Below are 115,343 nucleotides of genomic sequence, written 5' to 3' on the forward strand. Positions count from 1 at the left end.
CATCCGTTGTAGGAACTCTAAAAGCCATGCCTGTTAACTTACCATTTAATTCTGGAATCACTTTACCAACTGCTTTTGCGGCTCCAGTAGAAGATGGAATTATGTTACAAGAAGCAGCGCGACCCCCTCTCCAATCTTTTTTTGAAGGTCCGTCTGTTGTCATTTGAGTCGAAGTAGTTGCATGAACTGTTGTCATCAAAGCCTCTACTATACCAAAATTATCATTAATAACTTTTGCCAAAGGTGCTAAACAGTTTGTCGTACAAGAAGCATTAGAAACAATAGCATCTGTTGCAAGCGCTTTTTCGTGGTTTACTCCCATAACGAACATCGGAGCATCTGAAGATGGTGCAGAAATAACAACTTTTTTTGCTCCACCAACAATATGTGTATTAGCGGTTTCTAATGTGGTAAAAAAACCGGTACATTCAGCAACAACATCAACAGCCACTTCATCCCATTTTAAGTCAGCAGGATTCTTCTCTGCAGTCACACGAATGTGTTTATCATTGACAAATAATTTACCTTCTTTTACTTCTACTTTTCCTGCAAAACGACCGTGAACGGAATCATATTTTAATAAGTATGCTAAATGATCTACATCTAATAAGTCATTGATAGCTACTACTTCTACATTATCTCTATTATAAGTTTCTCTAAAAACAATTCTTCCAATTCTTCCAAACCCGTTTATTCCTAATTTTACTTTTGACATTTTACTTTAATTTTTAGTTTATTTATTAACCCAACATAAAGTCTAATTTCCTCACAATAAACTTTAACAAATCTGGTAGACATAGTGTCTAAAATTTTATGAATTCTCCTTATTCTATTGCACTTAATTTTAAAATCTAATTTCTCACTATAGATTTTAAAAACACTAGGTAGACATGATATCTGAAACCCTCAATAATTCTCTATCTATTTCTGTTTTCCCTTTAATTGCTTGATCTAAAGGAGTAAGTGAAATTTTATCACATTGCAAACCAACCATATAACTTTCTTTCCCTTCTATTAAGGATTCTACTGCTTTTACGCCTAATCTACTGGCTAAAACTCTATCAAAACATGATGGTGAACCACCGCGTTGCATGTGTCCTAAAACAGAAACTCTTACATCATATTCGGGTAAATTGGCTTCAACATAATCTTTTAGTTCGAATACGTTTTTTCCTATTTTATCTCCTTCTGCAATCACTACTATACTTGATGATTTGCCAGATGCTTTACTTTTTTGTAGCGATTCTAACAGACGTTCCAATCCTAAATCTTCTTCAGGAATAAGAATTTCTTCAGCTCCTGCTCCTATTCCTGCATTTAGGGCCAAATGTCCTGCATCTCTACCCATTACTTCGACGAAAAACAAACGATTGTGCGAACTTGCTGTATCTCTTATTTTATCAATAACTTCTATCACTGTATTCAGTGCAGTATCATATCCAAGGGTGTGGCTAGTGCCAAAAATATCATTGTCAATAGTACCAGGAATCCCCATTATTGGAAAATTAAATTCAGTACTAAATAATAATCCTCCAGTAAATGTTCCATCACCACCAATTACCACTAAGGCATCTATTCCTGCTTTTACAAGGTTTTCATGTGCTTTTTTTCTTCCTTCGGGAGTTTTAAATTCGTTTGAACGAGCTGATTTTAATATAGTCCCCCCTTTATTGACAATGTTATTTACACTTCTAGGTCCCATATCTTTAAAATCACCTTCGATCATTCCTTGATATCCTCTATAAATTCCTATACATTCTATGTTGTGATAGGCACATGTTCGAACAACGGAACGAATCGCAGCATTCATCCCTGGTGCGTCACCTCCTGAGGTTAGAACACCAATTTTTTTTATTGTTTTTGGCATTATTTAATGTATTAAAATGTAAAATTAGCAAACATAAATTACTTTCAAGGCTTATGATTTTAATAAAACGAGTCAGTGATTTTAATTCAAACGTTTTCGTTGATAAGTTTTCACAAATCAAAAAAAAATTGAAGATAATGGAACGTTTTAAAAAAAAATTAACTTTTATGTACCATTTTTTAAGTAGCACGTTATATTTTATAAAAAAACAAATTACAACATTAGTTTATGAATACATGTAATCAGTAAAGTTTTATTTTAATAAAAAGTAAGGTTCGCTCCCTTTTATTTCATAACACCATTCTCAATAAACAGTGTCAATTTATAAAGGAGCGAAGCAAATAAAAATATAAAATTGGTGCTTTATTAATTTTCTTCTGGGAGTAGTCCCTCGTGGTTCTTTTTAATCTTTTCTGTATTTGTTTTCTTAGATCCTTGAAAATTGATGTAATCTGGAGACAAATTAGAATCTTGATCTTCGGATACAGGACTTGATATTTTTTCAAATTTTAGGTTTTTAAAAATTTGATTCACAAACTCCTTAAAAGTATCAAAATCTACTTCATAAGAAACCCCTAACCCTTGTGTATAACCAATTCCTTGTCCTACGTAATTAATATCGTTTTCTTTGTTAAAGAGTCTTAAGTTTAGTGTTCCATCTTCGTTAACTCGGAAAAGAACTTCTACATCTCCAATTATCGCAGATTCATTAATACCGCCAAAAGGAACTCCTAATTTTCCGTTGATGGTAACTCGATCATTAATCTTTGAAGAAATAGTAGCCACAAATCTTCCATCTGTTTCTCGACCTATTCTTCGGTCTGCACCAATAAAATTAAGTCCAACTTTGAACTTATCGTCATCCGACTGAATAATCCCTCCTAAAATACTAGAAGCAGTCTCAAATAAACTTCCTGAAAAGTCGGACTGACTTACTCCTTCTGGACTTAAAAAACCACCAGAAGACAATAAATACAAGGCTTGAGTTTGTCTAACATCCTTGTCATTCAGTTTATATTGTATTTCCGATTTCAATACGTTACTTACTGTTGGAAATTCGATGTTAAAATCAGGCTCTGGACTGGTTAAATCGCCACGAACACCAATTACTACTTCAACTGGAACTTTTGTATTAAAAGAGGAATTATCCAATAAAACTGCTGGATTAGCAGTCGTTTTATATACTGCCTCAAGATTCAGCTGGGCTTTCATCGGGTTTCCTTCCCAAGTAATAGATCCTCCTTTTTTAACCTCAAATTTCTTATCTATTAGTCCACCATATTTAAAATTATAAGTTCCTTCATACGCCTGGAAATCTCCCCACATATTAAATTTACCTAAAGTATTAATCTTAAACAACAAAGATCCAAATCCTTTTCCTTTCATACCATGACCTGTATTTCGATCTAGGATTACTTCTACTTCTGCATCTGGTGTGATATCAAAATCAAACTCTAATTCTAATCCGTTATAATTTCTAGAATTATCAACAATACCATTTTTCAAGTTGTATTTCTCTTTTTCCGTGACAAAATGAATAAAAATATTATCACTTACACTTTCGGCATTATTAATAGGAATTTTGAACGCGGTCCCTTTTTCAGACTTTGCATCTACTTTTATAAATAATGAATTTGTAGGACCCTTGATTGTGGCAGAACCATCAATAAATGCGGTACCATAATAGGCAGCATCTTCACTATCCTTTGTATCTAACGCCAAAAGTCGTTTGGAACTAATAGCTAAATCTAATTTCCAATCGCCAAAGTTTTTATGTTCAATATTTCCGTTCAAACTCCCTTTGGTACCGTATTTCGTATCAGTAAGTGTATTGTTTCTAAATAAGAAACGCTCATCCGTTAAATCTATAATCGTATTATCACTCAAAGCATAATCAACGTTGAGATACGGGATTGTTAATCCTGCTTTATCTAGAAAAAGGCGACCATTGATGTTTGGTTTCTTTAAATTACCTTCGATAGTAGCATTACCAGAAATCAAACCTCTTACATTAGACAAAACATCTCCTCCCAATTTATTTAATGTACCTATATTAAATTTATCAAATTTAAGTTTTAAATCTAAAATGGTCTGTTTGTCAATGATTTCAAAACTTCCGTCGGCATTAAATGATTCTAAATCTTTATTTTCTAAGTTTGAATTTATTGTAAATTTCTTAAGGCTTTCATCGCCTTGAATATCAAAGTTAAGCACTCCGAGATCTATTTTATTTACATTTAAATTATCAATAACAATTGAGGCAGTAGGCTGATAAACATTCTTGTTTTGCTTAAAACTTATATCTCCATTTATATTTCCTTCGAGGAAAAACTTATCATTCGTCGGCGTAATTTGATTTAAATCAACATCTTTAAATTTTAAATTTAAATCTTTTACCGTGGGCCCTTTAAATATTCCTCCTAATGTGATCGATTGATTTTCATGTGACAATATGATATTATCAATATTGAAATTTTCAAATGTTTTATCAAAAACAATTTGATTATCCGTTGTTTCATTCTCATTCAAAAACCACAAATAATCTTTAAATTTAACCTCAGATTTGCTAATTCCTACAACATTATTATTGTCTTTATTAATTGTGTGATATAAGTTGAGATTGTAATAATCCTCTGCATTATTACCTCCTTTAAATTCCGAACGAAAGAATAAGGTATCTTTCATGGTCACATTTATCAAACTAAAATCACGTATTTTGTAATATTTAGTTTTAATACTATCCAACTCTATATAAGCATTATACAATGGGTTTTTATTATCTACAGCAATATTAATATTATCAAATGTATTGTCTGAAGCTACGATTTGCGGTGAATTAAAATTGAATTTAAACTCTTGATTATCCGAATTAATATTCCCTTTAACAACCGTATTAGCACCGATAGCTATTTCTGGAAAAAATATTTCTATGATTTTATTATAGATTGAAAAATTAAATTTAAGAAACTGTCCCTTTTTTACTTTGTGAGGTTTAAAGTTAGTGTACAAACTTCCCAAAGAATTTTTAACCAAGTTTTTTAACTGACTAAATTCATAACGACCTATTATTTCTCCTTGTACAATATCAGGAGAATTAACAGTAATAGTTCTTATCCTACTTTTATCGAAAACAGAATTTATGGTAAAATCATCAAAATTATAGGTGTCTTTTGCATTTTTATAGGAAGTCTTGTTGATGTAAACATTTCCTTGAAAATTCTCGATATTATTACCCGAAGCCTGTACCACAACATCTCCTTTAAAAACAGAGATTGAATCTTTTACTAATTTTAATTTATTTAAATCAGCATTCTCAACATTTACATGAAAATCATAGCGACTGTCTTTTTTGCTAATATCCAATAAACCATCAAATGTCATAGTTAGATTAGGATCACTAATCGAAATAAGACCTTTGTATTTGGGACTTTTCAGCGTTCCGTCAACTACTACATTTGTATAACTGTAGTTTCTAAAATCTACTTTACTAATATCACCTTTAATGGCTGTATCCAAATATTTTTGTTTAAAACCTTTTCCATCAACATCAATATTAAGGCTAACTCTTCCTAAATCTTTTTGTTCCAACAAGGTACCAATGTCAAAATTATCCATAATCACATTTCCAACATACGATGCTTTGTCTATATTATCAATATTTTGAATCGCCAAATTTGATGTTACGTTTCCTAGTTGAGTTACCATTGAAAAATCGGCTTCAACTGCAGTTGTAGAAACACTAGAAGTTCCAGAGGCAGTAAATCTTCCTAATTTCTTTAAAGAAGTTGGCAATTTGTTACCTAAAATATTAGGCAAAATCACTACTAAATCATCATAAGTTGAAGTTAACTTATCAAATTGAGCATACATCGAAAATTGCTGTCCTTTTTTAGCAAATAAATTTTTAAAATTAATATTCCCATTTATCGCCGTCATGCGATCATCTACTAATTTTAAATTAGTAAGACTAAGATTATTTAACGTCCCAGTGATCTTGGTTTTTACATAAAAATGCTGATTTTTTCCTATTTCTTTATAAAAATGGCGAATATCATTTGAGGCAATTGAAGCTGATTTTAGTTTAATATCAAATAAAACTTTATCATTAAAATCACTAAAGTCTTCAATTTTATATTTTAGCAAAACAGTACCTACTAGTGTAGATTCCTTTGTTAATAAATCAAGATCTTCTAGTTTTATATTTTTCTTTGAATAAGAGAATTTTGATTTTAAATTTTTAACATACAGACCTCTAAAATCTAAAAATGACATCTTATTTATGGTTGTAGTGACCTCTGGACCAAAAATCATAAAATTAGTTACGGAAGCATTTAACTTTGTAAAATCTACATCTTTTGGATTTTCTCGATTCTCATCTGTTAAAATAAAATGCCCATTTTGTATTTGTAATTTATTGGCTTTGAGCAAAAATTTTCTTGTAGAGGGTTTTCCAGTTTCAAAAGCAGCAACAAATTTATCAAGATTAGAGTCTTTTTCGTTTTTATAAGTTTTTAGGTTAAACAACAAACCTTTTAACTCCAAACCATCAAAAATCAAATCACCATCTAATAATTTTTTCCCTTCTAAAATAGTGGTTGCAATTCTTTGAGAATAAATTAAAGTATCATTATGATGGTCGCGTATAAGAACCTCTTTGAACTTTATTCCTCCAAAAACAGATATTGAAACTCCTTCGATGGCGATATTTGTTCCAAAATCTTTATTAATCGTATTTGTAAAATAATGAGCAATTTTAGTTTGCACAACTGGCAAAGTTAGTGCAATGGCAAGAATCAATAAAAGGAGAATTAATCCAATGAGGGAACGAAATGCTATTTTTACAATTTTTTTGATACCTTTTTATTATTTAAATTTTCTAATATTTCATTTTGCCACGAGAAACGGGATGTCTTTGACAAAAATTCTCTAATTTTGGACTTTGACAAATTAATACAATTGTATAATCGACTTGTCAAAAGTAATTCAAAATTTGTGCCTTTTTATGCAAAATTCCGAGGTTTTTATTCTGGCTATCGAAAGTTCTTGTGACGATACAGCAGCAGCTGTTTTACACAACGATAAAGTACTATCAAATGTTGTAGCAAATCAGCTAATTCATAACCAATACGGTGGCGTTGTTCCAGAACTAGCTTCCCGTGCACACCAACAAAATATTGTTCCCGTAGTTGATGCCGCACTTCGCAAAGCAAATATACAAAAAGAACAGTTATCTGCAATTGCTTTTACGCAAGGCCCAGGATTAATGGGATCACTTTTGGTAGGCAGTTCTTTTGCAAAATCGATGGCATTGGCATTACAAATTCCTTTGATAGCTGTAAACCACATGCAAGCTCATGTTTTAGCTCATTTTATTGCCGAAGATGGTTTTGAGAAACCCACTTTTCCTTTCTTAGCCTTAACCATCAGTGGTGGTCATACTCAAATTATTAAGGTAGATCACTTTTTTGAAATGACCGTTATCGGCGAAACAACTGATGATGCTGTTGGTGAAGCTTTTGATAAAAGCGCAAAAATATTAGGCCTTCCCTATCCTGGCGGACCGTTAATAGATAAATATGCACAAATAGGAAATCCGAAAGCGTTTGTATTTACAAAACCAAAAGTTCCAGGATTAGACTTTAGCTTCTCTGGATTAAAAACAGCGATATTGTATTTTATTCAGAAGAAAAAATTAGAGAATCCAGCTTTTGTTGACGAAAATCTAAATGATATTTGCGCCTCAATTCAACATACAATTATCGAAATTTTAATGGATAAATTAAAATTGGCAGTAAAGGAAACCGGAATTAAACAAATCGCAATTGGAGGAGGTGTCTCTGCGAATTCAGGTATTAGAAAAACATTAAAGGAAGCCGAAAACAACTATGGTTGGAAAACCTTTATTCCAAAATTTGAATATACAACAGATAATGCAGCAATGATAGGAATTGTTGGATATCAAAAATTTTTAAATCAAACCTTTGAAACAGCTGCGGTTGTTTCTAAAGCAAGAATACAATTATAACTATGCAATTATTTTACAGCCCTACCATAAACGAAACTACAGAAACATTCACTTTTGATAAAGAAGAAAGCAAACACATTATTAAGGTATTGCGAAAAAAAGATACAGATCTATTATATGTAACAAATGGATTAGGTTTTTTGTTTAAGACAGAAATAACTTTAGCTTCAGACAGTAAATGTACCGTTAAAATAATTTCGTTTGAAAAAACACCTCCTTCCAAATTCAGATTGCATCTCGCTGTAGCTCCTACAAAAATGAATGATCGTTACGAATGGTTTTTAGAAAAAGCCACAGAGATCGGAATACATGAAATAACACCGATTATCTGTGATCATTCTGAAAGAAAGGTAATTAATAACGAAAGATTTGATAAAATTTTATTGGCTGCTATGAAGCAATCTAATGAGTTGTATCTACCTAAATTAAATCCAGCCATCACCTTTAAAGAATTTGTAAACAATAGCAATGAAAATGTAAAAATGATCGCACATTGTGAAGATGCTGATAAAAAAACATTTAAATCTGTGTTACAACCCAATCAAAATATTACTCTGTTAATAGGTCCTGAAGGCGATTTTTCAGAAAAAGAAATTGCATTAGCACTCAGCAATGAGTACATCCCTGTGTCATTAGGAAATACTAGATTGAGAACAGAAACTGCAGCTATTGTAGCTTGTCATAGTGTAGTTTTTGTCAACGAAGACTAAACATTTAAAACAATGAAAAAAATATTTTATCTTTTAGTATTGCTTACTTTACCAGCATTTGCGCAAGAAATTGCTTTGGTCAAATATAGCGGTGGTGGTGATTGGTATGCCAATCCTACTTCATTACCAAACTTGATAAAATATTGTAATGCCACCATTAACACACAAATAAAACTTAAACCTGCAGTAGTAGAACCAAGCAGTCCTGACTTATTTTCGTATCCATTTATACATATGACTGGTCATGGGAATGTTGTTTTTAGTGATTCTGATATAGATAACCTTAAAAAATATTTATTAGCGGGTGGCTTTCTTCATATTGATGATAATTATGGTATGGATCAATACATTAGAAAAGAAATAAAAAAAATATTCCCCAATAACCCTCTTACTGAAATTCCAAGTAGTCACTTGATTTTTCAAAAACCTAATTCTTTTCCAAACGGATTACCTAAAATACATGAACATGACGGTAAGCGTCCACAAGCATTTGGAATCTTTGTAGATAGCAAATTAGTTTTGCTTTACACCTACGAATGTGATCTAGGTGATGGATGGGAAGATGCCGAAGTGAATAATGATCCCAAAGAAATTCGCGATAAAGCGCTTAAAATGGGTGCTAATATTATTAGTTATATTTTTAATAACTAATAATAAAGTCAACATTACGTACGCTTTTTTATCCAAAAAAGATAGTACCTGCCAAAGAATCAGAATATTATATAATTTCTTTACTATTTTAAAAAAATTATGTTTTATTCCGTTGCTCTCTTTTGATTTTTCATCCAAAATTTCAACAAAAAACAATCTCAAAAAAATCACAGACAAATATTAAACAGCTGTTTTTTAAACAAAAAAAGTAAGTTTAAACCTACTTATAAATAATCTGTAAACTCAACAAAATATAGAAATTGTCTTTTTATTGTCAAAAAAAAGATATATAAATTTTTTATATTGATAATTTTTTATAAAATTGTTTATTAATTAACCAAAACCAATAATTTTTAACAAACCAAATCATGAAGAAAATTTTTTTATCAGCAGCAGCTTTATTGATGCTTTTTTCTTGTCAAAATGAGACAACAGAAACAACAGTAGATACTACTGCAATTTTACAACGCGGTTGTGCTTCACAAGAAGTACTAGAAGCACAAATGAAAGCTGATCCTACTTTAGCTTTAAGAATGAATAAAATTGAAGACTTTACTCAAAATGCAATGTTGAGTGGTCGATTAGTAAATGGAAAAATTGAAATTCCAGTTGTAGTAAATGTTTTATACAAAACAGCAGCTGAAAACATTTCTACTGCACAAATACAGTCTCAAATAGATGTATTGAACAGAGATTATAATGCTTTAAACAGTGATTTTAACTCTGTACCTGCTTTATTTTCTGGAGTTAAAGCCAATGTAGGTATTACTTTTGTATTACAAAATATTGTAAGAAAAGCTACTACTACAACATCTTGGACAACAAATGATGCCATGAAAAAAGCAGCTACAGGAATTGCTCCTACTACGCCAACAACAGTTTTAAACATGTGGTCATGTAATTTAGGTGGTGGTATTTTAGGGTATGCACAATTTCCTGGAGGAGCATCATCAACGGATGGTGTTGTAATAGATAATAATGCATTTGGAACTACTGGTTCAGTTAGTGCACCTTTTAACTTAGGAAGAACAGCAACTCACGAAGTAGGTCACTGGATGAACTTACGTCATATTTGGGGTGATGCAAATTGCGGAAGTGATTTAGTTTCAGATACACCAACTCATAACGCACCTAATTATGGAGTTCCTGCTTATCCTCATTACAGTACTTGTTCTGGTACACCAGTTGAGATGACAATGAACTACATGGATTATTCTGATGATAGAGGAATGTATATGTTTAGTAATGGACAAAAAAGTAGAATGGCGGCTCTTTTCGTTGCAGGAGGATCTAGAGCTAGTTTTAGATAATAATTTTTTTAGTTTTATTTGAATTTAAAACTCGCTACTTGTTAGCGAGTTTTTTTATATTTACCAATTAAATTAAAGCTATGATATCATCAAAAATTATTTCAAATGGAATACTAAGAGCAGTTTTAACCTTAATTTTTATTGGGTTAGGATTGTTATTCTTTTATAAAATTCAATCTATAATAATATATCTTATTGTTTCTCTTATTCTTACTTTGATAGGAAATCCAATTTTAGATTTTTTTAAAAGAAGATTAAAGTTCAATCACTTATTTGCTACAATAGCCGTTTTATTGATCTTTGTATTAATTATTTTTGGATTCATTATGCTGTTTATTCCATTAATATCATCGCAAGGACAAAATTTATCACTACTAAATACTGGTGAAATTGAAAAAAACATAACACAATTATTAAATCAAATTAGTGCATTTTTAGAAAATCACAAAATTGATTCGGCAGCCGTTTTAAAGGAATCTAATATTACTTCTAAACTAAATTTTAATTTCGTTACCGACTTTCTCAATATGCTTCTGGGAACAATAAGCAGTTTCGGAATGGGTTTAGCTTCTGTATTATTTATTACTTTTTTCTTTTTAAAAGATCGAAAAAATTTTCTAATTGGCGCAAAGAAATTAATACCCAATAGCCACGAAGAGCAAATTCTGAATTCTTTAGAAAAAACAAATCATTTATTATCTCGTTATTTTATTGGCTTGTTGCTTCAATTATTTATTGTCTTTATACTCTACTTAATTGTATTGTTTATTTTTGGACTTCCTAATGCCTTGATAATTGCCTTTTTGTGTGCTGTCTTAAACATCATTCCTTATATTGGTCCACTAATCGCCTCTATTTTAGCAGCCGTATTAACCATGTTAAGCAACTTAGGAACAGACTTTCAAACTGAAATTTTACCCACTACACTGTATGTTTTGATTGGTTTTTGGATTGTACAAATAATTGACAACAACGTTTCACAACCTATTATTTTTTCTAAAAGTGTTAGTTCGCACCCTTTGGAAATTTTCTTAGTTATCCTTACTGCAGGATTTCTTTTTGGTATTCTAGGAATGATCATTGCCGTTCCTTTGTACACCATTATTAAAGTCATCGGCAAAGAGTTTTTTCCGGAAAATAAGGTTATCAAGTTACTAACTAAAGATATTTAATGTTGGATTTATCGATTTTAGACCAAAAAATACAAGCTTTTATTGATGCCAATATCGGAACAAGCATTTCAAAATTAGCGCTGCAAAAAAATCCTTTCCCAGAGATTAATTGGATTAGCATCTTAAATCAAATTGAAGCTAAAACAAAAGCAAAGGATAAATTACCCAATTGGTTTGCTACGACAAACATTATTTATCCAAGCAAAATTTCTGTGGAACAAACCTCTTCAGAAAAAACTGCTTCTTATAAAGCATCGATTGTTTCAGGGGAAAGCTTAATTGATTTGTCTGGAGGATTTGGAGTAGATGATTATTATTTTTCAAAGAAAATAAAAAAGATTGCACATTGTGAAATCAATCCTGAGTTATCTGTTATTGTACAACATAACTTTAAGCAATTGCAGGTTTCAAACTGTACTTGCTACGCAGAAGATAGCTCGGAAACCTTAAAAAAATTAAATAGACATTGGGATTGGATTTACATAGATCCTTCGCGAAGGAATGATGCCAAAGGAAAAGTTTTCTTACTTAAAGACTGCTTACCAAATGTTCCTGAAAATTTGCAATTTTATTTCAAAAACTCAGAATCAATTTTAATTAAAACGGCACCACTTCTTGATATTTCTGCTGGACTATCAGAATTAGAAAATGTTGCTGCAATTCATATTGTTGCCGTAGAGAATGAAGTAAAAGAATTATTGTGGGAATTACATTCTTCCTTTTCAGGAAAGACAAAGATTAAAACTGTTAATCTATTGAAAGATAGTTGTGAAAAATTTGATTTCACATTAAATGAGCCAACTGAATTTTTACCCTTTAGTAATCCAAAAAAATACCTTTACGAACCCAATAGCGCAATAATGAAATCGGGTGGTTTTGAAGAAGTTGGTGCATTTTATAAACTTTATAAACTTCATAAACATTCCCATCTTTATACTTCCGAAGATTTAATTCCGTTTCCTGGAAGAGTATTTAAAATTCAAAACCAAATTACTTATCATAAAACGGAAATGAAATCTTTCTTAGAGAACAAGCAAGCCAATATTACGACACGTAATTTTCCTGAAACTGTAGAAAGCATTCGAAAAAAATGGAAAATAAAAGAGGGAGGTTCTCTGTATTGTTTTTTTACAACGGATATGAATAATGAAAAAATAATTCTAATTTGCAGCAAAATTTAAATAAAATGAAACAAATAATAACGACCGCTATATTTCTTTTCAGCCTGAGTATAACGGCTCAAAAACCATGTGAATATAATGTCAATGTAACTGACTCTATCGGAACTTATAAAGAGACTAAAGAATATATGATTAGTGAAAAAAACTTTGCAGGAAATGCTAGTTATATTTATTATTCTTTAGCCAATACAGACGGAACGCCTTCCTTAAATGTTCAACTCATACAAAAGAGTAAAGGTTTTATAAAAGTGAACTGTTTCGATAAAAATTCTAAACTTTATTTACAATTGAACAATGGAAAAATAGTCACTTTAGTACATATTGATCAAGAAAACTGCGGAACAACTATTCGCGATGCCAAAGGTTTTGATAACAGAGTCAATTCTGGCGTGTTCCTTTTTTTGAAAGATAATTTTGAAGAATTAAAAAAATCTCCAGTATCCCTGATGCGCATTAAATACCTCACTGAAACAGAAGATTATGTAATGAAAAAAGAATTTAAATCGGAACTAAATAATGAAATCTATTATCCTGAAACCTATTTTATAGAAAATTTAAAGTGTGTAGAATAACATTAATCACAATCCCATTTAAAATTTGACACCTTATCATTCAAACCCAATTTTAAATTGTAATGCCACCATTCAGAATCAAATGAATTAAAACCACTTTCGATTAAAATTGTTTTTAATAGTTTTCTATTATTTTTAATTTGTTTTGATACGTTCTTGTAATTATGACTCGCTTCTTTGCCAAAATGATCAAAGGAAGTTCCCATTTCTAATTCTTTTCCTGAACGATCGACTAAAGTTATGTCAACCGCTCCACCTCTATTGTGTATAGAACCTTTAGAGGGATTGGCTACATATATAGGATTTGAAACGATAGACCACATTTTTTTTTGAATATCTAAAGGACGATAGCAATCAAAAATTTTGATTCTATATCCCTTTTCAATGAATTTTTTATTGGCTTCAAGCAAAGACTTCACTGTTTTTAGTCTTAAATAACATTCCGCGCAATCGTACACTTTTGCTTTAAGAAAATTATCGGCAGTTGCGTACTTCATATCGAACACAAAATCCTCACTATAATCCTTTAAATTGACAAAGGTAGTGTCGCTAACAAAATTGCTTTTCTCACGAACACTTTCTGTGATAGTTTGGGATTTACAAGATATTATCCCCAACATAAAACAAAAAACAAATAAAGATGTAGCCGTAGTATTCATGAGGAACTTTTTTTATAAAAATAGAAAAATTTTAACAAAGGAAAGCTATAGTTATAAAATGTTATATAAAAGTAAATTAAAAATGGACTAATCATTTATTAAAATGGGATTGAATATAATTTTAAGATATATGAATCCATTTTTTATCGCTATTCAGTTTAAAAGTTCCTATATGTTCTTTATTCCACTCTTGAGGACCTATTAATGATAGAAAATCAGATCCATCAATACTTTTATATAAATGGTAAATCTCTCCTACCACGGGTTCAAAAGAGAATTTAGAGTTATACACTAATTCGTTCCACTCAAATTCTTGAATTAAACTTTCATACTGAGATTTTAGTTCACTAAACTTAATCTCGAATTCCTTATTTACAGTAGTAATACCTCTACTTTTCCAAGAAACTAAATCATCTACTCTAATCGCGGGAGCACCAACACTTGTTGCGTAGGGCAATAGGTTTGCATTGTATCCTTCGTTTTCTGAATAAACTATATTATCGGGTTTTTTATTTTCCATTGTCTTATTTAATCTATCATATTAAATTTAGTGTTGCTTCTCTAATTAAAAGTGGTTTATAAAATCACTGAACTTTTAAAATAGCATGCAAATATAAAATTTATTATTTTGTTTAACAATAAAAAATTAATGTTAAACAAAAATAAACTCAACAAAGTTAATTTAGCAGTTAAACCTTTTTGTAAAGCAATTAAATACCGTGATAAAAATTAAGCAATATCAAATTATTTGAATTTGAAACAGCAAATAAGAAACATAAAGATAAAATAGCTTTGCCACTAAAGGAAAAATACCCTATTTAAAATTAATTTACTTTGTTGATTATTCCGAAAATAAAAAAAGGTAAATCAGTGTAAATAAAATAGTTGTAATTTATAAATAAGGGCAAGCAACTCCTGAATAGAAGGAATTGTTTGCCATTTATATTTATGATGTAATTGTATTTTTATTCTAACTAAATAGTAACTTTTACCAGATAAGGTATTTGAATTTTGTTGACATCAATTTGTAATGTGCCATAAACTTATTAATCTAACATACATTTTTTTAAATTAATTTCATTAAGCCACCATTCCCCTTTCAAAAACCTCCACGAACTCTTTCATCTTGGCAATAATGCGATCACCAATCACTCTGGCTTGCAAAATGCTTGGTCGGTTATCCAAACACTGAAAAACTTCATCTTTTATGGGTTCTCTACCGCTGTAAATGTAGGCATCAATTAAAGCTTTGAATTGCGCTTTGTCTAAATTTTCGTCTTCGCAGAGTTTTCCTAAGGCTAAGACTTTTTGCTCCTGCCAGAATTTCTCAAATTCCTCTTCAATAGCATCACCGTCTTTAATTTTCGGCATGTTCTCATCAATGAATTTCTGAATCAATTCTCGTTTGCTTCTCAATTTAATGTCTCCGCCTAACAAATCGATAATGGCTTTTCGTTGGGCTTTGGCTTCTGAAGTATTAGCGCCTTTCATCTGTGAAAGTAATTTTAGAATATACGCCACTCCAATTTTATCACGATGAATCAACTCCAATTCAAAATCAATATCATCTAGAATAGACGTTTTATTGACTTTGTTGTCTTGCTTCACTTTTTCGTACAAGCCCAAATATTTGCTTTTGTAATCTTCAAATTCTTGCTCATCAATTGGTAAATCGTCCCAATCAAAATCAGTGTAAGATTGCAAGACATTCATAGTACGCATTAACTTTCGAAACGCTTGTACAAACAATGCCTCGGCTTCTTCGTCTTTTAAATCGTTTACGCTTTCATAAGTGGGCGTAATTTCGCGTAAAGCTTTTAGAGCTTCATCAAATTTTTCGGCAATTTTTTCATAGCCTGGCATCGTCACCACATCTACGGCATCTTTGTTCGAAAACAAAGTAATGGCATCGTCTGTGGCTTTTTTAAGATTTCTAAAAGCTAAAATATTTCCTTGCGACTTCTGTTCGCCTAATATTCTGTTTGTTCTGGAATAGGCTTGAATTAAACCGTGTTGCTTTAGGTTTTTATCTACATACAACGTATTTACTTTTTTAGCATCAAAACCTGTAAGCATCATATTTACAACGATTACAATATCCAAGCGATCTTTCTCGTCGTTAAAGTTTTTTCGCTCCCGATCTTTCAATCGTTTGCTAATATCTTTAAAATACGATTCAAATAACTTAGGATCTTTTGTGGTAAAACTTCCGTTGTACATTTGGTTGTAATGTTCTATATAGGTTTCTAATTTATCTCGGCTGTGATTTGAGTTATAGCTACTTTGCGGTTCTGCAGCGAGGTCATAATCCGATTCTTCTGGAAGGTAATCTTGAGCATCCTTAGAATCTTCGTTGCCACCATACGTAAAAATAGTCGCTATTCGTAAATCATGTGCTCCTGCTTCTTTTTTCTGTTGAAAAAAATCATAATATTTTACGGCATTATCGATACTGCTTACCGTTAATAGTGCCGAATATTGTTTATTGAATGTTTTCTGATCGTGATACGCAATAATATAATCGACAATTTTCTCAATGCGATTGGGAGAATCCATTACTTCTTGTTTGTCAATGTCTTCTACTTCGATATCAATAAAAGTAGAAAGACGATGCATCTTGTCTCTACTTTTGTTTTTGTATTTCCCTATATATTCTATTCCAAAACGCAATACGTTTTGATCGTGAATCGCATCGGTAATTACATATTTATGCAGGCAGTTGCCAAATAAATCTTTGGTGGTGCGTTTTCCTTTTTCGTTTTTTGAAGCGTTTTCGGCAAAAATAGGCGTTCCTGTAAAACCAATCAACTGACTTTTCTCGAAAAACTTGGTAATGCGTTCGTGGGTTTCCCCAAATTGAGAACGGTGGCATTCATCAAAAATGAAAACAATCTTCTTATGTCGTAACGGTTCTATACTATTTTTGAATCGATCAGAAACGGCATTATTTAACTTTTGAATCGTAGTTAAAACCAGTTTCGTATTATCCGTAAGTTGTCGTACTAAGGATTGTGTATTATCGGTTACATCAACACTGTCTTTCTTGAAAGCGTTGAACTCGTTCATGGTTTGATAATCTAAATCTTTTCTGTCTACTACAAAAACTACTTTATGAACGTCGGGCAAATCCATTAAAATTTGACTGGCTTTGAACGAAGTCAAGGTTTTTCCGGAACCTGTGGTGTGCCAAATGTAAGCGTTGTCATCAGAATTATTGACTTGTTTGATAATCGCTTCGGTAGCATAATATTGGTACGGACGCAAAACCATCATTATTTTGTGGGTTTCGTTGATGACGATATAATGCGCCACCATTTTACCTAAATGATTGGGATTTAAGAAAGCGTTTGCAAAAGGAATTAGTTCTCTAATATTTTTATTCGTTTCATCTGCCCAAAAGAAGGTTTGCTTGACCGATTGCAATTCGTTATTGGCCAAATACTTGGTTTCTATACCATTACTAATCACAAAAAGTTGCACGTATTGAAACAAACTATGCGTACTCCAAAACGAATGTTTTTGATACCTATTAATTTGGTTAAAGGCTTCTTTTATTTCGATTCCAGAACGTTTGAGTTCTATTTGTACCAAAGGCAAACCGTTTACTAAAAGCGTCACATCGAAACGGTTTTTGTAACTTCCTTCCAGACTGATTTGGTTGGTGACTTGATACAAATTGGAATTCCAATCTTCGGTATTAAAAAAACGAACATAAAACGAAGTCCCATCTTCTTTAGTCAATTGAAAACGATCGCGCAGCGTTTTGGCTTTTTCAAAAACATTGCCTTTTGCCAGATGATTCAAAACAGCATCAAATTCCTTAGCAGTGAAACTGGTTTTATTAAACAGTTCCAGTTGCTTTTTGAGATTATCAACCAAGGCATCTCCATCTTGAATTTTTACAGCTGCGTAGCCTAAACCAATTAATTGCTGGATTAGGTTGTTTTCTAATTGTGCTTCCGATTGATGTGCCATAATTTTTATTTATAAAATTTGTCTGCTGCCCATTTTGCAGGATTCTGTTCTATATAATTTTGTATTCTTTCAAATTCAAATGAATTTCGAATAATATGATCGTGAAAACGGGGTTGCCAACCAAAATTGGTATTTCCATTTGTTCTACTGTAGGTGGTAACGGCCGATTTGAATCCGCGAATAATGGATGCCAAATTTTTTGATTGTGGTCCAAATTTATTTGTTTTATCGGTAGAGACGCGATGCATCGCGTCTCTACGACGCGATTCAATTCCCGATTCAATTCCCGATTCAATTCGCGATTCAATTCCCGATTCAATTCCAGATGTAATTTCCAGTTCAGAATTAAATTCATTTTTCCCAATAATCAATATTCCGTGAAAATGATTGGGCATTACCACAAAATTGCCTAATTCTAAATTCATATCGGGACGTAATGCAATTGTTTTCAGCCATTCTTGTTCTACCTTTTTTCCAATATCAGTCAATAACATTTCATTTTGTAGAGATGCATTACAATGCGTCTCTACAATGCATTGCGTTTGTACAATTTCGCCAAAAAAATGTTCCCTATTTTGGGTGCAGATGGTTACGAAATAGGCACCCATTGCACCATAATCCCAATTTTGCAATCGGGTGGATGGAATGCGGTATTTGTTTTGGTATTTGTTCATGATATTTTGTTGGTTTTGGTTTTGTTGGGTGCCACCGACACGTATTGTGCGACCAAACGCATTGCATTTTACACAAACAATTGTTGCAACAATCCTTTTTTCCAAACCTGCATTTTTTCTATTTGTCCGTGACAATGATTTATTTTTTCATCGATTGCCGATAAAAAATTGGCGATTTTGGTTTGTTCTAGTAATGAAGGAAATTTGTAGCTCAATTTTTTAATTATTTGAGATGACAAATTACCTTGACCACCTTGCAAATATGTTGAAACAATATTTTCTTTATTTAACAATAGAACATAATATAAATATTGAATACATTCTTTGTTTCTAATACAAAGAATCGCTTGATTGATGGCTCCATTCATTTTCGAATTTGCAACTTCTCCACTATTTGCACCATAAAGTGCATAAAGTAAATCACCTTTTTCAACAATTTTTGCAGAAGAACTTTTCAAAGCTTCTTCTGATATAAAATTGAAAACTTCAGAATCATATATATTTCCTGAACCAATAAACGGAATTATACCGTTGTAAAATTTTTGGTTTGTACTTGTTGGTGTGCCTCCTGAAAAGAATGTACAGAAATCCCCCAACTTTTTCTCTTCCCAATCCGGAAAATCATTACCATTATCATCCTTAAATCGTAGTTGTTGCGAGAAAATTTGTTGCATGACGCCTTTTTTGTATCGCTCTAAAAGGGTTTTCTTTTGTTTTAAGGCAGTTAATTTTTTATCGACTTCGGTTAGGAATGTAGCGATTTTGCTTTGTTCGGGAAGGGATGGGAAATTAATTTCTATTTCCGACAGAGCTGTCGAATTAATTGCAGGATAACTTGTACCAGTACACCTTAGCATTACTTCAGCCACAAACTTTTCAGTATGTAAAAATTGAAATAAAAATTGTCTGTTATTTTGAGTCCTAATTTGTGCATATCCTGTGGATGCAACATAATCACCATCCTCATTAAAAAATAAATTATTTTGCTGATATGGCCTTACCGTTTGGAAAAGAATGTCTTCTTTTGCCAAGATTCTTTGCGCTCTGCTAGGTGAAACATCTTTATTTATAATATTTTCTTTTACTAATAGACCATTTGTTACACTTTCCAAATCTATATAAACAAAAGACTCAGGAAGTGAATCATTCTTTGGATTTATAATAGAAAATTTATTTAACTTCTTCTCTTCCCATTCCCCTTCAAACCCAGGAAAACGCAATTGTGGTAGTAATTTTTCCATAGTTAGCAGGGTTTTGCGTTAAGGATAGCAGTGGAAATCCTTTTTGTGGGACTTTTTCGGCCCACAAAAAGATTGAAACGAATAGCCTGACCCGATAGGGAAACGCCCAAATTGTTATTTTGATTGTTATTCATCCTTAAAATGGGGTTTTGATGTTCAATTCGGCACAAAAAGAGGCTATCGATTGATCGTTTTCTTCAATTTGTAAATTCAGTGCTTTTATTTCATTGGCAATGGCGTTAATATCAATGCTGTCTTCGGCTTCGAAGGTATCTACATAGCGCGGGATGTTTAGGTTGTAATCGTTTTCGGCTATTGAAGAGACGCGATGCGATGTGGAGACGCGATGCATCGCGTCTGTACCCGATTTAATTGGGGTGATTGCCGAATATTTGTCTTCTTCGGTGCGGTTTTTATAGGTATTTATAATTTTGTCAATGTGCTCGTCTAGCAATACATTTTGGGTTTTTACTTTATCAAAATGCTGGCTGGCATCTATAAATAAAACATCATTTGTATGCGTTCTATTTTTCTTGAATACCATGATGCAAGTCGGAATTGAGGTTCCGTAAAAAATATTTGCGGGCAAACCAATTACGGCATCGAGATAATTTTTGTCTTCAATCAAGTATTTCCGAATGTGACCTTCGGCGCCACCGCGAAACAAAACGCCGTGCGGTAGCACAATTGCCATGGTTCCGTTATCATCGAGTTGGTGAATCATGTGTTGTACAAAAGCAAAATCGGCTTTGCTACTGGGCGCCAATTTTCCGAAAGCAGAAAATCGGTCATCGTCATGAACATTGGGTTAGCACTCCAGTTTGCCGAAAAGGGCGGATTGGCCACAATGGCTTCAAAACGCTGGTCGATATGTTGCGGACGCTCTAAAGTATCTTCGTTCTTGATGTCGAAACGTTTGTAATGTACGTCGTGCATAATCATGTTCATCCGACAAAGGTTGTAGGTCGTAGGATTCATTTCTTGTCCGTAAAAAGCGCTTACATCTTTCACTTCTTTGGCCACACGCAATAATAAAGAACCCGAACCGCAAGTAGGATCGTAAACACTTTTTAGTTTGTCTTTTCCCACCGTTACTAATTGTGCGAGAACACTACTGACTTGTTGTGGTGTATAAAATTCTCCTGCTTTTTTTCCGGCGCCACTAGCAAACTGCCCAATAAGATATTCGTAAGCATCGCCGAGGACATCGCTATCTGTATTTTCGAGATCAAAATCAATTTCGTCCAAATGCGTGAGCACTTTTACAATCAATTCGTTTTTATCACTTTCTGATTTCCCGAGTTTGTGAGAGGTTAAATCTAGGTCAGAAAATAAGTTTCCGAAATCTTCCTCGCTTTCTGATCCCATCGTACTTTGCTCGATGTGCGTGAGTACTTTGGCGAGATCACCCAAAATGAAATTATTTTTTCCGCCGGCGTTTCCTCTTTTTGCCAATTCAGAGAATAACTCTGATGGTTCTAAGAAAAAGCCCAGTTTGTCAATGGCCAATTGTTTTACTTCTTGCATCAACAATGCTTCGTCAGCATGCCCGATGATGTCACCAAAAGTCAATCCGTCGGGTTGCAGTATTTGGTTGGCGTACAGGTCCATTTTAGTACTTAAGTACTTGTAGAAAATGAAACCTAATATGTAATCTCTAAAATCGTCTGCATCCATTTTACCACGAAGGGTGTTAGCAATGTTCCAGAGTTGTTGTTCTAATTTTTGTTTTTGTTCGGCTGCCATTTATGGTATTTATTCAGTTTTATTTTAGAGTTCTAAGGTATCGTATTTTGAGTCTCCTTTTAGTCAGTTTATGAAATAAATAATTGTTTCACAATCAAAATAATATTGGAAATTCAATTTGCTAATATATTGAAAAAACAAGGTTAATACTTACGAAAAACCGCAAAGTAGTAACATTTTTAAAAGTTTATGGATCTGGAAGAATAAGTGGTGATCGTTGTTTGTAATTTGAATGGACTTTTGTGCAAAATTTGCATTTTTGATCGTGGTAGGAAATAGAAAAAACAGCAAAAAAAAACCGATACTTATAAAAGTATCGGTTTTTGTGAAGGCAGAAGGATTCGAACCTTCGACCGCCTGCTTAGAAGGCAGGTGCTCTATCCAGCTGAGCTATGCCTCCATTTATCTTTTAAAACTTAAATGGAAAAAGTTTAATTTGTCGGGGTGGCAGGATTCGAACCTGCGGCCTCCTGCTCCCAAAGCAGGCGCGATAACCGAGCTACGCTACACCCCGAAAAAACAAAATCATAACAGCGGAGAGACAGGGACTCGAACCCTGGCACCGATCACTCGATGACAGTTTAGCAAACTGCTCCATTACCACTCTGGCACCTCTCCAAGCTCAAAGAAACGTGTCTTGTTTTGCGGTTGCAAACTTATGACTTCTTTACGTTACTCACAAGTATTTCGAGGCTTTTTTTTAATATTTTTTGACATTTTCACAAAAGCACTTCACAATCAAACATATAGAATAAAAATAATTTTTACAAAATATAATGTGAGCCTCAAAAATATGAAATTGTATAAAAAAGATTAAATTTGCTACATAAACCAACATTATGAAAGTCATGAACAAAAGAGTTGTTATCGTTTCTGCCGTTAGAACACCTATCGGAAGTTTTATGGGGGGATTATCTACAGTTAATGCTCCTAAATTAGGTGCTGCAGCTATAAAAGGCGCATTAGACAAAATCAAACTAGATCCAAATTTAGTTGATGAAGTATTTATGGGTAACGTCGTTCAAGCTGGAACCGGACAGGCTCCCGCTCGTCAAGCCGCTATATATGCAGGATTAAATGAATCTGTGGCCTGCACCACAATAAATAAAGTTTGTGCTTCAGGAATGAAAGCAGTAATGCTAGGCGCTCAAGCCATTCAATGTGGCGATGCAGAAATTGTAGTTGCGGGAGGAATGGAAAACATGAGTTTGATTCCACATTATATGAACTTGCGATCAGGAACAAAGTTTGGTCCTGCAACTATGGTTGACGGAATGCAGAAAGATGGACTAACAGATGCTTACGACAACAGCGCAATGGGAGTTTGTGCTGACTTGTGCGCTACAGAATACAACTTTACCCGTGAAGATCAAGATAACTTCGCAATTCAATCGTATGAGCGTAGTGCAAAAGCTTGGGAAGCTGGAAAATTTGAAAATGAAATTATACCGGTTGCTGTTCCACAAAGAAAAGGAGACCCAATCATGGTTTTTAAAGACGAAGAGTTTACTAATGTAAAATTAGATAAAATCCCTTCTTTAAACCCAGTTTTTACTAAAGATGGTACCGTTACAGCAGCAAATGCATCTACAATAAATGATGGTGCAGCAGCTGTAATCTTAATGAGTGAAGAAAAAGCACTAGCTTTAGGTCTTAAACCATTAGCCTATATCAAAGGATATGCAGACGCAGCACAAGAGCCAAAATGGTTTACCACTAGTCCAGCTAAAGCTTTACCAAAGGCATTAGACAAAGCAGGTATTTCTATAGATGCTGTTGATTATTTTGAGTTTAATGAAGCCTTTGCAGTTGTTGGGTTAGCAAATGCTAAAATTCTAGGTTTATCCAATGACAAAGTAAACGTAAACGGTGGAGCTGTATCTTTAGGTCACCCGCTAGGTTGCTCTGGAGTTCGAATTATCGTTACTTTATTAAATGTTTTAGAACAAAACAATGCCAAAGTTGGTGCTGCAGCCATTTGTAATGGTGGTGGTGGTGCTTCAGCTATTGTAATTGAAAGAATCTAAATAAATATAACTGATGGGTTAGGATACAATTAGTTTCTAACCCATCATATTTAACTCCTAATTAAGCATAAATGTTTGGAATTTGTAATCTAGCAATGATCCCACTTCGGTTAGAACCTAGTGATAGAAGCGAAATTGTCTCTCAAGTTTTATTTGGAGAACATTTTGAAATTGTAGAACAACAGAACCAATGGACTCGTGTTAGACTACAATATGACGCTTACGAAGGCTGGATCGATTTTAAACAAATGCAATTGATTACGGAAGATAGTTATAAAAAACTTTCGGATGAAATAATCATATTGAATGGTGACTTGATCGAATACATCACTACTCCATCCAATTTATTAATTCCAATTCCTTTAGGTTCTTCTTTATCTTTTTTAAATTACGATCAGATTAACACCTCTAATTTTGATTTTGAAGGAGTGCGAACTAGCGGAATAAAAGACAAATCACTTTTAATAGATACTGCTTTTCTGTATTTAAACGCCCCTTATCTTTGGGGAGGAAAAACACCCTTTGGGATAGACTGTTCGGGCTTTACGCAAATGGTTTACAAATTAAATGGTTATAAATTATTGCGTGATGCATCACAACAATCTACACAAGGAGAACCATTAAGTTTTATTGAAGAAAGTGAAGCAGGAGATTTAGCTTTCTTTGATAATGAGGAGGGAAACATTATTCATGTAGGAATCATCATGGAAGACAACTACATCATCCATGCAAGCGGAAAAATCAGAATTGATCGTTTGGATCATTTAGGAATTTTTAATGCAGAGACTAACAAACACACTCACAAATTAAGAGTGATCAAAAAAATTATTTAATATTTAGTAATTAAATATTAAATAAAAAAAAACGGTTTGAAATATTTCAAACCGTTTTTTTTTATAACAATAAATAAAGATTACATTTTAGCTTTTAATGCTTTTGACTCAGCAGTCATTTCTAAAGCACTATACACATTCAATAATGTTTTTGCAACGTCTTTATTAGCTGGATCTAATTCGTATGCTTTTTTAAGAGAAGGAATCACACTTTTAAAAATGTTATCTCTTTTTGTTTTTAACTCATCATAGCGCTTCATATCTTTTGTAGAAGTACCTAACTTGTTCATTTCTTCAATAATAACGCTTTCACCTTCCAGTTTCAAAGCAGCAAGATTGATATAAGCATTGATGTAATCAGGTTTAATTTCGATAGCTTTTAAATAATATTTTTCGGCATCTACTTTATTCCCTGCATTTCCGCTAATAACACCTAAGTTAAATGTTAAATCTGCATCATTAGGATTTTTAGCCAATACCTCACCTATTAATTTTTTGTAAGTTTCAAAATCTTTTGTTTCTAAATACAAATTAGCTTCTGTCAAAACTAATGAAGTATCATCAGGATTGGCAAGTCTTGCTTCAGAAATTGCTTTTTTAGCTTCGGCAGTTTTACCATTTTCAACTAAAATTAAAGCCATGTTTTTATAGATCTCTCCTCTTTTAGAAGCAATAACTTCTGTTCTAGGCTTTTCGTGAGTCCCTAATTTTACCGCTAAATCTCTTTCTTTTTCATTATTAAAAAAATCTTCGGCATTTGTTAATTTGCTTATTGCATAAAAACCTTTTCCTTTACCCGAATAATTTAATTTTTTTAATGTTTGATACAAATCTAATGCCTTATCATATTCTTTTGCATTAACATAAGTAGAAGCAGCATAATATAAATTAATAGTATCTTTTTTGTCTAACAAATAAGCATCATATAATTTCTTTGCGCTTTCTGAATGTTTATCTACTTTAGAATCTGCAATAGCAGCATTAATTAATCTAAACTTAATGTCTGTAATTGAAGATGCTGCTTGAGCAGAAAACTTTGCTTTACCAGATTCATTCTCTACTTCGATTAAATCATTGTATGCAGCAGCTGCAATACTTAAATTTTTATCTGTATCGATTTTTTTATTAGCTAATTCTAAAAAAGTATTCCCTTTTACAAAGAAATATTGTGCTTTTTCAGTATCAACTGCATTGGTGATTAAGTACTCAACATCTTTTAATATGGTAGCAGCTTCTTGAACTTCTCCTTTTTTCAATGCTTTTTCAGCCGCTTTTATTTGATCTTTTTGAGCAAAAGTAGCTACTGATATCAATAACGCTGATGCTAATACTACATATTTACTTTTCATAACATTCTTTTATTTAATAATTATTCTTAATTTAACTATGCTTCATCATCAGAATCCTCTTCTTCAGAATCGTCTTCCAATTCTTCTTCGTTTTCAGAATCATCGTCTTCTTCTTCAGAAACTTCTTCTTCAAGCACTTCCATTACTGGTTTTACTCTTTCGATAGCTTCTGTTTCAATTACATTTCCATCTTCATCAACTACAACTTCAGCCACATCATCTTTCATCACTTTTGTAACTGCCGCGATTGAATCTTTACCTTTCAAGTTAATCAACTTAACACCTTGAGTTGCACGACCCATCACACGTAAATCCTCAATTGCCATTCTAATGGTTAGACCCGATTTATTAATAATCATTAAATCATCAGCATCTATAACCGCATTAATAGAGATCAGCTTACCCGTTTTCTCGGTAATATTTAAGGTTTTAACCCCTTTACCTCCACGGTTTGTAATTCGGTAAACATCTTCTCCATCTTCAACTAATTTAGTACGTTTTCCGTATCCGTTCTCGGTTACCACTAAAATTTGAGAATCATTAATGTTTTCTTTATCTACAGTAACCATACCAATTACTTCATCAGTATCATCTTTTAATGTAATTCCACGAACTCCAGAAGCAGTTCTACCCATTGGGCGCGTTTTAGTTTCTTCAAAACGAACTAATTTACCTGATTTTACAGCTAGTATAATTTGGCTTTCACCATTGGTTAATTTAGCTTCAAGCAACTCATCTCCTTCTTTAATCGTTATAGCTGCAACACCATTAACTCTAGGTTTAGAATATTTCTCTAAAGAAGTTTTCTTAACCTGACCTTTTTTGGTCACCATAATAAGGTTATGACTATTGATATAATCTTTATCTTTTAAATCTTGTGTACAAATAAAAGCTTTTACTTTATCGTCACTTTCTATATTAACCAAGTTTTGAATCGCTCTTCCTTTAGCTGTTTTACTTCCCTCAGGAATTTCATACACACGCATCCAGAAACATTTTCCTTTCTGAGTAAAGAACATCATGTATTGATGATTGGTCGCTACAAACATATGCTCTAAGAAATCTTGATCTCTTGTACCAGCACTTTTTTGTCCTACTCCACCTCTATTTTGAGTTTTATATTCCGTTAGGTTAGTACGTTTGATATACCCTGCGTGAGAAATAGTAATTACTACATTTTCATCGGCAATTAAATCTTCGATACTTACATCTCCACCAGAATACTCAATTTTAGAACGGCGTTCGTCTCCGTATTTTTCACGAATTTCTTCCAACTCTTCTTTAATCAAAGCAGTTCTAAGATTAACATCTTCTAATAAAGCTTTTAAGTGCGCTATTAATTTCATTAACTCTTCATACTCTGCTCTTAACTTGTCTTGTTCCAGACCTGTTAATTGACGCAAACGCATTTCTACAATAGCACGCGCTTGAATATCTGATAATTTAAATCTTTCGATTAATTTTTCACGAGCTTCTTCGGTATTTTTCGAACCTCTGATCAAAGCGATTACTTCATCTATATTATCAGAAGCAATAATTAAACCTTCTAAAATATGCGCTCTTTCTTCGGCTTTACGCAATTCAAAACGCGTTCTTCTTACCACTACATCATGACGGTGTTCTACAAAATAGTGAATCATTTCTTTTAGATTCAACATTTGCGGACGTCCTTTTACCAATGCAATATTATTAACACTAAATGAAGACTGTAGCTGAGTGTATTTATAAAGCGTATTTAAAACTACGTTTGGCGTTGCATCGCGTTTTAAGATGTAAACGATACGCATACCATTTCTATCCGATTCATCACGAATATTGGCAATTCCGTCAATTTTTTTATCATTAACCAAATCAGCAGTACGTTTGATCATGTCTGCTTTATTAACTTGGTAAGGAATCTCGGTAACAATAATACATTCTCTACCATCTACTTCTTCAAAACCAACTTTAGCACGCATTACAACACGTCCTCTACCAGTTTTAAAAGCTTCACGAACACCTTCATAACCGTATATTACTCCTCCTGTAGGAAAATCAGGAGCTTTAATATGGTGCATCAATTCATCGATTTCGATATCATTGTTGTCCATAAATGCCAAAGTACCATTGATCACTTCTGTTAAGTTGTGTGGAGGCATATTGGTGGCCATACCTACAGCAATACCTGTTGCTCCATTAATTAATAACGTAGGGACACGCGTTGGCATTACTTTTGGCTCATATAAAGTATCATCAAAGTTCAATTGAAAGTCAACTGTTTCTTTTTCGATATCAGCCATAATTTCTTCCGAAATTTTACGCATTCTTGCTTCTGTATAACGCATTGCTGCTGGACTATCTCCATCTACAGAACCAAAGTTACCTTGACCATCTACTAATAAATAACGCAAACTCCACTCCTGAGCCATACGAACCATGGCATCATAAACTGAAGTGTCACCGTGTGGGTGATACTTACCTAAAACTTCACCGACAATTCTGGCGGATTTTTTATGGGCTTTATTTGAAAACACTCCTAAATCATACATTCCATAAAGAACTCTTCGATGTACTGGTTTCAAACCATCTCTAACATCTGGAAGTGCTCTTGATACGATTACTGACATCGAGTAATCGATGTAAGCTGATTTCATTTCATCTTCTATGTTAATAGGAATTAACTTTTCTCCTTCAGACATAAGTTGTTATATTAAAAAATTATATTAGTTTCAAAACGTGCCAATATACACCTTTTTGAAATTTTTTAGCTACTTTTAGACTACTTATTTCAATGATTTATTAACAACACCAACAATCATTTTAGTTAATAATTTAAGGGAAATTTAACGTTGAAATTATTATATTTTTTGTCTATTAGCTGACAAGAGCAGTTATGGGAATAGTTTTTGTTTTCCAAACACTAATTCACTAAATTTACGATAGCAAATATATATTATGGATGATAATTTTTCACCAAGAGTAAAAGACGTTATTACCTACAGCAAAGAGGAAGCACTACGATTAGGTCATGACTTTATAGGCACCGAACATTTAATGCTAGGTATTCTAAGAGACGGAAATGGAAAAGCAATTCAAATATTAAACAATCTACATGTTGACTTGGAACACCTGCGCAGAAAAGTAGAAATTCTGAGCCCTGCCAGTTTAACTTTAGAGATTAATATTGAGAAAAAGAACTTGCATCTAACCCGTCAAGCAGAGCGAGCATTAAAAACTACTTTCCTAGAAGCCAAAGTTTTTCAAAGCTCTTCTATTAGTACAGCACATTTATTATTGTGCATTTTAAGAAACGAAAACGATCCAACAACCAAGCTATTGAATAAACTAAAAATTGATTATGATATAGCTAAAGAACAGTATATAAATATGACTCCAAACGAAGAAGATTTTTTAGAAAATTTACCCCGAAACGAATCTTATAATGACGATTCAGGACAAGATGACAGTCTAAAAGAAGGCACTTTTAACAACCCAGCCAATAAATCAAACAAAAAATCCAAAACTCCAGTTTTAGATAATTTTGGGAGAGATTTAACAGAAATGGCTGAGGAAGGAAAGCTAGATCCTGTAGTAGGAAGAGAAAAAGAAATTGAACGTGTTTCTCAAATTTTGAGTCGTCGTAAAAAGAACAACCCGTTACTAATAGGAGAACCAGGAGTTGGAAAATCAGCTATTGCTGAAGGTTTAGCATTAAGGATCATCCAGAAAAAAGTATCTCGTACCTTGTTCAACAAACGCGTCGTTACATTAGATCTTGCTAGTCTTGTTGCCGGAACCAAGTACCGAGGACAGTTTGAAGAACGTATGAAAGCGGTAATGAATGAACTAGAAAAAAATGATGATATTATTCTTTTTATAGATGAAATTCATACGATTGTTGGTGCTGGTGGCGCAACAGGTTCTTTGGACGCCTCCAATATGTTTAAACCTGCATTAGCACGTGGAGAAATTCAGTGTATTGGTGCTACAACATTAGATGAATACCGTCAATATATTGAAAAAGACGGTGCATTAGAAAGACGTTTTCAAAAGATAATTGTAGAACCAACATCAGTTGAAGAAACAATTACAATTTTGAATAACATTAAAAACAAATACGAAGATCATCACAATGTTACTTATACGCAAGAAGCGATTGAGGCTTGTGTAAAATTGACAGATAGATATATGTCAGAGCGCTTCTTGCCAGACAAGGCGATTGATGCTTTGGACGAAGCAGGATCAAGAGTTCACATCACTAATATTGAAGTTCCAAAACAAATTTTAGATTTGGAACGTCAATTAGAAGACGTACGTGAATTGAAAAATGTGGTTGTCAAAAAACAAAAATATGAAGAAGCGGCTAAGCTTCGTGATGATGAAAAACGCATCGAAAAAGATTTAGCCGTTGCTCAGGAACAATGGGAAGAAGACGCTAAAAATAACCGAATTGAAGTAACGGAGGATAATGTTGCCGATGTAGTCTCAATGATGAGTGGTATTCCTGTGAATCGAATTGCACAAACAGAAAGTAATAAACTAGCAAAATTACCAGAACTTATTGAAGGAAAAGTTATTGGTCAAAAAGAAGCAGTAATGAAAATTGCTCGTTCTATTCAGCGTAATCGCGCTGGTTTAAAAGATCCTAACAAACCTATTGGTTCCTTTATTTTCTTGGGACAAACGGGTGTTGGTAAAACACAATTAGCAAAAGTATTAGCTAAAGAATTGTTCGACTCTGAAGATGCCTTGATTCGTATTGACATGAGTGAATACATGGAGAAATTTGCCATCTCTAGATTAGTTGGAGCGCCTCCGGGATATGTAGGTTATGAAGAAGGAGGGCAATTGACAGAGAAAGTTCGTAGAAAACCTTATTGTGTAGTATTATTAGATGAGATCGAAAAAGCACATCCAGATGTTTTTAATATGCTTTTACAAGTATTAGATGATGGTTATTTGACCGACAGTTTAGGTCGCAAAATTGATTTCAAAAACACTATAATTATCATGACTTCAAATGTTGGAGCCAGACAATTAAAAGATTTTGGACAAGGTGTTGGTTTTGGAACTGCTGCTAAAGTGGCTCAGGCTGATGATAATTCGAAAAGCATTATTGAAAATGCATTGAAGAAAACTTTTGCTCCAGAATTCTTAAATAGAATTGATGATGTAATTGTATTTAATGCTTTAGAAAAACATGATATTGATTTGATTATCGAAATCGAATTGAAAAAATTGTATGCTCGTGTGGCTGAATTAGGTTATCAATTGAATTTATCTGATAAAGCAAAAGCTTTTATCGCTGATAAAGGTTTTGATAGACAATTTGGTGCTAGACCGTTAAAAAGAGCGATTCAGAAATACGTTGAAGATGCACTTGCTGAAGAAATAATTACTTCAAAAATTGCCTCTGGAGACGAAATATTTATGGATATTGAAGAAGGAGCTCAAGAACTAACCGTGCAAGTTCACAAAGCAGGCGAAGCAACTAATCTTTAATTTTAGATACTAATAAATACTATAAACCCGTTACGTTTTAATAACCTAACGGGTTTATTCTTTATGTTAAATAGTCTTTATTTTAGAAAACAAATTTTTACATTTGATTTCAATATAACGAGACCTTTAAAAATACTTTATGTCAGATAACAAAGTCATTCTTGGGAGTGAAGAGTGGTGCTCTTTTCCAGAATTAGGAATTCCTACTATAAAAGCGCGAGTAGATTCAGGGGCAAAAACTTCTGCTTTACATGCAATAAACATTGCTCCTTTCATTAAAAACGAAAGCAATTGGGTAAAATTTGATATTAACCCGATTCAAAATAATTTAAAAACAGTTATTCACTGTGAAGCGCCACTTATCGATAAAAGAATAGTAAAAAGTAGTAGTGGTTTTAGAGAGCAGCGTTATGTAATTCAAACCAACCTTCAAATCGGTACTTCGACTTGGCCAATTGAAATGACCTTAACCAACCGAGATTCAATGGGATTTCGAATGCTTTTGGGACGTGAAGCCATGAGTGGTAGAGTATTAGTAGATCCTGAACAAAAGTACCTTTTGGGACAACCCACTTCTGACACTTTAAAAGAACTTTATAAGAATTCTGAAAAAGCAAGTTCTGGATTACGAATTGGTCTTTTGGCTAGTAATCCCGAATTATATAGCAACAAGCGCATTATGGAAGCGGGTGAAATGCGAGGTCACGAAATGCACTTCCTGAACATTAAGGAATGCTATATGAAACTGGATGCAAAAACACCAGAAATTCATTATCGTGGTGGAAAAATACTGAATCAATTTGATGCTATCATCCCTAGAATTCGTCCAAGTATTACCTTTTATGGCTGCGCGTTAACAAGACAATTTGAAGCACTAAAAGTATATTGCTTAAACTCTTCGCATGCGATTACACAATCCCGTGATAAACTCTATTCGTTACAATTATTACTGAATCATGGTGTTGAAATTCCAACTACTGGATTTGCAAATTCACCATTAGATACTGATGATTTAATAAAAATGGTAGGCGGACCGCCGTTAATTGTTAAATTACTTGAAGGAACTCAAGGAAAAGGAGTGGTTTTAGCAGAAACAAAAAAAGCAGCAGAAAGTGTTATCAATGCTTTTAAAAGCTTAAATGCCAATATATTAGTTCAGGAATTTATAAAAGAAGCTAACGGAAAAGATATTCGTTGTTTTGTAATAGATGGTAAAGTTGTTGCAGCAATACAGCGAGAAGCGATGCCAGGCGAATTTAGAGCCAACATCCATTTGGGCGGAACGGCTTCTATTATCAAAGTTACTCCAGAAGAAAAACGCATCGCCATAAAAGCAACAAAAGCAATGGATCTTAAAGTAGCGGGTGTAGATATCATTCGTTCTTCAAAAGGTCCATTATTACTGGAAGTAAATTCTTCGCCAGGTTTAGAAGGAATCGAAGGAGCTACCAATAAAGATATAGCTGGTGAAATGATAAAAGCAATCGAGAAAAATTTCAAAAATCGATAACATCAAATGGAATGAAATACAAAAGTGTATTTATCATTATTGCCATTTCACTTGTTTATGATGCCTTAGGCTTTTTATTTGAATATGCTCATTACGAAATTGGAGTAATTACAGGAAAAGAGCTCTTATTAGTCAGTTTGTCTTTGAAAGTTATAAGTGTTCTAATCTTAATAAAAGTGTATTTTAAATCAAAAAGTAATGAACCAATATCTTGATATAATAATTCGAAGTGCAGCTGTCTATTTCTTTATGGTAATCGCATTGCGTCTTTTTGGAAAGAAAGAATTATCACAATTAAATACTGCAGATGTCATTTTAATATTATTAATCAGCAACTCCGTTCAAAATGCGATGGTAGGCAATAACACCAGCTTATGGGGTGGATTGGCGGCAGCTTCTGTTCTTTTTACCATCAATTACATTTTAAAAAAATTAATGTTTAGGTATAGTAAGTTTAGTGATTTCATGCAGGAAAAACCAGAAATATTGATACATAATGGCAATCTAGATTTCAATATTTTAAGTAAACTCAACATCACTTCTGATGAGTTGAAAGAAGCAATGAGAGAACATGGAATCGAATATTTTAAAGATGTAAAACTAGCTATGCTTGAAATTGATGGTAACATTAGCATTATTTCTGGCACTCAAAACCTAAAACAAACCCATTTCAAGCGAAAACACAATCACAAAAATCTAAGTGGACTAAACTAATTATTAAATTATAGCTAATATTAGTAGAAATTTATTTGTAATCTAAAAAAATATTATGACTAAAATTACAGCACATATTGGTGCAGCAAATTACAGAACAGAAATTAGATCAGCAACAAATACTATTATTTCAGATGAACCAGAAAGTGCCGGAGGAATTGATTTGGGCTTTTCACCTTATGAATTGCTTGCATCTTCTCTAGCAGCTTGCACCTGCATTACATTACGTATGTATGCAAATCGAAAAGGTTGGGAATTAAAGGATGTAAAAGTAGAAGTTTATTTTGAAGAAGAAACACAAGAAAATACAACTAAAATAACACGAACCATTGAATTATTTGGAAATTTAGGTCAGGATCAAAAAGACAGATTGCTAAATATTGCAAACAAATGTCCTATTCACAAAATACTAAGCAATACTATTGAAGTCAAATCAGAACTCAAATAGTAAATTCAATAATCAAATTAAGATAAATAATTATTTTCATAAAAAAAACCATTCATTGTGAATGGTTTTTTTTATGAAAATAAGTTTATACTAGAAAAATATATTTAAAATATAATAGATTACTGCTGCCAAAATTGCTGAAATAGGAATTGTTAATACCCAAGCCCAAATCAAACTTACTGTCATCCCCCATCTTACAGCAGAAACTCTTTTTGTAAGTCCTACTCCAATAATAGATCCAGTAATGGTATGCGTTGTACTCACAGGAACTTTAAAATGCTCTGTAAAATATAAAGTCAATGCACCTGCCGTTTCTGCAGCTACACCTTCAAAAGAAGTTACTTTTGTTATTTTAGAGCCCATTGTTTTAACAATTTTCCAACCTCCGCTCAAAGTTCCTGCTGCAATGGCAGAGTAACAGGCTAGAGGAATCCATTCAGGCATTTTAAAATCGCCATCTGCGTTAGGAAGAACAACATCCAACCAATGCGGAAGACTTTCTTGCGTAATTCCACTAGTGTGAATATAAACAGTAACGGCAGCAGCAATAATTCCCATTACTTTTTGAGAATCATTTCCACCATGACCTAAACTAAAAGCCGCAGAAGATATTAACTGCATCTTTTTTAACCAATAATTCGATTGATGTAGATTTAAACTACTGAATATCATACAAAAACCACTAATAGATAGGACAATAAAGGCTACTAAAAACCATTTAATGTTGTGAGATTCTAAAGCTACACTCCAAAAATGGGAATCGAAGCGTGGTTTTTTAATTTGATCATAATAAACCATTTGACTCTCTACAAACCAAATTGTCAATATCATCAAAAAAGCGGTAAATATTTTAGGATAAATACTCTTTTTAGAAGCGTTAAGAAGCCAAATAGAGATCAAATATGACATCAATGCACCCAAAACAGGAGCCAAAACAATAAAGGCAATAATAATTAAAACTCCCGAAGGAAAACCACCATCTTTTCCGGCTGTGTACCAGTTTACGGTATCATACCAATAAGAGGTATAGCTTTTTGCACCATCTACAATTGTATATTCAAAAAAACCATGAACTGCAATAGCATGTGCAATAGCAGCGCCTGCAAAACCACCGATCAATGTATGAGAAGAACTTGATGGAATTCCTTGCCACCAAGTAAATAAATTCCAAATAATAGCTGCAATAACTCCTGCAAGGATTACAACTAAGTCTATTTCTAAGGTATTGGCAGTTTTCGCAACGGTATCCGCTACACCAAAACCAAAAACCCAATAGGCTAAAAAGTTAAAAAAAGCGGCCCAAACTACCGCCTGGAAAGGAGTTAGTACTTTTGTGGCAACAACAGTAGCAATTGCATTAGCCGCATCATGAAAACCATTGATATAATCAAAGATTAAAGCCAGTACTATGATAACTATAAGTAGAGTAAATTCCATAATTTTAATTTCAGAATAAAACGATTTAAATTAAGAATGTTTTACAGAAATTGATTCTAGGACACTTGCTACGCTTTTGCATTTATCAGCAGCATTTTCTAAAACTGATAATACCTCTTTGTATTTAATAATATTTTTGGCATCTGTCTCATTTTCGAATAAATCAAGAACTGCTTTATCATAAACATTATCTGATTTATTTTCTAGCTTATTGATTCTAACGATAGCATCAGTGATGTTTTTCATTTTTTTCAAATCTCTCAATTCTCTAACAGCAACATCAATGTTCTGACAAGCTTCTAGATTTATTTCTGTTAGTTTCCTGATCGATTTTGTGATTTTGTCTACTTGGTACAAACGCATTCTACTCGCAGCTCCATGTAAATAATCGGCAACATTATCGATTGAAGTGATCAAGGCATGAATATCTTCTCTATCAAATGGGGTAATAAAATTTCTACTTAACTCTAAATTCGTCTGACGTGTTATGTCCTCTCCTTTTTGTTCTAAAGTATCAATTTTCTGAAAAAGAACTTCACGTTCCTTCAATGGAAGATTAACAGCTTCGTGCAAATTTGTAGCAATTTCAATCAAATTACTTGAAGCCTCTTCAAAAAGAGGAAAGAATTTTTTGTCTTTAGGAACCAAAAACTGGAAAAAATTATTTATGTTCATTTACTTTAAATTTAGTGCGACAAAATTACAGCATTCTTGTCTTTTAATGTTAAGCTAATATTAACAAATCGGTTTCTATTTGAAAAGTATTTAAAAAAGCTACCGTGTTTTCTATATCATAGTGTAAAATTCTGTCATCTTTAATTAACGGAACTTCTTGTCGGTAGGCTGTCAAAAACATTTCAATAAAATCACTCGATTGCAAAGGTCTTCTGTACTCAATAGCTTGAGAAGCGTTCATTAGCTCAATGGCTAAAATTCGCTCCAGATTATCCAACACTCGCAATGCTTTTGTAGCTGCATTAGCTCCCATACTTACGTGATCTTCTTGTCCGTTACTTGACACAATACTATCCACACTTGCTGGAGTTGCTAATTGCTTATTTTGACTAGCAATACTCGCTGCTGTATATTGCGGAATCATTAATCCTGAATTTAATCCTGGATTATCTACTAAAAAAGCAGGTAGATTTCTAGTGCCCGATATTAATTGATAGGTTCTACGCTCTGAAATGCTTCCTAATTCAGCCAAAGCAATTGCCATAAAATCTAAAGCTAAAGCCAAAGGTTGTCCGTGGAAATTTCCGCCAGAAATGATTTGGTCACTTTCAATAAAAATATTAGGATTATCCGTCACCGAATTAATTTCTGTTTTAAACACTTTCTTCACATACTCAATCGCATCTTTAGAAGCACCGTGAACTTGCGGCATACATCTAAAAGAATAAGGATCCTGTACGTGTGCTTTAGCTTGCTCGATTATCTCACTTCCTTCTAGAAACCCTTTGATACGGTTTGCCGTTACAATTTGTCCTTTATGAGGTCTAATAAAATGAATTAACTCATGAAAAGGTTCGATTCTTCCGTCGAAACCTTCTAACGAAATGGTTCCTATTAAATCTGCTAAATAAGACAACTTACTTACTTTTATCAAAATATGAGCTCCGTAAGCACTCATAAATTGAGTACCGTTTAATAATGCTAATCCTTCTTTGGACTGCAAAATGATTGGTTCCCAATTAAAAATTTTCATTATTTCACTAGAATGCACTTTTTTCCCTTCATAATACACATCACCTTCACCCAACAATGGTAAAGATAAATGGGCTAAAGGAGCCAAATCTCCCGATGCACCTAGAGAACCTTGAGTATAAATAACGGGTAAAATATCATTGTTATAAAAAGCAATTAACCGTTCTACTGTTTGCAACTGAACTCCGGAGTGACCATAACTCAAAGACTGAATTTTAAGTAACAACATCAATTTTACAATACTACATGGCACTTCTTCCCCTGTTCCACATGCGTGAGATTTTACAAGATTCTCCTGAAGTTTAGAAAGATTTTCGTTTGATATTTTTACATTGCAAAGTGATCCAAAACCTGTATTGATACCGTAAATAGCACCAGACTCTGCGGCCATTTTTTTGTCTAAATAATCTCTACACTTCTGAATATTTATTTTTGCTTCTTCTGATAAAGCTAATGCTTTGTGATGCGTAATAATTTCAGCTAATGATTCAAGGCTAAGTAATTCAGTACTAATGTAGTGCGTATTATCCATTTTGATAGTGTTTAAAAAGTAAAATTGAGTAAATCTTTATTATTACACAACATATATTGATAATAATTTAAAAAGAGTCCTTAAACAAAACCAAAAAATAAATTCTTTACAAAGTCATTACCTAAGTTAGCCCGCTTTGTAAGAATAACTTATACTGGTATTACTATTTGAAAGACAATTCAAGCTATTCATTTTTAACGAAGTAATAATATTAAAATAAAACATTAAAGCGTATTTCTGTATTTTACAATTACCTACTTAAAAAAGAGTGTTTTTATATTGTATAAAAAGTTTATTAGCAAATTTGGAATTTTTGACGGTAAAGAATAATAATGAATTAAGAAATAAAAAACTCGGCAAAATGATTATTAAACAATTTATTCTTCTTACAACTTTAAATTTTGAGCTATTCGCAAAAATGAAACAAAAGTTTTCTAACTCTCTAAAAAAGGTTAGTTTTGTAGTAATAAAATGATAAACAACAGCATAACATATCAATATTCGACGACAACTCCTATTTGGGTTGCAACTGCTGTTACGTTTACTACAACAACTACAATTACCCCTTTGGGGTAAATTTTCTACATATAATCCTATTGTATATTCTCTTTTTTTTTAGAGAAAAAATTTATTGGGCTTATAATAAATAATTCCTTCTCGCATAAACAATGCAAAATCAAGTTGTCACTTTAAAAAAAGGGCAAATCTATTTTATAAAAATAATACAAATACAACTTCGCATGAGAGTTTTAAAATTTGGAGGATCCTCCGTAGCCAATGCAAAAAACATAAAACTTGTTTTAGATATTATCACTAAAAAAGCAGCAACAGAAAAATTAATCGTTGTCGTTTCCGCCTTTAGCAAAATTACAGATTTACTCCTGTTAGCTTCTAAGAAAGCAGCAGCTGGTGACGAGAGTTTTAAAGAAATTCTTGCAGATATAGAGAGACAACATTTGGATGCTTTAAAAGAATTGATTCCGATAAGTGAACAAAGTAGTCTTTTAAGCCATGTCAAAAGAATTATCAACCATTTAGAAACTTTATTAGATGGCTGTTATCTCTTAGGAGAATTATCGTTGCGAACTTCAGATACCATTTTGAGTTTTGGAGAATTACTATCGTCTTATATTATTGCGGAAGCTTTAAAACAAAATCTAAAAAATAGCGGTTATAAAGACAGTCGCGAAATAATAAAAACAAACAATCATTTTGGTAAAGCAATTGTTAATTTTGAAATCACTAATCGATTAATAACTGATTATTTTGCATCTAATGAAAATCAAGTAGTTGTAATGCCTGGGTTTATCGCAGCTTCTTTAGACGGAATCAACACTACTTTGGGTCGTGGCGGATCCGATTATACTGCGGCAATTATTGCTGGCGCATTGAATGCAACTGAACTAGAAATATGGACAGATGTGAATGGGATGTTTACCGCAAATCCGAAAGTAGTAAAACAAGCACAACCCATTGCCTTTATATCGTATCAAGAAGCAATGGAGCTGTCGCATTTTGGTGCCAAAGTTTTATATCCCCCAACAATACAACCTGTTTTAAGAAAGAACATTCCAATTCTAATTAAAAACACTTTCGAACCGCAAGCCGAAGGAACCTACATTTCCAATCAAGAAATGTCACATACCAATCCTGTGAAAGGAATCAGCCATATTGACAATATTACTTTGATCACTCTAGAAGGTTCTGGAATGATTGGCGTAACTGGTTCCTCTAAAAGACTTTTTGAAGTATTATCACATCAAGAAATTAATGTGATTTTTATTACTCAAGCCTCCTCCGAGCACTCTATTTGCATCGGAATTCTAAATTCAGATGCCGATAGTGCAGAAGAATCGATCAATAAAGCTTTTGAAGTTGAAATTTCACAAAATAAAATAGCCCTTTGTATTGTAGAGAAAAATTTATGCATCATTGCCCTAGTAGGTGAGAATATGAAAAATCATCAAGGTTTAAGCGGTAGTATGTTTAGTACTTTGGGGAAAAATAATGTAAATATTCGCGCTATTGCTCAAGGTGCTTCCGAACGAAATATTTCGGCTGTTATTAGCGAAAGAGATGTGAAAAAAGCATTAAATAGTCTTCATGAAACCTTTTTTGAAAAGAACATCAAACAACTGAACTTATTTGTAATGGGAGTTGGAAATGTTGGTGAAAAATTCATCGAACAAATTCACCAGCAAAAGAAATTCTTAAAAGAAAATCTTAAAATTAATGTACGCGTTATAGCATTATCTAACTCTAAAAAAATGTATTTTGATGAAGATGGCATTTCATTGAAAGAATGGCGATTTTTGCTAGAGACAGGAGAAACTGCTGATAAAGAAAAGTTTATTACTACAGTAAAAGAACTCAATTTGCGCAATAGCATTTTTGTTGATATTACTGCAAATGAAAGTATTTCTCAAACATACGAACACTTTTTAAAACGCAACATTGCCGTTGTCACTTGTAATAAAATTGCTTGTGCATCTGAATTTGACAATTACAAAAAATTAAAAAAATTATCTCAAAAATTCAATGCCCCATTTTTGTTTGAAACCAATGTTGGAGCTGGTTTACCTATTATTGATACACTAAAAAATTTGATTGCTTCTGGTGATAAAGTACATAAAATCCAAGCTGTTTTGTCTGGAAGTTTAAACTTTGTTTTTAATAATTTTGATACACAAAATAGTTTTCATGATGTCGTAAAAGAAGCAGGTGTTCAGGGATTTACGGAGCCAGATCCTAAAATCGATTTGAGCGGAATTGATGTCGCGAGAAAAATTTTGATATTAATACGAGAAAGCGGCTATCAAATGGAAATGAATCAGATTACTAATGAATCTTTTATGCCCGCTGAATGTTTAGATACCACTTCAAACGAAACTTTTTTTGAATCATTAAAAAAACACGCCTCCCATTTTGAAGCCATTTATCAAGAAGCTGTAAGCAAAGACTCAAGACTTAAATATGTAGCACAATTTGAAGACGGCAAAGCAAATGTTGGCTTGCGTTTTATTCCTAAAGACCATCCGTTTTATAATTTAGAAGGAAAAGACAACATTGTTTTATTCTTTACAGATCGTTACGTTGAGCAACCCTTATTAATAAAAGGTGCTGGTGCTGGAGCCGCAGTTACCGCATCTGGAATTTTTGCAGATGTGATCAGAATTGGAAATAACTAATTAGTCGAAAGTGAAAAGTCTTTCTGTCGAAAGTGAAAAACTTAATGACAAAAAGGCTACAACTTTAGGCTATAAGACTTTAAAAACTTTATGAATACTATTAAAATATTTTGTCCTGCAACTATTGCGAATTTATCTTGTGGATTTGATGTCCTTGGATTATGCCTAGAAACGGCTGGCGACGAAATGATTATTCGAAAATCTGATGTAAAAGGAGTTCGTATTATCAAAATTGTTGGTGCCGATTTACCATTGGAAACTGAAAAAAATGTGGCAGGTGTAGCGGCTTTAGCAATGCTCGAAAATGTAACAAACGAGTTTGGATTTGAAATTGAAATTTACAAAAACATAAAGGCAGGAAGCGGAATCGGAAGCAGTGCGGCAAGTTCTGCAGGAGCTGTTTTTGGAATTAATGAATTATTGGGTCGTCCATTTACCAGAAAAGAATTGGTTTTATTTGCCATGCAAGGTGAAAAACTTGCTAGCGGAAACGCACATGCTGATAATGTTGCTCCTGCCCTTTTGGGCGGATTTACTTTGGTTCGGAGTTACGATCCATTGGATATTATCAAAATTAAAAGTCCATCAGAATTATACGCGACGATTATTCATCCTCAAATTGAGTTGAAAACTTCGGATGCGCGTTCCGTATTAAAACAAAATGTATCGCTAAAAAGTGCCATTGTACAATGGGGAAACCTTGGCGGATTCATCGCAGGATTATACACTCAGGATTACGATTTAATCGGACGCTCACTTCATGATGAGATTGTAGAACCGTTGCGAAGTGTTTTGATTCCAGGTTTTGATTTAATCAAGCAAACTGCTTTAGAAAACGGTGCTTTAGGTTCTGGGATATCGGGTTCTGGACCTTCTATTTTTGCTTTAAGCAAAGGTGTAGCTACTGCTGAAATAATTGCAAAAGCCATGAGTGAAGTTTATAACAATATGAATTTGCCTTATGAAATTCACATTTCTAGAGTAAATGATGAGGGAATGAAAGTTATTATTTAAGATTTTTGATTAACGATTTTTGATTTCAGATGTAACTGCTTTGCAAAGAATCACAAGTCGTCAATCTCTTTTCTAAAATACATTTTAAGAATAAATAATATAAGAATATTGATTAATAATTTATGATTTCAGATGTAACGACGTCACGAAAAAATCATAAATCAAAAATCATTAATGCGCAATCAAAAATCATAATGAAATACTACAGTTTAAACCATAATGCACCAAATGTTTCTTTTCAAGAAGCCGTAATACAGGGAATAGCACCCGATAAAGGATTGTATTTTCCTGAAACAATAACGCCATTAAATGCTGATTTTTTTGATACTATCGAAAATCTGAGCAATGAAGAAATTGCTTATCAAGCCATTAAACAATTTATAGGCAATGAAATTCCAGAAATTATCTTAAAAGAAATTATCGCAGAAACATTATGTTTTGACTTTCCAGTGATTGAAGTAGAAAAAGATATTTATTCACTGGAATTGTTTCATGGTCCAACTATGGCTTTTAAGGATGTTGGCGCACGATTTATGTCCCGTTGTTTAGGTCATTTTAATAAAGAAAAAAAGAACAGCAAAAACACCGTTCTTGTTGCCACGTCTGGCGATACTGGTGGCGCTGTAGCCAGTGGTTTTCTTGGCGTTAAAGGCGTTGAAGTCATCATTTTATATCCTTCCGGAAAAGTGAGTGATATTCAAGAAAGGCAATTAACCACTTTAGGTCAAAACATCACTGCTCTTGAGGTTGATGGCGTTTTTGATGATTGTCAAGATATGGTTAAAAAGGCTTTTTTAGATATAGATTTAAAAAACAAGAACTTAACCTCGGCAAACTCTATTAATATTGCGCGTTGGCTACCACAAATGTTCTATTTTTTCTTTGCATATAAAGCCTTAAAAAAACAGAATAAACCATTAATTTTCTCCTGTCCGAGTGGCAATTTTGGAAACATTTGTGCTGGTATTATTTCTAAAAAAATGGGATTACCAATCGAACATTTTGTAGCTTCTACGAATGTAAATGATACAGTTCCTAGATTTTTAGAAAATGGAATGTATGATCCAAAACCCTCCAAAGCTACGATCTCGAATGCAATGGATGTTGGAAATCCAAGTAATTTTATCCGAATTCAGGAAATGTATCAAAATGATTTAGCACAATTCAAAAAAGATTTTTCTTCATTTACATTTTCCGATGAAGAAACACTGGAAGCAATGAAAACTATTTATAACACCAACGGTTATATTGCAGAACCTCACGGAGCAGTTGGCTATTTAGGGTTAAAAAAGGAATTGCAAAACCATAAAAATGATATTGGTATTTTTTTAGAAACGGCTCATCCTATTAAATTTTTAGATACTGTAGAACCAGCTTTGAATGTAAAACTACCAATTCCGACACAAATAGAAAGCGTTTTAAATAAAGAAAAAGTAAGTGTAAAAATTAAGACTTATGAAGATTTGAAAACGTTTTTAATTCAATAAATAAAGTCACGCTTTAAAACTTTTTACTTGATTCAAAATTATAATCCTTACCACAAATTTACCGATGCGTAAAAGATGGAGTAAGGATTTTTTTTTGGTATATGTTCAATAATTTATTCTAACATCTTTTTTATTAGCTCTCTTCACTATTCTAGTTAATGAGAAAAAGTAGGTTATTTAGCCTCGATAGTAGCGGTATCCTTTATGCTTGGCGTTCAAGCATAAAGATATAGCGAATAGCGAGAAGAATAGTGTTAATGAAATCTAAATATCTGCTCCTAATTCAAAATGAGAATTTAGAACTTTTAAATGTTTATTTTTACTAAAAACAAAACTGCTAAAACTTTAAAAATTAAAATATTACATCCTAAAAAAGTAAGCTTATTGGTAAAAAAAATATTTTAAAATCACCCATTGATTTACACATAAATTTTAACTACTTTTGCACAATAATAAGTTGTTTGTGTTCCCCTCTTTTAAGAATAGAAAAAACAACTTATATTCACAAAAAAACAAAACGTAAGTAGTACTAATCTTTTGACTTTTATCAAAATTCGAACAGACTTGTAATGCTTCAAAAAACTACCTGATAAAGTAGCTTCCTATATCAACATAATTTATTTAAAAAGAAGGAGAAAAAAGTTTATGACGAATCATAGCATGAATGCTGTTAGTTTTGAAATTGAATTATTGGACAAACATAAAGAGTATATCAATCAGTATAAATCGAATGATTTTTATTGGGGAGTTGGTATCGAAAATGAATGTTATTTAGAGTTTGAAAAACACCGAACGGTGGATAAAGATTTTTTGCTAACCAAGGGTCTGCATGAAAAGTACAGCGTTAATCATTTTAAGAATTACAAAGAAAATGTATTCGAAAATTCTTTGCTAAAAATCTTAACAGAAAAGGAATACCATATTCCTATATTGATGAATTCGCATTCGTTTACAAAAACAGATGTAAACAACGAACACGAAACTTTAGATTTTATAGATAAGGAGCCTAATCCTGAGTATTCTGGAGTAAGTATATTTGATAAATTACAAAAAAACAACAGCTATTTTGTTGATGAACTTCAGAAAAAATTCATTTTTGATGGGGATACAATTGAATTTGTAACGCAAGATTTTTACAAAAAAGATGTTGATAGCGTTATTGCTGAGTTAGCAAATATCAAACAAGAATTTACAACGCACTTGCAAAACGGAATGGAGCAAGAAAATATTTTTTCGGAGTTTGGAAAAATAAAAATTTGCTCTGTCAATCATCCTTTTGCCATATTTGTGTCGAATAATGAGAATTATTCTGTTTTTAATAACATGACGTATCATTTTAATTTAACAATTCCGACAGAATTAAACGTGGAAGGTGAAATTAAAGATAAAATTGATTTCATAAAAAAACACCAGCGTACGATTCGATTGTTTCAGTGGTTGAGCCCTTTGTTTATGATTAAATTTGGATCTTCCGATTATTTATCACATAACGATATTGATGTAAACTTAACAAAGGCTTCGCAACGATGTGCTATGTCAAGATACATTGGCGTGGGAACTTACGATACTGATGTAATGAAAACGGGTAAGATTGTGCAAATGGATTTTACAGCACATCCGATGCATGATAATCCGAAGTGGTGGGTAAATCGCTACTCCGAAATATCAGATTACGAACAAATTGATAAAATAGGATTGGACATCAATTTTCACAAACATAAAAATCACGGTATTGAATTTAGAATGTTTGATTATTTTGAAGAAAAGCACCTAAAAGAAGTATTGCAATTTCTTGTTTTTATCATGGATCATTCTTTATTACACGAAATTGAAAATCCAATATGCAATTTAGAATGGAATAACTTTACTTTTGAATCGATTGTTCATGGAAAAGAAACCGTTGTTCCAGCTGATTATATTGCTATTTTAGAAGAAATGTTAGTAATCAATATTCCATCAACGGACCCAATAGAAATCTACAATCAGATATATGCTAGCTTTCATGCAAAATATTATAAAAATGGTTTTTGCAGTTCGTTACTAATTAAGAAAGACGCTATTTTGTCGTAATATTTAGGTAAGATAATTTCATAAAAAAAGACTTTTTGAAGGTTTAATCCTTTAAAAAGTCTTTTTTTTTATTTTAAATATTTAATTAATCGTGGTAATAAAAAATCGCAGAGGAATAGCCTTTTTCGGGATCTGGATTTGCCCACCAATCTTTTCTCACTTCAGCAAAATAATTATAATTGTCATAACCTGCTTGCGATTGCAAAGGATAAATCACTTTACCATCTACTCTGTACGCTTTCTCGGTTTCAGTTTCGGGAACGACTACTACAATATGACCGGATTTATTTAGGATAAATCGTTTTGCAGAGATAATTCCTACTCCACCATTTTCATTGACTCTTTTTTGAAGTTCATCAACATTGTCGATTTTTTGCCAACCAAAATTATTGGATGCTTCTTCAAACCAATCATAAAGATAATTGGAGTAAAAAGGTCTTACGGTATCATTAAAAATTAAGGGTACTTCGTTTCCTTTTTCTAACTCCTCTATTGCCTTATCAGTCCATCGCAACCTTGGAATGTATACTTTAGTAAAAAAACAATAATCAAAAGTGTACACATTGCAATACGTATCGGCTTCATCCTTCTGGTATCTGAAACTTTTTGAGACGTTTAATTTGTCAATAATTTTTTTTATAGAAGCTTTTTTAGTCTCTACATTTGTTAGGTCTCTAAAAGGAATATCAGTATTGCCTATTGGTTTATAGGTTTCTTCTTTAGAATCTAGACTGGATTTTGAACTTGGTTCAAAATTAGGAATTTCTATATCTGAATTTTTAATAATTGTTTCATCAATAAGTTCTAAATCTTTTGAACACACAAAACCCTCTTTATCAGTATTTAAAAGTTTTACTTTCCACCAATCAGATTCGGTGTCATCAAGTAATTTAACGGTATGCCTAAAAGGAATATCCGCTAAAATCGTAGAATTATCCATCGTCGGCGGAAAATCTCTAAGATTTAATGACGAAGTTGCTACTCTATATTTCATAGTAATCTAATTTAAAACCTAAATTATTTGATGCCAAAATACTAAAAAGCGCTAAGATTACGGCAAAACTAACTAGTTATTTTATAAAAAAAACAAAATTCATATTAGATCTTACTCATTTTTAAATTGTTAATTTAAATTTCACGTTTTCGTTATCAATCTTAAAGTCAAAATATTTGAAATATCAGCCAGATACAAAACAATGCAAAGGAAATAACAACATTCTTTTTTATCTTTGAAAACGTAAAACCAAAATCCAATTATTTCGCATGATCACAATTGCAACACTTGAAGACGTTTCTGCATTAAACACATTAATAAACGCAGCTTATCGCGGAGAATCATCTAAAAAAGGGTGGACTACAGAAGCAAATATATTAGAAGGACTTAGAACTACGGAACAAGAGTTACAAGAAAACATTATAAATCCTGCTAATACTATTTTAAAATTTACGGAAAACAATGTTATTATTGGTTGTGTATTGCTGGTTGTAAAAGAGCAGCAATTGTATTTAGGAATGTTGACCGTTTCTCCAGAATTACAAAATAGTGGGGTTGGGAAAAAGTTATTAAAACAGGCAGAAATTCATGCTCACGAAAAAGGTCTGCCAAAAATTGTGATGACTGTTATTTCGGTTCGAGAAGAACTTATTGCTTGGTACAAACGCAATGGTTATTTAGATACTGGAGCCAGAGAACCTTTTCCTGCAAGTGAATTTCATATTCCGATTTCAGATACACCTTTAGAGTTTATTGTATTAGAAAAGAAAGTTTTGTAAAACATATTAGCCGTATATGAATATTAAAGTTTTGAATTAAATATTATTATTTGGTAGTTACCAGAAACGTTAAAAAAACGAACGTAGAATGAAAAAACAATTGATATTTTTCGTTATAATTTACGGAATGCTTACCAGTTGTAAGCAGGAATCTAATGAAGTTAAAACAAAATTAAAAAATGAAGAATTATTAAATACCAAAACAGAAAGTATGGTAATAACTAAAATAGATTCCTCCGAACTTCCAAAATCATTAAAATACTCTGGTTTTATTAAAAATGCTGTTCGATGGAATGATAATCAAGGAGAAAACATATTAATAACAACTGAAACAGGTATTTATACAAACGAAAAATTTGAACATGAAAATGATGGTTCTGATGCAGAACTTTATGCTTACCACTTCATTGTAAAAGATAATGAGTTATTTCAAACTTGGCAAGTTTATGATTATATTAAAGACTGTTCAGTTGATATTGAAGCTACATTTGTTAAAAATACTCTTCAAGTAACGGATTTAGATAAAAACGGAATTGCAGAAATATGGCTAATGTATAAAAAAGTTTGTCATGGAGATGTTAGTCCATCAGAGATGAAAGTTATTATGTACGAAGGAAATAAAAAATTTGCAATGCGCGGAGAAAATAAAGTATTTGCAGGAATAGATAATAATGGAAAAAAACAATTTTATGGTGGAGAATATAAATTTGACAAAGAATTTAAAAATGGTTCAAGAGTTTTTAAAAACTATGCGTTGAATTTATGGAACAAAAATATTATGTAAAGTTTAGATAAATAAAAAGCACTAGCTCCAAACAGTCTCTATACCTTATTGGGGTTTTGGACTTAATTTAAAGATAATTTTGTATCATGAAAATTGGTTTTTAGTGGGGAAATATCGCTTCTTTAATCCCCAACCACTCCAAGCGTAAAGACGATATGTCACTAATCTATAAATCACATTTTATTGCCATCGTCATTAAATTATTACTTAAACGGAATAATTGCATTATTCAACTTTTTATGCATAGAGATCTCGCGTAAGGGATTGCGGCAGTATCCTTTATTTTTTTTAGGAAAAAATAAAGATAAAGCCAAAGGCCCGACCCCAAGCAACGCGAAATAGCAATTTGAATAGTAGTTTTCTGCTTGGGGTTACGCCCAAATTGTACAATAAACTTGCTGTTTTTAGAATAAGTTTAGGATATTGCATGGCATAAACGCTACTTTTGCCACGTGAAAAAATCAGTTTCTATTATTGGAGGAGGTCCAGCAGCACTTATGCTCGCTGCTTTCCTAGATTGCGAGAAATTTAACGTTACCATTTACGAGAAAAATAAAACACTAGGTCGAAAGTTTCTGGTTGCTGGAAAAGGTGGTTTTAACTTAACTCATTCTGAACATTTAGAGGAGATGATCCATCGCTATTTTCCGCAATCTTTTTTAGAAGAAGCATTGCGGAATTTTGACAATAATGATTTTAGAAATTGGTTAAAAAGTATTGGTATTCCAACTTATGTAGGCAGTAGCAAAAGAGTCTATCCCGAAAAAGGAATAAAACCAATTACCGTCTTGAATGCTATTTTAATGGTTCTTGAAAAGCAAGGAGTTGTTATTAAATATAATCATACTTGGACAAATTGGGGAAATAATCAATCTCTTATTTTTAATGAAAATATAGAAATAAAATCTGACTATACGATTTTTGCTTTAGGCGGCAGTAGCTGGAAAGTAACTGGATCAGATGGATTATGGGTTGATTTTTTCAAAACAAAAGAGATTTCTACCGGACCTTTTCAACCTTCCAACTGTGGATATCAAGTAAACTGGCCCGAAGATTTTATTTTGCATTATGAAGGTTGTCCGCTTAAAAATATTGCTATTAGCTGTTTGAATAAAAAACAAAAAGGCGAAGCGGTAATTACTCGTTTTGGTTTAGAAGGAAATGCGATTTATGCATTGAGTCCACAAATTCGCCAGGAATTAAGCATTCAACAAATAGCGACTATTTTTTTAGATTTAAAACCAACACTGAATCAGGAAGATATTGCTCAAAAAATTAAGAATACTAACTTTAAAAAGACCAGCGAAACACTTCAAAAAGAACTGAAATTAACTCTAGCACAAATTGGACTTTTAAAAAAATATCTCTCGAAAGAAACCTATTTAAATCCAATTTTATTAGCACAAAACATCAAGAATTTACCCATTGAAATTAGTGGTATGGCACCAATAAACGACGCCATATCAACTATAGGTGGTGTTTCTATTGATGCAGTTGATACCAATTTCCAACTAAAAAAAATGGAGAATTACTATTGCGTGGGCGAAATGCTAGATTGGGATGCTCCTACTGGCGGTTATCTCCTTCAAGCTTGTTTTAGCATGGGAGCTCACCTTGCAAGACATTTAAATCAAGTTTCATAACGTTATTCATAGAACCATTTCTTCAAACAAACGCTGTGCTGTTTGTTCCAAATCATTACTAAACCCGGAGTGTGGTCTTGATGTCTGAATTGCTGAACTTCGTAAGGCTGTCAACCAACGAAACCGCTCGGAAAGCTCGAATTGTGCTATAGGTCCACCGTTTTTAGCTCCATGTGCAATTTTCTGAAAAGACTCTAGGTTTAATTGGAATTGATCAACATCAAATTCACTACAAAGCATTTCTATTTTTGATTTTTCAATAGTAAAAAGCATCTTTATAAACTTGGCTCTTTTGCAAAAAAGAATAATACCTACATTGAGGAATTCTTCGCGTTCTACCCTTGGTACAACACGGATTACCGCATACTCATATAAGTGTTTTTCTTGCATTTTTGGCTTCATTTATAAAAATTTCAGAATGATTTAATCGTATTAGTAAAAACTGAAGATAAACTTCCCGAATCGCTTCGGGAGTTTCCTCACTATCCTCCCAAACTAACCATTCTTCTGGAATCAAATTAACAATAGATTGTAAAACTTCTGGAGATAAAACGGCTTTAAATTCTGAATCTACTTCGTTCAAAACAGCAGCTTGCGGCAACAAAACATGATCTTTTATTAACGCAAAAGGACTTTGGGCATGCTTTTCCCAATTGTTCCAAGAATGATGAAAATACAAACATGCACCATGATCGATGAGCCATAATTCCTTATGCCACATTAACATATTAGTGTTTCTAAAAGTTCGATCTACATTGGTAATGTAGGCATCTAACCAGACAATTTGAGACGCCAGTTTTGCATCGACAACAGTTACTACAGGATCATAATTGATGGCTCCGGATAAATAATGCATCGCTAAATTAAGTCCTTGACTTCCTTGTAATAGATCTTGGATTTCTTCATCAGCTTCGCTGCGACCAAAACCTTCATCAAGATTTGCGAAAACAAGTTCTGGCATTTTTAGTTTCAAAACGCGTGCTATTTCGCCTCCAATGAGTTCGGCAATTAGTGCTTTTATACCGTGGCCAGCCCCTTTAAATTTTAATACATATTTAAAGTCGTCATCGGCTTCCGCCAAAGCAGGCAAAGAGCCACCTTCTCGCAGCGGAGTAATGTATCGAGTAACATTTACAGTTCTTAATTGTGGTTTATTTTCCATAAACTAATTTTAATGGCTTTTTTGCGCGTTTGCAAACTTACAAATATCTGCGCTTAATTTTATAGGAGTTCTTGTCGTTCAATATTATTTTCTAAACTCAAATAGGTTTTACCAATTGTATCAATAATTGTAGAAGCGATAAAAGATTGATAACCCGTTTCTGGCAAGGCAATATCAGCAGTTAAACCATGAAGATAAACACCAATAATTGCAGCATTTAGTGGTTCGTAAGATTGTGCCAATAAGCTTGTAATCATTCCAGTTAAAACATCGCCACTTCCGGCTGTAGCCAATGCGGCATTACCTGTAGTGTTTTGGTAAATTGTGTGTCCATCGATTATATATGTTGGTGCACCTTTCATAAACACTATTAAATCGTATTGAAGCGAAAAAGCGATAGTTTTATCCATTTTCTCTTCGTCAGAATTCCATTTTCCGATAAGTCGTTCTAGTTCTTTTGGATGTGGAGTTAAAACAGTTTTTGGTTTTAATAAAGTCATCCAAGATTTATGTAGCGATAAAATATTTAAAGCATCCGCATCAATAACTAGTGGTATTTTATTGGATTTTAAAAATTTCTGAAAGGCGTTTTGAGTTGAAAACTCCTGCCCTATTCCGGGCCCAATACCAATTGCTTGTGGCAGAATTTGAAAATTTATGTTCGAAATAAACTCCTCTTCTTTGTCTGTTAACACCATGACTTCAGGGACGGAGATCTGAACAATTTCATAACCACATTTGGGAATAAAAGCCGTTACTAAACCGCAACCCGTTTTGAGGGCAGCTTTGGCCGATAAACAAACCGAACCTATTTTGCCATAACTGCCGCCAATTAATAATGCGTGCCCTTGAATGCCTTTGTGCGTATATTTATTGATGGGTTTATATCGTTTTATAATTTCTGATTTGTCAATAAAAATAGGTTTCATGGTCGATTTTGTTTCTTTAAAAATACAATTTTATATTGAAAAGAGAGAAAATCTGTTCTGATTTATTAATAATAGAAAGCGTGAATTTCAATTATTGAATCAAATTGATTTCTATACTTTTTGTTATTCTTTCAAAAAACAATACTTTAGTATCCACATAATTACTAGCCAACCAATCTATACCCACTATTTATGAAAAAAATATTATTTGTAGTTCTTCTGTCAGGATTTATAAATTATGCTAATGCACAAGAAACAAAGGAGAAAAAAGAAGTGAGCAAAGACACTGATTCTGCTTCAAACCTTGTATTTAATCCGGATCAAAGTGTAATCACAGAGCACAATACAACAATTAAAGGGCAAAAAATTAGCTATAAAGCAACCACGGGAACCATGCCGGTCTGGGATGAGGAGGGTAAAGCAATTGCAGGATTATTTTATACCTATTATGAGCGTTCTAATATTAAAGATCGTGCTTCGAGACCCTTAGTAATTTCTTTTAATGGCGGACCAGGTTCTGCTTCGGTATGGATGCAAATTGCCTATACAGGTCCTAGTTTAATAAATATTGACGATGAAGGATACCCGTTGCAACCTTATGGAATAAAAGAAAACCCTTATTCTATATTAGATGTAGCTGATATTGTTTTTGTAAATCCAGTAAATACTGCTTACTCACGAACAACGAGTAAAGATATTCCGAAAGCAAAATTTTTTGGTACCAATGCAGATATAAAATATTTAGCCGATTGGATTAGCGGATTTGTCACTCGCACAAATCGTTGGGCTTCTCCAAAATATTTAATTGGTGAAAGTTACGGAACTACTCGTGTTTCCGGGCTTGCTCTAGAATTACAAAACAGCGAATGGATGTATCTTAATGGCGTAATTCTAGTTTCGCCTACAGATTTGGGAATTACTCGTGGTGCTGCAACAGAAGCGGCACTTAAACTACCTTATTTTGCTGCAACAGCTTGGTTTCATAATAAACTTAGTAGTGACTTACAAAGTAAAGATTTAACGGCTATGCTTCCGGAGGTTGAAGACTTTACGATGAATGAACTATTGCCTGCTTTAAGCAAAGGAAGTTCGCTAGAGGAACAAAAAAGAAAAGAAATAGCCACTAAAATGGCGCGCTATTCTGGAATTTCAGATAAAGTAATCCTACAAAACAACCTAGACGTTCCTTTAAATTATTTCTGGAAGGAATTATTGCGAGATGAAGGTTTCACCGTAGGAAGACTAGATTCTCGTTACAAAGGGATTGATAAAAAAGATGCAGGAAATGGTCCAGATTTTAATGCGGAACTTACTTCTTGGTTGCATTCTTTCACTCCTGCGATAAATATGTATCTTAGAAATAATTTAAATTATAAAACAGATTTTAAATACAATATGTTCGGACCGGTTCACCCTTGGGACCGATCGAACGATGCAACAGGTGAAAATTTACGTCAGGCGATGGCTCAAAATCCATATTTAAATGTGATGGTACAATCGGGCTATTATGATGGAGCTTGCGATTATTTTAATGCTAAATACAATATGTGGCAAATGGATCCGAGCGGAAAACTAAAAGATAGAATGAGTTGGAAAGGTTATAGAAGCGGACACATGATGTATTTGAGAAAAAATGATTTAGAAACAGCGAATGAAGATATTAGAGCATTCATAAATAAGTCATTACCTAAAGAAGGACAAGCCGCTAAATATTAAAAGTTTTTATAAAAAAATAAGATGAGAACACTTTCAATAATATTATTTACATTTTTCGTTTCAATAGCGATGTCTGCACAAGACATTACCGGACAATGGAACGGTGTTTTAAAAGTTCAAGGAATGCAATTGCGTCTTGTATTTAATGTAACAAAATCAGGAGCTTTTTACACCTCTACGATGGATAGCCCAGATCAAGGAGCTGCTGGCATTCCCGTTACCCAAACTGCCTTTGTAAACTCTACCATTAAATTTGAAGTTACCAATGCACGTATTGAATACAATGGAGCATTAAAAAACGATGAAATTGTTGGAACTTTTAAACAAGGAGGTCAAGAATTCCCAATGAATCTGTCCAGAAAAGCAATAGAAAAAGAAATTCTAAGAAAACCGCAAGAACCTACAAAACCCTATTCTTATTATTCAGAAGACGTCACTTTTCCAAATGCAAAAGCGAATATCAGTTTAGCAGGAACATTAACGCTCCCTAAAAAAGAGGGTAATTATCCAGTTGTAATTTTAATATCAGGAAGTGGAGCCCAAAATAGAGACAGTGAATTGTTAGGGCATAAACCATTTCTAGTAATCTCTGATTATTTAACAAAAAATGGAATTGCAGTTTTACGATACGATGACAGAGGTTTTGGGCAATCTACAGGTGATTTTAAAACAGCTACTTCTGCAGATTTTGCAACCGATGTCGAAAGTGCTGTTGCCTATTTAAAAACTAGAAAAGAAATTAATCTAAAAAAAATTGGATTAATGGGTCATAGCGAAGGTGGTATAATTGCTCCAATGGTAGCGGCAAAATCTAAAGATATTAGCTTTATTGTATTATTAGCAGGGACAGGAATTCAAGGTGATAAACTATTGTTATTGCAACAAGAACTAATTGCTAGAGCCAATGGAGTGTCAGAAGCGGAAATAAAAACTACCTTTCAAAACAATTCAAAACTTTTTGAAATGGTTGTAAAATCTACTGATACACAAAAATTAAAAACAGAATTAACGACTAAAATTAACGAACTAATCAAAAATGATAATTCTACTGAAATTCCAAATGAAATGACAAAGGAACAATATATTGCCTTGCAAGTCAATCAAATCACAAGTCCTTGGATGCAATATTTTCTAAAATATAATCCACAACCAACATTAGAAAAAGTAAAATGCCCAGTCTTAGCCGTCAATGGAGAAAAAGATTTGCAAGTTCCGCCAAAACAAAACTTAACCGCAATCAAAAATGCACTGATCAAAGGTGGTAATAAAAATGTGACTACAATTGAATTTCCGAATTTAAACCATTTATTTCAAGAAAGTACGACAGGCTCACCTAGTGAATATGCAACTATTCAACAAACATTTTCGCCTGTTGCTTTAAACGAAATTACAAAGTGGATACAGAAACAAACCGAATAAATCAGCTGTTTTTTAAAGAAACTATTGTAAGATTTTAAAAAAACCAAGAATATAAATTTCAATTATTTAAGCTAAATCCAAGAAGTAATAATACTTAATGGGTTTAGCTTTTTTTTTACAATATCCTTAAAGTTTTAAAAAAAAATAATTACCAGAGACTAACTGGTTAATCTCGTTAATAAATACAAACCGCAAAACATAATTGTATAGGTCTACGGATTATTATTGCTTAAATTCGTAGCCAAAATACACAACTACACAAATGGAGCTACACAACCTACTCATCAATGACACCGAAATTGTTTCTTTGAATGATGTTTTTTTAAACCATTACAACCAAAAAAGCATTCAGCAACTGATTAAAGAACATAAATATGTAGATGAATTGACTAAGTTTGGCTTGCCTGTAAACAACAAAATACTGCTGCAAGGAAATTCAGGTTGCGGAAAAACAACGACCGCAAAAGCAATTGCTAATGCGATAGGAAAACCTATTTTGACATTGAATTTAAGTAATATTGTATGCTCTCGTATTGGCGAAACCTCACAAAATATCAAGCAAGTATTCGACAAAGCAGGAAGAGAAAAAGCAGTACTTTTTTTAGATGAATTTGACCAAATTGGTAAAGCTAGAGGAAATGACGATAAAGATGTGGGTGAAATGAGGCGTTTGGTGAATACTATCATTCAGTTAATTGATTATTTTCCGAAAAATGCTTTATTAATATGCGCAACTAATCATCCCGAAATCATTGATATTGCTTTGATGCGAAGATTCCAGTTGAGAATTAATTTTGAAATGCCATCTAAAGATATTTTAGATGATTATTACAACAAAATTCTTGCTTCTTTCCCTGCTGAATTGCAAAATATAGAACGTAAATATGAGATTTCATTTGCAGAGGCAAAAGATTATGCTTTTACAATCATTAAATCTGCATTAATAGAGAAATTAGAAAAGGCACAACCCTTAGATTAATTATCTTTTAAAGAATATGAATACAACTAAACAACGACTGCTACTACTTTCTGATTTGTGGGGCAAAGAAAAATCAGATTGGATTACTTATTATACTTCGATTTTAGAAAATCATTTTCAAATAGTATATTATTATAGTTGCGATTTAGGAACAATCGATAAAAGTGATTATTCAGAAGAAAACTTACATCATCAATTTGTTAATGGCGGAATTGACAGAGCAGTTTCTACTTTAATTCAAAAAGAGAAACAAAAAATCTCTGTTCTAGGATTTAGCATTGGTGGCACTATTGCATGGAAAGCCGCATTATTAGGTTTAAAAATTGAAAACTTATTTACAATTTCTTCTACAAGATTGCGACATGAAACTGAAAAGCCATTGGGAAAAATTAAATTATTTTATGGTGAGAACGATACTTTTCGCCCAGATAATAATTGGATAAATAAAATGAATCTCGAACAAAATCTGATTCCGAATCAAGACCATGAATGTTATACCAATGAAGAAATTGCGCAGAAAATTTGCAAAATAATTGTAGCAGAAACGACAAATTAAGCGAAAAGTGTTGTTTTAAAAAACATATAAGACATTTAAGATTAGAGATTAAATTTATCATAACAACAGCATATAAATCTCTTTTGATAAAATACGACATTAATACTAAAACCAATATAAGAGTTTTTGAAAATAGGTTCACGGAAATTGGTAATGAATCCTTAAAGTTTGAAAACTTATTTGTAAACCATAATCCTATTTAATACTTTTGAAAAATTGGGATTAGAAAAAAATCCAAAAATATTTTTTGAAAAAATTCATAATGAATAAAGCCGTAATTACTTCAACAAAATCATTTCTCATTCTTGTAATGGCATTTTTGTTGTTAGTTGCGCCTTGTTCTTTTAGGAATAACTTAGAATCTAGTTTAGAAATTAGCACAACCAAACCGCTAAATCCTGTTAAGAGCGCCAGTACGAATTCGAATAACTGCTCTGCTTTAGAAATCAACTCCGAAAAAAAGGAAACGAAGATATTCGCAAATAAGATCATTAAAAAAAGTACTTTCTTAACTGCTGTCGCATTTACTAATCTTTACCGTTCTGAAAAAAAACAATACCTTTTAGCAAACACTGCTTCAAGCTGGATTCCTCCCTATTATATTTTATATAAAAGACTAAAAATATTTGATTTAAACGATCTTAATTTCGCTTAAACTCAAATTATCTTTTACTATAAAATACTTAAAAAATGCAAAATAAAGAATTATTGCAGTCCTATCATATGGCTGGACTTTTTACGTTGACCTTACGTTTGGTTATTGGATGGACTTACTTTTCAGCTTTCTGGCGTCGATTGATTTTAGAAAACAAATTAGATCCCGACACCGCAGGATATATTGGAGAAAAATTCAATCACTTTTTACCAAATGCTTTAGGAATTAAACCCATTATAGAATATCTAGTTACTACTCCTGATGCTTTGTGGTGGGCGATGGCGGTTTTTACAATTGTTGAAGCCATTGTAGGTTTGTTCATCATGATGGGTTTATTCACCCGATTAATGAGCATTGGCGTATTTAGTTTGGCTATGGGAATTTTATTAGGTTCTGGTTGGTTAGGCACGACTTGCTTGGACGAATGGCAAATTGGAGTTCTTGGTGTAGCTTCAGGATTTACGATCTTTCTGTCAGGAAGCGGCAAATATTCATTAGATTATTTCTTGCAAACTAAAAATTATAAAATTACAAAACATCCAATTTTCAGTTGGTTAGGATCGGGTGTTTTGCCTATTCGATTTACTGTTTTACCTAAAATTGTGTTTGGCGGTGCCCTCGCTATTTTAGCACTTACTTTATATACAAACCAATATTTTCACGGAGGTGTTTGGGGAACATTACACAATAAATCAGTTAAACCTAAAATTGAAATCACTAATTCTACTTTAGATCAAGACGTAATTTCGTTTCAAATCTTTAGAGTTGAAGGCGCTGATGTATATGGTTCGTTCCTAATTGGTATTAAAATTGTCGATGGTAATGAAAATACCATTTTAGAATTAGATCAAAAGGCGTTGGCTAATTTTCCAAAAGAGAACATTAAAAATCGATATGTTGCTCAAATAAAAAGTGGAAAACACAGCATGATTATTCCTTTGGGTGCCAAAGCAAATCTGGAGATCAGAGAGGAAAAACTGGCTCATTTATCTAATGGAAGTTACAAAGTGATTCTCACCGATATTAGTGGTTTAACTTGGACTGACACTTTCGAAATAAATAAATAAATAATACATTATTATTTGGAATGGCTTCATCACTCTTAAAACAAAAGTGGTGAAGCCATTTTTTAATGAAGTAGCATATTGATATATTAAAGTTAAAACGGTAATTATAGAACAAAACCCTAGCCCAGATAGAAATGGAAAGCCCACAGCAGAGCGTTTTAGCGAGGCGAGGACTTGCAATGAATAGCTGGAAATAGCTCCGAAAATTAATAATTGAAAGCTGTGATTTCTAGATTAACGAAAACGATTGAATCTTTTAATTTTGCTTGCTGTCTTCTTTGCTACTCCATAAAAAAGCAATAAATTAGCGACTTCAAATTTTATACAACAACACAATGAAAAATACTGCGCTTACGCACATACACGAAAGTTTAGGAGCTAAAATGCTTCCGTTTGCTGGATACAATATGCCAATTACTTATGAAGGAGTGAATGCTGAACATGAAACAGTGAGAAATGCTGTAGGTGTTTTTGACGTTTCGCACATGGGTGAATTTTTACTTTCTGGACCAAATGCTTTGGCTTTGATTCAAAAAGTTTGTTCGAATGATGCATCGACTTTAACAATTGGTAAAGCGCAATATTCTTGTTTGCCAAATGAGGATGGTGGAATTGTAGATGATTTGATTATCTATAAAATGAAAGAAGAAGAGTATTTATTAGTGGTAAATGCTTCGAATATCGATAAAGATTGGGAATGGATTTCGGCTCGTAATGATGTAGGAGCGGATATGAAAAACCTTTCGGATGAGTATTCGTTGTTTGCTATTCAAGGGCCAAAAGCTGTTGAGGCAATGCAGCCTTTATCTTCATTAGATTTAGCTGCGATTCCTTACTACCATTTTGAAGTAGGTGATTTTGCTGGTTTTGACAACGTAATTATTTCGGCAACTGGATATACTGGTTCTGGAGGTTTTGAAATTTATTGTAAAAATGACCAAGCAGAAGCGATTTGGAATAAAGTTTTTGAAGCTGGAGCAGCGTTCGGAATCAAACCAATTGGTTTAGCAGCTCGTGATACTTTGCGTTTGGAAATGGGTTTTTGTTTGTACGGAAATGATATTAGCAACACTACTTCGCCTCTTGAAGCTGGATTAGGTTGGATTACAAAATTCAATAAAGAGTTTACCAATTCTGAGAACTTGAAAAAACAAAAAGAAGAAGGTGTTACTAGAAAAATAGTTGCTTTTGAAATGCAAGAGCGTGCTGTGCCAAGACATGATTACGAAATTGTAGACGGAAATGGAGCTGTAATTGGAATTGTAACTTCTGGAACAATGTCTCCTTCTATGAACAAAGGAATTGGATTGGGTTATGTAACAGTAGCAAACAGTGCTATTGACAGCGATATTTTTATTAAAATTCGTAAAAATGATGTTCCTGCAAAAGTGGTAAAATTACCTTTTTACAAGAAATAGAAATAACATTATACTAGCGCTTTGTGCGTAAATAATAATAAAAACGAACCACAAATTTCACGAAATAAAACGTGTACATTTGTGGTTACTTTTTTATAAATAAAATTTTGAAGTACCAATAGAATCCATTCTTTTTGAAACAAATGAAAAAAACTTTACTCCTGTTTTTATTGGCTCCATTTTCATTACTAGCGCAGCAAAATGAGAATACCTGTGAATTAGCTTCAAAAATAAATACATTGTTACAAGAAGAGCATTTTAAACCTAAAAAAGTAGACGACAGTTTATCTGTTTATGTTTTTGATACTTTTATGGACGCACTCGATTTTAATAGAAATATTTTTACCAAAAAAGAATATTTAAAATTACGCAGGCATAGACTTAAATTAGACGATTATATTTTAAAAAATAATTGCTCATTTATGAATGAGTTTGTTTCTGTTTACAAAAACGCTTTGATCAGGAAGAAAAAAGTGCTTCATAAAATACAAAATGATCCTTTTGACTACACAAGTAAAGATTCGATTCGGTTTTCTAAAAAAAATTTTCCATTTGATCTAGTCGCTAAAGACTTAGAACGCGTTTGGAAAAAGAGGCTTAGATACACTATTCTAGAAGATATTGCTAAACTGAGCGTTAATTTAGATTCGTTAGCACAAAATTTTTCGACTCTAGAAAAAGTGAATAAAACAAAACTTTTTGATGCTACTATTTGTCAAGTAGATAATATTTTAGAGAATAAAAATCAAATCGAAGAAGATCTTAAAAATACTTTTTTGAATCTTTTTTGCACTTATTTTGATCCACATACTAATTATTTTTCTCTAGCTGCAAAATCAAGTTTTATGTCTGGCTTGTCTACCAGTACTCTTTCCTTGGGATTAAATTTTAGTTTAGGACAAAATGATGAAATTATCATTACAGAAATTGAACCTGGAGGACCAGCTGCAAAGACTAATAAATTTGAAAAAGAAGATTTAGTTTTAAAAGTTTCTAACAATAAGGGCGTTGCATATGCCGTTTCTTGTTCGTCTATTGAAAAAATTGGAGAAATGATTTCATCAGATTCTAATACCGAAATAGAACTTACTATTCAGAAAAAAAATGGAACTATACAAAATGTTTTGCTTCAAAAACAAATCATGAAGGCGACAACAAATGCCGTTTATAGCTTCATTGCCGAAAAAGAAACAAAAGTAGGATACATTAATATTCCTAATTTTTATTCCAACTTTGATGGTACAATTGTACAAGGATGTGCTGATGATGTTGCCTTAGAGATTGCAAAACTTAAAAAAGACAATATAAAAGGACTGGTTATCGATCTTCAAGATAATGGTGGAGGATCAATAGAAGAAGCGGTGAAACTTGCTGAAATGTTTATTGAAAAAGGTCCGTTATCTATTTTAGTGAATAATAAAAACGAACAAATTATTTTAGAAGTTTGTAATGAAGACAATGTATATGATGGCCCAATTGTTTTATTAATAAATGGAAATTCGGCATCTGCTAGCGAACTCTTTGCGGCAGCAATTCAGGATTACAATAGAGGAATTGTAATAGGAAGCAAGTCATTAGGAAAAGCCACAATGCAATCTATTTTGCCATTGGACGAGCAAAGGCAACAAGATTTTGTAAAAGTTACAGTTGAAAAATTTTATAGAATTACTGGTGAAAGCAATCAGATAAAAGGAATTTTACCCGATGTAGTATTGCCGGTTTTATTTGAAAAAGTTATTTCTAGTGAGGCCAATTATAAAACGGCTTTTAAAAATGAAGATATTATTCCGAAAGTAAAGTTTGTTCCTTTACCCAAAAATTATTTTGCACAGGTAATTGAAAGTAGTAATTTAAGAGTGACCAATAAACTCATATTTAATGAAATTAACTTGGCTAATGAACAAATCAATTTATTTTATAATACACCAAAAAAACCAACAAGATTAATCTTTAAAGATGTTTTTGAAGATGTACATCAAATAGATTCACTTTGGGATAAAGTAAAAAAAATTGTTGAAACTAAAAGTGATTTGGTGATTTCTAATAACACCACCGATTTAGAAAAACTAAAATCAGACACTTTGCAACAAGATATTAATACTTACAAAATAAAAAATATAAAAAACAGTCCCTATTTAGAAGAGGCAATAGCAATTTTAAACGATTACAATACTTTAATCAAAAAATAAAGAGTTAGATAAAATCAACTTTATTTTTAAATACAGTTTTAATTGAGTTCAAAAAATATTTGAATAAATAACTAATAACTGTATTTTTGCAGTACAAAATAATAAATAGCAATGGGAAGAGCATTTGAATTTAGAAAAGGTAGAAAAATGAAACGTTGGTCAGCAATGGCCAAAGCATTTACCAGAATTGGAAAAGATATTGTAATGGCTGTTAAGGAAGGCGGACCAAATCCCGAGGCGAATTCCAGATTAAGAGCTGTTATACAAAATTCAAAGGCAGCAAATATGCCTAAAGAAAACGTAGAACGCGCTATAAAAAAAGCAACCGATAAAGATACTGCCAATTATAAAGAAGTTTTATTTGAAGGATATGCACCTCACGGAATTGCACTTTTAGTAGAAACGGCGACTGATAATAATAATAGAACTGTGGCTAATGTAAGAAGCTATTTTAATAAATGCAACGGAACAATGGGAACTCAAGGTTCAGTTGAATTTATGTTTGACCATACTTGTAATTTTAGAATTCCAGCCAACGGAATGGATCCTGAGGAATTAGAGCTAGAATTAATTGACTTTGGTGCTGAAGAAGTTTTTGAAGATGAAGATGGAATATTAATTTATGCGCCTTTTAATAGTTTTGGAACTATACAAAAAGAATTAGAACATAGAGGGATTGAAATTCTTTCGTCAGGTTTTGAAAGAATCCCTCAAATTACCAAAAAACTAACAGAAGCGGAAGTAGCTGATGTTGAAAAATTAATAGAAAAGCTAGAGGAAGATGATGACGTTATGAACGTATATCACACCATGGAAGAGAACTAGTTTTTTTAGTTAATCCTATTTCATACTCAACAAAAAAGTCCTTTTTGCTTCTGTAAAAAGGACTTTTCGATTCCTAATTTATGGTTGATTTATTCCTTAATTACAATAATCAAATTAGTTGTAAGTCTTAATGAAATAAAAACAGACTTGTATTGCAAAAAAGAATAACTATTGTTGGTCATTGAACTTCAATTAATTTTTTTTGTTTTAAATTTGATCAATTCCTCAAAAAAAATACTACACTATAAATTTAAAGCTTTAAACCATTTGGGATTTTGTAGATTTAAATCATAAAATCTAAAATTTGAGCTTATCAAACAGGAACAATATTTAGTTGGTCAAGTATTTATTCCTAATTAAAGAACTTCGTTCAGATGAACGTTTTAAAATATAACATCTATGACAAACAACATTCTAATTGAAAATCAATACAATAGAACTAGTTTATTCGAAAAGGAAAATGTAAACTACTTAGTTCGCGTTTTAAAAAGATTTAATACGGTACCCAAAATAAATAATATCAATATTATTACCTCTGCTACAGAGCCTACTGTTTTTAAAATTATCCCCAATAAATCGATTATAATTGGTGCTGACTTTTTAAATCAACCCGTTTTAGCTTTAGTTTATTTAAGATATGGTATCGAATGGCAACTGTGGTATAAGGCCTTAAACAATGAAAAAAAAGACATTGTATTGTGTGACATTGCAGCACTTGAAGTGACTCGAATATTTTATAAATTACTTCCTAAAGATGATAAAGAAAAACTAGACAATCTTGATTATTTTTTAATCAATTTAATTAAAAATGAAACTGATTTTAGCACTGAATCTTCTTTGAATCATGAAGGACTTGATGTTTTTCATGGTTTGAAAACATCCGGAAAAGAATGTAAAGAATCCTGGAAGCCTATTATAGAAAATCTTGCCAAACCAACCGAATATTTATTAATGGCTGGAGGTGATCTTAGATTAAATATTGATGAAATTGAATTATTAAATAAATACGGTTGCCGACCTTTTCCTAGACCAGATGCTTTTACTTTTGCTTCATCAACAGCTACAAGTGTTTCTAATTTTGCTTTTGATAAAACCGATAAAGTCAGAAGCATTTTAATTAATAATAGCCTAAAAAACGGATTCAAAAAAACAACAATAGAGTTTACTGAGTTATTGAAAAATAATCTTAGAAAAACATTCAAGTTAAATGAAGAATGTGAAATCATTTTTTCACCCTCAGGTACCGATTCTTCTCTTCAAATTGCAGCGATAACTCAAATTATCTCCGAAAAAAATATTACGCATATTTTAGTTGCTTCTGACGAAACTGGCAGCGGTGTGGCTTCTGCATTAAAAGGGAATCATTTTGAAAATACGACAGCTTTAAATTATCCGGTTAAAAAAGGAGATCGAATTGAAGGTTTTAGAGATGTCGATTTGATTGAAATTCCTTTTAGAGATGAAAATGGAGTATTAAAATCATCTGATCAATTAGACGAAGAAGTGCTGAATGCCATTACTAAAACTAATGAGCTAGGGAGACATGTGGTATTGCATACCATGGATCAATCAAAATTAGGATATCAATCTCCTAGTGATGGATTTATTCAAAAATTAAATTCACTTAAAAAGTTATCCATTCAGATAATTGTAGATGGTTCACAACTGCGATTAGATCCAAAAGACATTCAAAATTATCTTAGTAAAGGATATATTGTTACTATTACGGGAAGTAAATACTTCACTGGTCCACCCTATTGCGGTGCATTAATTTTACCTAAAAATGTAAATAAATTAATTCGTTCTGTAAAAACTTCGTTACCTAAAGGATTAACCCAGTATTATAATCATTCCGACTGGCCCACTTCATGGTTTTGTTCAAATGAATTATCAGAAGGATATAACTATGGCTCTTATATGCGCTGGAATGCTGCCATAGTAGAAATGGATCGATACTATAAAACACCTGTTCTATATCGAAATATGGGAATTGAGATGTTTTGTAATTTTGTGGATGACTCTATAAAAGATGCCTCTTTTTTAGAGCCTATTTATGGTGATGAAACCAAATCTAAAACTTACTATAGTAAAGAATTTGGTATTAGAAATATACGAACCATTTTCCCATTCTTCATTCTTAAAGACAATGAACCTTTATCGGTTGATAAAGTTAAAAAGCTATATACTTTATTAAATTCTGATTTATCAGATCAGTTTGAAGGTTCTTCGATAGAAATCATTCGACTTGCTGCACAAAAATGTCATATAGGTCAAGCCGTAAATGTAAAATATAGTACTGGTTTTGAAAGTGCTGTTTTAAGAATGAGTTTGGGTGCAAGGGTTATTTCTGAAAGTTGGGTCAATAGAGACATTAGTCTATTTTTTAGAAACATAGAATTACAAATGAATCAAATTACCATCATTATAAAAAAGATAGAATTGTTACTTAGTAATCCTGAGTTATTAGATTAAATAAAAAGGAATATGCTAGTTTAAACTTAAATAAGCTTTGGTGACATTTTTTAATAAGCTAAGAATTTTAAACTATTAAAAAATCAGTCTTTTTACTTCAAAAAAAAGTCCCATTTGCAAATGCAAACGGGACTTTTTTTTATGAATATATGTTATTTTATAAATTCTATTTTTTGAGCTTCTTCTTGATTAATACTGTCAAAGAAACCTTGTTCGTTCATCCAATCATCGCTAAACACTTTGCTCATATAACGAGAACCATGATCCGGAAAAATAGCAATAACATTACTGTTTTCATCAAACTCTCCTTGTTCTGCGTATTGTTTAATAGCTTGCATTACAGCTCCAGAAGTGTAACCCACAAATAAGCCTTCTTTTTTAGTGATTTCTCTCGCTGCATGTGCACTTTCCTCGTCAGTTACCTTTATGAATTTATCAATAACATCAAAATCTGTAGCTGATGGAATTAAGTTTTTCCCTAGACCTTCAATTCTGTATGGATAAATTTCGTCGTTGTCAAACTCTTTTGTTTCATGGTATTTTTTTAAAACCGAACCAAAAGCATCAACTCCTAGAATTTTAATATTTGGATTTTGCTCTTTTAAATATTTAGCCGTTCCAGAAATAGTTCCTCCCGTTCCGCTACAAGCTACAAGATGTGTGATTTTACCGTTTGTTTGTTTCCATATTTCTGGTCCCGTAGATTTGTAATGCGCATCAATATTCAATTGATTGAAATACTGATTGATATACACCGAACCTTTAGTTTCTTCGTGCAAACGTTTTGCCACATTGTAATAAGAACGTTCATCATCTGCGGCAACGTGTGCTGGACACACATATACTTTTGCACCCAAACTACGAAGCATATCTATTTTATCTTTTGAAGATTTTGAACTAACAGCTAGAATACAATTATATCCTTTTATGATACTTACCATCGCTAAACTAAAACCAGTATTACCTGATGTAGTTTCGATTATTGTATCACCTGGAGTTAATATTCCTTTTTTTTCAGCTTCTTCAATTATGTATAATGCTATTCTGTCTTTAGAGGAATGTCCTGGATTAAAGGCTTCTACTTTAGCATAGAAATTACCTTTTAAATCTTCAGTAACTTTATTTAGTTTAATAAGTGGAGTATCTCCTATTAATTCTAAAACATTATTGTAAGCATTTATTTCATTTTTCATAAAAAAAATAGTTAGTCGAGAACAATTTATAAATTATTCGCGAACGATACAAATTTAACAAAAAAAAGTAATTACTTTTTAATTTGTTCTAAATCTAATAAAAAAGTATATTCTTTTGCTAATTCCTTTAATGCTTCAAATCGTCCAGAAGCGCCACCATGACCCGCATCCATATTCGTATTTAAATATAGAACTGTATCATTTGTTTTTTGAGTCCTTAACTTAGCAACCCATTTCGCAGGTTCCCAATATTGTACTTGAGAGTCATGAAGTCCTGTAGAAACATACATATTAGGATAATTTTGTGCTTTTACATTATCGTATGGTGAATAAGACAACATATAATCATAATATTTTTTTACGTTCGGATTTCCCCATTCGTCATATTCTCCTGTAGTAAGCGGAATTGTATCGTCTAACATGGTAGTTATTACATCAACAAAAGGAACTTGTGCAATGACTCCATTATACAATTCTGGAGCCATATTTACCACTGCACCCATCAATAAACCTCCTGCAGAACCACCTTCAGCATACAAATGTTTTGGTGAAGTATATTTTTCACTGATCAAGAATTTAGAACAATCAATAAAATCAGTAAAGGTGTTTTTCTTTTTTAGTAATTTCCCATCTTCATACCATTGTCTTCCTAAATCTTCACCACCGCGTATGTGTGCTATTGCAAAAACAAAACCTCTATCAAGTATTGATAATCGAGTTGAAGAAAAATACGTATCCATAGTAACTCCATAAGAACCGTAAGCATAAAGTAAAAGAGGATTGTTACCGTCTTTTTTTAATCCCTTTCTATAAATCATAGAGATTGGTACTTTAGTTCCATCAGTAGCTGTAGCCCATACACGTTCTTCGATATAATTATTTTTATCAAATTGACCACCAAGAACTTGTTGTTCTTTTTTGACTTCTTTCTCTTTGGTTTTCATGTTAAAATCGATAACAGAAGACGGAGTAGCCAATGACTGATAACTATAACGCAAAATATCCGTATCAAAATCTACATTTGTGGTAGTATAAGCGCTGTATGTTTCGCTACCAAAAGGCAAATAATATTCTCCTTGCCCGCTCCATGGCATTATTCTTATGTGATTTAAGCCATTAGATCGCTCTTCGACTACCAGATAATTGCTAAAAATTTCAATATCTTCTAATAAAACATCTTTTCTATGGGCAATAACATCTTTCCAATTCTCTTTTTTAGTTGCGTTTTCAGGAGTTTTCATCAACTTAAAATTAGTTGCTTTGTCCTTATTAGTCATAATATAGAAAGAATCACCAAAATGAGAAATACTATATTCTAGACCACGAACCCTTGGCTGAAAAACTACAAATTCTCCGTCAGGAGTATCTGCGTTTAAGATTCTATATTCAGTAGTCAGAGTACTTCCTGATCCGATTACAATATATTTTTTTGATTTTTCTTTACCAACAGAGACATTAAAAGTATCATCTTTTTCATTAAAAACTAATACATCATCAACTGCACTTGTTCCTAATTTATGTTTAAAAACCTTATCTGAACGGAGTGTAACTTCATCTTGTTTAGTATAAAAGATAGTTTTATTATCATTGGCCCAAACAGAACTTCCTGTAGCGTTTTCAATCTTATCGGAAAGTATTTCGCCTGTTTCTAAATTCTTTATCTGGATAGTATAAATACGTCTTCCTACAGTGTCCATACCAAAACTAACATATTTATTATCGAGACTTACACTTAAACCTCCCAACTGAAAGTAGGAATGCCCAACAGCCATTTCATTGCAATTAAATAATATTTCTTCTGCAGCGTCAAGAGTTTCTTTTTTTCTAGAATAAATAGGATAATCTTTTCCAGTTTCAAAACGTGTTATATAGTAATACCCGTTGTATAAGTACGGTACAGATTGGTCGTCCTCCTTAATACGTGATTTCATTTCCTCGTACAATTCTTTTTGAAAACCTTTCGTATCGGCAGTCATGGCATCGTAATAAGTGTTTTCCTGATTCAAATAATCAATAACTTCAGGATTTTCTCTGTCGTTCAACCAGAAGTAATTATCTACTCTTTTTGCAGCATGCTTTTCTAAGGTTTTGGGAATTATTTTAGCGATTGGAGTCGGAATATTTTTTGACATTTTTTGTGCTTTAATTTTAGTGTATGAACTTGCAAAAATAACACAAAGACAACTTAAGACGATCTTATTTTTCATGAATTTTTATTGATTATCAGTATGCAATATACTAATTTTGCTTTTCAGTTTAATTTAAATATTTAAATATGGATTTAATGGGAATGATGGGTAAACTTAAAGAAACCCAACAAAAAATAGAAGACACAAAAAAACGTTTGGATACGGTTTTGATAAACGAACAAAGCAATGATGCTTTATTAAAAGTTACCTTAACTGCCAATACGGCTATAAAATCTATTGCAATCGATGATAGTTTGCTTCAAGATAAAGAGCAATTAGAAGACTATTTAATTTTAGTTTTAAATAAAGCCATTGAAAAAGCAACTAAACTAAACCAATCAGAATTAGATGCTGTTACTAAAATGGATATGCCAATGATTCCAGGAATGGAAGATTTATTTAAATAATTATAAATGATGAATTATGAATTTTCAATTGTAAAATTCATAATTCATCATCTTTTATTTACAGTTTAGATAGAGTTTCTAAAACGTAAGTATGCATTACCTCTCTGTAATCCAAGTGCGTTACAATTCTTAGTTTTCCTTGCCCCATTGAACTAATAGAAATATTTTTCTGTTTCAGCAATTCAATTAAGTTTTTTTCGATGCAGTTAGGAACTAATTTAAAAATCAAAATATTAGTTTCAACCGGTTCTACTGATTCTACCCAAGAAACATTTTTTAATACTTCAGCAATTTCCTTCGCTCTCCTATGATCTTCAGAAAGACGCTCAATATTATTATCTAAAGCATAAATTCCTGCGGCAGCTAAATAACCCACTTGACGCATTCCGCCTCCAAGTATTTTACGAATACGTAGTGCTCTATGTATTGTTGCCTTATCACCTATTAAAACAGAACCTATCGGTGCGCCTAAACCTTTAGACAAACAAACCGAAATGGTATCAAAAAGTTGTCCGAATGCTTTTGGATCTTGCTTTTTGGCAATTAAAGCATTCCAAATACGGGCACCATCCATGTGAAATTTTAAATTGTTAGCCTCACAAACTTGCTTAATTTTATATAATTCTTCTAATTCATAACAAGCACCGCCCCCTTTATTAGTCGTATTTTCTACACATACTAAACTGGTCATCGGACTGTGATAAAACTCAGGATCATTGATTGCATTGGTTACTTGTTCCGCAGTAATCATTCCGCGAACTCCATCTAATAAACAACAAGAAACACCACTGTTAAAAGATACTCCACCTCCTTCATAATGGTATACATGAGCATATTTATCAGCGATTAGTTGTTCTCCTGGTTGGGTATGTAACTTTATAGCCGTTTGATTGGCCATAGTTCCTGACGGAAAAAAAAGCCCCGCTTCCATTCCGAACATTTCAGCCACCTTGGCCTCCAACTCAATAACGGTTGGATCTTGCTTGTAAACATCATCACCAACTACTGCATTTAACATGTGCACTAACATTTCGCGTGATGGTTTTGTAATGGTATCGCTAACTAAATTTATTTCCATATAGTGTTTATTATTTATATTGTGTCGAAGTATCAACTTGCTCCTCCATTAAAAATTATCTATTTTTGCAACACAAAATTACATAATTTATGACAACTACCGAACAAATAAAAGGTATTGTAGAGCGCCTTGGTGCGTTGAGGAGGTATCTTTGACGTTGATGCCAAATTAATTGAGATTTCTAACGAAGAAGAAAAAACTTTTGCTCCAGACTTTTGGAATAACGCGAAAGAAGCCGAAATAATTGTAAAGAACCTCAGAAATAAAAAAAAATGGATCGAAGATTACAATAAAGCCGTTGAAATGACGGATGAATTGCAACTCGCCTATGATTTTTATAGAGAAGGGGAACTTGCTGTAGAAGAGCTTGACGAACAGTATAATTTGACCCAAAGTCACATTGAAGCGATAGAGTTTAAAAACATGCTCTCAGACGAAGGCGATACCTTGAGCGCTGTTATACAAATTACTGCAGGTGCAGGAGGAACAGAAAGTTGCGATTGGGCAGAAATGCTTATGCGTATGTACATGATGTGGGGCGAAAAGTATGGTTATAAAATCAAAGAACTTAACTTTCAAAAAGGAGAAGCTGCGGGAATCAAAACCGTTACTCTTGAATTTGAAGGCGATTATTCATTTGGATATTTAAAAGGAGAAAATGGCGTTCATCGATTGGTTCGTATTTCGCCTTTTGATAGTAATGCTAAACGACACACGTCTTTTGTATCTGTTTATGTTTACCCGCTTGTAGATGATAGTATCGAAATTGATATCAATCCTGCTGATATTGAAATTACAACGTCTAGATCAAGTGGTGCAGGAGGACAAAATGTAAATAAAGTAGAAACTAAAGTGCAATTATTTCACAAACCTACTGGAATTCAAATACAATGTTCAGAAACACGATCACAACAAGACAACAGACAACGTGCCATGCAAATGCTACGTTCCCAATTGTATGAAATAGAGCTAAAAAAGAAGCAAGCCCAACGCGCAGATATTGAAGCTGGAAAAATGAAAATAGAATGGGGTTCTCAAATTAGAAATTACGTTATGCAACCTTATAAATTAGTCAAAGATGTTCGTACAGGTTATGAAACGAGTAACGTAGATGGCGTAATGAATGGGGAAATTGATGAATTCCTAAAAGCCTATTTAATGATGATGGGACAAAAGGAAGAAGAATAGAACTCTTATTAAAACCAGATTTTGTACTAAATTCGATTTTTAGAGTATCTACCTGAATCCATTTAGTTATAAAAAATCCTAATACAATAAAAGGATAAAATAAAAAGCCTCTCCACTTTCTGATACAGAAATTGTGGTGAGGCTTTTATTTTTTGTATTACGTTTTTATTGAAGAAAACTATGAGCTCTACTCCGAAATTTAAAACCATTCAATTAAAGAAACCCCTACACCTACACTAGTTTGTAGATGATTGTAATCGATCATAGACTCTCCGTATCCATGCGCAACTTGCAAGAATCCTTTTAAATTATTTTTAATTGGATAAGACCAAGAGAAAGAAGCGCCACCGTTTGCTTTCGAATTAAAATTAAAATTATAACTACCCGTTAATGACAGTATATTTCCATTTTTAGTATAAATAACGTTCATATCACCTCGTCCTATATAAGAGGAAATATCCGGATTGTCATCTTTTTTTGCTCGTAAAACAAACCAAGGTCTAACATAAACACTCCAATTATTGCGTTCAAAACCAGCATGAAAAATTATTCTGTTCCAACTTCTCGAGTAGGGATTACTTTTCCCATTTGATTCATGATTAAAAGCTACACCAACCATTCGGGTTTTAAAACCTAAAATATTAAGTTTTACAGGAACATTCAAAATCACTTCAGGCTCATAATTAATTTCTCTAAAAGGACGTGACAAAGCATCATTATAAATTTGCCAATGCGAAACTTGAGTGTATCCAACCCATAAATCACCATGTCCCCAAAAGATACTTTGTAAAATCTTAGTTTTAAAACTCAATTGAAATTTAGCTTCGATATTATTATAGTTAACTCCGTCTGGAACTACATAATCGGGACCTTCATTCACAGAAATAGGTTGCTCATTAGGAGAACTAGACCATCTAAGCGGGATAACATATATGGGTTTATACGGTGTAATTAAGAATGTCCCTCTTACTGAAGTGGTATCCAACTCCCATCGTTCGTTCATATTCCTAATTTGCGTTTTATTATTAAACAAAGCTTGAATTTGCGCATTTACAGAAAAAATAGAAAATAAAAAAACAATTACTGCTAACTTTATTGGGGTACAATTCATAATTAAAAATATTAATATCGCCGGCAAAAATAAACTTTTACAGTACCAAATTGTTCTATAATTTCATTTAATCCTTACATAAATACCATTTTAATTCTTGTTAAAGAATCTGGAAATATTAGGAAATTTAAAGCCAATTTGTTTTATTTGATGAGTAATTAACCAAATCCAAACTACAAATAATGAAATCTTATTCTGTTCAAGAAATAAATGAAGTTTTAAAAGGAGTTATCGTCGGAAATACGTCTCATAACATTACAGCTCCAGAACAACTAGAAGTAGCTAATGAAACTGAAATTTCTTTTATTGGAAACAAAAAATATGAGAAATTATGGCAATCTTCTAAAGCTTGTGTTGCCGTTGTAAATGAAGATATTTCTATTGAACCTGGAGAAAATAAGGCTTTTATAAAGGTTAAAAATGCTGATTTAGCAATGTCTCAAGTTTTAGAACTTTTTGCTCCACCTACTCCAATTTTTCATACTGATATTCATCCAACTGCAATTGTAGACACCACAGCAACTATTTGTAATGGAGTTCGAATTGGTGCAGGTTGTTATATAGGACCAAAAGTGATCATTGGAGACAACAGCACTATTTATCCTAACGTAACGATACTTGATGAGTCTACAATAGGTAAAAATACTGTAATTTGGTCTGGAACGGTTATCAGAGAACGTTGCATTATTGGTAACGATTGTATTATACACCCTAATGCTACTATTGGTGCAGACGGATTTGGATTTCGTCCTGATCCACAAAGAGGTCTTGTAAAAATACCTCAAATAGGTAACGTAATAATAGGTAATAATGTAGAAATAGGAGCTAATTCTTGTATTGATAGAGGTAAATTTAGTTCTACTGTTTTAGGCGATGGTTGCAAAATTGATAATTTAGTGCAAATTGGACACAATAGTAAACTGGGTAAATTTTGTATTATGGCAGGTAACAGCGGATTAGCAGGCTCTGTAACATTAGGAAATGGAGTGATTATAGGAGGAAGCGCTTCTATAAAAGACCATACTACTATAGGAGATGGTGCAATCGTAGGTGCTGGTTCAGGTGTAACTGGTGATATTCCAGCAGGAAAAACCATGTTAGGATATCCCGCAGTAGAAGCTAGAGATGCTCTAAAACAATGGGCTATTCTAAAAAGATTAGTAAACGAATCTAAAAATAAATAATACGTATTTTATTGAATTCATAAAAAACAGAACTAAAATTCTGTTTTTTTTGTATTAAAACGAAATATAAATTCTATTTTCTTTCTAATATGATAAAATATTAAAATTGATTCCATTTGATTTTGTATTTTAGCGCAAATTTTTTTAATAATATTTCATCATGGATTTAAACTTCAACAAAAACGAAGATCACAATAAACTTTTACTTTCCACATTACGCCAAAAATTAACAGTGGTTAAATTAGGTGGTGGCGAAAAACGCATTCAAAAATTACATGCTGAAGGTAAAATGACAGCAAGAGAACGCATCGATTATTTATTAGATCCAAAAGCAAAAAGCATTGAAATTGGCGCTTTTGTTGGCGAAGGAATGTACGCGGATCACGGTGGCTGTCCTTCTGGTGGCGTAGTGGTAAAAATGGGATACATTAGAGGCAAACAATGTATAGTAGTAGCCAATGATGCTACCGTAAAAGCGGGTGCATGGTTTCCTATAACGGCTAAGAAAAATTTACGCGCACAGGAAATTGCTATGGAGAATCGTCTTCCAATTATTTATTTGGTTGATAGTGCTGGAGTATATCTTCCGCTTCAAGACGAAATTTTTCCTGACAAAGAACACTTTGGAAGAATATTTAGAAATAATGCTCAAATGAGTAGTATGGGTATTACCCAAATTGCTGCTGTTATGGGAAGTTGTGTTGCTGGTGGTGCTTACTTACCAATTATGAGTGACGAAGCCATGATTGTTGACAAAACAGGAAGTATCTTTTTGGCTGGTAGTTACTTGGTTAAAGCCGCTATTGGAGAAAGTATTGATAATGAAACATTAGGTGGAGCAACCACACATTGTGAAATTTCTGGAGTCACAGATTATAAAGCGAAAGATGATAAAGACGCTTTAGACAGAATAAAAAATATTATAGACAAAATAGGTGACTTTGATAAAGCCGGTTTTAGCAGAATAAAAGCAGAAAAACCAGCATTGGATGAAAAAGAGATTTACGGAGTTTTGCCTAAAGCACGTAATGAACAATATGACATGATGGAAATCATCAATCGTTTAGTTGATAATTCAGAGTTTGAAGCGTATAAAGACGGTTATGGACAAACCATTATTACGGGTTATGCGAGAATTGATGGTTGGGCAGTTGGAATTGTTGCTAACCAACGAAAAGTAGTCAAAACCAAGAACGGTGAAATGCAATTTGGAGGTGTAATTTATTCTGATAGTGCAGACAAAGCGACTCGTTTTATTGCGAATTGCAATCAAAAGAAAATTCCTTTAGTTTTCGTACAAGATGTTACGGGATTTATGGTTGGTTCAAAATCTGAGCACGGAGGAATCATAAAAGATGGAGCAAAAATGGTAAATGCTGTTTCTAATTCTGTGGTACCAAAATTTACAGTTATTGTTGGAAATTCATACGGTGCAGGAAATTATGCAATGTGTGGTAAAGCTTATGATCCTAGATTAATATTTGCTTGGCCAAGTGCAGAATTAGCGGTAATGGGTGGTACACAAGCAGCAAAAGTATTAGCACAAATTGAAGCTTCTTCGCTTAAAGCGAAAGGTGAGATTGTAGATGAGGCAAAAGAGAAAGCATTATTTGATAAAATAAAAGCGAGATATGACGAACAAGTTTCTCCATATTATGCTGCTTCTAGATTATGGACAGATGCTATTATAGATCCTATTGATACTAGAACATGGATCTCTATGGGTATCGAAGCTGCGAATCATTCTCCTATTGAGAAAAAATTTAACTTAGGAGTAATTCAAGTTTAATTAAAATTAATCAATTACATATAAAAAAAGCATCTGTTTTCATCAGATGCTTTTTTTATGATTAAAAACTAAATATTTTTTAAAATCTCTTTTCTTTTTATTTTTCCATTTTCTGTTTCAATAAATTTTTTAGTAAAAAAAACAGCCTTTGGTTTTTCATATTTATCCAAATCATCAAAAATAGTTTCCTCTAAAGGATACTCATCCCCTTCTATAATAAGTACTAATTTCTCTCCTAAATTGGCATCCGCAACACCTATTACAAAAAATCGGGAGGCAATTTTTTGAGCCAACTTGTCTTCAATTTTTTCTGGTATTAATTTAATTCCTCCACTATTAATCACATTGTCAATTCTTCCTAGAAAGATAAATTGATTCTCATTGACTATAGTTACTAAATCATTCGTAACTAAAATTTCAGACGTAAGATTGGGAGCACTAATTACCAAACAATTTCGATTATCTTGACTTATTGCAACATTAGGTAAAAGCGAAAAAACCTCTTCATTTATTTTCTTTGCAGCAATATGAGTAATCGTTTCTGTCATTCCATAAGTCTCGTAAACCTTAGACTTTATTTTTAGTAGCTCTTTTCTCAATTCACTATTGAGTTTAGCTCCTCCAATAATTATCTTTTTGACGTTAACGAATTCAGATAAACAATTTTGAATTTGCAAAGGCACCATAGCAACAAAATCATAACTCGCATTTTCCCGAATTAAAGGATGTGAAGTGGGTGCTACAAAATCAATTGCTAATCCTAAAATTAATCCTCTTACAAACATCATTTTACCCGCAATATATTTCATCGGTAAACAATGCAAAGCGGTGTCACCTGGTTTCAAGTCAAAAAAATCACCCGTTGCAAGCGCAGAATTAACCATTGCTTTTTTTTCGATTCTGATTTTCTTAGGAGCGCCAGTAGTGCCGGAGGTAGTTAGTTCAATAAATGATTTCTGATCAAACCAATCGAGTATAAAGTCGCCCATCTCTTTTTCATAACTCTCTCCCTCTTTAATAAAACTATAGGCTACTCGACATAAATCATTTTTATTGAGATGATACCCATTAAGTTTAAATAAATTATGGACATTTTTATAGGTAACTTTATGGTTCATATTCATTTATTATTTAATTATCGAAAAGGTTAAATTTTTCCAGTTAATTTTTCTTTCCAATTGTTCCAATTGTATTTTTTACTAAAAATAAATAAAAGTAAAGGGAAAATAACTAAAACAGGAAAAAAAACCTCATATCCTGCCGATGGTTCAGAAATATCTTTAAAAATTGAATGTGTCTGTAAAGCAGTCCAATCTGCAGTTACGAGCAATGCACCAATCAAATTATTAGCAGCATGAAATCCTAAAGCAAGCTCCATACCTTCATCCATTAATGTAATTATTCCAAGAAAAAATCCGGTTCCTATATAATAGACCATGATTATTGGACCAACTTTAGCTACTTCAGGATTAAAATAATGCAAACTTCCAAAAATCAAAGACGTTAATAACAGCGGAAACCACTTGTTTTTAGCCAAATTGGCAAAACCTTGCATTAAATAACCTCTAAAAATATATTCCTCACAACTTGTTTGTATCGGAACAAGAAGTATGGCTATTACTGCTAAAATTGCAAATGGAATGGGTTTAAAATTAAATATAAAGTTAGTAGGATCGTAAAAATAAGACAACAAAGTAGTAATAATAGTAAAAGCAGACCATAGAGAAAAGGAAAATATAATACGTTTCCAATCTACTTTATTTCTAGAAGTTGTAACGGAAAGAATAGTTTGTTTGTGTATCAAACGCACAACACCATAAACTGCTATCATTGTAAAAACAAAAGAAAACAAAACTAACAACAAGGTTAGATTGGAATCAAAGTAACTCATTACTGCATCATTTGTGGTTGGATACAGCTTTTTACTTGAAAACGAATCATACAATATTGCTGCTACAAATATAATTTGCCCAACGAATGAAGCAAATATAATAGCCAACGATCCCAAAATATACTTCCAAAAGTGATTTTCTGGTTTAACTCCTTGTTCTATAAACATAAATTTTTGTTTAATTTAATGTGTAATCAGCTAAACAAATCTTATTTTTGCGAGATAAAAATAAAATTGACAACTTTTACAAACTAATTATAATAAATATGATACAAATATACCATAATTCACGTTGTGGAAAATCTAGAAATTGTTTACTAGAATTGCAACATTCAAAAAAAGATTTTGAAATCATTAATTACTTAATAAACCCTCCATCCTTTGACGAATTATCAAGTATCATCGAAAAACTAAATATCAATCCAATTGATTTAGTTCGAAAAAAAGAACAAATATGGATAGATCAATTTAAAGACCAGAAAATGAGTGATCAAGAAATAATTACAGCCATGATAACTCACCCTATTTTGATTGAAAGACCTATTGTGATCAAAGATAATAAAGCAATAATAGCAAGAGATTTAGAAAAACTAGAAGGTTTTATTTAATATTCTGAGCACACTTTAATTAACATATATTTATGAATTCTGGTTTTAAACCAAAATCAATTTTTATAGTCTAATATTATATAACCAATGTTTTTAAAAATGAAAAAAATAAAATCTGTTTTAATTCTTGTTCTCTTTCTAACAACCATTTTCAGTTTTGCTCAGGAATCTCCAGTTGCAAAAATAAAAATTTCAGGTAAAGTAGTTGAAAAAACAAGTAATCAACCGCTTGAATACGCAACCATAACTTTTTTTGCTGCAAACAATCCCAAAGCAATTGCTGGTGGTATTACCAATCCCAAAGGAGAATTTGATATCGAAATTAAACCAGGTATTTATGATATAAAAATTGAGTTCATATCTTTCAAGATTAAAGAAATTAAACAAAAGGCTTTAAATACAACTAGCAGTTTAGGTTTAATTAGTTTAGAAGAAGATGTAAACCAATTAAACGAGGTTGTTATTCGTACCGAAAAAACAACTGTTGAAATTAAATTAGACAAGAAAGTTTACAATGTAGGAAGTGACCTTATGGTAAAAGGTGGAACAGTAAGTGATGTTTTAGACAATATTCCATCTGTTTCTGTCGATGTAGAAGGAAATGTAAGTCTTCGTGGCAATGATAATGTTAGAGTACTTATTGACGGGAAACCATCAAATGCGATTAACATAGCCGAAGCATTGCGTTTGATTCCAGCAGATGCTATCGAAAAAGTTGAAGTAATAACAAATCCGTCCGCAAGATATGATGCTGAAGGTGGTGGAGGTTTATTAAATATCATCTTGAAAAAAGGAAAAAACCAAGGTTTAAACGGAACATTTATAGCTTCTACCGGATATCCAGAAACTTATGGTTTGAGCGGAAATATAAATTATAAATCTAAAAATTTCAACCTTTTTACCACTCAAGGATATAACAATCGCAACAGTCCGGGAAACTCATTCACTAATTCAGAATATTTAAATCCAGACAATACTACCCGTAATTATATCTACGAGAACAGAGACAATAAAAGAAATAACAAAGGATATAATGGTAATTTTGGTATCGAATTATATTTAAATAAATCAACTTCATGGACAAACGCTATAAATTATAGAAAAAGTAAAGGGGACAATGTTGATGATGTTCTTCAAAATTATTACGACTCCGGTTTTAATTATGATTACACTCGCAATAGAATCAATGGAGAAATTAGCGATAGTGAAAGCGTAGAGTTTACAACAAATTTTATTAAAAAATTCAAAAGAGACGGCCATAAATTAACAATTGACGGTTCGTTTTCTACAAGTGATGATCTGAACGATGCTATAATTACTGACAAAGCAACCAACACAAATATTGTTAAATTTGACAATACAATAAATAATCAAACACAAGGTAGAAATTTAATTCAAATGGATTATGTTTTACCTTTTGGAAAAGGAAGTCAATTTGAAGCAGGATATCGTGGTGATTTTTCAAAATTACTTACTGATTACGAAGTAGAAAATGATGGCGTAATTAACAACAATTTTACTAATTCATTAGAATATAAAGAGAAAGTAAATGCTCTTTATACACAATATGGGTTAAAAATTGATAAGTTTTCTGCTCTTTTTGGACTTCGTTTTGAAGATTCAAATATTGAAATCAATTTATTAGGCACCAATAATTATAATACTAAAAAGTACAACAACTTTTTTCCAAGTGCCTTTTTCACTTATGAAATATCAGACAAAAGTAGTGCTTCTGTAAGCTATAGTCGCAGAATACAAAGACCTAGAGGGCGTTTTTTAAATCCCTTTAGTAATTTATCTAGTAACATCAACATTTTTGTTGGAAACCCTGATTTAAATCCTGCGTTCTCTGATGCAATTGATTTAGGTTTTATCAAAAGATGGGACAAATTGACCTTTAATACTTCTTTGTATGTTAATAAAACTTCAGATTCATTTCAATTTGCACGAAGAGAATCAGGTGCTTTCGTTAACGGAACGCCAGTATTAATTAGCTCACCAATAAATATAGCAACAGAATACAGAACAGGATTTGAATTTACTTTGAATTATTCTCCTTATAAATGGTGGAAATTAAATGGGAATTTCAATTTCTACAGAACAGAAACACAAGGAGATTTCTCCTATACTGATTTTAACAGTAACTTAGTGACTCAAGACTTTGGAAATATTGCTACTTCTTGGTCTTCAAGAATAACATCAAAAATAACCTTGCCTTACAAAATTGATTGGCAAACAAATGCAAGTTATAACGCACCACAAACAAGCGCTCAAGGTAAAAGTTTAGGTGTATTTGGAGCGAACTTAGCCTTTAGCAAAGACATCTTGAAGGAAAAAGGAACTCTTGCATTTAACGTAAGTGATGTATTTAATTCTAGAAAAAGAATTACTGAAAATTATTTAGCAGGTGTTGTAAATTCATACAGCGAAATGCAATACAGACAAAGACAGTTTACTTTATCATTTACATACCGCTTTAACAAGCCTAAAAATGAAAGAGAAAGACCTAAACAAAATCAAAACGATAGTGAAGGTGACTTTCAAGGATAAAAAAAAAGGACTCCAAAAATGGGGTCCTTTTTTTATAATATAAAAACAAATAAGCACAAAAAAAAGGGCCCATGAAAATGAGTCCTTTTTTTATTTAACAAAGAGTTTTAAACTGATTGTTGTTCTTGCTTCTTTTTATCTCTTTTCTCTTTGTATGCTTCCCAAGTTGCACCACCTACCCAATAGGATACGAAACTAACTAAAAAAAACATTAACCAGAATCCTATAGTAAGAACGGTTAAGAAAAGTAAAAAGCCTAAATACTGTGAAAATTCAAACATGTTTTCCGGAATTTTTGAATGTAGCCACAAATGTAAGTCTAATTCCTTTTCATACCAATAAAAAAGTATAAAAACTACTAATGAATTTTTATAAAAAAGGAATTATCCGTATTTTTGAACTCAGAATTTGGAGCTATTCCCGCTGTGCTCTCCAATCTTTTCTTTTTTAAGAAAAAAAGTAAAGGATTTCCGTTTCCATCGGGGCTAAAAATCTAGTAAACTACATATTTATAAATACCAACAACATGAAATTTAGAATAGAAAAAGACACCATGGGTGAAGTGCAGGTTCCTGCAGAAAAATATTGGGGCGCACAAACTGAACGCTCTCGTAATAACTTTAAAATAGGTCCATCGGCATCTATGCCTAAAGAAATTATTGAAGGTTTTGCTTATCTAAAAAAAGCGGCGGCTTACGCTAATTGCGATTTAGGAGTTTTGCCTACAGAAAAAAGAGATGCAATAGCTGCTGTTTGTGATGAAATATTAGCTGGAAAACTTCATGATGAATTTCCATTGGTAATTTGGCAAACGGGTTCTGGTACGCAAAGTAACATGAACGTAAATGAAGTTGTTGCAAATCGTGCACAAGTACTTAAAGGATTTAATATAGGTGAAGGAGAACAATTCATCAAAGCGAATGACGATGTAAACAAATCACAATCTTCTAATGATACTTTTCCAACAGGAATGCACATTGCTGCTTACAAAGCAGTGGTTGAAGTCACCATTCCAGGCGTTGAAAAGCTAAGAGATACATTGCACGCTAAAGCAATTGAATTCAAAAATGTGGTTAAAATTGGACGTACGCATTTAATGGATGCTACCCCACTAACATTAGGACAAGAAATTTCAGGATATGTAGCGCAATTAAACTACGGTTTAAAAGCAGTTAAAAATACATTGGCTCACTTATCAGAAGTAGCTTTAGGAGGAACTGCAGTAGGAACTGGATTAAATACACCAGAAGGATATGATGTAAAAGTTGCTCAATATATTGCAGAATTTACAGGACATCCGTTTGTTACTGCTGAAAATAAATTTGAAGCATTAGCAGCACATGATGCTATTGTAGAATCTCACGGAGCTTTAAAACAATTAGCAGTTTCTTTAAATAAGATTGCTAATGACGTTCGTATGTTAGCTTCTGGACCACGTTCAGGAATTGGAGAAATCATTATTCCAGAAAACGAACCGGGATCATCGATCATGCCAGGAAAAGTAAATCCAACACAATGTGAAGCATTAACTATGGTTTGCGCACAAGTGATGGGGAATGACGTTGCTATTACTGTAGGTGGAATGCAAGGGCAATATGAATTAAATGTTTTCAAACCATTAATGGCAGCTAACTTTTTGCAATCGGCTCGTTTATTAGGTGACGCTTGTCTTTCTTTTGATGAACATTGTGCTCAAGGTATCGAACCAAATTACAAACGCATCAAAGAATTAGTTGATAACTCATTAATGCTAGTTACAGCTTTGAATACTAAAATTGGTTACTACAAATCGGCTGAAATTGCACAAACAGCGCATAAAAACGGCACAACTTTAAAAGATGAGGCCGTTCGTTTAGGATATGTAACCGCAGAAGATTTTGATGCTTGGGTAAAACCTGAAGACATGGTAGGAAGTTTGAAATAAACCTCACTAAAATCTAAAATAAAAAAAATCCCAAATTCCATCTTAAACTCTGGAATTTGGGATTTACTATTTTATTGAAAACAAAAAAAAAATTACAAATAATTTGAACTGTAAACTTGATACTTATTTGTGTAAAAGCTGTTTTTAATTATTTATCTGAAAGCTAAGTAATACAATAAAAAAATCCCAAATTCCATCTTAAACTCTGGAATTTGGGATTTACTATTTTATAAATAATTTTCTAAACGTGCAATGCTCTATTATCTGTAGCCGCTAATGCAGCTTCTTTAATAGCTTCCGCAAAGGTAGGATGTGCATGTGACATTCTAGAAATATCTTCAGCAGATGCTTTAAACTCCATTGCTGTAACTGCTTCAGCAATTAAATCAGCGCAACGAGCACCAATCATGTGAACGCCAAGAACCTCATCTGTTTTTGCATCAGCAAGAATTTTTACGAATCCGTCTAAATCTCCTCCTGCTCTCGCACGACCTAAAGCTTTGAAAGGGAAACTTCCTGATTTATAATCTACTCCAGCAGCTTTTAATTGCTCTTCTGTTTGTCCTACTGCAGCCACTTCTGGCCAAGTGTAAACAACACCAGGAATTAAGTTATAATCGATATGTGGTTTTTGACCAGCTAAAATTTCAGCAACCATAGTTCCTTCTTCTTCCGCTTTGTGTGCCAACATTGCTCCACGAACAACATCACCAATAGCATAGATATTAGGAACATTAGTTTGCAAATGATCGTTTACTTCAACCATTCCTCTGTCAGAAATTTTCACTCCAGCTTTGTCTGCATTCAAACCTTCTGTGTAAGGACGACGACCTACAGAAACTAAAGAATAATCTCCTTCTAAAGTAATTGTTTCTCCTTTAGCATTCTCTGCTTGAACAACAACTCCTTCTCCATTTCTTTCTACTGATTTCACTTTGTGTGAAACGTAGAATTTCATTCCTTGTTTTTTTAATACTTTAGTCAATTCTTTAGACAATGAAGCATCCATTCCAGGAATGATTCTGTCCAAATATTCTACTACAGAAACTTGCGCTCCTAAACGTAAATATACTTGACCTAACTCGATACCAATAACTCCACCACCAATAATAACTAGGTGTTTAGGAACTTCTTTCAGTTTTAACGCTTCTGTAGAAGTGATGATTCTTTCTTTATCAATTTTGATAAATGGTAAAGAAGATGGTTTAGAACCAGTAGCAATAATTATATTTTTAGCCTCGATAGTTTCAGAAGTTCCATCCGCTTTAGCAACCGCAACATGCGTAGCATCTACAAATGAACCTAAACCTTCAAGAACTGTAATTTTATTTTTATCCATCAAAAATTTCACACCACCAGAAGTTTGGTCAACAACAGCTTGTTTGCGTGCAATCATTTTCTCTAAATTCACTTTTACTTCTCCAGAAACTTCGATTCCGTGCTCTGCAAAATGGGAAATTTCACTATAATGATGCGAAGAAGCAAGCAAAGCTTTAGAAGGAATACAACCTACATTTAGACAAGTTCCACCTAAAGTAGAATATTTCTCGATAATTGCTGTTTTAAAACCCAGTTGCGCACAACGAATTGCTGATACATATCCTCCAGGTCCTGAACCTATAATGACTACGTCAAATGAACTCATAGTAATTTATTTTAGTGTGTTTTTATAAAATGTTGCACAAAATTAAGGAATTAAGTTTTGTTTAAAGTTTAATTAGCAAGGTTTTTTGCTAAGAAAATGCATTCATTAACAAATGGTTATAACACAATACAATACAAATTGAATTATCGTTAATAAGAATTCCAAAATGTACTAAAATCAAAAAAATATTAAGCGGTAAAAAAAATGACTATTCTTTAATATGCTTTAAAGAGCAACTATTGTCGTGTTTTTAACTTCATTAATCATAAAGGTACTGTGTGTACTTCCTATGTGTTCTAAAGTAGTGAGTTTTGTGACTAAGAATTCTCGATACGCCTCCATATCTTTGACAACAATTTTCAGAATATAATCATAATCACCACTTACATGATGGCATTCTAAAACTTCCTTGAGTTGTATTACTTCACTTTCAAACTTTGAAATAAATTCTTTTGTATGCTGTATTAGTTTTAGATGACAAAAAACAACAAACCCTTTTTCGACTTTAGAACGATTAACAAGCACCACATATTTGTCGATAATCCCTTCTCTTTCTAGTTTTTTGATGCGTTCATAAACTGCAGTTACGGAGAGATTTAATTTAAGAGAAAGCTCTTTGGTTGTTTTCTTACAATCTGATTGCAATAGGAAGAGTAATTTTTTATCGGTTGCGTCTAATGTCATTTTTTAGAATTTGAATTGAAATAAAATCTATAATAATCTTATTTTGAAAGCTAATTTAGATAATTAATTTACAATTATATCATTTGATAGTTTTAAAATCTAATATAAAACTATAGCATTGATTAATAAACTGAAATCATGTTATTTTGAATGCACTTATTAACAACTAAAAACCTAGCCCTGATAGTAGCGGCATCCTTTTAGGAGCGATAGCGACTAAAAGATACAGCGAATAGCAGGAAATAGCTCCTAAAAAAATAGATATGAAAAACTTTAACCCCGCAGACAACATTCAAGATTTACAATACTTTGGAGAATTTGGTGGTGTAAATCCATCGATTTCTGATTCCTCTACTTACACTTTCCTTTCGGCGAAAACCATGTTCGACACTTTTGAGGGAAATATGGAAGGATGCTACTTATATTCTCGCCATTCTTCGCCTAGTAATTTGTATTTAGACAAAGCTTTGGCAGCGATGGAAGGAACTCAATCGGCTAATGTATCGGCATCAGGAATGGGAGCTATTACTCCTACTCTATTACAATTATGTGGAACGGGTGATCATATTGTTTCTAGTAGAACTATTTATGGTGGAACGTATGCGTTTTTGAAAAATTTTGCTCCAAGATTAGGCATTACAACGGCATTTGTAGATATTACAAAACTTGACGTTGTAGAGAATGCGATCACTTCAAATACTAAAGTTTTGTATTGTGAAACTGTGAGTAATCCCTTGCTTGAAGTAGCGGATATTGAAGGTTTATCTAAAATTGCAAAACGTCATAATTTAACGCTTGTGGTTGATAATACTTTTTCACCACTATCCGTTTCTCCAGCAAAATTAGGCGCTGATATTGTGATTCATAGCTTAACAAAATACATTAACGGAAGTAGTGATACGGTAGGCGGAGTAACGTGTGCCTCTACTGAATTTATTAATAGTTTAAAAAATGTAAATAGTGGTGCTAGTATGTTGCTTGGGCCAACAATGGATAGTATACGTTCCGCGAGTGTAATGAAAAATTTGCGTACGCTACATATTCGTATGAAACAACACAGCCATAATGCCATGTATCTTGCAGAACGTTTTGAAAAAGACGGATTAATAACTGTTTATCCAGGTTTAGAAAGTCATCCGAGTCATAAAATCTACAAAACGATGATTAATCCAGAATATGGTTTTGGAGGAATGATGACACTAGATGTAGGCACTTTGGCAAAAGCCAATGCTTTAATGGAATTAATGCAGTCTAAAAACTTGGGGTATTTAGCTGTGAGTTTAGGATTTTATAAAACTTTATTTAGTGCTCCAGGAACCTCAACATCGAGCGAAATTCCAATGGAAGAACAAATAGAAATGGGATTGACAGATGGTTTAATTCGTTTTTCTATAGGTTTAGATAATGATATCGAAAGAACGTATCAGATGATGAAAGCTTGTATGATTGAATTAAACATTCTAGCTTCATAAACTTGAAATTCTTGTATAAAAGTAAAGCCTGTATTATAGTACAGGCTTTTTCTTTTGATAAAATCATTAAAAATTTTCGTTGGAATTGGGTACTAAAAGATATTCATTTTGAATAATTATTTTCTAGATTAATTCAATCGTTTTACAGGAGAAATCATGATTTTTTTAGCCATTTGCATAAAACTTTTTCTAAATCTAATTTGATGATTGGTTTGGGTAAATAATCATTCATTCCCGCAACAAGACACTTTTCTTTATCTCCAACTAAAATTCCTGCCGTAATTGCAATGATTGGAATATTTTCAGAATCTTTTAATTCTCTAATTTCTTGTGTTGCTTCATATCCATTTTTATTAGGCATCTGAATATCCATTAAAATAACATCGGGTTTCTCTTTTTTATAAATTTCAACTGCTTCGTTACCATCGTAGGCCTCAAAAATAGTACAGTTAGAAATAATTCGTTTTACTAATGTTTTTGCCAAAAGCATGTTGATCTTATTATCCTCAACTATCAATACTTTGATACCATCAAGAATTGTTGTAGGCTCATCACTAATAATTGGTACTAGTTTTGGCACTAATTGTGAGGTGTCTTTATTTTTTACTTTTTTAAATTTAACAATAAAGAAAAAATCACTTCCATCTCCGTATTTACTAATTAACTGTAATTTACTATCCATCAAACCCGCTAGCTGATTTGAAATAGCCAAACCTAATCCGGTGCCACCAAATTTACGATTGGTTGAGTTATCCTCTTGAACAAAAGATTGAAATATCTTCTCATTATTAGCCATTTTGATTCCGACACCAGTATCTTTTACAGAAAATTTAATAGTAGTGTATTTTTTTTCATCCGAAGGAATTTCATTAATATCAAGATGAATTTCTCCAAAACTGGTAAACTTAATTGCGTTACTCAATAAGTTGACTAATATTTGTTTTAATCGAATGGAATCGGCTAGAATATAGTTTGGAATAGTTTTATCAATACTTAAAATCAAAGCAACTCTTTTCTGATTGGCTTGAAATTTAAATAAGTTAATAATTTGAGTGGCTAATTTATTGAGATTTACTTTTTCTATATTAAGTTCTAATTTCCCAGACTCAATTTTAGAAAAATCCAAAACATCATTGACAATTTCCATTAGCGATATAGCAGATTCATTGACAGTATTCATATATTCTGCCTGATTTTTCTTGAGATCAGATTTAACCAATAAATGGGTAAAACCAATAATACCATTTAATGGAGTTCTAATTTCATGACTCATGTTGGCTAAGAAATCACTCTTCGCTTTATTGGCAGATTCTGCTAATTCTTTAGCATTAAGCAACTCCATTTCCAACACTTTTTGTTCGGTAATATCTAAAAAACTAACTACAATTTCGATGATGTTTCCGTAATGATCTACATCAGGATATCCGTTGACTAACAACCAAATTAGATCTTGAGTATTGGAACGAGTAACTCCTAATGTGAAATTTTTTAGAGGTTCTTTATTTCTAATAATTTGGCTTACAGGGAAATTATCTAACTCCATAACCGTTTTATCTTCATTTAGAAATTTCCAAGTAGAATCAAAAGCTGAAATACCTATGATTTGATCATCCCTTAATCCTAATAATTCTGCTGCTTTTTTATTGGCAACCACAACAGAAGTATCAGCTGCATGAACCACAATACCGGCATCGAGATTATTAAGTAAACCTCTGTAACGCTCTTCACTTTTAAAAAGTGCAGAATCTGATTCTTTGGCCGTTGTTATATCACGACATAAACATATAAAATGGGTTTCATCATTAAAATTTTCTTTCATTGGAGCGACAGAAAGTTCAAACCAATGCAGACCACTTTTAAGTTGTAGTGTATATTGTTTTCCTGCTGAAAAGCCTTTTTCATAAGCTTCGTTAATAGCCGATAAACATATATTAGCTGCATCTAAAGGAAGTATATCTTTAAATTTCTTTCCCAAGAAAAATTGTGCTGGCATTGCTAATAAATCATTACGACGGGAATGATAATTGTAAATTTCACCATTCAAATCTACTTCAAACAATAAATCAGGAATAGCACCAAGAATGGCTTCCATTTTTTTATTCATTTTCTTGAAGTCATCATTTATTTTTTTGCGTTCGGTAATATTACGAACAATAGCTACTATTCGGCCATCAGCAATCATTTTGGCTGTAATTTCTACATCAATTAGAGTTCCATCTTTACGCAGCATAGTGCGTTCTAGTAAAGTTCTTTTTCCATTTAATAATTCCTCAAATAGTATGGGTCTCGCTTTAAGTTCTTTATTAGTGTATAATTCTTTTATATTTTTACAGCAAAGTTCCTGATTGGTATATCCCAACATTTGGCATGCACTATCATTTACTTCTAATAAATCACCCGAAATATCATTAATAAAAATAGCATCTGAGGCTTGCTCGACCAAACTTCGATATTTATCTTCACTACTAATAAGTTGCTCTTTAATATTTTTTAATTCTGTGACTTCAATCATGGCTCCATTTAGCCTAATTGCTCTACCTTCCTCATCTCTGGATATAATTCCTCTGTCATAAAAAATTCCATAAGTGCCATCTGCTTTTTGAAAACGAAATTCATCAGACCATAAACTTACGTCGCTTGCATAGGAATCATCCATTTTTTTGGTTACTCTTTCTCGATCATCGGGATGCACTCTTGAACGCCAAATTATACTGTTATTAACACCTGTACGGTTGGTACTACCGAAACCCAAAAGTTCTACAAATCTTTTGTTATTCCAACTTTCACCCGTTATCAAGTCAACTTCAAAAACGGCATCGTTTGTAGCGGCCGATATCATTTCATATCTTTCGTTAGCAATTTTTATTTTTTGTTCTGCCTTTTTAATATCAGAAAGGTCTAATCCCATTCCTAAAATTCTCTTTTTCCCTTTGTATTCTAGACAATGGGAATTAATATAAAATGGAATCTTACTTTTATCTTTGGTAAAAAGTTCAATTTCTATTCCAGGTGAATTTTTCTCAAACAGTGATTTTATTCTACTTTGTATTTTATCCTTAAAGTCTATATCATAAAAATCAACTGGTTTCATCTTAGCAATTTCCTCCGTGTTGTATCCTGAAACTGTTTCGAAATTTTTGTTCCATCTACTAATAATTCCTTTTTCATCATAGAGATAAAAAATGCCTGGAAGATTATTAATTATCATTTCCGAGAGCTGTTTTTCTTCTAAAATAGCATCTTCGGCAAGCTTACGCTCCGTAATATCAGTCACGGTACCTATATATCCTATGATTTTATTTTTAAGATTTCGTTCTGGCATGGCTTTACCAATAACCCAAGCAATGGATCCGTCGGGACGAACAAAACGAAATTCTGATAAAGATAATTCTTGATTACTGGAAGCATTTTTCCATCCTTCAATCAATGAAGCTCTATCTTCTATATGAACCGCCTTAAACCAATCCTTTCCTATGGCTTCCTCATAGGACAAGCCAGAAACTTGACACCAGTAAGGATTAACATAAGTTGTAGCTCCGGCTAAATCAGTTCTAAATATTCCAACTTGAGAAACTACTGTTAGCGTGTGGTATCTTTTTTCGCTTTCTAAAACTTCCTCTTCTGCTTTTTTTCTTAATAATTCTTTTTCAAAAATTTCTAACGCAAAAGCAACATCGCTGGTAGCACCTACTAAAAGTTGAATTTGTTCTGCATCAAAAAAGTTTTTCTCATCTGCATAAAAAGAAAAAGCTCCAATTGTTTTACCAAACTTTTTTATTGGTACCGACATTAAAGAATTATAACCACACAATAATGCATGTTCTTTCCAGGGCAACATCATGGGATCGTTTTCAATATCATTACATACAATATATTGATTTTCTCTGATAGAACGACCTGCAGGTCCTCTCCCTAAAGGTCCATCTTCTATAGAGATTGTTTTTATTTTAGAAAAATAATCATTATCAATTCCTTCCATTCTTATAGGAACGATTTGATGATTTGTTTCATCTAAAAGTCCAATCCAAACCATTTTAAACTTGCCTAATGCTACAGCAATCTTACAGGCTTCTCTAAATAGCGTTTCTTGATCTACTGTTCTAACAATCATTTGATTCATCTGACTTATAAAGGAATAAAGTCTATTGGCCTTGATTATTTTTTGCTTTGTAGAAATTCTCTGAGTTATATCTGTGACAATACCGTGACAAATTACGGTACCTTCTGGCTCAACAACAGGCAAAGAATTGACATCGTGCCAGACTAAACCTTTTTGTGGATGAAAATAACGGTATTCACATTTTAATGGAACTAATTTTAATTTAGTTTCTTTTATACTTGAAACTACTTTTTCATAATCAAGTGGATGTATGAGTTTAAATATTTTATTGGCATCATTTTTAATTTCTTCAAACGAAAAACCATATATATCTTGTATTGCATTACTAGCATAAGAATAATGTAAAGCTCCATCTGCGGTTTGTCGCATCGAATATATTAAACCCGGTGAAGTTGCAGCAATTTTATCAAATTTTTCTTTTTCACTTACAATAGTGTCATGAGCAATTTTAGCTTCTGTTACCTCTTTTAAATTCAAAATGATGCCACCAACATTAGGATCTAAAATTCTATTATTCAAAACTCCTTGTAACCAAATATAATGTCCATTTTTATGTTTAATTTGAACAAGTATTGGTATTGGTATTCCGGGATTTTCAAGAGATTTCTCTATATTTTTTTTGACATAATCTAAGTAATCTGGATGAAAGTAGTCTGAATTTTTGATTATTTTAAATTCGCCATCTGAATATCCTGTAATTCGCTCTGACGAAGAACTTCTAAAAATAGTATTGAGATCTTTATCTAATATGGCAATAATCCCATCATTATATTCTACTAGAGCACGAAATCTTTTTTCATTTTGCTCAATCTTTTTCTCTGTATTTTTCTTTTCTGTAATATTTTTAAAAAAACCCAGATATAATGTTTCAGAAAGTTTTACAACATCAAGAAAACACCATATTTGTTCCCCATTTTTACGACGAATTCTTTCTTCGCCTTTCATCATTCCTGTATTCTTTAACAACTGGAATTTAGCAATTGAATGATCAAGATCATTACTAAAAGAAAGTTCCCCAAATTTCATTTTCAACAGTTCTTCTTTAGAATAACCCGTCAATTGAATGGCAGCTTCATTGACTTCTAAATAATTTCTTTCATTGTCGATTACAAAAACTCCATCAGGAGCATTAGCAATGTAATTCTTAAACTTTGCATTGCTTTCTTGCTCAAATAATTTCAGTTTAAAGTCGGTTAAAGCCTTTTCCTGACTTTTAATCGCTTTTTGAGCGCTTTTTTTCTCTGTAATATCTTGTGTATTTCCTCGTAAGGCTATAACTAATCCTTCTTTATCAATTAATGGAGTAACGATTGAACGAAACCATTTTTTATTACCATTTGACAAAGTGACCTTTTTCTCTACTTCAAATGGTAGTTTATTAATGAGTGATTGCTCAATTTTATTAAAAAAATATTTTTTGTTTTGTTCTGAATAAATACTTGTAAATTCTTCAAAGAGGTTTTGATCGGAGAATGTTTCTATTTCATAGAGTACATATAACTCTTGAGACCAAATCATTTTTTGATCTTGCATGTCTAGTTCCCAACTGCCTATTTTAGCAATTTTTTGAGCATCACTAAGTAATTTTTGATTTGAAAGTAGGTGCAGTTGACTCTTTTTAATTTCCGAAATATCTTTACCTATTCCATAAACAAATTCCTGTGTGGGAGACAAAGTGATTGTCCATTCTATCGTAACAATATCTCCATTCTTTTTTATATAGCGATTTTCAAAGTAAATCGAAGATTGAAACTTTGATAATAACACCAATTCTTCATTTGTCTTATAGCGATCATCAGGATGAATAAAGTTCTGAAGAGGATTGGATAGTATTTCCTCTAAGCTATAACCTAAGGTTTTTAGAAAAGCGAGATTGGTCTCTTTAATAAACCCATCAAAGCCAGCGATGCAAACTAAATCTTGAGATCCTTTTTGGTAAAAATCAAAGTTTAAGAAAGATTGCTCCTTTTTTAATAGCCTATTTATTTCTAGATCCTTATTTCTTATCAGATCAAGTAAATCATTGTAGGTAGGCTCGTCATTATTCATGCTTATGAATTTGATTAAAAGTTAAATATAACAAAATATTATTGTAAATAAAAAACGAAAAACTTAAATATTTTTTAACACTAAATACTTAAACCTGAAATAGTACTTCAATAGTATTGCAATAAAATTGAGTCTCAAAAAATGAAGTAGAAAACCTCTTTTGTTAATTAATATAATTTGAAACTTTAGCTTTTAAATTATATAGTAAGCTACAATTTTATAGACAACAGTTATTGCTCAACAGCATAATTAAAAAATTAATAAAAAAAATTAATAACGTTTGTATATACAAATAAAAAAAGTGTTACATTTGTACCAACAAATTACATATAGATAAAATATGAAAATTGAAGAGGTTTTAAAGTCAACAGTACCGATGGATAATTCTAAAAAAATCATCCTAAATATTTTGTACACGCAGAGTATGATTACCGATAAATTTAATGAAATACTTAAATCTTATGATATCTCCGGAGAACAATATAATGTACTTCGAATATTAAGAGGTCAAAAAGGAAATCCTGCAAATATGTCGATGATACAAGAACGAATGCTGGCTAAAACGAGTAATACCACCCGATTAGTTGACAAGTTATTATTAAAAGATTTCGTTACCCGAAAAGTTTGCCCAGAAAACAGACGTAAAATAGAAGTTCTAATTACCCAAAAAGGATTAGATATACTTAAAGATCTTGATCCTAAAGTAATACAGCACGAGCAGTTTTTTTCTAATAACTTAAGTTCAGACGAAATTATTCAATTAAACTATTTATTAGAGAAATTTAGAAACCAATAACGTATAAAAACAACATGAATACCTTTATAGAAAATCAAAATTGGAGATACGCTACAAAAAAATTCGATAGCTCCAAAAAAATAACAAATGAAGAAATTGCTATCCTAAAAGAAGCTATACGTTTAAGTTCTTCTTCTTACGGATTACAACCATATAAAATTATTATTGTCGAAAATCCAGAATTAAGAGCCCAATTGCAACCAGCGGCTTGGGGACAATCACAAATAGTAGATGCTTCGCATATCATTATTTTTGCTAATGAGTTAAATTTTGGAGTAACTGGAATTGACAGTTATTTTAAAAATGTTAGTGAAACAAGAAATGTTACTCTTGAAAGTATGAAAGGCTACATTGATTTTATGAAAAAGACGATCACAGCACTATCAGAAGATGAAAAAAACAACTGGTCTGCCAAACAAACCTATTTGGCTTTAGGAAATCTTTTGAATGCGGCGGCTGACTTAAAAATTGATGTTACTCCAATGGAAGGTTTTGTTCCAGCTCAAGTTAACCAAGCATTAGGACTTGATAAATTAGGACTGAACGCCACATTAATAGCAACTCTTGGCTACAGACATGAGGAAGATGCTACGCAACATTTCAAAAAAGTTAGAAAATCAAACGAAGAATTATTTATTACTCTATAATTATTAAACCTTAAATTAAATTTACAAAAAAAATGAAAAATTTTAAAGCAATTGCATTAGCATTAGTAGTAGTTCTAGCTACAACATCAGTATCAGCACAAACAAAAAAAGTAGATGTTACAAAAAGTACAATCAACTGGACAGGGAAAAAAGTAACAGGACAACATGAAGGAACAGTAAACCTAAAAGACGGTAGTCTTGTTTATAAAGGGAAAAATGTTGTAGGTGGTGCATTTACAGTAGACATGAATTCAATGATTGTAACTGACTTAAAAGAAGGTCAAGGTAAAGAGAAATTAGAAGGTCACTTAAAAGCGGATGACTTTTTTGGAACTGATAAATTTGCTACAGCTACTTTAGTTTTCAAAAAAATTGTTACTAAATCACCTAATTTATATACCGTAACTGCTGATTTAACAATAAAAAACATTACTAAACCAGTAATTTTTGATCTTGCTACAACAGCAAATACTGCTACAACTAATTTAAAAATTGACAGAACTAAATATGATATTAAATATGGTTCTGGAAGTTTCTTTGATAACCTAGGAGACAAAGCTATCAATGATAATTTCGATTTAACTGTAGCTTTAAAATTCTAATTTACAAAACACCATTTTACAAACCCCAGCAAGAAATTGTTGGGGTTTTATTTTTTTAAATAAGAAAAAATAAAACCATTTATAAAAAAATTAACATTTGATCTATTTGAATAATCAAATTACATTTATATATTTGCTGCAATAAAATAAAACATGAACACAATTTTAAACAATACTTGGTGGTGGAACAATTTACGTCAAACGTCGTGAACTAAGCTCCTATAGTATTATTTGAACTATAAATATAAAAGGCTTGTCATCACGACAAGCCTTTTTTTTGTGCCAATAAAATAGTAATTATTAAATTTATTTCTCTTGAAACAGTATATCTTAAATACAAAACACAAACAAATTCTCGCTGATACGATCACTCCTGTGAGTGTATATCTTAAAATTAGAGATAAATTCCCGAATAGTTTGTTATTAGAAAGTAGTGATTACCACGGTAATGATAATAGCTTCTCTTACATCTGTTGTAATCCTATTGCTTCGATAAAAATTGAAAATGAGACTATCTCTAAAACGTATCCTGACGGAAATGTTGAGAAAATAATTATCGACTCAAATACTGATATACCACAAATCATTGAGGAGTTTTCACATCAATTTAAATCAGAGAAAAATGATTTTAAATTCATCAATAACGGATTATTTGGATACATTTCGTATGATGCAGTTCGTTATTTTGAAAAAGTAGCTATTGCCAAAAAAGAAAATAGTAATACGATTCCTGATGTCTATTATGCAGTTTATCAAAATATTATTGCGATTAATCATTTCAAAAATGAAGCATATATTTTTTGTCATAGTGTCGATGATAGAAACAACATTTCAGAGATTGAGCAATTACTGCAATCCCGAAATATTGCTTCTTATAAATTCAGTAAAGAAGGAGAAGGTTTCTCTAATTTAACCGACAATGAATTCAAGCACAATGTTTCTTTGGCTAAAAAACATTGTTTTAGAGGCGATGTTTTTCAATTGGTGTTATCCAGACGATTTACTCAAGGTTTTAAAGGAGATGAGTTTAATGTATATCGCGCCTTGAGAAGCATAAACCCTTCACCCTATTTATTCTTTTTTGATTATGGCGATTTTAAAATATTTGGATCTTCTCCTGAAGCTCAAATTATCGTAAAAGATCGTAAAGCGGAAATCCATCCTATTGCAGGAACATTCAAAAGAACAGGTGATGACGAAAAGGATGCCGTTCTTGCCAAACAATTATCAGAAGATAAAAAAGAAAACAGCGAACATGTAATGTTAGTAGATTTAGCCAGAAATGATTTGAGTCGCAATGGTCATGATGTGAACGTTGAAAAATACAGAGAAGTACAATTCTTCTCGCATGTAATTCATTTAGTTTCAAAAGTAACGGGACATTTACATGAAAAAGCCACAACCATGCAAGTAGTTGCCGATACATTTCCTGCGGGAACTTTGAGCGGAGCGCCTAAACATCGCGCTATGCAATTGATTGAAGACTACGAAAAAACAAATCGTAATTTTTATGGAGGAGCGATTGGCTTCATGGATTTTGAAGGTAATTTTAATCATGCTATAATGATTCGTACTTTCCTCAGTAAAAACCATCAATTGCATTCACAAGCCGGTGCAGGAATTGTTGCCAGCTCTGATGAAGAAAGCGAAATGCAAGAAGTTTACAACAAGTTAAGAGCGTTAAATGCCGCTTTAGATTTAGCCGAAACAATATAAATCCCCTCCCAAGCCGTCCCCGAAGGGGAGGAAGACGAGACTAAAAAATTTTAAAATGGAAAATAAAAATACAACTAAACCAACAGTTCCAACTTCGGGGGCTACGGGAAAAATACTAGTCATAGACAATTACGATAGTTTCACATATAATTTAGTGCATTATCTCGAAGATTTAAATTGTGAGGTGACCGTTTTTAGAAACGATGAATTTGATATTGAAGAAATTGCATCTTTTGATAAAATACTTCTTTCTCCAGGCCCAGGAATTCCAGATGAAGCAGGATTGCTAAAAGAAGTAATTCGAGTATATGCTTCAACAAAAAGTATTTTTGGAGTCTGTTTAGGACAACAAGCGATTGGCGAAGTTTTTGGCGGAACACTTTCTAACTTAGATCATGTTTATCATGGAGTAGCAACAATGGTAAAAACAGTGGTTGACGATGAGCTTTTATTTGAAGGTTTAGGAAACGAATTTGAAGTAGGTCGCTACCATTCTTGGGTTGTAGATACTAATTTACCAGATGTTCTAGAAGCAACTTCTTTTGACGAAAATGGGCAGGTAATGTCGTTACGCCACAGAACTTTTGATGTCCGAGGCGTACAATTTCATCCTGAAAGCGTGCTAACACCAAATGGAAAAAAGATATTAGAAAACTGGGTAAAAAACTAATAATTAATAATTAGCAGTCCTTAAAAATCGGTTCCACTTTTATTTTTAAAAAATGAAAATAGTCAAAATCCATATTGTATTTATTTTACTACTTACTTTCAGTTTTATTTCTTGTCATCAAAATACGGAGCAAAAAATAGAAACTAGAAATTCTACGCAAAAAAAAATAACATTGGACTTGCTTGATTTACAAGCAAAAAATAAGTTAGGAAAAGATACCATTGTTACAATTGTTAATGATCCTGTTTATCATAAAATAAAAAAATACAAAGCAGTAAACGCTGAAAAATTGATTAAAAGCCAAGTTGAATTAAGTACAATTGATATAAAAAACACTAAAATTGTTTTTGAGTGTATTGACGGTTACAAACCCGAAATGCCATTAGAATTATTTTTGAACACCAAATCTTTCCTAGCCTTCCAAGATGTCGAAGCTCCAAAAGGTTTGAAATGGGAGAAAATAATTAAAAATGAAAACGAAATGGACGCTACGCCTTTTTATATCGTTTACGAATCCGTTTCAGAAAAAGATAGCCGTTACAAATGGCCTTATAATTTGATAAAAATTCATCTTGAACCTAGTAATACATCCCGTAATGAATTATTTCCTATAGATAATAAAAAAGTTGAAATAGGCTATAATTTATTTCAAAATCAATGCATTACCTGTCATGCCATAAATGAAATTGGAGGAACTATGGGCCCAGAATTAAACTATCCAAAAAGTGTTACCGAGTATTGGAAGGAAAAAGAATTGGTTGCTTATATAGTTAATCCTGCCTCTTTTAGACATAAAGTAAAAATGCCGACTTTAGGAATAACCCAACAGCAGTCCCAAGAAATAGTTGATTATTTAAAATACATGGCACAACATAAAAAAAGCGAGTAGGATTTAATTAGCCTTAAAAAAAAGAATCCAAAATCATATACCCCATTTGAATCTTAAAAAAAAATGAAAAATATATTAAACAGATTGATCAATCATGAAACGCTTTCGAAGGAAGAAGCTAAAAATGTTTTAGTAAACATTTCCAACGGCAGTTACAATACTAGCCAAATCGCCTCTTTCTTGACTGTTTACATGATGCGTAGTGTAAGTATCGACGAACTTTCTGGGTTTCGTGAAGCTTTACTTGATTTGTGTATTCGCATCGATTTATCGGCTTACAATACGGTTGATTTATGTGGAACGGGTGGTGACGGAAAAGATACTTTTAACATCTCTACTTTAGCATCATTTGTAGCTGCAGGAGCTGGAATTAAAGTTGCTAAACATGGAAATTACGGTCTCTCTTCTATTTCAGGATCTAGTAATGTCATGGAGAAATTAGGAATTAAATTCAGCAATGAATCTGATTTTCTAGAACGTAGTATTGACCAAGCTGGAATTGCAATTTTGCACGCTCCTTTATTTCATCCTGCGATGAAAAACGTAGGTCCCATCCGAAAAGAATTAGCAGTAAAAACCTTTTTTAATATGGTTGGGCCAATGGTAAATCCATCCTTTCCTCAAAATCAATTAGTAGGTGTTTTCAATTTAGAATTGGCACGAATGTATGCCTATTTGTACCAAAATACAAACACAAATTTCACGATTTTGCATTCGCTTGATGGTTATGATGAGGTATCACTAACAGGACCAACGAAGATGATAACTAACAATCGAGAAGGAATGGTGAATCCAGAAGATTTTGGTGTTTCTCTTTTGGCGCAAAGCCAGATAGAAGGCGGAACTACTATTGATGAATCGGCGCAAATGTTTATCGATATTATATCAGGCAATGGAACTGAAGCGCAAAATAACGTGGTTTGTGCCAATGCAGGAATGGCCATTGCGACGGTGACAAAATGTAGTCCTTTAGAAGGATTTCAAATAGCAAAAGAGAGTTTACTGTCTGGAAAAGGACTTTTATCTTTGAAGAAATTACAAGAATTGAGTAGATAAATACAAATTAAGAATCTAAGTACTTGCAGGATAAAAATTTGTACACAGATTAACACAGAATAAAAAATTAGTGCCTTTGCGCCTTAGTGGCAAAAAAAGATTAAAAGAATTCCTTAGCAGTAAAAACAAATATGAATATACTTGACAAAATTATAATCGACAAAAAAAGAGAAGTTATTCTCAAGAAATCAATCATTCCAGTTTCTCAATTGGAAGCATCGATTTTCTTCGAAAAAAAGACTATTTCTTTGAGTAAAAGTTTAAAAAATAGCACCTCAGGAATTATTGCCGAGCACAAACGTCGTTCGCCTTCAAAGGCAGAAATCAATTATGGTTTTACTGTCGAAGAAGTGGTAAAAGGATATGAAGAAGCTGGTGCTTGCGGAATTTCAATTTTAACCGATGGAAAATATTTTGGAGGTTCGTTAGACGATTTACTTTTGGCTAGAGCCTCGGTCAATATTCCACTTTTACGAAAAGAATTCATCGTTGACGAATACCAAATACTAGAAGCAAAAGCCCACGGAGCCGATTTAATTTTACTAATTGCTGCAGTTTTAACTCGTGAAGAAATCAAATCACTATCTGAATTTGCAAAAAGTTTAAACCTAGAAGTTTTACTTGAAGTACACAATCAAGAAGAATTAGAAAAATCAATAATGCCTACACTAGATATGATTGGCGTAAATAACAGGAACCTAAAAACATTCGAAGTGAGTTTAGATTTCAGCAAGCAATTAGCAGCACAAATTCCAGATGATTTCGTAAAAGTATCAGAGAGTGGCATTTCGTCAATTGAAGCAATAACCGAATTAAAACCATTTGGTTACAAAGGTTTCTTAATAGGAGAAAATTTTATGAAAACGGATAATGCTGGAAAGGCAGCCAAAGAGTTTATTAGTAAAATTTAATCCCCCTAACCCCCGAAGGGGGAACTAGCAACAGATAAATAAATTTTATTATGCAATCATTTTCAAGAAATAATAACAATAAAAATTGCGGTATAAATCCGCCGCAACAATTCCCCCTTCGGGGGGCGGGGGAATTTGGGATCAAAATCTGCGGCATGAAATATCATGAAAACATACTCGAAGTAGCATCGCTCCTACCCGATTATATGGGATTTATTTTCTGGGCAAAATCAAGTCGTTATTTTGATGGAATTATTCCAATTTTACCGAAATCGATTAAGAAAACTGGGGTTTTTGTAAATGAAACTATAGACGAAATTTTGGCGAAAGCCGAAAAGCACGATTTACAAGCCATACAATTGCACGGCTCAGAATCTGTTACGTTCTGTAAAGAATTAAAAAATAAAATGCACACTGAAATCGAAATTATAAAAGTGTTTTCAGTGGATGATAGCTTTGATTTTGAACTTTTAAAACCTTATGAAACCGTTTGTGATTACTTCCTTTTTGACACTAAAGGAAAATTACCGGGAGGAAACGGAACAACATTCGATTGGAAAACACTTGAAAATTATCCTTCTACAAAACCCTTTTTTCTAAGCGGCGGAATTGGAATTGAGGAATTACAAAGTGTACAAGAAATATTGAAAACAAAATTACCCATTCATGCCATTGACGTCAATAGCAAATTTGAAATAGAACCCGGATTAAAGAATGTAGAATTATCTAAAGATGCGATCATTCGTATCTCAAATATAAAACAATAAAAAGAAAAAATCATGTCATACCACGTAAACGAAAAAGGCTATTACGGAGAATTTGGAGGTGCCTTCATTCCTGAAATGTTATACCCAAATGTCGAAGAACTACGCCAAAACTATTTAAAAATAACAGCGGAACCTGAATTCCAAGCTGAATTTGATGCTTTGCTAAAAGAATATGTGGGTCGTCCTACACCGCTTTATTTTGCAAAACGCTTATCAGAAGAATACAACACTAAAATCTATCTAAAAAGAGAAGATTTGTGTCATACGGGAGCGCACAAAGTCAATAACACCATCGGCCAAATCCTTTTAGCAAAACGATTAGGTAAAACCAGAATCATTGCTGAAACGGGTGCAGGACAACACGGTGTTGCAACCGCTACTGTTTGCGCACTTATGGGATTAGAATGCATTGTGTACATGGGCGAAGTCGATATTAAGCGCCAAGCGCCAAACGTGGCTCGTATGAAAATGTTGGGCGCCGAGGTTCGTCCGGCAATGTCAGGGTCTAAAACTTTAAAAGATGCTACAAATGAAGCCATTCGAGATTGGATTAATAATCCCGTTGATACGTACTATATTATTGGCTCCGTTGTGGGACCGCATCCTTATCCAGACATGGTAGCGCGTTTTCAAAGCGTAATTTCTAAAGAAATCAAAGAACAATTATTAGAGAAAGAAGGTCGTGAAAACCCGGATTATGTGGTTGCTTGCGTTGGTGGTGGTAGTAATGCTGCCGGAACCTATTACCATTTCCTTGATAATGAAGACGTAAATATAATTGCTGTCGAAGCTGCCGGTTTAGGCGTTCATTCTGGCGAAAGTGCTGCTACATCAGCGTTAGGAAAAGTAGGTGTTATTCACGGTAGTAAAACATTGTTGATGCAAACTACTGATGGACAAATCACAGAACCCTACTCTATTTCTGCAGGATTAGATTATCCAGGAGTTGGCCCCATGCACGCGCATTTGTTCGCTACAGGAAGAGCCCAATTTGTGTCTATTACAGATGATCAAGCCATGCAATGGGGAATCAAATTGTCTAAAATGGAAGGCTTAATTCCCGCTATAGAAAGCGCGCACGCCTTTGCCGTTCTGGACGAAATGAAATTTAAACCAGAGGACATCGTAGTGATCAATCTTTCCGGCCGAGGCGATAAAGATTTGAATACATATATCGATTATTTTAAATTATAAAAGATCTTTTGGGGCGTTTCCCCGCTTTCACTAGCGTTACAGCGGCGGGCGGGCTTTTCGTTGCAATCTTTTCCTTTTTTAAGAAAAAAAGGAAAAGGATTTACACTGCAATCCCTTACGCGAATCCAATAAAACAACTTATATAGTTTTTAAAAAATTGACGGTCAAAAAACAAATTAATTCTCTTTTAAATCTAATAATTCAAATACTTAAAGATTGTTAAAAGAGTAGAAAAAAATATAAAATGAACAGAATAAATAAAAAATTACAAGAAACCAAAAAGATATTTTCCATCTATTTCTCTGCTGGATATCCTAATTTAAACGATACCGTTCAAATCATTCAAGATTTAGAAAAAAATGGTGTCGATATGATCGAAATTGGTTTGCCTTTCAGTGATCCATTAGCAGATGGACCAACCATTCAAGCCAGCTCAACAAAAGCGCTCCATAACGGAATGACCACTCAAGTTTTGTTTGATCAACTAAAAGACATCCGAAAAATAGTAACCATTCCTTTAGTGATTATGGGCTATTTTAATCCGATGTTACAATACGGAATAGAAAATTTCTGCCAGAAATGTGCCGAAATAGGGATTGATGGATTAATTATTCCGGACCTTCCTGTTGATGTTTACGCGGATGAATACAAAGCAACCTTTGAGAAATACGGATTAAAAAATATTTTTCTAATCACGCCACAAACTGCAGTAGAACGCATTAACTTTATTGATAGCGTATCTGATGGATTTATTTATATGGTAAGTTCGGCAAGTGTTACAGGATCACAAACTGGTTTTGGTGCGGAACAAGCTGATTATTTCAAGCGCATCTCTGACATGAACTTAAAAAACCCACAAATAATTGGTTTTGGAATTAGCAATAAAGAAACCTTTAACCAAGCCACTCAATATGCTAAAGGTGCCATTATAGGAAGTGCTTTTATCAAACATCTAACCCAAAATGGAACTGGAAAAATCAAGGAATTTGTAGAGGAGATAATTTAAATTTTATTTTTTGATAATCAAAAACGGCATTTAAAATTTGTTTTAACTGCCGTTTTTTTTTTATACGCATAACAACATTTTTCTTATGGTAAAACTGCATAAATATAAATTTGTAAGAAATTATTTTATATATTTGAAATAAAGTAATGTAGGAACGTTTCTATACTTATCTACCCTGATTTGGTTATATAGGTATGATAAAGTCATACATATATACAATTTGGTGGCAATTTAACCTCAAAATCACGAATATAAAACTAAAATAATACATAAAAAATGGAGATAATTAACTCAATAATAATCATTTGCATAAACTTGTTAATCGTTACTTTTCTCTTAAATAAAAATTGGAAAAATCTTAAATATTCTTTTTATGTAACATTAATATTTATTGTTTTGAACTTAATTATTGATAATATTTCATATAAATTGATTCCAATTATTCTATTTTACTCTTTAGCAATTTTAATTCTAAACTTTATGAGTAATCAAATTAATGTTATAAAAAATAACACAACTGTTTCAGAATCATCTAAAATTAAAATGCTAAAAATAAAATTTTATTGTGTTTCATATGTCTTTCCAATAATGATAACAATATTTCAAATAATCTTTCTTTTCAGTAATGAAATGCAAAATGAAATATTACGTAAATAAACTGCCACCAACAGCCGTTTGGCGAGATTGGGGTTTTAGGCTTAATTTAAAGATGGTTTTGTACTTGGAAAATTTGTGTTTAATGGAAAAATCTCGCATCTTTACTCCCCAACCTCGCCAAGCGCCAAGACGTTACCTGCAAGCATATTTGAAAATCGTTAAAAATACAAAATCAATGAATAAATTTAATATTTCTTATTTTTTAATTTTATTAAATACTGTCGTTTTTTCTCAAAGTAATTTTAATATTAGTGGAAATTTACAAGGCTTTGAGGAAAATTCTATAATTAGAATTGAAAAAGAAAATATCGTTTTAGATAGTTGTGTTTTAATCAATGGTATTTTTACTTTAAAAGGTGTTTTAGAGAATCCATCGATTGTTCATCTAACAATCAAAAAAGAGGACAAATTTAATTATACCACATTATTCATAGCAAACGAAAATGTACAATTAAACGCAAAAATTGAAGATTTCCCATTTAAAATAAAAACAAATGGTTCTAAATTTGACAAGGAAAGGTTTGAATTAGATAATAAACAAAATAATTTAAATAAAGAGAGAGATGAAAATTTAAACGAAATGTTTTTATTGAGAAGTCAAAATAAATGGAATGATAGCTTACAAGAAGCATATTGGAGCAAAACAAAGCCTTTAGGTAAAATTATAGTTATTGATAATAAATTGGATGAAATTAGAAATGAATTCATAGCTAATAATATCAATTCAGAATATTCGCTTTATCTGTTAACTATTTATAAGACTGAATACACTAACAAAGAACTTTCAAACTTTGTAAAAAAGCTTAAACCTTATTTCAAAAAAAGCATTTATGCTCAAAGTATTATTTCGTTTTTAAAATATAAAAATCTTGAAATTGGTCAGCAGTATTTAAATTTTAAAGCGTCTGATAAGATAAATAATTTAGTAGAATTTTCTGAATATTTCGATAAAAAATATGTTTTACTTGATTTTTCAACAGATAAATGTAGTTGGTGTTTAAAAGCAATACCTGCATTAGAAGATTTAAAAGAAAATCTAAAAGATAATTTAGAAATTATAACATTTTATGTTGATAAAACTGAAGAAGGTTTCAAAAACATAAGAAATAAACATAGTGAAAATTGGATTTTTTTGTGGGATAAAGAGGGTCGATTAAGTGAAACTTTTTCTAAATATCGAATTTTCTCAACTCCTACTTTCTTTTTATTTGAACGAAATGGTAAATTAATAAAAAAATATGAAGGCTATTCCGATAAACTTAAAGACGAAATAATTAATGAAATTAACAATGCCAGCAGGTAACAGCGGTTTTGCGAGATTGCGAAATAAGTGGTTAATTCACGTTTATCTTTCGCAAGAAATTTTATCTTAGCAGAAAAATCTCTGTTCCGAAGTTCGCAACCTCTCCAAGCGCCAAGACGTTTGCGGTTATATTACCCCAATCAACTAAAAAACAACATTCTATGAAATACATTTTAATTCTTTTTACATTTTTCTCAATTAATTTAACAGCACAAAATATTCTGAAATTTGACAAAAAAAATACTGAATGTGAAGACAAATGGATTTCATACCAAATAGACAAAGACAGCACGTATGTTTTCGGATTTATTTACATTGATTCAGAAGCGGGATTAACACTAAACTATGAAGGGAAATTTAAAATTGATAATAATGGTAAATTCAACAGAATAGAAAGTGAAACTAAAAATGAAGTTGGCTTTATTAAGGTTAGACTTGAACCAAGCAAAACTGCAATTGCTGAAATACCTCAATCAAAATTTAAAGAGCTAAATATTGATAAAACACCAAGTTGGTTAAAATCATATAAAACTGATGAGAATTCAGTAAACAGATTATTTCGTTGGGGTTATATATATAACGGTTGGAACGAGTGTGAAAAAGCTTTAACATTTTTAGAAAAAGCAGAAAAAATAGATTCAAAATTTAAAGGCTTGCAAACTGAATTAGCATTTTCTTATAATGCTTTAGGAAAATTCGACAAAGCTGAAATATCATTAAAAAAATCAATTGCAGAAAACCCAAAAGAATGTTACACATATAAAGAGTTAGCTTACACTTATACAAAACTTGTGAATTTTGAAAAAGTTGTAGAAACATATACAACAATGACCAAAATATGTACAGAGCAAAACTTCATTCAAGAAACCGCTTATAATTTAGCTTACGAATATTTTAAAATAAAAGATAAGACTAAATTTAAAACGTGGAAAACTGAAGCAGAAAAATGGTCGAAATCTGAAAATAAGTACACAAAAAATTTAATTATTATGGAAACTGAATTGAATAAATAAAAAAACTGCTACTAACAGCCGTTTGTCGAGATTGGGGTTTTAGGCTGAATTTAAAGATGGTTTTATACTTGGAAAATTTATGTTTAATGGAAAAATCTCGCTTCTTTACTCCCAAACATCTTGTAGCGCCAAGATTTTAGCGGTAATCCTGAAAAATCGCTGCGAGATAATAAGATATATCCTCTTATAAAAATATATTAAGAGAAATGTAACATTTTGAACATACTTGTATCTAAAAGGCAAATTAGTAAATTAACCATTTAAATTTTAGAAAAATGAACAAGTACAAAATTACAATTATCACACTCTTATTTACAGTCTTAAGCTTAAATGTCTTTGGACAGAATAAAACGTATTTTTTTGAAATTCAAAAAAATGGACAAGGAAAACAAGCTATTATTTTCATACCAGGTTTTGCTAGTTCGGGCGAGGTTTGGAATGAGACAAAAACAGAATTTGAAAAAGAATACATTTGTTATACTTTAACAATGGCAGGTTTTGCAGGTGTAGAACCACAAAATAATTCAACCTTTAAAAATTGGGAAAATTCAATTGTAGATTTTATTAAAGATAACAAAATCATAAGTCCTATTCTAATTGGACACAGTATGGGTGGTGGTTTAGCATTGGCTATTGCTTCAGATTATCCTGATTTAATAAGCAAAATAATTGTAGTGGATGCACTTCCTTGTTTGCAAGCATTATCAAATCCAAGTTTTAAATCAAAAGAAAAAAATGACTGTTCTGCAGCTGCAAACCAAATTACTGCAATGACAGATGAACAATTCTACAAAATGCAAAAATTGTCTATTCCAAGACTTTTAGTAGATTCAACAATGCAAGAAAAAGTGGTAAGTTGGAGCGTGAAATCAGATCGAAAAACATTTGCAGAAATGTACTGCGATTTTTGGAATACCGATTTGAGAGAGAAAATTAAAAATATAAAATGCCCCAATTTAATTTTATTAGAATCTTACTTTGTAAATATAAAACCAAGTATTGAGGAACAATACAAAAATTTAAAAACAGCCAATTTACAATATGCTAATAAAGGATTGCATTTCATAATGTACGATGATAGCGAATGGTATTATGCACAATTAAAAAAATTCTTAACAACGAAATAATGATATTTGAAGAGATATATAATACGTATTGGCAAAAAATATTTCGTTTGTGTATGGGTTATGTAAATGATAATGATATTGCTCAAGATTTAGCACAGGAAACTTTTATAATTGTATGGCAACAATTACCAAAATTCAGAAATGAATCTAATATTGGAACTTGGATATTTAGAATCGCTTCCAATAATTGTTTACGACAAATTGAAAAAGAAAAAAGAATCATAAAAACCGAATTGCCCATAAATTTAAAAGAAGAAAACCAAGAGTCTATTGAACCCAAAATTCAAATACTTTACAAATTTATTTCTGAATTGCCTGAAACGGAACGTATCATTATTTCTTTAGAATTAGAGGAAATAAAACAAGCCGAAATAGCTAACATCGTTGGTCTTTCAGAAGCAAATGTAAGAGTGAAAATTCATAGAATAAAAGAAAAATTAATGCAAAAATTTAAAGAAAATGGACAACAATAATATAGACTTCGCAACTATTTGGCAACAACAAAAAGTGAATCAACCTAATATTGAAGAATTATTGAACAAATTAAAACAATTTAAAAAGTCAAGTTTACAAAAACTTATTATTTTTAATATTTTACTTCTTGCAACAAGTGGATTTATTATTTTTATTTGGTATTATTATGAACCACAATTTATAACTACAAAGATCGGAATTGTTTTGACTATTTTAGCAATGGTTGTATTTGTGTTTTCTAACAATAAACTATTTTCTGTTTTTAATAAAATTGACAACACTAAAAACAATAATGAATATCTACAAAGTTTATCTGAATTAAAAACTAAACAAAAATATATGCAAACAACAATGTTAAGTTTCTATTTTATAACATTATCACTTGGCATTTGTTTGTATATGTACGAATACAGTTCAATAATGACGACTGGCTGGGCTATTTTTGCATATTTTATTACATTAACGTGGATTGGATTTAATTGGTTTTATATCAGACCAAAAATCATCAAAAAACAACAAATAAAACTTGACGAATTAATAAGTAAATTTGAAACTGTAAACAAACAGCTAAACGAAAAAGAATAAAGGTTTAGCGCTAACAACCGTTTGGCAAAACGTTAGGTGCAATTATAAAAAAATGGAGAATATAAAAGAAAATTTAAAATATATAATATATTGGACTATAATTTTTATTGTTTCAATTTCAATGATTATATATGGAATTGCAAAACCTTTCCAATTTGCTAATTTTACAAGTTCAACAAATATCAATCTATCCCAAGGTCATAAACTTATGTGGAGTTTTTATTCATACTCCTTAACTTATCCAATTATTATTGGTGTTTTTGAAATTATTGGTGGAATTACTTTACTATTTTACCGCACAAGAATTTTAGGTTGTATACTTTTAACAGTTATACTTTCAAATGTAATTATTCAAGATTTCGTTTATGAAGTAACAGCATTAAATTCCGCAATATTCTACCAAGTTTTAGTATTAATTATAATATTCTTTGATTTTAAAAAGTTAAAAAATATATTAGTAGAACTATTAAAATTTCAAAATAAAAAAAAGAATCTAATTTTATTGATTATTGCATTATGTATTGCTTTAATCATTAAATATTTCGAAACAAAAATATTATAAAAAAACTGCATATAGCCTTTACAATATGTTTAGTTTTTAGGCTCAATTTAAAGATAGTTCTGTACTTGAAAAACTTGTATATAATGGAAAAATCTCCCGTCTTTAATCCAAAACATCTTGTAGAGCAAAAACGTTAGCGAAAACTACAAGAAAAATCGAAAAAATGACAGTAAGACAAATAATAATTATAGTTTTCACAATTTCGATTTTAACTAGTTGCAGACGTGGATACAAAATTGAAAATGGTAAAGTTTACTACGAATATTGGAATGAAGGAAGCGGACAAGGAAAGCAATTAATTAAACAAGCTGACGCAAAGACATTCCAAGAATTGAATTTTGACTGTGATTGTGACTTCGAATTTGGAAAAGACAAAAACCACTTGTTTATAAACGGAGAAATTATTAAAAATATTGACCCAAAAACATTTCAGTTTATTGGAAACTATATTTTCAGAGATAAAGATTCAGCTTATTTTTTGGATTTTATGACAATCTTAATAATTGCCTCATAAAAGGAATAAATCCTAATAAAATAAATTTATTAAAATATCCATGGGCAAAGGCTGGTAATATATTAATTCACGGAAATGATACTATAAGTATTGATGATATAAATAAATTTATTCCGCTTGATGATGATTGGGGAAAAACAAAAAAATATATAATTAATAAAAATCAAATTGTATTTGGCGCTAACATTGAAACTTTTAAAATTATCAGTAGTTTTGAAGGAAAGGATAAAAATTACAATTACGAATTTGGTTTTATTAATGAAGATGAATTTAAAAAAACAAGTTATAAGACATTTGATTTTGACAAAAAAGATTTTTGCGACTATGAACCTCTAATATTTGTTGATAAATATGATAAAATTGAATCATATGTAGAGGACAAAAATGAAAGAATTGAAATAGTGGAAAAACTAAAACTAAAGGGATTTACTATAAATAATATTAGACATTCAAATTGGTTAGGAGAATATAGAATTATTAGAGTTTCATTGACAAACAAAAATTGTAATTGCAATGTTGAAAAGGTTTTCCGTTACGATTATTCAAAACCTTCTAAAACTGACAAAATGTTCAAAGTAACAGAAAGAATAAATTGTAAACAGAAAGATAAGTAGAACGTAAAATACAGGCCATAACAGCCGTTTGCCGAGATGAAAATAAACTATTCTTATTTTTAAATCTAACCCTAAATTATGATTAAAAATTTAATACTTATTGCAATATCATTGACTGTTCTCTATTTTTCGATAGAAGATCATGGATATATGTTTATTTCAGTACCAACTTTTATGATGCTATCGTATTATTTTTGCGATCTTTCTTTAAAAATAATTTATAAATATACTATCACTCCAAAAAAAGATATCAATATACAGTCAATCCTCTTTATTGGACTCGTTCCGATTATATTTTCTTTTAGAGATTATGATTTTACGATAGAAGGATATTTTTTATTTTGGAAATTAGCCTTTATTAGTATACTATTTAGCTTAATTACCATTTTAACGTTGAGTCAATTTTACAATTTCAAAAATGATAAAAAACTTGAGAATATTATAGCTATAAATATTTGTTTTAGTCTATTAATTCCTGCCATCGGAGTGATGATCAACAAAAATATAAGTTATGAAAAAGAAAGAAAACAACTAATAGAAATCTATTCTAAAGATATTAGAAATGATAAATATGGTAAATCATATTATATCAATTTTAAAACGAATTATAATACTGATGAAAGTGTAGATATAAGCAAAGATTTTTATAATTCTATAACCCAAAATCAAATTGTACTGATAACCTTAAGCAAAGGAATACTGGGTTACGATTACATAAAAAAAATAGAAAAGGCAAGAGAATAAGAAATAGTGTTAAAGTTTAATAACAAATCATCTATAAAATAAAAACCATGAAATTAATTTTTTACACCGTTATACTATCCTTAGTTTTTATAAGTTGTACAAATTCTAAGGAAAATAAGGATTCAATTCCTGTTCATGACGAATTTACAATACAATCTAAAGAGGTTGGAGAAAAAAGAACCATTAATGTTTGGACACCTCCAGAATATAAAACTAACACAGATTCTTTACCCGTACTATATATGGCTGACGGTGGAATTATCGACGAAGATTTTCCACATATTGCTAATACAATTGCGGCCCTTATTCAATCAAAAAGCATTCCTCCAATGCTATTAGTTGGAATTGCAAATACACAACGCAGAAGAGATTTAACTGGATTTACTGCTGTTGCAAAAGATAAAGAAATTGCGCCAATTGTTGGTGGTTCTACCAAATTTAGAGCATTTATAGAGCAAGAACTTTTTCCTGAAATAAACAAAAGATACAGAACAACGAATCATAGAAGTATAATAGGAGAATCATTATCAGGACTTTTTGTCGTAGAAACATTTTTTGTAAAACCAGAAATGTTCGATAATTATATCGCATTTGATCCCTCATTATGGTGGAATAATGATTACTTAGTAAAAACCGCAAAAGAACATTTAAAAAACTTTCCAAAAACCGAAAAAAAGATTTGGTTTGCTAGTTCAAAAGAAGAAACAATAGCTCCTTTTACAAAAGAATTAGCTGAAATTTTCAAGAATGAAAAAATTTCTAACTTAAACTGGGAATATTCATTTGAGGCTAACGAGCAACACAATACTATTTTTAGATCCACAAAAGTAAAAGCACTAAAATGGACGTTTGGTAAAAAATAAATTCTTTTAATTAGTAATATACTAGTTACTGGCAATTACGCCAAAAATAACACCTATTTAATGAAAAATCTAAGCTTTGAAAATCTATTGAGAGATGCTGAAAATCTCATGCTTAATGAAAATGATTCTTATCTTCAATCATATAATGAGTTTAAAAATTACTTTGATAATATTGACGTAATTGAAAAACATAATTTAATAATTGGAAGTCACTTTGTTTATGGCTGGATGCCTACAATCATTCATCTAGATATTAACGAAATCGAAAAAGTTTTAGATTATTTGAATAAAGCAAAATCTGGAAGTTTACTTACAGAGAACCAATTGGATATAATTAAAAAATGCATTAATAATTCTATTGTGGGAACTTCAAAATTATTGCATTTTATAAATCCTGAAGTTTATGCAATTTGGGATAGTCGAATTTTCAGATATTTAACTGGAAAAAAATCTTCATATGGAATTGATAAGTCAAAAGCTTATGTAAATTATTTAAATGCTTTAAATGAAATTCAAAAGCATAATGATTATCAAATACTTCATAACAAAGTTCAAAAAAATTTTAAATATGAGATTTCATCTATGCGTGCAATTGAGCTTTTAATGTTTGAAACTGACAGACAACGAAATAGCAATAAATAGAAGTAACTGCTGGTAACAGCCATTACACAATAGTTGCGAATTTAGTGTAATTAACGTTTATTGTCATATATTCGTTAAGCAGAAAATAACCTGTTACAAAGTCGCAACCATCGTGTAGCGCCAATAAGATAAGTTATAAACAATATAGAAAAATTCAAAGCTTTTATTTACCAAAAAAGTATTCTTATTTCCTTGAACATATTCCAAAAACTTTAATGAAGAAAGCTGTTTTAGAAAAAAGTTTAGATTATATGCAATTTCAAAATTTGATCATTTTGACATTTTGTTTTGTTATAACTTTACTTGCAATGCTCTATTCATTAGATTTTGGTAGTTATATCCTTATAGAATGTTTTTTATTTTTATTCTCTTTACTCTTTATTGCCATTTTATTTACTAAAAAAGGGCTTATTATAATTGATGAGAATTTATATAGCGGCATTTTTTTATTTGGTAAACCAATCTACAAAAAATTAATTCCCATTATTGGATTTGATTGCATTTCGATAGTAAAGGGAAAACTTTCTACAAACTATGCTTATTCCTATAAAATTGATGTGTTTCATAAATGGGAACCCGATTTAAATGTTTCAATTAAAAGTTTCAAAATTTGTATGATTGAAGAAAATCAAAAGAAAATCAAAAAAATAATAACATTAACCGACTCTAAAAAAGTAAAAATAGCAGTCGATTTTATTATTGAAAATAGTACGCTAAAATATGTTGAATTATATTAATACGTTTCACTCATTACTATAAGATTAATAACCAATTATTATAATTTCTATTTTAAACTTTAAATAGAATATAGAAAAATGATCTATAATGTTTTTCTAAAAATGTAATGTAGAGTAAGCATTTTTATATCCTAAGCTAGAAAACTAAGAAATGCTAAAAGAGGATGGATTGCATTATTTTAATGTAATAGAAAACTATTATTTCATTAATTAAAAGCCCAACTATTAAAATTTTAAGTAGTTGGGCTTTTGTATTTTTTATAATTATTTATTAAGCCTGTCTTTTATCTTTCACCGTTTTTAAAAAACTATTTAAATGCTTATTAAATTCTTCTGGTTGTTCTAAGTTAGAAACGTGTCCTGCACCTTCAATAACTTTTAAAAGAGAACCTTTGATGTTTTCATGCATAAATTGTGATTGTGCAACGGGTGTTAATTGATCTTGAGCACCGCAAATAATAAGTGTTGGAATTGCAATAGCTCCTAAAGTAGAGCATGATTCTGAACGCTCTGCCAAAGCCACTAAACCAGCAGTAATTAATCTTGTAGAATTGGAAACCATTACATCGCGCAACCTCTCAACAACTTCGCGCTTGTTTTGAAAAGAATCAGGATGAAAAACACTTTTTATAAAATTCTCATTAAATTCGGATGTACCTTTTTGCTTAATTTCTTCAACCGTTTTCAATCGTTTTTCTTTAGCTTCATCACTGTCAGCCGTACATTGTGTATCGGCTAAAATTAATGCCTCAAAACGCTCTGGAAATCTTTTTACAGCATTTAGAGCAATGTAACCGCCCATTGATAATCCACAGACAATTGCTTTTTCTATATTTCTCCTGTCCATAAAAGCTATTAAATCATCCGTAAACAAATCAATACCTAAATGTGTTTCCTCGTCAGTTGACTTACCAAAACCACGAATATCAACAGCTATTGTACAAAAAGACTCTTTTAAACTGTCTATTTGCTCTTTCCACATTGATTTATCAAATGGAAAACCATGCAAAAACAATACAGGAACCTCACCTTCACCAGCATAATTATAGGAAAGTGACATACTATTTACCTCTTCAATAAGATCTGAATTTGCACTTGTTGCACCAGTAGTTTTTACAGATTCAATTACTTTATCAGCATGACTTTCTTCGTATTTTTTTACCAAATTAACCAATGAGTCGTAATATTTACTTAAGTTAATTTCAGGATTTTCTTTAGTAGGAATCGTTTCAGTTAGCTCGTTTAAATGCTTCAACAATTCTGGATAATTATTTCTAATTTTTTCAGTTATTTTTAAAATCTTTTCGTTCAATTCTTTTTCGACAATCATACTCTGTTATTTAAAAATTAATATACAATCAACTGAATCATTATACGGAAACAGTTACTTTTTTTTGAATTTTAATGATTGATCCATTTTATTAATAATTAATAAAAAAGTTTTTAGGATCATTCCATACTTGTAAAATTAAGAGTTATAGAAATAAAATATGTTATATAGTTCATATTGAAGCTTATAAAATACGCACATTTAATCCTTACTATTTTTTTGATAATGCGTTTTATTAAAGAAACTATTTGCCTGAATAATTTTAAATCAAAATTTAAAAGATTTTATTTTTTGATTTTAAAATTAAACTTATAAAAAAGGATGTTCAAAAGAAATCAATTTTACACAATTAATACAAATCGTTATATATCAGTACAGTTATAATTTACCTACAGTATTTTTTTTGTAAATTTGAGTTCAACGAGCATTTTAAAAAAACATTCGTTTCGTTGTGATATAAAACTACAATCACAATAATTAATAGATTTAATTCTATCTGTTTTAAGAAATGCTACTATTAGAACTCTTAAAAAAATAAAAATGAAAATTCCAATTTATCCTTTAAAATTTGAACCCATTTATCAATACCGACTTTGGGGAGGCCGAAAATTAGAAAATTTACTTTCAAAACCATTACCAGATAATGAGCCCATCGGTGAAGCTTGGATATTGAGCGATCGTAAAGACCATTCCAGTTTAGTGCAAGAAGGCGATTTAAAAAACAAAACTATTACTTCCTTAATGGAAGAGTATCGGTATGAAATAATGGGTAAGAACGGTCTCTATTACGATCGTTTTCCCCTACTGCTAAAATTTTTAGATTGTAAAGAGGTTTTATCGGTACAAGTGCATCCTTCTGATCACCAAAAAGAGCTACTTCCTGAAGGCGATACTGGAAAAACAGAAGCTTGGATTGTATTAGAAACAGGTGATGACAGTAAGATTTTTGCGGGTTTAAAGCCAGGTACAAATAAAGAAAATTTAGTAGCATCGATTAAAGATAAATCAGTTTCAGAACGACTTCATAGTTTTATTCCTAAACAAGAAGATGCAGTATTCATTGAATCAGGAACCGTTCATACGCTTGGTGGAACTGTAGTTTTTGAAGTACAAGAAAATAGTGATGTGACTTTTCGTTTGTATGATTGGGATCGATTGGATGCAAAAACGGGTAAGCCACGTGATCTTCAGATTGAAAATGCGATTCAAAGCATCAATTTTAATCAAGGTGAGATTGGTCCTGTAACTCCAGTAATTGATAATTCAATTAAAAATTCCGAAATACTCTTTGACAACAATCACTTTAAAGTATGGCGCATCAAAAATAAAGAGGTTTTTAAAGTTGGTTTTATTGACATTCCTACTATTTTAGTTTGTATTGAAGGAAAAGGTAGTATGAATTATAACAATCAAGAATACAACATTAGTAAAGGAGAAGTGATGCTTTTACCAGCAATTATAGGTCAATTAGAGCTTTTACCTAATGATGAAATTACCTTATTTCAAATCACTATTCCTGATAAAAACTTCAATTAAATAATATCACTTTTTTAAAATTATAATCTGTAAGATTTCAAAAAATGAAAAAATTAATAATATTTGATTTGGATGGTACATTGGCTAAAAGTAAATCTGCTATAGATAAAGAAATGGCAATTCTTTTTAAGGAGCTTTT

General features: G+C 31.9%; 91 protein-coding genes, 3 tRNA genes and 1 pseudogene (2 of these 95 running past the window's edge). 63 read left to right on the forward strand and 32 right to left on the reverse strand.

Annotated elements, in window-relative coordinates; all coding sequences use genetic code 11:
• From gap to MW871_RS03510, 3 genes are all read right to left on the reverse strand, one after another.
• Nucleotides 1–715 carry the 5' portion of a type I glyceraldehyde-3-phosphate dehydrogenase gene (gene gap, locus MW871_RS03500; protein ID WP_248427572.1) on the reverse strand. The gene continues 290 nt to the left of window position 1, outside the view, so the window shows 715 of its 1,005 coding nt (coding positions 1–715); its start codon is at nt 713–715; its stop codon lies off the left edge, out of view.
• A gap of 165 nt (nt 716–880) precedes the next feature.
• A complete protein-coding gene (gene pfkA, locus MW871_RS03505) occupies nt 881–1,867 on the reverse strand; it encodes a 6-phosphofructokinase (protein WP_188050358.1) in 987 nt (328 codons plus the stop codon).
• A gap of 366 nt (nt 1,868–2,233) precedes the next feature.
• On the reverse strand, nt 2,234–6,631 hold the full coding sequence (locus tag MW871_RS03510) for a translocation/assembly module TamB domain-containing protein (RefSeq protein ID WP_248427573.1): 4,398 nt from the start codon (nt 6,629–6,631) through the stop codon (nt 2,234–2,236).
• Between the two features lie 238 nt (nt 6,632–6,869).
• On the opposite strand from MW871_RS03510, the gene tsaD reads away from it, so the two are divergent.
• The 7 genes from tsaD to MW871_RS03545 all read left to right on the forward strand — a co-directional run bounded on the left by tsaD (nt 6,870) and on the right by MW871_RS03545 (nt 13,488).
• Nucleotides 6,870–7,892 (forward strand): tRNA (adenosine(37)-N6)-threonylcarbamoyltransferase complex transferase subunit TsaD, encoded by a 1,023-nt coding sequence (gene tsaD / locus MW871_RS03515; RefSeq protein ID WP_248427574.1) that lies wholly within the window; start codon nt 6,870–6,872, stop codon nt 7,890–7,892.
• Between the two features lie 2 nt (nt 7,893–7,894).
• Entirely contained in the window at nt 7,895–8,602 is a 708-nt protein-coding gene (locus MW871_RS03520; RefSeq protein ID WP_210646241.1) for a 16S rRNA (uracil(1498)-N(3))-methyltransferase, read from the forward strand.
• A 12-nt stretch (nt 8,603–8,614) separates the two neighbouring features.
• Nucleotides 8,615–9,253: a DUF4159 domain-containing protein gene (locus MW871_RS03525; RefSeq protein ID WP_248427575.1), complete on the forward strand. Its 639-nt coding sequence runs from the start codon at nt 8,615–8,617 to the stop codon at nt 9,251–9,253.
• A gap of 368 nt (nt 9,254–9,621) precedes the next feature.
• Entirely contained in the window at nt 9,622–10,563 is a 942-nt protein-coding gene (locus MW871_RS03530; RefSeq protein WP_188050354.1) for a zinc metalloprotease, read from the forward strand.
• A gap of 80 nt (nt 10,564–10,643) precedes the next feature.
• Nucleotides 10,644–11,735 (forward strand): AI-2E family transporter, encoded by a 1,092-nt coding sequence (locus MW871_RS03535; protein ID WP_248427576.1) that lies wholly within the window; start codon nt 10,644–10,646, stop codon nt 11,733–11,735.
• A gap of 2 nt (nt 11,736–11,737) precedes the next feature.
• Nucleotides 11,738–12,916, forward strand: coding sequence for a THUMP-like domain-containing protein (locus MW871_RS03540; protein ID WP_248427697.1), 1,179 nt, complete (start codon nt 11,738–11,740; stop codon nt 12,914–12,916).
• Between the two features lie 5 nt (nt 12,917–12,921).
• Nucleotides 12,922–13,488 carry a hypothetical protein gene (locus MW871_RS03545; protein WP_248427577.1) on the forward strand — a complete coding sequence of 189 codons (567 nt, stop codon included), beginning with the start codon at nt 12,922–12,924 and terminating at the stop codon, nt 13,486–13,488.
• Nucleotides 13,489–13,490: 2 nt separating this feature from the next.
• Here MW871_RS03545 and MW871_RS03550 read toward each other — a convergent pair whose 3' ends face one another.
• The 9 genes and pseudogenes from MW871_RS03550 to MW871_RS03590 all read right to left on the reverse strand — a co-directional run bounded on the left by MW871_RS03550 (nt 13,491) and on the right by MW871_RS03590 (nt 22,401).
• Nucleotides 13,491–14,147, reverse strand: a complete 657-nt coding sequence (locus tag MW871_RS03550; protein WP_248427578.1) for a M15 family metallopeptidase — start codon at nt 14,145–14,147, stop codon at nt 13,491–13,493.
• A 121-nt stretch (nt 14,148–14,268) separates the two neighbouring features.
• Nucleotides 14,269–14,667 carry a DUF2452 domain-containing protein gene (locus tag MW871_RS03555; RefSeq protein WP_248427579.1) on the reverse strand — a complete coding sequence of 133 codons (399 nt, stop codon included), beginning with the start codon at nt 14,665–14,667 and terminating at the stop codon, nt 14,269–14,271.
• Nucleotides 14,668–15,227: 560 nt separating this feature from the next.
• Entirely contained in the window at nt 15,228–18,122 is a 2,895-nt protein-coding gene (locus MW871_RS03560; protein WP_248427580.1) for a type I restriction endonuclease subunit R, read from the reverse strand.
• Between the two features lie 5 nt (nt 18,123–18,127).
• The gene (locus MW871_RS03565) at nt 18,128–18,796 is read right to left on the reverse strand and encodes a transposase (protein WP_248427581.1); all 669 of its coding nucleotides are present in this window, start codon (nt 18,794–18,796) and stop codon (nt 18,128–18,130) included.
• A gap of 68 nt (nt 18,797–18,864) precedes the next feature.
• On the reverse strand, nt 18,865–20,037 hold the full coding sequence (locus MW871_RS03570; RefSeq protein WP_248427582.1) for a restriction endonuclease subunit S: 1,173 nt from the start codon (nt 20,035–20,037) through the stop codon (nt 18,865–18,867).
• A 136-nt stretch (nt 20,038–20,173) separates the two neighbouring features.
• A pseudogene (locus MW871_RS03575) lies at nt 20,174–21,783 on the reverse strand (type I restriction-modification system subunit M).
• Nucleotides 21,784–22,109: 326 nt separating this feature from the next.
• Nucleotides 22,110–22,183 (reverse strand) — tRNA-Arg (locus MW871_RS03580).
• A gap of 39 nt (nt 22,184–22,222) precedes the next feature.
• Nucleotides 22,223–22,297 (reverse strand) — tRNA-Pro (locus MW871_RS03585).
• 20 nt (nt 22,298–22,317) lie between these two features.
• Nucleotides 22,318–22,401, reverse strand: a tRNA-Ser gene (locus MW871_RS03590).
• A 230-nt stretch (nt 22,402–22,631) separates the two neighbouring features.
• Between MW871_RS03590 and MW871_RS03595 the strand changes: the two genes are divergently transcribed.
• Nucleotides 22,632–23,810, forward strand: a complete 1,179-nt coding sequence (locus MW871_RS03595; protein ID WP_248427698.1) for an acetyl-CoA C-acyltransferase — start codon at nt 22,632–22,634, stop codon at nt 23,808–23,810.
• 71 nt (nt 23,811–23,881) lie between these two features.
• Nucleotides 23,882–24,643 (forward strand): C40 family peptidase, encoded by a 762-nt coding sequence (locus MW871_RS03600; RefSeq protein WP_248427583.1) that lies wholly within the window; start codon nt 23,882–23,884, stop codon nt 24,641–24,643.
• A gap of 80 nt (nt 24,644–24,723) precedes the next feature.
• On the opposite strand, the gene MW871_RS03605 is transcribed toward MW871_RS03600, so the two are convergent.
• Together MW871_RS03605 and gyrA are read right to left on the reverse strand one after the other, a co-directional pair.
• Nucleotides 24,724–25,992 carry a tetratricopeptide repeat protein gene (locus tag MW871_RS03605; protein WP_248427584.1) on the reverse strand — a complete coding sequence of 423 codons (1,269 nt, stop codon included), beginning with the start codon at nt 25,990–25,992 and terminating at the stop codon, nt 24,724–24,726.
• Nucleotides 25,993–26,027: 35 nt separating this feature from the next.
• Complete coding sequence (gene gyrA, locus MW871_RS03610; RefSeq protein ID WP_248427585.1) at nt 26,028–28,670, reverse strand: DNA gyrase subunit A; 2,643 nt, start codon at nt 28,668–28,670, stop codon at nt 26,028–26,030.
• Between the two features lie 256 nt (nt 28,671–28,926).
• Between gyrA and MW871_RS03615 the strand changes: the two genes are divergently transcribed.
• The 5 genes from MW871_RS03615 (at nt 28,927) to MW871_RS03635 (ending at nt 34,145) form a co-directional block, all read left to right on the forward strand.
• On the forward strand, nt 28,927–31,473 hold the full coding sequence (locus MW871_RS03615) for an ATP-dependent Clp protease ATP-binding subunit (RefSeq protein ID WP_188050335.1): 2,547 nt from the start codon (nt 28,927–28,929) through the stop codon (nt 31,471–31,473).
• Between the two features lie 139 nt (nt 31,474–31,612).
• Nucleotides 31,613–32,983 (forward strand): 30S ribosomal protein S6--L-glutamate ligase, encoded by a 1,371-nt coding sequence (gene rimK / locus MW871_RS03620; protein WP_188050334.1) that lies wholly within the window; start codon nt 31,613–31,615, stop codon nt 32,981–32,983.
• Between the two features lie 11 nt (nt 32,984–32,994).
• The gene (locus MW871_RS03625; protein ID WP_188050333.1) at nt 32,995–33,198 is read left to right on the forward strand and encodes a hypothetical protein; all 204 of its coding nucleotides are present in this window, start codon (nt 32,995–32,997) and stop codon (nt 33,196–33,198) included.
• Complete coding sequence (locus MW871_RS03630) at nt 33,182–33,697, forward strand: DUF421 domain-containing protein (protein ID WP_188050332.1); 516 nt, start codon at nt 33,182–33,184, stop codon at nt 33,695–33,697. Before MW871_RS03625 ends, MW871_RS03630 begins: the two co-directional genes overlap by 17 nt.
• Nucleotides 33,698–33,752: 55 nt before the next feature.
• A complete protein-coding gene (locus MW871_RS03635; RefSeq protein WP_210646229.1) occupies nt 33,753–34,145 on the forward strand; it encodes an OsmC family protein in 393 nt (130 codons plus the stop codon).
• A 90-nt stretch (nt 34,146–34,235) separates the two neighbouring features.
• Here the strand turns inward: MW871_RS03635 and MW871_RS03640 are convergent, their stop codons facing one another.
• Genes MW871_RS03640 through hutH form a run of 3 tightly spaced genes read right to left on the reverse strand, consistent with a single transcriptional unit; the run spans nt 34,236 to nt 37,821 of the window.
• Entirely contained in the window at nt 34,236–35,582 is a 1,347-nt protein-coding gene (locus tag MW871_RS03640; RefSeq protein ID WP_188050330.1) for an inorganic phosphate transporter, read from the reverse strand.
• Between the two features lie 30 nt (nt 35,583–35,612).
• Nucleotides 35,613–36,257 (reverse strand): DUF47 domain-containing protein, encoded by a 645-nt coding sequence (locus MW871_RS03645; RefSeq protein ID WP_188050329.1) that lies wholly within the window; start codon nt 36,255–36,257, stop codon nt 35,613–35,615.
• A 49-nt stretch (nt 36,258–36,306) separates the two neighbouring features.
• The gene (hutH, locus tag MW871_RS03650; protein WP_248427586.1) at nt 36,307–37,821 is read right to left on the reverse strand and encodes a histidine ammonia-lyase; all 1,515 of its coding nucleotides are present in this window, start codon (nt 37,819–37,821) and stop codon (nt 36,307–36,309) included.
• A 740-nt stretch (nt 37,822–38,561) separates the two neighbouring features.
• On the opposite strand from hutH, the gene thrA reads away from it, so the two are divergent.
• The 4 genes from thrA to MW871_RS03670 all read left to right on the forward strand — a co-directional run bounded on the left by thrA (nt 38,562) and on the right by MW871_RS03670 (nt 45,580).
• Nucleotides 38,562–41,009: a bifunctional aspartate kinase/homoserine dehydrogenase I gene (thrA, locus tag MW871_RS03655; protein WP_248427587.1), complete on the forward strand. Its 2,448-nt coding sequence runs from the start codon at nt 38,562–38,564 to the stop codon at nt 41,007–41,009.
• Nucleotides 41,010–41,099: 90 nt separating this feature from the next.
• Nucleotides 41,100–42,023: a homoserine kinase gene (locus MW871_RS03660; protein ID WP_248427588.1), complete on the forward strand. Its 924-nt coding sequence runs from the start codon at nt 41,100–41,102 to the stop codon at nt 42,021–42,023.
• A 194-nt stretch (nt 42,024–42,217) separates the two neighbouring features.
• Complete coding sequence (thrC, locus tag MW871_RS03665) at nt 42,218–43,510, forward strand: threonine synthase (RefSeq protein WP_248427589.1); 1,293 nt, start codon at nt 42,218–42,220, stop codon at nt 43,508–43,510.
• A gap of 645 nt (nt 43,511–44,155) precedes the next feature.
• Nucleotides 44,156–45,580, forward strand: a complete 1,425-nt coding sequence (locus tag MW871_RS03670; RefSeq protein WP_248427590.1) for a hypothetical protein — start codon at nt 44,156–44,158, stop codon at nt 45,578–45,580.
• Between the two features lie 85 nt (nt 45,581–45,665).
• Here MW871_RS03670 and MW871_RS03675 read toward each other — a convergent pair whose 3' ends face one another.
• Nucleotides 45,666–46,574 (reverse strand): SH3 domain-containing protein, encoded by a 909-nt coding sequence (locus MW871_RS03675; protein WP_248427591.1) that lies wholly within the window; start codon nt 46,572–46,574, stop codon nt 45,666–45,668.
• 269 nt (nt 46,575–46,843) lie between these two features.
• Between MW871_RS03675 and MW871_RS03680 the strand changes: the two genes are divergently transcribed.
• From MW871_RS03680 to MW871_RS03690, 3 genes are all read left to right on the forward strand, one after another.
• Complete coding sequence (locus MW871_RS03680; protein WP_248427592.1) at nt 46,844–47,353, forward strand: GNAT family N-acetyltransferase; 510 nt, start codon at nt 46,844–46,846, stop codon at nt 47,351–47,353.
• A gap of 88 nt (nt 47,354–47,441) precedes the next feature.
• Nucleotides 47,442–48,137, forward strand: coding sequence for a M949_RS01915 family surface polysaccharide biosynthesis protein (locus MW871_RS03685; RefSeq protein WP_248427593.1), 696 nt, complete (start codon nt 47,442–47,444; stop codon nt 48,135–48,137).
• A gap of 452 nt (nt 48,138–48,589) precedes the next feature.
• Complete coding sequence (locus tag MW871_RS03690; RefSeq protein WP_248427594.1) at nt 48,590–49,780, forward strand: BaiN/RdsA family NAD(P)/FAD-dependent oxidoreductase; 1,191 nt, start codon at nt 48,590–48,592, stop codon at nt 49,778–49,780.
• A 6-nt stretch (nt 49,781–49,786) separates the two neighbouring features.
• Here MW871_RS03690 and MW871_RS03695 read toward each other — a convergent pair whose 3' ends face one another.
• Genes MW871_RS03695 through MW871_RS03705 form a run of 3 tightly spaced genes read right to left on the reverse strand, consistent with a single transcriptional unit; the run spans nt 49,787 to nt 51,871 of the window.
• Nucleotides 49,787–50,170: a DUF3037 domain-containing protein gene (locus MW871_RS03695; protein WP_248427595.1), complete on the reverse strand. Its 384-nt coding sequence runs from the start codon at nt 50,168–50,170 to the stop codon at nt 49,787–49,789.
• Nucleotides 50,148–50,942, reverse strand: a complete 795-nt coding sequence (locus MW871_RS03700) for a HipA family kinase (protein WP_248427596.1) — start codon at nt 50,940–50,942, stop codon at nt 50,148–50,150. Before MW871_RS03700 ends, MW871_RS03695 begins: the two co-directional genes overlap by 23 nt.
• 59 nt (nt 50,943–51,001) lie before the next feature.
• Nucleotides 51,002–51,871, reverse strand: coding sequence for an NAD(P)H-hydrate dehydratase (locus tag MW871_RS03705; RefSeq protein WP_248427597.1), 870 nt, complete (start codon nt 51,869–51,871; stop codon nt 51,002–51,004).
• A 192-nt stretch (nt 51,872–52,063) separates the two neighbouring features.
• On the opposite strand from MW871_RS03705, the gene MW871_RS03710 reads away from it, so the two are divergent.
• The 10 genes from MW871_RS03710 to MW871_RS03755 all read left to right on the forward strand — a co-directional run bounded on the left by MW871_RS03710 (nt 52,064) and on the right by MW871_RS03755 (nt 65,167).
• On the forward strand, nt 52,064–53,587 hold the full coding sequence (locus tag MW871_RS03710; protein WP_248427598.1) for a S10 family peptidase: 1,524 nt from the start codon (nt 52,064–52,066) through the stop codon (nt 53,585–53,587).
• Nucleotides 53,588–53,608: 21 nt separating this feature from the next.
• Complete coding sequence (locus MW871_RS03715) at nt 53,609–55,006, forward strand: alpha/beta hydrolase family protein (RefSeq protein WP_248427599.1); 1,398 nt, start codon at nt 53,609–53,611, stop codon at nt 55,004–55,006.
• Nucleotides 55,007–55,268: 262 nt separating this feature from the next.
• Nucleotides 55,269–55,985: an AAA family ATPase gene (locus tag MW871_RS03720; RefSeq protein ID WP_248427600.1), complete on the forward strand. Its 717-nt coding sequence runs from the start codon at nt 55,269–55,271 to the stop codon at nt 55,983–55,985.
• Nucleotides 55,986–56,001: 16 nt separating this feature from the next.
• The gene (locus MW871_RS03725) at nt 56,002–56,541 is read left to right on the forward strand and encodes a dienelactone hydrolase family protein (RefSeq protein WP_248427601.1); all 540 of its coding nucleotides are present in this window, start codon (nt 56,002–56,004) and stop codon (nt 56,539–56,541) included.
• 262 nt (nt 56,542–56,803) lie between these two features.
• The gene (locus tag MW871_RS03730) at nt 56,804–57,196 is read left to right on the forward strand and encodes a hypothetical protein (protein ID WP_248427602.1); all 393 of its coding nucleotides are present in this window, start codon (nt 56,804–56,806) and stop codon (nt 57,194–57,196) included.
• A 35-nt stretch (nt 57,197–57,231) separates the two neighbouring features.
• Nucleotides 57,232–58,263: a TQO small subunit DoxD gene (locus tag MW871_RS03735; RefSeq protein WP_248427603.1), complete on the forward strand. Its 1,032-nt coding sequence runs from the start codon at nt 57,232–57,234 to the stop codon at nt 58,261–58,263.
• A gap of 335 nt (nt 58,264–58,598) precedes the next feature.
• Nucleotides 58,599–59,681, forward strand: coding sequence for a glycine cleavage system aminomethyltransferase GcvT (gcvT, locus tag MW871_RS03740; RefSeq protein WP_248427604.1), 1,083 nt, complete (start codon nt 58,599–58,601; stop codon nt 59,679–59,681).
• A 143-nt stretch (nt 59,682–59,824) separates the two neighbouring features.
• The gene (locus MW871_RS03745; protein WP_248427605.1) at nt 59,825–61,870 is read left to right on the forward strand and encodes a S41 family peptidase; all 2,046 of its coding nucleotides are present in this window, start codon (nt 59,825–59,827) and stop codon (nt 61,868–61,870) included.
• A gap of 111 nt (nt 61,871–61,981) precedes the next feature.
• Nucleotides 61,982–62,695 carry a YebC/PmpR family DNA-binding transcriptional regulator gene (locus MW871_RS03750; protein ID WP_188050308.1) on the forward strand — a complete coding sequence of 238 codons (714 nt, stop codon included), beginning with the start codon at nt 61,982–61,984 and terminating at the stop codon, nt 62,693–62,695.
• 399 nt (nt 62,696–63,094) lie between these two features.
• Nucleotides 63,095–65,167 (forward strand): hypothetical protein, encoded by a 2,073-nt coding sequence (locus MW871_RS03755; protein ID WP_248427606.1) that lies wholly within the window; start codon nt 63,095–63,097, stop codon nt 65,165–65,167.
• Nucleotides 65,168–65,319: 152 nt separating this feature from the next.
• On the opposite strand, the gene capA is transcribed toward MW871_RS03755, so the two are convergent.
• Together capA and MW871_RS03765 are read right to left on the reverse strand one after the other, a co-directional pair.
• A complete protein-coding gene (gene capA, locus MW871_RS03760) occupies nt 65,320–66,360 on the reverse strand; it encodes a cysteate synthase (RefSeq protein WP_210646212.1) in 1,041 nt (346 codons plus the stop codon).
• A 71-nt stretch (nt 66,361–66,431) separates the two neighbouring features.
• Nucleotides 66,432–68,567: a S9 family peptidase gene (locus MW871_RS03765; protein WP_248427607.1), complete on the reverse strand. Its 2,136-nt coding sequence runs from the start codon at nt 68,565–68,567 to the stop codon at nt 66,432–66,434.
• A gap of 68 nt (nt 68,568–68,635) precedes the next feature.
• Here MW871_RS03765 and MW871_RS03770 point away from each other — a divergent pair, with 68 nt between their 5' ends.
• Complete coding sequence (locus MW871_RS03770) at nt 68,636–68,956, forward strand: YbaB/EbfC family nucleoid-associated protein (protein WP_210646210.1); 321 nt, start codon at nt 68,636–68,638, stop codon at nt 68,954–68,956.
• A gap of 58 nt (nt 68,957–69,014) precedes the next feature.
• Here MW871_RS03770 and MW871_RS03775 read toward each other — a convergent pair whose 3' ends face one another.
• Nucleotides 69,015–70,034, reverse strand: coding sequence for a threonine aldolase family protein (locus MW871_RS03775; RefSeq protein WP_248427608.1), 1,020 nt, complete (start codon nt 70,032–70,034; stop codon nt 69,015–69,017).
• A gap of 89 nt (nt 70,035–70,123) precedes the next feature.
• Here MW871_RS03775 and prfB point away from each other — a divergent pair.
• Nucleotides 70,124–71,222, forward strand: a protein-coding gene (prfB, locus tag MW871_RS03780) for a peptide chain release factor 2 (protein ID WP_248427609.1) whose coding sequence is annotated in 2 segments (ribosomal slippage) — nt 70,124–70,186 and nt 70,188–71,222 — 1,098 coding nt in all. Because the reading frame shifts where the segments join, the coding sequence is not laid out codon by codon here.
• 199 nt (nt 71,223–71,421) lie between these two features.
• Here the strand turns inward: prfB and MW871_RS03785 are convergent.
• Nucleotides 71,422–72,333: a phospholipase A gene (locus MW871_RS03785; protein ID WP_248427610.1), complete on the reverse strand. Its 912-nt coding sequence runs from the start codon at nt 72,331–72,333 to the stop codon at nt 71,422–71,424.
• Between the two features lie 182 nt (nt 72,334–72,515).
• On the opposite strand from MW871_RS03785, the gene lpxD reads away from it, so the two are divergent.
• Together lpxD and MW871_RS03795 are read left to right on the forward strand one after the other, a co-directional pair.
• Entirely contained in the window at nt 72,516–73,517 is a 1,002-nt protein-coding gene (gene lpxD, locus MW871_RS03790) for a UDP-3-O-(3-hydroxymyristoyl)glucosamine N-acyltransferase (RefSeq protein WP_248427611.1), read from the forward strand.
• A 160-nt stretch (nt 73,518–73,677) separates the two neighbouring features.
• On the forward strand, nt 73,678–75,306 hold the full coding sequence (locus MW871_RS03795; RefSeq protein ID WP_188050299.1) for an acyl-CoA carboxylase subunit beta: 1,629 nt from the start codon (nt 73,678–73,680) through the stop codon (nt 75,304–75,306).
• 68 nt (nt 75,307–75,374) lie between these two features.
• Here the strand turns inward: MW871_RS03795 and MW871_RS03800 are convergent, their stop codons facing one another.
• Together MW871_RS03800 and MW871_RS03805 are read right to left on the reverse strand one after the other, a co-directional pair.
• Entirely contained in the window at nt 75,375–76,424 is a 1,050-nt protein-coding gene (locus tag MW871_RS03800; protein ID WP_248427612.1) for an AMP-binding protein, read from the reverse strand.
• Between the two features lie 29 nt (nt 76,425–76,453).
• Nucleotides 76,454–77,365 (reverse strand): CPBP family intramembrane glutamic endopeptidase, encoded by a 912-nt coding sequence (locus tag MW871_RS03805; RefSeq protein ID WP_248427613.1) that lies wholly within the window; start codon nt 77,363–77,365, stop codon nt 76,454–76,456.
• Between the two features lie 98 nt (nt 77,366–77,463).
• On the opposite strand from MW871_RS03805, the gene MW871_RS03810 reads away from it, so the two are divergent.
• Complete coding sequence (locus MW871_RS03810) at nt 77,464–77,805, forward strand: ArsC/Spx/MgsR family protein (protein ID WP_248427614.1); 342 nt, start codon at nt 77,464–77,466, stop codon at nt 77,803–77,805.
• 99 nt (nt 77,806–77,904) lie between these two features.
• Nucleotides 77,905–80,355 (forward strand): TonB-dependent receptor, encoded by a 2,451-nt coding sequence (locus MW871_RS03815; RefSeq protein WP_188050295.1) that lies wholly within the window; start codon nt 77,905–77,907, stop codon nt 80,353–80,355.
• A gap of 107 nt (nt 80,356–80,462) precedes the next feature.
• Here the strand turns inward: MW871_RS03815 and MW871_RS03820 are convergent, their stop codons facing one another.
• Nucleotides 80,463–80,636: a hypothetical protein gene (locus MW871_RS03820; protein WP_188050294.1), complete on the reverse strand. Its 174-nt coding sequence runs from the start codon at nt 80,634–80,636 to the stop codon at nt 80,463–80,465.
• 245 nt (nt 80,637–80,881) lie between these two features.
• Here MW871_RS03820 and fumC point away from each other — a divergent pair, with 245 nt between their 5' ends.
• Complete coding sequence (gene fumC / locus MW871_RS03825) at nt 80,882–82,279, forward strand: class II fumarate hydratase (RefSeq protein ID WP_248427615.1); 1,398 nt, start codon at nt 80,882–80,884, stop codon at nt 82,277–82,279.
• A 241-nt stretch (nt 82,280–82,520) separates the two neighbouring features.
• Here the strand turns inward: fumC and lpdA are convergent, their stop codons facing one another.
• Together lpdA and MW871_RS03835 are read right to left on the reverse strand one after the other, a co-directional pair.
• Entirely contained in the window at nt 82,521–83,924 is a 1,404-nt protein-coding gene (lpdA, locus tag MW871_RS03830; RefSeq protein WP_248427616.1) for a dihydrolipoyl dehydrogenase, read from the reverse strand.
• A gap of 225 nt (nt 83,925–84,149) precedes the next feature.
• Nucleotides 84,150–84,608 (reverse strand): Lrp/AsnC family transcriptional regulator, encoded by a 459-nt coding sequence (locus MW871_RS03835; protein ID WP_210646200.1) that lies wholly within the window; start codon nt 84,606–84,608, stop codon nt 84,150–84,152.
• A 263-nt stretch (nt 84,609–84,871) separates the two neighbouring features.
• Between MW871_RS03835 and MW871_RS03840 the strand changes: the two genes are divergently transcribed.
• Nucleotides 84,872–86,080 (forward strand): aminotransferase class I/II-fold pyridoxal phosphate-dependent enzyme, encoded by a 1,209-nt coding sequence (locus tag MW871_RS03840; protein WP_248427617.1) that lies wholly within the window; start codon nt 84,872–84,874, stop codon nt 86,078–86,080.
• Nucleotides 86,081–86,234: 154 nt separating this feature from the next.
• Here MW871_RS03840 and MW871_RS03845 read toward each other — a convergent pair whose 3' ends face one another.
• Nucleotides 86,235–92,249 carry a PAS domain S-box protein gene (locus MW871_RS03845; RefSeq protein ID WP_248427618.1) on the reverse strand — a complete coding sequence of 2,005 codons (6,015 nt, stop codon included), beginning with the start codon at nt 92,247–92,249 and terminating at the stop codon, nt 86,235–86,237.
• 340 nt (nt 92,250–92,589) lie between these two features.
• Here MW871_RS03845 and MW871_RS03850 point away from each other — a divergent pair, with 340 nt between their 5' ends.
• From MW871_RS03850 to MW871_RS03955, 22 genes are all read left to right on the forward strand, one after another.
• A complete protein-coding gene (locus tag MW871_RS03850; protein WP_188051706.1) occupies nt 92,590–93,045 on the forward strand; it encodes a MarR family winged helix-turn-helix transcriptional regulator in 456 nt (151 codons plus the stop codon).
• A 14-nt stretch (nt 93,046–93,059) separates the two neighbouring features.
• Entirely contained in the window at nt 93,060–93,692 is a 633-nt protein-coding gene (locus MW871_RS03855; protein WP_188051705.1) for an NAD(P)H-dependent oxidoreductase, read from the forward strand.
• A gap of 32 nt (nt 93,693–93,724) precedes the next feature.
• The gene (locus MW871_RS03860) at nt 93,725–94,294 is read left to right on the forward strand and encodes a YceI family protein (protein ID WP_248427619.1); all 570 of its coding nucleotides are present in this window, start codon (nt 93,725–93,727) and stop codon (nt 94,292–94,294) included.
• A gap of 315 nt (nt 94,295–94,609) precedes the next feature.
• On the forward strand, nt 94,610–96,010 hold the full coding sequence (locus MW871_RS03865; RefSeq protein WP_248427620.1) for an anthranilate synthase component I family protein: 1,401 nt from the start codon (nt 94,610–94,612) through the stop codon (nt 96,008–96,010).
• A 55-nt stretch (nt 96,011–96,065) separates the two neighbouring features.
• Nucleotides 96,066–96,680: an anthranilate synthase component II gene (locus MW871_RS03870; RefSeq protein ID WP_248427621.1), complete on the forward strand. Its 615-nt coding sequence runs from the start codon at nt 96,066–96,068 to the stop codon at nt 96,678–96,680.
• A 52-nt stretch (nt 96,681–96,732) separates the two neighbouring features.
• Nucleotides 96,733–97,569, forward strand: coding sequence for a c-type cytochrome (locus tag MW871_RS03875; RefSeq protein WP_210646196.1), 837 nt, complete (start codon nt 96,733–96,735; stop codon nt 97,567–97,569).
• Between the two features lie 63 nt (nt 97,570–97,632).
• Nucleotides 97,633–98,625 (forward strand): anthranilate phosphoribosyltransferase, encoded by a 993-nt coding sequence (trpD, locus tag MW871_RS03880; RefSeq protein WP_248427622.1) that lies wholly within the window; start codon nt 97,633–97,635, stop codon nt 98,623–98,625.
• Between the two features lie 131 nt (nt 98,626–98,756).
• On the forward strand, nt 98,757–99,536 hold the full coding sequence (trpC, locus tag MW871_RS03885) for an indole-3-glycerol phosphate synthase TrpC (RefSeq protein ID WP_248427623.1): 780 nt from the start codon (nt 98,757–98,759) through the stop codon (nt 99,534–99,536).
• A gap of 155 nt (nt 99,537–99,691) precedes the next feature.
• Nucleotides 99,692–100,303, forward strand: coding sequence for a phosphoribosylanthranilate isomerase (locus tag MW871_RS03890; RefSeq protein ID WP_248427624.1), 612 nt, complete (start codon nt 99,692–99,694; stop codon nt 100,301–100,303).
• A gap of 12 nt (nt 100,304–100,315) precedes the next feature.
• Nucleotides 100,316–101,497, forward strand: coding sequence for a tryptophan synthase subunit beta (gene trpB / locus MW871_RS03895; RefSeq protein WP_248427625.1), 1,182 nt, complete (start codon nt 100,316–100,318; stop codon nt 101,495–101,497).
• Nucleotides 101,498–101,741: 244 nt separating this feature from the next.
• On the forward strand, nt 101,742–102,503 hold the full coding sequence (trpA, locus tag MW871_RS03900; RefSeq protein ID WP_248427626.1) for a tryptophan synthase subunit alpha: 762 nt from the start codon (nt 101,742–101,744) through the stop codon (nt 102,501–102,503).
• A 739-nt stretch (nt 102,504–103,242) separates the two neighbouring features.
• Nucleotides 103,243–104,463: a thioredoxin-like domain-containing protein gene (locus MW871_RS03905; protein ID WP_248427627.1), complete on the forward strand. Its 1,221-nt coding sequence runs from the start codon at nt 103,243–103,245 to the stop codon at nt 104,461–104,463.
• Between the two features lie 161 nt (nt 104,464–104,624).
• Complete coding sequence (locus MW871_RS03910; RefSeq protein ID WP_248427628.1) at nt 104,625–105,476, forward strand: tetratricopeptide repeat protein; 852 nt, start codon at nt 104,625–104,627, stop codon at nt 105,474–105,476.
• 275 nt (nt 105,477–105,751) lie between these two features.
• Entirely contained in the window at nt 105,752–106,603 is an 852-nt protein-coding gene (locus tag MW871_RS03915) for an alpha/beta fold hydrolase (RefSeq protein WP_248427629.1), read from the forward strand.
• Complete coding sequence (locus tag MW871_RS03920; RefSeq protein ID WP_248427630.1) at nt 106,603–107,076, forward strand: RNA polymerase sigma factor; 474 nt, start codon at nt 106,603–106,605, stop codon at nt 107,074–107,076. The genes MW871_RS03915 and MW871_RS03920 overlap by 1 nt, the downstream gene beginning before the upstream one ends.
• Nucleotides 107,063–107,662 (forward strand): hypothetical protein, encoded by a 600-nt coding sequence (locus MW871_RS03925; RefSeq protein ID WP_248427631.1) that lies wholly within the window; start codon nt 107,063–107,065, stop codon nt 107,660–107,662. Before MW871_RS03920 ends, MW871_RS03925 begins: the two co-directional genes overlap by 14 nt.
• A gap of 52 nt (nt 107,663–107,714) precedes the next feature.
• Complete coding sequence (locus tag MW871_RS03930) at nt 107,715–108,224, forward strand: hypothetical protein (RefSeq protein WP_248427632.1); 510 nt, start codon at nt 107,715–107,717, stop codon at nt 108,222–108,224.
• Between the two features lie 154 nt (nt 108,225–108,378).
• Nucleotides 108,379–108,738: a DKNYY domain-containing protein gene (locus MW871_RS03935; protein WP_427854625.1), complete on the forward strand. Its 360-nt coding sequence runs from the start codon at nt 108,379–108,381 to the stop codon at nt 108,736–108,738.
• Between the two features lie 692 nt (nt 108,739–109,430).
• On the forward strand, nt 109,431–110,096 hold the full coding sequence (locus tag MW871_RS03940; protein WP_248427634.1) for an MraY family glycosyltransferase: 666 nt from the start codon (nt 109,431–109,433) through the stop codon (nt 110,094–110,096).
• A 47-nt stretch (nt 110,097–110,143) separates the two neighbouring features.
• Entirely contained in the window at nt 110,144–110,959 is an 816-nt protein-coding gene (locus MW871_RS03945) for an alpha/beta hydrolase (protein ID WP_248427635.1), read from the forward strand.
• A 60-nt stretch (nt 110,960–111,019) separates the two neighbouring features.
• Nucleotides 111,020–111,601 (forward strand): hypothetical protein, encoded by a 582-nt coding sequence (locus tag MW871_RS03950; RefSeq protein WP_248427636.1) that lies wholly within the window; start codon nt 111,020–111,022, stop codon nt 111,599–111,601.
• 215 nt (nt 111,602–111,816) lie between these two features.
• Nucleotides 111,817–112,338, forward strand: a complete 522-nt coding sequence (locus MW871_RS03955; RefSeq protein ID WP_188051475.1) for a hypothetical protein — start codon at nt 111,817–111,819, stop codon at nt 112,336–112,338.
• A 271-nt stretch (nt 112,339–112,609) separates the two neighbouring features.
• Here the strand turns inward: MW871_RS03955 and MW871_RS03960 are convergent, their stop codons facing one another.
• Nucleotides 112,610–113,668 (reverse strand): alpha/beta fold hydrolase, encoded by a 1,059-nt coding sequence (locus tag MW871_RS03960; protein ID WP_248427637.1) that lies wholly within the window; start codon nt 113,666–113,668, stop codon nt 112,610–112,612.
• 540 nt (nt 113,669–114,208) lie between these two features.
• Between MW871_RS03960 and MW871_RS03965 the strand changes: the two genes are divergently transcribed.
• Nucleotides 114,209–115,204 (forward strand): type I phosphomannose isomerase catalytic subunit, encoded by a 996-nt coding sequence (locus MW871_RS03965; protein ID WP_248427638.1) that lies wholly within the window; start codon nt 114,209–114,211, stop codon nt 115,202–115,204.
• Nucleotides 115,205–115,248: 44 nt separating this feature from the next.
• Nucleotides 115,249–115,343, forward strand: the start of a protein-coding gene (locus MW871_RS03970) for an HAD-IIB family hydrolase (RefSeq protein ID WP_248427639.1). It continues 658 nt past the right edge of the window; 95 of the gene's 753 nt are visible here — the first part of the coding sequence; it begins with the start codon at nt 115,249–115,251; the stop codon falls past the right edge of the window.

The organism is Flavobacterium pygoscelis, from assembly GCF_023162025.1.
In the GTDB taxonomy this organism is placed as follows: domain Bacteria; phylum Bacteroidota; class Bacteroidia; order Flavobacteriales; family Flavobacteriaceae; genus Flavobacterium; species Flavobacterium pygoscelis.

Excerpts from the sequence above, each read along its gene's own strand:
- thrC (WP_248427589.1), top strand. The coding sequence starts at position 42,218 with ATGAAATACTACAGTTTAAACCATAATGCACCAAATGTTTCTTTTCAA.
- MW871_RS03545 (WP_248427577.1), top strand. The coding sequence starts at position 12,922 with ATGAAACAAATAATAACGACCGCTATATTTCTTTTCAGCCTGAGTATA.
- MW871_RS03525 (WP_248427575.1), top strand. The coding sequence starts at position 8,615 with ATGAAAAAAATATTTTATCTTTTAGTATTGCTTACTTTACCAGCATTT.
- hutH (WP_248427586.1), bottom strand. The coding sequence starts at position 37,821 with ATGGATAATACGCACTACATTAGTACTGAATTACTTAGCCTTGAATCA.
- MW871_RS03630 (WP_188050332.1), top strand. The coding sequence starts at position 33,182 with ATGAACCAATATCTTGATATAATAATTCGAAGTGCAGCTGTCTATTTC.
- MW871_RS03535 (WP_248427576.1), top strand. The coding sequence starts at position 10,644 with ATGATATCATCAAAAATTATTTCAAATGGAATACTAAGAGCAGTTTTA.
- MW871_RS03925 (WP_248427631.1), top strand. The coding sequence starts at position 107,063 with ATGGACAACAATAATATAGACTTCGCAACTATTTGGCAACAACAAAAA.
- MW871_RS03520 (WP_210646241.1), top strand. The coding sequence starts at position 7,895 with ATGCAATTATTTTACAGCCCTACCATAAACGAAACTACAGAAACATTC.
- MW871_RS03965 (WP_248427638.1), top strand. The coding sequence starts at position 114,209 with ATGAAAATTCCAATTTATCCTTTAAAATTTGAACCCATTTATCAATAC.
- MW871_RS03915 (WP_248427629.1), top strand. The coding sequence starts at position 105,752 with ATGAACAAGTACAAAATTACAATTATCACACTCTTATTTACAGTCTTA.
- MW871_RS03820 (WP_188050294.1), bottom strand. The coding sequence starts at position 80,636 with ATGTTTGAATTTTCACAGTATTTAGGCTTTTTACTTTTCTTAACCGTT.
- trpC (WP_248427623.1), top strand. The coding sequence starts at position 98,757 with ATGAATATACTTGACAAAATTATAATCGACAAAAAAAGAGAAGTTATT.
- MW871_RS03680 (WP_248427592.1), top strand. The coding sequence starts at position 46,844 with ATGATCACAATTGCAACACTTGAAGACGTTTCTGCATTAAACACATTA.
- MW871_RS03725 (WP_248427601.1), top strand. The coding sequence starts at position 56,002 with ATGAATACAACTAAACAACGACTGCTACTACTTTCTGATTTGTGGGGC.
- MW871_RS03910 (WP_248427628.1), top strand. The coding sequence starts at position 104,625 with ATGAAATACATTTTAATTCTTTTTACATTTTTCTCAATTAATTTAACA.
- MW871_RS03770 (WP_210646210.1), top strand. The coding sequence starts at position 68,636 with ATGGATTTAATGGGAATGATGGGTAAACTTAAAGAAACCCAACAAAAA.
- MW871_RS03810 (WP_248427614.1), top strand. The coding sequence starts at position 77,464 with ATGATACAAATATACCATAATTCACGTTGTGGAAAATCTAGAAATTGT.
- gcvT (WP_248427604.1), top strand. The coding sequence starts at position 58,599 with ATGAAAAATACTGCGCTTACGCACATACACGAAAGTTTAGGAGCTAAA.
- MW871_RS03950 (WP_248427636.1), top strand. The coding sequence starts at position 111,020 with ATGAAAAATCTAAGCTTTGAAAATCTATTGAGAGATGCTGAAAATCTC.
- MW871_RS03960 (WP_248427637.1), bottom strand. The coding sequence starts at position 113,668 with ATGATTGTCGAAAAAGAATTGAACGAAAAGATTTTAAAAATAACTGAA.
- MW871_RS03565 (WP_248427581.1), bottom strand. The coding sequence starts at position 18,796 with ATGAACAAATACCAAAACAAATACCGCATTCCATCCACCCGATTGCAA.
- MW871_RS03635 (WP_210646229.1), top strand. The coding sequence starts at position 33,753 with ATGACTAAAATTACAGCACATATTGGTGCAGCAAATTACAGAACAGAA.
- MW871_RS03560 (WP_248427580.1), bottom strand. The coding sequence starts at position 18,122 with ATGGCACATCAATCGGAAGCACAATTAGAAAACAACCTAATCCAGCAA.
- MW871_RS03670 (WP_248427590.1), top strand. The coding sequence starts at position 44,156 with ATGACGAATCATAGCATGAATGCTGTTAGTTTTGAAATTGAATTATTG.
- MW871_RS03840 (WP_248427617.1), top strand. The coding sequence starts at position 84,872 with ATGAAAAACTTTAACCCCGCAGACAACATTCAAGATTTACAATACTTT.
- MW871_RS03625 (WP_188050333.1), top strand. The coding sequence starts at position 32,995 with ATGAAATACAAAAGTGTATTTATCATTATTGCCATTTCACTTGTTTAT.
- MW871_RS03570 (WP_248427582.1), bottom strand. The coding sequence starts at position 20,037 with ATGGAAAAATTACTACCACAATTGCGTTTTCCTGGGTTTGAAGGGGAA.
- MW871_RS03815 (WP_188050295.1), top strand. The coding sequence starts at position 77,905 with ATGAAAAAAATAAAATCTGTTTTAATTCTTGTTCTCTTTCTAACAACC.
- trpB (WP_248427625.1), top strand. The coding sequence starts at position 100,316 with ATGTCATACCACGTAAACGAAAAAGGCTATTACGGAGAATTTGGAGGT.
- MW871_RS03795 (WP_188050299.1), top strand. The coding sequence starts at position 73,678 with ATGGATTTAAACTTCAACAAAAACGAAGATCACAATAAACTTTTACTT.
- MW871_RS03615 (WP_188050335.1), top strand. The coding sequence starts at position 28,927 with ATGGATGATAATTTTTCACCAAGAGTAAAAGACGTTATTACCTACAGC.
- MW871_RS03695 (WP_248427595.1), bottom strand. The coding sequence starts at position 50,170 with ATGCAAGAAAAACACTTATATGAGTATGCGGTAATCCGTGTTGTACCA.
- MW871_RS03685 (WP_248427593.1), top strand. The coding sequence starts at position 47,442 with ATGAAAAAACAATTGATATTTTTCGTTATAATTTACGGAATGCTTACC.
- MW871_RS03945 (WP_248427635.1), top strand. The coding sequence starts at position 110,144 with ATGAAATTAATTTTTTACACCGTTATACTATCCTTAGTTTTTATAAGT.
- MW871_RS03755 (WP_248427606.1), top strand. The coding sequence starts at position 63,095 with ATGACAAACAACATTCTAATTGAAAATCAATACAATAGAACTAGTTTA.
- MW871_RS03905 (WP_248427627.1), top strand. The coding sequence starts at position 103,243 with ATGGAAAAATCTCGCATCTTTACTCCCCAACCTCGCCAAGCGCCAAGA.
- MW871_RS03720 (WP_248427600.1), top strand. The coding sequence starts at position 55,269 with ATGGAGCTACACAACCTACTCATCAATGACACCGAAATTGTTTCTTTG.
- MW871_RS03550 (WP_248427578.1), bottom strand. The coding sequence starts at position 14,147 with ATGAATACTACGGCTACATCTTTATTTGTTTTTTGTTTTATGTTGGGG.
- trpD (WP_248427622.1), top strand. The coding sequence starts at position 97,633 with ATGAAAAATATATTAAACAGATTGATCAATCATGAAACGCTTTCGAAG.
- MW871_RS03930 (WP_248427632.1), top strand. The coding sequence starts at position 107,715 with ATGGAGAATATAAAAGAAAATTTAAAATATATAATATATTGGACTATA.
- MW871_RS03835 (WP_210646200.1), bottom strand. The coding sequence starts at position 84,608 with ATGACATTAGACGCAACCGATAAAAAATTACTCTTCCTATTGCAATCA.
- MW871_RS03715 (WP_248427599.1), top strand. The coding sequence starts at position 53,609 with ATGAGAACACTTTCAATAATATTATTTACATTTTTCGTTTCAATAGCG.
- lpxD (WP_248427611.1), top strand. The coding sequence starts at position 72,516 with ATGAAATCTTATTCTGTTCAAGAAATAAATGAAGTTTTAAAAGGAGTT.
- MW871_RS03875 (WP_210646196.1), top strand. The coding sequence starts at position 96,733 with ATGAAAATAGTCAAAATCCATATTGTATTTATTTTACTACTTACTTTC.
- MW871_RS03730 (WP_248427602.1), top strand. The coding sequence starts at position 56,804 with ATGAATAAAGCCGTAATTACTTCAACAAAATCATTTCTCATTCTTGTA.
- MW871_RS03640 (WP_188050330.1), bottom strand. The coding sequence starts at position 35,582 with ATGGAATTTACTCTACTTATAGTTATCATAGTACTGGCTTTAATCTTT.
- MW871_RS03705 (WP_248427597.1), bottom strand. The coding sequence starts at position 51,871 with ATGAAACCTATTTTTATTGACAAATCAGAAATTATAAAACGATATAAA.
- MW871_RS03890 (WP_248427624.1), top strand. The coding sequence starts at position 99,692 with ATGAAATATCATGAAAACATACTCGAAGTAGCATCGCTCCTACCCGAT.
- MW871_RS03805 (WP_248427613.1), bottom strand. The coding sequence starts at position 77,365 with ATGTTTATAGAACAAGGAGTTAAACCAGAAAATCACTTTTGGAAGTAT.
- MW871_RS03940 (WP_248427634.1), top strand. The coding sequence starts at position 109,431 with ATGATTAAAAATTTAATACTTATTGCAATATCATTGACTGTTCTCTAT.
- MW871_RS03955 (WP_188051475.1), top strand. The coding sequence starts at position 111,817 with ATGAAGAAAGCTGTTTTAGAAAAAAGTTTAGATTATATGCAATTTCAA.
- gyrA (WP_248427585.1), bottom strand. The coding sequence starts at position 28,670 with ATGTCTGAAGGAGAAAAGTTAATTCCTATTAACATAGAAGATGAAATG.
- MW871_RS03710 (WP_248427598.1), top strand. The coding sequence starts at position 52,064 with ATGAAAAAAATATTATTTGTAGTTCTTCTGTCAGGATTTATAAATTAT.
- MW871_RS03675 (WP_248427591.1), bottom strand. The coding sequence starts at position 46,574 with ATGAAATATAGAGTAGCAACTTCGTCATTAAATCTTAGAGATTTTCCG.
- MW871_RS03595 (WP_248427698.1), top strand. The coding sequence starts at position 22,632 with ATGAACAAAAGAGTTGTTATCGTTTCTGCCGTTAGAACACCTATCGGA.
- capA (WP_210646212.1), bottom strand. The coding sequence starts at position 66,360 with ATGAAAAATGAAATAAATGCTTACAATAATGTTTTAGAATTAATAGGA.
- MW871_RS03870 (WP_248427621.1), top strand. The coding sequence starts at position 96,066 with ATGGAAAATAAAAATACAACTAAACCAACAGTTCCAACTTCGGGGGCT.
- MW871_RS03750 (WP_188050308.1), top strand. The coding sequence starts at position 61,982 with ATGGGAAGAGCATTTGAATTTAGAAAAGGTAGAAAAATGAAACGTTGG.
- MW871_RS03765 (WP_248427607.1), bottom strand. The coding sequence starts at position 68,567 with ATGAAAAATAAGATCGTCTTAAGTTGTCTTTGTGTTATTTTTGCAAGT.
- tsaD (WP_248427574.1), top strand. The coding sequence starts at position 6,870 with ATGCAAAATTCCGAGGTTTTTATTCTGGCTATCGAAAGTTCTTGTGAC.
- MW871_RS03785 (WP_248427610.1), bottom strand. The coding sequence starts at position 72,333 with ATGAATTGTACCCCAATAAAGTTAGCAGTAATTGTTTTTTTATTTTCT.
- trpA (WP_248427626.1), top strand. The coding sequence starts at position 101,742 with ATGAACAGAATAAATAAAAAATTACAAGAAACCAAAAAGATATTTTCC.
- MW871_RS03850 (WP_188051706.1), top strand. The coding sequence starts at position 92,590 with ATGAAAATTGAAGAGGTTTTAAAGTCAACAGTACCGATGGATAATTCT.
- MW871_RS03800 (WP_248427612.1), bottom strand. The coding sequence starts at position 76,424 with ATGAACCATAAAGTTACCTATAAAAATGTCCATAATTTATTTAAACTT.
- MW871_RS03855 (WP_188051705.1), top strand. The coding sequence starts at position 93,060 with ATGAATACCTTTATAGAAAATCAAAATTGGAGATACGCTACAAAAAAA.
- MW871_RS03845 (WP_248427618.1), bottom strand. The coding sequence starts at position 92,249 with ATGAATAATGACGAGCCTACCTACAATGATTTACTTGATCTGATAAGA.
- pfkA (WP_188050358.1), bottom strand. The coding sequence starts at position 1,867 with ATGCCAAAAACAATAAAAAAAATTGGTGTTCTAACCTCAGGAGGTGAC.
- thrA (WP_248427587.1), top strand. The coding sequence starts at position 38,562 with ATGAGAGTTTTAAAATTTGGAGGATCCTCCGTAGCCAATGCAAAAAAC.
- MW871_RS03645 (WP_188050329.1), bottom strand. The coding sequence starts at position 36,257 with ATGAACATAAATAATTTTTTCCAGTTTTTGGTTCCTAAAGACAAAAAA.
- MW871_RS03920 (WP_248427630.1), top strand. The coding sequence starts at position 106,603 with ATGATATTTGAAGAGATATATAATACGTATTGGCAAAAAATATTTCGT.
- MW871_RS03700 (WP_248427596.1), bottom strand. The coding sequence starts at position 50,942 with ATGGAAAATAAACCACAATTAAGAACTGTAAATGTTACTCGATACATT.
- MW871_RS03555 (WP_248427579.1), bottom strand. The coding sequence starts at position 14,667 with ATGGAAAATAAAAAACCCGATAATATAGTTTATTCAGAAAACGAAGGA.
- MW871_RS03860 (WP_248427619.1), top strand. The coding sequence starts at position 93,725 with ATGAAAAATTTTAAAGCAATTGCATTAGCATTAGTAGTAGTTCTAGCT.
- lpdA (WP_248427616.1), bottom strand. The coding sequence starts at position 83,924 with ATGAGTTCATTTGACGTAGTCATTATAGGTTCAGGACCTGGAGGATAT.
- MW871_RS03600 (WP_248427583.1), top strand. The coding sequence starts at position 23,882 with ATGTTTGGAATTTGTAATCTAGCAATGATCCCACTTCGGTTAGAACCT.
- MW871_RS03605 (WP_248427584.1), bottom strand. The coding sequence starts at position 25,992 with ATGAAAAGTAAATATGTAGTATTAGCATCAGCGTTATTGATATCAGTA.
- MW871_RS03775 (WP_248427608.1), bottom strand. The coding sequence starts at position 70,034 with ATGGAAATAAATTTAGTTAGCGATACCATTACAAAACCATCACGCGAA.
- MW871_RS03735 (WP_248427603.1), top strand. The coding sequence starts at position 57,232 with ATGCAAAATAAAGAATTATTGCAGTCCTATCATATGGCTGGACTTTTT.
- rimK (WP_188050334.1), top strand. The coding sequence starts at position 31,613 with ATGTCAGATAACAAAGTCATTCTTGGGAGTGAAGAGTGGTGCTCTTTT.
- MW871_RS03745 (WP_248427605.1), top strand. The coding sequence starts at position 59,825 with ATGAAAAAAACTTTACTCCTGTTTTTATTGGCTCCATTTTCATTACTA.
- MW871_RS03530 (WP_188050354.1), top strand. The coding sequence starts at position 9,622 with ATGAAGAAAATTTTTTTATCAGCAGCAGCTTTATTGATGCTTTTTTCT.
- MW871_RS03660 (WP_248427588.1), top strand. The coding sequence starts at position 41,100 with ATGAATACTATTAAAATATTTTGTCCTGCAACTATTGCGAATTTATCT.
- fumC (WP_248427615.1), top strand. The coding sequence starts at position 80,882 with ATGAAATTTAGAATAGAAAAAGACACCATGGGTGAAGTGCAGGTTCCT.